This is a genomic window from Cupriavidus sp., assembly GCF_057315035.1.
Genome location: NZ_DBHKYV010000007.1, coordinates 114,792 through 213,133 on the forward strand (window position 1 = coordinate 114,792; position 98,342 = coordinate 213,133).

The following is a 98,342-nucleotide window of genomic DNA, read 5'->3' on the forward strand; positions in this document are numbered from 1 at the left end:
GCCCGTGCCGACCTTGGCAACGTAGAGCGTACCGGCCGACAAGTCTTTCTCCTTGTCCGCCACGAACATGAACAGTCCGCTGTTGGTGGCATCGTCGCCCATCAACACCGTGCGGTTGTCCGGCATCACCTGTACCAGTTCATGCGAGATCCGACCCAGGCAGTAATGCTTCTTGATCGAGCCGGTGCCGTCGGCATTCACCGTGACTTCCGGCAGATGGCCGTACAGGTACGGGTTGAACGCAATCGACGTGGTGCCGTACAGGTTCTTGGCAAATTCGGTGTACTGCGTGGCGGCCGGGGTGAATGCATCCGGCTCGTACTCCTCGCTCGACAGGTGGGTGTTCCACGGCGACAGGCTCGCCCCGCAGGTAATCCACAGGCCATTCGCGCCAGACGTATCCACGTTGTGGTACTTCACCAGCGACAGCTTGCCCGTGGCGGGGTCCTGGTCCAGCGTCAGAATGGCAATCGGCGACGGCAGCTTGCCGTACATCGATACCTTGGCCTGGTCATACGTGGTGTATTCGAACTGCACCACGGCAAACACCGTGTTGCCCTTCGCACCGGCGACCTTGGCACCGTCGATCTTCAGCAGCGACGTGCCGTCCGGCGAATCGGAGAAGAACTGGCGTTCCTTGCCGGCCACCGATTTGTCGACGATCGGCTGGTTGTTGATGTCGTAGTAGCCGCCGGCCAGGATCGTGCCACCGTTGCCATTGGGCACCAGGTCGCCAGTGATGAAGAACGGCTGGTAGGCCAGCTTGTAGGTCTGGCTGCTGCCGTCGCTGAAGCTGACCTTGAGGCTCGAACCGACCGACGTGGTGGCCATTGCTGCAGGGTTGCTCAGCGACGGTGCCGCCATCGGCGTGAACTCGGCCGAGGCAAAGGTCGGGGTAGCGCCCGGCGTAGTGCTGGGGGTTGTCGACGCCGGCGCATCATCGCCACCGCAACCGGCCAACAGCGACGTGGAAGCCAGGCCAAGCGGCAGCATCGGCGCGCCAGCCAGGAATTTCAGTGCCTTGCGGCGCGAAGCGTCAGGTTTGTCGTACATCTGGATTCTTCCTCTGTAGTTGTCATCGAACGCGCCATGCCGATCGGCTCGGTCGCTCGCCGTTGTGAGGTTGACTGCACAGCAGTCAGGCCGGCTCGCATCGTAGGGACCGTTTATGACAACAAGTTGAACCTGACTTAAATGGCATACATCCAACGCCCGCTTGCCTGCCTGCTCCCATTGCGGGTACAAATCGCGAGCGAAAAAAAACGCCGCAGCCCGATATAGGCCGCAGCGCATCAATTCGCCGGTCCGCACGACACCCACTATGTCGCCCGTTGCACCCCATTTCTGGTTCGACCGGCTTGTCCTTTCATGGCAGAGGAAAACCGCCACGGGTGCAGATGGTAGTGACAGCTCATGTCACGTTCGTGACAGCGTGTCTCGACATTCCGGCAACTGGCTGCCGGGATCGATGTCACCAGCGCGATCTGTCACGTGGTGATGCAAACGGTCACCCGACTGTGGCAAGAATCAAACGCCCGCAGGGAGCCACCATAAAAATTTGCTCATTAACACGCAAAATTAAGGCATTCGAGGAATATGTCATCTTTAGCCTATTGAAGTCACCAATCGGGGCGGCTATGGTTCAGCGCATAATATTTTCCACGGCAATATATGCACCCCGAAACATATATTGTTCGCCCCAATCGGAAAAACAATGAGCCATTCCGTTACTCGGGACGCCCCAGCGTCTCCAGCCGCCTTCATGTCCGGACCCGTCGGGTTCAGCCGGCGCACGCCCCCGTGCGCCTGTTTCCGCTTGCCCGTTTTCTTGTAGCAACCTCGTAGCAACCGTCGCGGTATCCGGGTCAAAACGTCTCTGAAAGCCCGGATCGGCGACATCCTCTGGGGGTAAATCCAGCCAAGGTGTGACGGGGTCAACCGACGGGCCAGCCAGACCCGCCGGGCGCGCCAGGCCAACCGGATGGATTTCCCAGGATCCACGTCTGGAGAACATTCAATGAGCAGTGCAATGAATGATGGTGGCAACCCGTCTTACGGGCAGGCGCCGTTTTTTTCAAAGGAGGCGACTTATGCCAAGCCGGGATTTTCCCGCTGGATGGTCCCGCCCGCCGCACTGGCGGTACACCTTTGTATTGGCCAGGCCTACGCATTTTCGGTATTCAATGCCCCGCTATCCAAGGTAATCGGTATTACCGAATCCGCACCGGATGACTGGAAACTGACTACGCTTGGCTGGATTTTCTCGCTGGCCATCTTCTTCCTGGGCATTTCCGCGGCGTTCGCCGGCAAGTGGCTCGAACGCGTGGGCCCGCGCATGACGATGTTTACGGCAGCCTGCTGCTTTGGCAGCGGCTTCCTGGTTTCGGCACTGGGGGTCTACACACACCAGATCGCGCTGCTCTACCTCGGATACGGCGTGCTGGGTGGCATTGGCCTGGGTCTTGGCTATGTGTCCCCGGTGTCGACGCTGATCCGCTGGTTCCCGGACCGCCGTGGCATGGCCACCGGCATGGCCATCATGGGCTTTGGCGGCGGCGCGATGATCGCCGCCCCGCTGTCCGTGGCACTGATGAACCATTTCAAGAGCGCAACGTCGGTGGGCGTGGCCCAGACCTTCCTGGTGATGGGCATCGGCTACTTCATCTCGATGTCAATCGGTTCGCTGGCCATCCGCGTGCCGCCGCCGGGCTGGAAACCGGCTGGCTGGACGCCGCCCGTGGTCGAGAACAAGATGATCACGCGCAATCATGTGCATATCGATGAAGCGCTCAAGACACCGCAGTTCTATCTGCTGTGGCTGGTGCTGTTCCTGAACGTGACCGCCGGTATCGGCGTGCTGGGCCAGGCGTCGCTGATGATCCAGGAAAGCTTCAAGGGCAGCGTGACTGCCGCGGCCGCAGCCGGTTTCGTGGGCCTGCTGTCGCTGTTCAACATGGGCGGCCGCTTCTTCTGGGCTTCGTCGTCCGACTGGATCGGGCGCAAGAACACCTATTTCGTGTTCTTCGCCCTGGGTGCCGTGCTGTACTGGATCGTGCCGCAGCTCGGCGCCAGCGGCAATATCGCGCTGTTCGTGCTGGCCTATTGCGTGATCATGTCGATGTACGGTGGCGGCTTTGCCACCATCCCGGCGTACCTGGCCGACATGTTCGGCACGGCCTTCGTGGGCGGCATCCACGGCCGCCTGCTGACCGCCTGGGCCGCCGCCGGCATCGCCGGTCCGGTACTGGTGAACTACATCCGTGAATACCAGGTAGCGCACGGCGTGACCGGCGCCGCCGCCTACACCATGACGCTGCACATCATGGCTGCCCTGCTCGTGATCGGCTTTGTCTGCAACCTGCTGGTGTCGCGCGTGAATGCAAAGCACCACATGAACGAAGCAGACGTGTCAAAGCTTGGCGCCAACGCCGGCGCTGCGCACTAACAGGTCAGGAGAACGCAAATGGAAAACCAAAACCTGGATGCCCATCCCACCAACAAGGGCCTGCTGGCCGTGTTCTGGTTGTATGTGCTGGTACCGCTGGTCTGGGGCGTGTCCAACACGATCACCCAGGCGCTGAAGCTGTTCCACTAAGGCGCAGCCCGCAATCACCCTCCGGGCAACGGAAAGGGCCGCAAGCAATTGCGGCCCTTTTTGCTTTTACCCGGCATGCCCCGGAATGCTGCATTCCATGCAAGGCGCTTGGCGCTGCGCCGATCGCTTCATACACTGGAGCGTCGTCCCCCAATGAGCAGGTAATCGGGATACATCCCGCCATCATTTACCGGAGTGCACATGAAGATCGATCTGTCGGGCAAGACTGCCCTCGTCACGGGATCCACCGCCGGCATCGGCTTTGCCACCGCGCGCGGACTGGCCGAATCGGGCGCACGCGTCATCATCAATGGCCGCAGCCAGGGTAGCGTCGACAAGGCCGTCGCATCACTGAAATCCGCGGTTCCCGATGCCGGCGTGATCGGCTTTGCCGGGGATCTGGTCGATGCCGCAGTCTGCGATGCACTGGTCAAGGCGCATCCCGACCTCGACATTCTTGTGAACAACCTTGGCATTTTCCAGCCGCAGGATTTCTTTGAGATTCCGGACAGCGAATGGTCGCGCTTCTTTGAAGTCAATGTCCTGACCGGCGTACGCCTGTCGCGTGCCTATGCACAAGGGATGGCCCGGCGGAAATGGGGTCGTATCGTGTTCGTGGCATCGGAGTCCGGCGTGAATATTCCCGTGGAGATGATTCACTACGGCTTTAGCAAGACTGCGCAACTGGCGGTGTCGCGTGGCCTGGCCAAGCGCCTGGCCGGTACCGGCGTCACCGTCAACGCGGTGCTGCCCGGTCCGACGCTCTCGGAGGGCGTGGAGGCCATGCTCAAGGACGAGATCGCAAAAACCGGCAGGTCCGCCGAAGAGGTTGCGGCCGACTTCGTCAAGGCGCATCGCAGTACATCGATCATCCAGCGCGCCGCCACGGTCGAGGAAGTGGCCAACATGATCGTGTACGCGTGCTCGCCGCAGGCGTCGGCGACCACCGGCGCGGCACTGCGCGTGGACGGCGGCGTCGTCGACACCATCATCTGACATTCCCCCTCTGGGCTACCCGCGCCGGCGCATCTGCACCATGGCGGCCATGGCCGCCGATGCGCCCACCACCAGCGCGGTGGTCAGCAGGGGATGGCGCGAGGAGGTCGTGTATGCGCACGACTGCAGCGCACGCCGGTTACCCGACCGTTCCCTCAGGCTGTTGCCGGCGCCATGCAATGCGTTGTCGTCGCGCGGGCCGGCCGGTGCATCGGTCTGCTGTGCGCGTCCCATGAACCGCCGCATAAAGCGGTCGAAGGTATGCGGTGCATGATAGGCGGCCGCGGAAAACGCCTTGGCCGACGCGCCCACGAACATGTCGCGCCGCGGATGCTCGGCGGCAAACAGGATGGCGTCTGCTGCCAGTGCCGGGTCGTACAGCGGTGGGGCGAGACGCGGCTCCACATGCAGGAAGTTCTTGGCATGCGTCACCATCGGCGTATCGAGCCCGGCGGGCTTGATCAGCGTGACCCAAACCGGGGCCTTCTCCTGTTCGAGTTCCAGCCGCAGCGAATCAGTGAACCCCTTGATCGCATGCTGTGACGCAGCGTACGCGCCCTGCAAGGGCATGGGTCCATCACAGGCCTCGCTACCCATGTTGATGATCGTCCCGCCGTGCTGCCTCATATGCGCGGCTGCCGCCAGCGAACCGTGCACCACGCCCCAATAGTTGGTTTCGAACAGCTTGCGCTGGTCCTCCAGCGGTACATCGTCATGACGGCCGAAGATCGTCACCCCGGCGTTGTTGATCCAGGTATCGAAGCCGCCAAAATGCTCGATCGCCGCCTGCGCCACGCGGGCAACATCGTCATGCTTTCCCACATCAGCGGTTACCGTGATGACTTCGGTACCGTGCTCGCGCAGTTCTTCCGCCAGCTTGTGCAGCGCATCTTCGCCACGTGCCACCAGAACCAGCCTGGCGCCCAACGATGCAGCCTTGCGTGCCGTAACAAGTCCCACACCACTGCTGGCGCCTGTGAGCACAATCACTTGCGAGCCAATCTTTTTCATGGTTTTCGTCCTGTCTTTCAAGGTTGAACTGAACCCCTTGGCTCGTCGCACATCCTGTGCCTGCACCCAAAATCGTAGGGCTCGCGCACTCCGGTACTGTGCAGTGCAACAGGCGCGGTCAGGAATTACAAATACGGTAAAGTCCGCCGGCCATGTAGGACCCTGTAGGACGACGGCTGCTTTCGCGCGCGACGTGCGCTGCATAAGCTGAAGTCACCGCTTTCTTGCCAGGCCGCCCATATGCCCAAGTCCTCAGCAGCCGAAGCCCCCTTGGGCAAATACCAGCGCAAGCGCAACTTCGGCGCTACGCCGGAGCCCAGCGGCAAGAAGCCGGGCCGCGCAGGCTCGGGCACACGGGGCGCCCATGCGTTCGTGATCCAGAAGCACGCGGCCAGGCGTCTGCACTACGATTTCCGGCTTGAACTCGACGGCACGCTCAAGAGCTGGGCCGTTCCCAAGGGCCCCAGCTACGATCCGGCGGACAAGCGGATGGCGGTCCATGTCGAAGACCATCCGCTCGACTATGCCGATTTCGAAGGGGTGATTCCGGCCGGCCATTACGGCGCGGGAACCGTGATCGTCTGGGACCGTGGTGTCTGGATTCCCGACGAGGATCCGGAAGCCGGCTATCGCGACGGCAAGCTGAAGTTCGAACTGCGCGGAGAAAAGCTGCAAGGCCACTGGACGCTGGTACGCATGGGCGGCAAGAAGCAACGCGACGACAATGCGTGGTTGCTGATCAAGGAGCGAGACGAACATGCGCGGCCTGCGTCGGAGTTCGACGTCGTGGATGCGCTGCCCGATAGCGTCATGGCCGGCACCGCGAAGGCCACGCGAACCGGCAAGTCCGCAAGGGCCAAGTCAAGAACCGCAGGCAGGAAATCGGCACCCGCCGTGCCCACGCTGCCGAAGGGCGCCCGGAAAGCCGCGCTGCCGTTGACCTTTGCCCCCCAGTTGGCCACGCTGGTTGACCACCCTCCTTCCGATCCCTCGCAATGGCAATACGAGATCAAGTTCGATGGCTACCGGATCATGGCCCGCATCGATGGCGACGATGTGCGCCTGTTCACGCGCAACGGCAATGACTGGACCGCGAAGCTGCGCGCGCTGGCGGCCGAGATCGCCAGCCTGGGATGGCCCGATGGCTGGCTCGATGGTGAAATCGTGGTGGTCGATGCGCATGGCATTACCGATTTCCAGGCGCTGCAGAACGCCTTTGAGACATCGCATGCGGAAGCCGTCCAGTTCTACGCGTTCGACCTGCCCTGGTACTCGGGCCACGACCTGCGCGCGGTGCCGCTGGCCGAGCGTCGTACGCTACTGCACAGCCTGTTGCGCGACCACACCTCGGGCCGAGTGCATTTCAGCGACAACTTCGAGGGTGCCCCCACGGACATGCTCGACGCGGCCTGCCGCATGAAGCTCGAAGGCATTATTGGCAAGCGTATCGACGCGCCGTACGTAAGTTCGCGGGCTGCCTCCTGGATCAAGCTCAAGTGCCAGAACCGGCAGGAATTCGTGATCGGCGGATTCACCGATCCAAAGGGTAGTCGTAGCGGCTTGGGGGCGCTGCTGCTCGGCCTGCATGATGGCGAAGGCAGGCTACGCTATGTGGGCAATGTCGGCACCGGCTTTGACACCGCAATGCTCGACACACTGCGCAAGCAGCTCGAGCCGCTGCGTACCGACGACACCCCTTTCGATCCGCTGCCGCGCGGCATCAAGGGACATTGGGTCAAGCCAAAGCTGGTGGCCGATGTCACGTTCGGCGCGTGGACCCGCGAAGGCCGCGTGCGGCATTCGGTGTTCCATGCGCTACGCACCGACAAGCCGGCGGCCGCGGTCAAGCTGGAATTGCCTGCCAGCGCCGACGCCCAGGGCAGTACGAAGTCGCAGGGCCGTGCGAAGAAGACAAGCGGAGCCTCGGCGTCCAGAAAGACCGCCATCGGCAACCTGGCCATCAGCCATGCCGAGCGCGTGATCGACAAGTCCACCGGGCTGACCAAGGGTGACCTCGTTGCCTACTATGCACGCGCCGCCGCGCTGATGCTGCCGCACCTGAAAGGCCGCCCGCTGGCGCTGGTACGTGCACCATCGGGCATCGACGCCGAGCAGTTCTTCCAGCGCCACGGCGACACGCTCAATGTAAAAGGCATCAAGGCCCTCGACCCGGCGCTCTGGCCTGGCCATCCGCCGTTACTGGAGATCACTACGCCGGCAGCCATAGTCGGCGCGGCGCAACTCAATGTCGTCGAGTTCCATACCTGGAATGCCAAGGCACGCAAGCTCGACAAGCCGGACCAGATCGTCTTCGATATCGATCCCGGCGAGGGCGTGAACTGGCGCACGATCCAGGAAGGCGCCAGCCTGATGAAGGCCCTGCTCGATGCGCTGGAACTGCGGTGCTTCCTGAAGACCAGCGGCGGCAAGGGGTTGCATATCATGGTCCCGCTCTCGGCGCGCGCGGATTGGGACGCCGTACGAGGCTTTGCGCAGGACGTGGTCACCCATATGGCCCGCACGATTCCCGACCGTTTTGTGTCGAAGAGCGGTCCGCGTAACCGGGTTGGCAAGATTTTCATCGATTACCTGCGCAATGGTGTCGGTGCTACCACCGCCGCGGCGTTTTCCGCCCGGGCGCGCCCGGGCCTGGGCGTTTCGGTCCCCGTCAGTTGGGATGAACTCCCCGAACTGACCGGCGCGGCCCAGTGGACCATCGCCAATATCGACGACAGGCTCGACGAATTGGCACGACACGACCCATGGGCCGGCCACGACAAGGTACGCCAGACGCTGACGCGCGCGCGCAAACTGCTCGACGGCGCATGACGCGCTGAGGCGCGACTGGCCCGCAGGCATCGGCCATCGACACCACGCTACTGCGTCCCGTCTCGCTGTCGGCGTCCGTCTGTCAGCCAGCCGGCCATGTGCGGCATGGTTCTTGCCACTGTTGATGGAAATTACAGGCCCACGGCCATCCGCAGCAAGGCAAAACCGATGAGACAAGACCCCGATCCGTGGTTCTCGAGTGAATTCTGGCAACGCGCCATCCTTGGGATTCTCACGCTCGCACTGGCGTATCTGCTGGCTTCGCCGGCCGATGCGGCAACCACCGACCGCTGCTCGCCATCGACTGCCATCGTGCCTTGAACGGATCAGGCTCAAGAATGCAACGCGTCAAAGTTACAAAGGATATGGTCGGAATGAAGGTAAAAAATACAATTCAGGAGATGAAGGGGCCACCTGAGGTCTCCGCCATCGACAACGGCGTGATGTGGCCTCATCCGGGTTTCCCGCATTCCGCCCTAATCACTGCGGCATGCCCTGCCGCCTGCCAGCCATGAATGCCACGCCCGCCCATCCCACGCGCCGTCCGCTGGTCCTCAACATCGAGGGCCGCGAGGGACCGCGCTACGTCAAGAGCCGCATCCTGAACCGTGCGGAGTTCTCGGTACTCGAGGCTGCCGATGGCCAGACCGCGCTGTCGCTGGTACGCCAGCACGCGCCGGATCTCGTGGTCCTGTCGGCGCAGCTTTCCGACATCGACGGACTCGAGGTGTGCCGCCTGATCAAGGGCGATCCCCAGACCGCGCGGACCATGGTGTTGCTGACGTCCCCCGGCATGACCGATTCGCATCGGCGTGTACAGGCGCTCGATGGTGGCGCTGACAGCTTCCTGGTGGAACCAGTGGAACCGGAGGAGCTGATTTCCAATATCAAGGCCTTGCTCCGCATGCGCGGTGCCGAAGACGCCTATCGGCGCACGTCACAGGCGTTGCACGAGAATGAAGACCTGTTCCGCCAGTTGGCGGAAGCGTTGGCGGATGTGGTCTGGATTCTCGACCCCACGAGCCACCGCTTCCTGTTTGTCAGCCCGGCGTTCGAGGGCCTGTGGGGCCGGCCAGCCGAGGCCATGAAGCAGGATCCGATGCAGTGGCTGCGCTGGCTGGTGCCAGAAGACCAGCCACGCATGGAGACGGAATGGAAGAGCATGCTGCGCGACGGCAAGCTCGATACGGAGTTTCAACTCGAACGTCCCAATGGCGAGATCCGCGAAGTGCATATGCGCGCGTTTCCCGTACGCGGTGCCGACGGACAATGCCTGCGTGTCGCCGGCATCTGCCAGGACGTTACGCGTCACAATCGCGCCGAGCGCGCGCTGCATGACGAAGAGCGACGCAAGGATGAGTTCCTGGCCATGCTGGCCCACGAACTGCGCAATCCGCTGGCGCCGATGCGCAGCGCCGTGGATTTGCTGCAGCAGTTCTCGCCATCGCGTGAAGACATGTTCCGCGCGCGTGACATCATCGGCCGGCAACTGCATCATCTGACCCGTCTGGTCGATGAATTGCTCGATGTCTCCCGCTTCAACCAGGGCAAGATTACCCTGCGGCGGGACCTGGTGGAGCTGCGCGGTGCGTTGAATACCGCCATCGAGACCGTGCGCCCATTGCTGGATGCGCGCCGTCATTCGCTACGCCTGTCGCTGCCGGAGCAACCACTGCCGGTTCGTGGCGACATGGTGCGACTCACCCAGATCTTTGCCAACCTGCTCCATAACGCCGCCAAATACACGCCAGAGGGCGGGCAGCTTGCAGTGGAGGCTACCGCCGCCGATGGAAAGGTCATGGTGCGCGTGCTGGACAACGGCACCGGCCTGTCTCACGCCTTGCAGCGCCAGTTGTTCGATCCGCTTGCACCGTCGATTGCCGGCGCCGATGCGGCAACGCGAGCCGTTGGCGAGCACGATGACCGGCCGGAAACAGGCAACGCCATGGCCGTTAGCAATAGCGACCCCGACAGTTTCGCGGCACGCGAGGGCGCCGGCATTGGCCTGACGCTGGTGCAGAAGCTTGTGACACTGCATGGCGGCAGGGTCAGTGCCGAGAGTCCCGGACGGAACCAGGGCAGTACCTTCATGGTGGAATTGCCCGTGGAACCCTGGCAGAACTGGCACCCGCCTACCAGCAAGACGCGCATGTTGCCGGGAGCTGCCCACACGATCATGCTCGTCGACGACAACGTCGATGCGCTTGAAGCCATGACAATGACACTGGAGACGCTCGGCCATACCGTGGTAACCGCGGCCGACGGCCAGAGTGCGATCGAGCGCGCGGCCAGCGTTCGTCCCGATGTGGTGCTGCTCGACCTGGGCATGCCGGCCATGGATGGCTTTGAAACCGCGCGGCGCCTGCGTGAAATTCCCGAGCTGTGCAATGCGCGACTCGTCGCACTGACCGGCTTCGGCCAACCTGATGATCGCCGCCGTACCCGCGCGGCGGGCTTCGACCTGCATCTGGTAAAGCCCGCGGATCTTACCGCGCTGACAAGATTGCTTGATGAACTCGATGCCTGACGTAGCGATGTCTTGACAAGGAGGCCAATGCATATCACGCCCGAACCCGATATCACACCGCCGAAACCGGAAGTCCCGCCGCCGGAGCCACCCGACATGAACCCCGAGCCGGTCAGCGATCCACCGCCGGGCGATGTACCACCCCCGCCGCCACAGCGCGCGCAGCGGTTGCATTGACACGCCATGTCACGCGTCATCTGGAAAGGTGCCATCAGTTTTGGGCTCGTGAATATCCCGGTGGCCGTAAAGCCCGCCGCGCGATCTCACTCGCTTGATCTTGACCTGCTCGACAAACGCGACATGGCGCCGGTGGGCTATCAACGAATCAACAAGCACACCGGCAAGCCGGTGCAACGCGACGATATCGTCAAGGGCTACCAGTACGGGAAAGACGAGTACGTGGTGCTTAGCGACGAGGATTTCCGGCAGGCCAATGTGGAAGCCACGCAAACCGTGGACATTGTGAGTTTTGTCGACGCGGCAGCGATTCCACCGTACTACTTCGACACGCCCTACTACCTGGAACCTGACAAACGCGGGGAACGCGGCTACGCCTTGCTGCACGAGACCATGCGCAAGACCGGACGCGCCGCACTGGCGCTGGTGGTCTTGCGCAATCGGCAGCATCTGGCTGCGCTACTGGTGGCAGGCAAGGCGCTGGTGCTCAATACGATGCGTTTCGCCGACGAAGTCGTGCCGGTCGAAGACCTGAGCTTGCCCGGCGGCAAGAAGCATGCGGCCAGTGCGCGAGAGGTTCAGATGGCAGCAAAACTCGTGGAGGACATGACGGAAGACTGGAAGCCCGAGCAATACCACGACAGTTATCGAGAAGACTTGCTCGCGCGCGTGCATGCCAAGGTCAAGGCCGGCAAGACCCACCTGTTGACACCGGCCGACGAGGCCGACGACGGTGCGCCATCGGCACGCAAGGGTGCCAAGGTCATCGACATGATGGCACTGCTCAAGCAGAGCCTTGGCCAGAACGGCAAGCGCGGCGCTACGAAGTCTTCCACCAAATCTGCAGGCGCGGCGAGCAAGGCAAGCACGAAGAGCAAGCGTGAAAACGCGAAGAAGGCCGTGGCAAAAAAGGCCGTGTCAAAGAAAGCTGCCTCCGCAAAGGCATCAACTTCGTCCAATGCCACCGGCCGGCGCAAGGCTGCCTGATTCGAGGGACAAGCACGAAGAGCACAAAGAAAAAGAGCCGCGACACGTGGGATGGTCGCGGCTCAGCGCAGGGCGACCGAAGCCGCCGCGCATCATCAACCGATAATCTGACTGGTGCGACTGCTTAGTGCACTGACTAGTGCGCTGACACCTTCAGGTTGTTATTGACGGAGTCCACGCCTTCAACCGAGCGCACCGTGTCCAGCGCCAGTTGACGCTGATCCTGGCTGGGCACCGAACCCGTCAGGTTCACCACGCGGTCCTTGGTCTTGACGTGAATGCCGGTGGACTTCAAATCCTTTGCAGCAAGCAATTTGGTCTTGATCTTGGTAGTCAAGGCACTGTCGGTGACCGTCTGCTTGGCATTGTCGACGCTTGCATCCGTTTTTGCACCTGTCGAAGCAGCAGGCAACTTTTCCTTGTCGCCTTCCATACGGCCCGGCATGCCCGGTGCATTGTTATTCGGCGTATGCGTGGCAGTGTTGTTGGTGACATCGGCCACCTTCATGAAGCCACCGCTATCCAGCGCGAATGCACTGCCCGTGGCGGCAAGCGCGGCAACCATCAGTGACACACGCAGAGTCTTTACAGTTTTCATGGTGCTATCTCCTTGTTAGCGTTTGAAACGGAATGAATCAAGTTCAATCAATTGGATTCGATTCAGTTCCGGTCGAGTTCCTGTTCACTCGTTGAACCCTGTCGGATTAGCCATGATCTGCAAGATGTGGGCCAGAAGAGTGCAATGGCCCGCTAGTACCGATACCTGCAGGATTTCCGCCGATTTCGAACATGGTGTTACACGGCGATGACCCACTTCGTGTGAAAAGCATGCATGCGTTGTAAATCGCGGCATGGTCGATGTCTCGCATCCATTACCTGTATGTCTGACAGATGCCATACCCCACACATTAGGCAGTGGCACACCGCTTGCTCATAGAAGAACGCGGCAGCCCCGCCGCGACATGGAGACAGCAATGGGACAGCAGCAAGGTAGCCAACCCCCATCGGGTCAACCCCAATCGGGACAAAAGCAGCAAGAGCAGTCCGGCCAGCGCGGCGGCCAGCAGCAAGGCGGTCAGGATCAGCAACGCCAGCAAGGTGGCGGCCAGATGGGTAATCAGGACAAGGGCTCCGGTCAGCATCAACAGCAAGACCAGGGTCGTCAGCAGCAAGGTGGCTCGCAACAGCAGCAGGACAAGAGCCGCCAACAGTAGTAACCCGTTGGATCGTCTTTCCCGGGTCCCGCAGTGACATCTCCACGGTTGTCACGCTCGCCTTGAAACCAGGGCACTCCACAGAAACGGGACCCACCGCCGGAACGTTCGCGAGAACGTTCCGGCGTCTTATTTTTTCCATGAGTTCAGGTTGGCACCGGGTCAAAGTCCACTGACCGCGGCCATCGCCACGAATGCGCAACGCTATCCCTCTCAGCGAGGCGAGCCTTTCTGTCCGGCCGAGGGCATGTGGACCGCACGCCGTCGACGTGCTCCTGCAATCCTTTGGGAACGTGTTGCCACATCGGATCAAGGATGAAATCCACGCCTTCGCGACGCGCAAGCTTGGCGGCTGGAATAAAGTCCGCGTCGCCAGCTATCAGCACGATCTGACGCACCTGCCGTTTAAACGCAAGGGACGAGACGTCGAGCCCGATACGCATGTCCACGCCCTTCTGCCTCGTGACCACCCGTACGTCGTCCTCAGTTAGATCGTCTACTCTCAACCTGCGTTTAAGCAAGTCCTCGATGCGTGCGGGCTTGATCGTCCAGCTCGTATCACTGGAAAGGTGTCCCAGGCGAAGCGCCACTTTTCGCTTCTGCTGTAGTTCGGCGTGCAAGGCGCGACGAAAATTTGCTTCGTCGGAGTCGCCGAACGAGATCACTCGTTTTGAGATGGGATTGTGGAGCTTCTTGACAAGTGGCGGGCAGTCGTAAAAGAAAATCCGGTACAGGTCTCGGACGAAGTTCGCACCGTTCCAGGTCTGCTGCAAATGTGCAATCGCCCAGCGATACACGCATTCGGCTGCATGGCCTGCATCGTATGCGTGCTCTGGTTCGATTTCTCGGTAGCGTTTAATAAAGTAGGCGCCATCGACCAGTATGCCTGTAGGCATTTTGTCCACCATCCTCGCCGGATACAACTGCCCGCACCAAATAGAAACGCCCAGGGGTTTGGCGCTTCCAAAATCACGGGGGAATACGCTTACTGCCAAGGGCGGGATGAGCGAATCCTAGCAACTGCTTTTGGGCACGGCAAGCGGGTCGGGTTGCCTCACAGCCAGCCGGCGGCAGTGCTCAGCATCGAACTTCAAAGGCCCCTCCCCTGAATCCCTTAGCTCATGCGGCCTGTTGTGAATCTGTGTCTAATTTTGAGAGGAATCTGATTCTGAATCGTAGCTTCCATGCAGTCCCTCACGCAAGCCGATCCGCCACCGATGCAATCGCCTGCCGCCACACCTCGCGCTGGCGATCAAGGTAGTCCACGGCGGCTTGTCCGGTCAGGCTCAATGGCTCCGCGCCATCTTGCGCCAGCCGTTGTCGCAACGACGGATCATGCAGCAGTATTGCCAGCCGCATCGACAGCGCAGTCTGCCGTGACGCGGACATGCTCGATGCAGCCAGCACGCCGTACCACGCGTCCTGCCACATGCCCTGTATGCCGGCTTCCGCAAACGTCGGAACCGTTGGTGCCAGCACGCTGCGGGACCTGCCCGTGACAGCCAGTGCCCGCACCCGGCCTTGTCGCATCAGTGGCAGCGCTGCCTGCAAGGTGCTGACCAGCAGCATCACGTGCCCGCCCTGCAGGTCGACCAGTGCGCGTGCACTGCCTGGATAAGGAATATGCGTCATCGTGACACCGGCCCGACGGCACATCAGTTCGCCTACGAGGTGGGCACTCGAATGGATGCCCAGCGATGCATAGGCAATCTCACCGGGGCGCTCTCGCGCCTGCGCAAGCCGCTGCAACAGCGCGTCGCGCGCACCGCTGGCGCCCGGCCGTGTGCCATCGCCGGCAACCAGCAGCACATGCGGCGTGCTGGCAACGATCGCCAATGGCTGCAACGGCCTGACTGGCATTTCGGGAGAACTTGCCAGCAGCGGGCCGATGCTGATTGACCCGACCGTGCCCAGCAACAAGGTTGGCCGCTCAGCGCTGGCGCGTGCGGCCTCGTGCATGGCGATCTGCCCCGCCGCCCCGGGCCGGTTCTCGACGATGGTCGGCTCGCCGTCGCCAGTGAGGCTGTCCGCCACCAACCGCGCCACGTGATCGGCACCGCCTCCCGCGGCGTACCCTACCAGCAGATGCAGCGGCTCGGCAGCGGCAAACGATAGCGTGGAACGCGCAAGCGGCAGCATCAGCAATGCTGCCGTGATGCGCCGACGAACGGGAACTGACATGAAGGCAGAAGGCGGGGCGAAGGGCTGCCGGCATCGTAGCACCGGCTGCCAATGTCCGCCGCCCGGGCAAACCCACCCGGAACGCTGCTTTCCGCCCGGGCCTTACAACTGCGGCGCGCGGCAGGCCGCACCGCTTGGGTTGGCACCCGGATCCATGCCGAAGACCGCCCGCGCACCGCATTGCGAGCCGAACATGTGCGCCTGGTCGTGCCCGACGCCAACCACCTCGAACGACCGATGCGCGCTGGCCTGGGCCGGCGTGGCCAGGTGCTGTTCATAGCGCCAGTAGCCGCGCGCACGCTGCAGGCGCGTCGGCCCCTCGGCTTCCGCGCCGCACGCCTTGTCCAGCACGCGATGATTCGGATCGTTGTCCTCGCTGCCGACGAGATAGGTCACCTGGCGCTGCATATAGCGCCGGTAGAGCGCCATGCCGCTGGCACCCTTCGCATAGGCGACCATGTCGCCCATGCCGTAGCGGTATTTGTCGTAATCGGCGCAGACCGTGGTGCTGTACGGCGCAAAACGCTTGTAGTCGGGTGCCACGGGACGATCTGCGGTGAAATACAGGTACGACGAAGGGTTCGCCACCACGTAGCGCAGGTCGACCCCGCTTGCACGCACCTTCTCGTCCACGTTGTTGAGTACCGCATAGCGATGAACGATCTGCGCCCCGCCCGAATGCCCGGCAACCGTCACCTTGCTGACCAGCGGCAAGCGCTTCTTGTCCGTCACATAGGCAACCAGATCGTCCAGCACCTGCAGCGAACTGGTGCCTGCACCGGGACCCGACACCGCATCCTCGCCACCAATCCAACCCTGCACGGTCCACACCGGCAGGTTGTCGAAATGCTTTGCCGCGTCGGGTGTCCCCGGGAAATTCGGCGCGATCAGCAGCACCTCGTCGGCATTCCTTCCGCTCGCCTTCAATAGCGCCGCACCGGCCGCGTAGTAGTCATCGCCATTGCGTTGCAGGCCATGCTGGACAAAGACGACTTCGCGAATGCGGCTCAGGTCGCCGTCGAGCCGATGGTTGGCGTACACCGGAAAGTCATAGCCCGCACCGGCGCCAAGATGCACGCGCTGCCATTGTGGCTTTGCCGCAGCCGCCGACGCTGAAGGCTCGCCGTGCCGGCTGGCGCAGCCAGCGAGCACGATGACCGCGCTCACTGCAAGCAAGGCAAGGGGTGGGATTCGACGGGCCTGGCGCATGGTGTCTCCTTATTTCTGTCCTGGCTGTTTTTAGTGCCATGAATCATGGCCGCCCGAAGGTATCGGGCAAAACGCCAATACTAAGCCCGTATGCGCCGCTCGTAAAATATATGGATTACAAAGATTCCATATCTACGGGATATACCAAGATGGAGTTGAGACACCTGCGCTACTTCCTGGCCGTGGCGGACACGGGGTCGGTCACGCGCGCCGCCATACAGCTCGGCATCCAGCAACCGCCGCTTTCCCAGCAGCTCAAGTCGCTGGAGGCCGAACTTGGCGTGACACTGTTCGAGCGTCAGCCAAGAGGCGTGGCGTTGACGGCCGCCGGCGCCGCGTTCCATGCCGATGCGGTCGACCTGTTCGCGCGTATCGACCAGATGCGTGCCCGCATGCAGCGCATGGCACGGGGTGACGAAGGATCGCTGTCGATTGGCTTTACCAGTTCCGCGGCCGCACACAAGCTTACGCCCGAAGTGCTGCGCGCATGTCGCCGGCAATTCCCGCGCGTGGCGTTGTCACTGACCGAGTGCAATGCCGCCGAGGCGATCGAGCGACTTGCCGATGGCACGTTGAATGCCGCGCTATTGCGTGCGCCGGTACAGCACCCTGAAGGCGTGCGCTTCGATCTTCTGCTCGAGGAAGAGATGGTGATCGCGCTGCCGCTCGATCATCCGCTTCTGCGGCGGCGCGCAGCGCGCGGCCAGGGCGCCACCATGCCGGTGTCCTTGAAGGAACTGGCCTCGGACCCGTTCATTCTGGTGCGGCGTCCTGGCGCACCAGGCATGTACGGAGACCTGTTACGCGAGTGCGAAACCCTGGGATTCACGCCACAGATCGGCGCGGAAGTCGAGCGCATGCTGACGAACCTGAACCTCGTGGCTGCCGGTGCCGGTGTCAGCGTGGTCCCTGCGTCGATGGCCGGGCTGAACCGGCATGGCGTGGCCTACTGCAAGATGGTGGAAGCAGATCGCCTGCGCGCGCCACTGACCCTCGGCTACCGCGAGGGGCAGGACGATGCCGCACTGGTTGCGCTGGTCGCGTTGACCCACCGGATCGCAGCGCGGCATCGAAAGAAGGCGCAGGAAGACTGACGCCTGGCGTCAGTGCAGCAGGCCGATCTCGAACTTGCCCGTGGTGGTGCCAATCAGCAAGCCCCCGTTGTACAGGTACGATGCGGTCACCCCGCCCGTGGCCCCGATCACACCGGGCACTGGCGTGTTGTAGGCGAGCGTCCCCGACACGCCGTTGCGGACGATGCTGGTCCCGCTCAGGTCCGCACTGACCTGTGCGCCGTCGGTAGCCAATACGCGATACGCGCCATCGGCCGCACCGGCAGCCAGACCCGCCGCCGCTTGCTGTGCGTAGATGTTCATGCCGTAAGCCGTTGCCGAGCGCGTCAGGATCAGCGGTACCGGGGCTCCGTTGACCATGCCGCTGATCAACGATCCGCTCAATACTCCATCGCCCGCGGCAATGGTGCCACCCACGAAGTAGTCGAACGCATTACGCGCCGCATTCCAGGCGATGTAACCCTTGGTGGTATTGGTGCACGCGGCGTCGTAGACGATAAAGCCGCCACCCGCGCTGGCCGCGCAGGTTTGCCACGTGGCCGCGGACGAACGCAGGCGTGCCGAACCGGTGCGCACCATGACCGAGCCGTCGGCCACTGCTGTCTGGATGCCGTTGACGTTGTAGATGTCGGCCACGGCCTTGTAGTCGGCGGAGACGTTCTGGAACGCCACCAAAGGCAGGAAGCCTGCACCCGATACCGGCTTCACACCGCCCGCCAATACCCCGCCGCCGGTCAACGTGAACTGCGCGCCGTTCTCGTCGCTGCCATAGGTGCAGCCACCCTGCGACACCAGTTGGCCCGATAGCACGGTGCTGGCAACGCGCTGTGCGCTGGCCTCGATCGTCACGGTGTATTTGAGCGTGGCCGGGTCGATACGGACCGACAGTTCTTCACCATTGGTATTGCCGCCCTTCCACGTGGTAGCCGTCGATGGCAGGTTCAGGCAGGACTGCACGATGCCCGACGCGCCTTCGCAGGTGTAGTTCACCGCTGCATCGGCGCTACCGGTGCCCTTGTACTTGGGCCACGACGGATACTGGCACAGTGGGCGCGTGCGTCCATAGGTGCCCGCATTGGTATCCATCACCGAACGCGTGCCCGGGGCCACGCCCATCTCGACCCAGTTTTCGAGCGCCGTCAGCGAATTCCACGCGGGCAGGAAACTGCCCGTACCGTGCCCCATGCCCGGTACCGTGTAGAAACGAATTCCCTGGTCGACCGCGGCCTGCCCCACCCGCGCGATCACGGCCTTGTACCACGCGATGGTCGAGTTCGGGCTGATCACCTCGTCGGCCAGGCCATGCAGCATGATCAGGCGGCCGCCCTTGCCCAGGAACGCCGACAGGTCAGGATTCGTCGCATCGGTCAGCGCCGACACGGCTTGCACGCGCGACGTCCAGCTGCCCGGATTGGCCGGATCGAATGTCAACGCATCGAACGTGGCGTTGCGCGTGACGAAGTATTTCACCCACTGGTCGCCGGTCACGTACATGTTGGCATCCGCGGTGGTTGCGGGGTTACCCGGCACGGCTCGCGTACCAAGGTCGCGCGAAGTGAATGGCCCGGCCACCAGCGCGCCTTCCATCAGGTTATAGCCACCCGCCACTGTCACGCCATTGGCCAGCGGATAGCCGAGCTGCAGGGGCTGCTCGATGGTCTTGACCGTGGCAATCTGCGCATCGGACAGGCAGGTGTCGCCGGTATCGGTGCCGCCCGCGCAACGCAGGCTGGCCAGCACCTGCAGGGCTCCGACGCGGCATCCTTCCACGTTGCTTACGACCTTGTCGGCCACGCCATCGAGCGTATCGCACGCGTCCATGGCGGCTTTCTGCACCATCAGTGTCTTGTTGATATTGAGCCAGCCAGCGCCACCATTGAGGTATAGCGCCCGGCCAACTGCAACGTTCGACAGCCGCGTACCGGTGTAGTTGAGCGCGGGCTCATTGGCAATCACGCCGGCATAGTCGGCTGGCCAGCGCTGGATATAGCTCAGCGCATCGCGCCCGCCCGTTGATGTTCCCAGGAAGTAGGCGCGCGTGGGGGCCTTGCCGTAGCGCTGCACGATCAACGCCAGCGCCACGTCGTGGGTCTTCTTGAGCGTATCGCCGCCGTAGTTTGCCAGCGCCTCGTCATTGGTGGCAAAGCGGCCATCGGTAATGCTCGAACTCTGGTGCCCTGAATCGTCACCCCAGGTTGCATAGCCACGCGCCAGCGGCGCGGGGTCATCGGGCAAGGCAAAGCGCACGGTCTCGGTTCCGTCTATCAGCGTGCCGTCGAATCCGCCGCCACCGAACTGGATACCCTTGCCGTTCCACTGCGTGGGCAGGTTCACTGCAAAGTTGATACTGGAAGACGAGGCATCGACGGGGGCAATCGCGCCGCGCACCTGGCAATACTCGCCGAGCGTGTTGCCCGTGGCGTTGGCGGCAATCAGCGTTGCAGCGTTGACGGTGACGCCACCCGATGCCAGCGTGAGGCTCGACGCCGGCAATGTCGTGCCATTCAACGCGTTACATGCATCCAGCGCGCTAAGCGCGGGCACGGATGGCACACCGCCTCCGCTGCCATCCTGTGCGCCTGCGCCATTGTTCGCGGTCGAGGTTGCGGCCGCGTCATCGCCACCGCCGCATGCCGTCACCATCAATGCCGCTGAGAGTGCGGCAGCCAGCAACCATGCATGGTGCTGTCCATTCGATCCCGATGTCATCGTTCGTCTCCTCCAATGCGCCCAGTACTTGTGCCGGAACGCTGGAGCCAGACGGTATCACCGGGACACCCCGACGTAAAATATATGCCAGATTACTTATTCATATTTTATGGATATGTCATGGGCGCGCTTAGCGCGGCAGTCCCACGTAGTTCTCTGCCAGCACGCGGCATGCGGCCTCGGAACCCACCAGATAGTCGAGCTCGGCCTGCTGGATGCGATGCGCGAAGTCGTCGGCATCGGGAAAGCGATGCAGCAGCGACGTCATCCACCATGAGAAACGCTCGGCCTTCCAGACCCGGGCCAGGCATTTTTCGGAATACCGGTCCAGTTCGCTCTCATCGTCGTGCTGGTAGTGCGCGATAAATCCATCGGCAAGGTAGAGCACGTCACTGGCCGCCAGGTTCAGGCCCTTGGCACCAGTCGGCGGTACGATATGCGCGGCATCGCCGGCCAGGAACAGCCGGCCAAAGCGCATGGGCTCGCAGACGAAGCTGCGCAGCGGCGCGATACTCTTCTCGATGCTGGGTCCCGTGACCAACGATTCGGCCGCTGCGGGATCGAGACGGCTGCGCAGTTCATCCCAGAAGCGTTCGTCGGACCAGTGCTCCGGATTCTCGCTGGCGGGCACTTGCACATAGTACCGGCTACGCGTCTTCGAGCGCATGCTGCATAGCGCAAAACCACGCGCATGGCTGGCGTAGATCAGTTCATCGGCCACCGGTGGCGTCTCCGACAGGATGCCCAGCCATCCAAACGGATACACGCGCTCGAAAATCCGCTTCGATGTATCCGGCACGCTGGCACGGCTGACGCCATGAAATCCGTCGCATCCCGCAATGAAGTCGCAGGCTACCTCATGCTCGACACCATCCTTGTGATAGCGCACGCGCGGACGCTTGCCGTCGAAGTCATGCAACGACACGCCTTCGGCCTCGTAGACAGTCGGCACACCCGCAGCCTCGCGCGCCGCCATCAGGTCGCGCGTGACTTCGGTCTGCCCATACACAGTCACATCGCGGCCAATCAGCGCATGAAAATCGATATGGTGCCGGGCTCCGCCGAACGACAACTCGATGCCGTGGTGCACCAAGCCTTCTTCACGCAAGCGCGCGTCCACACCGGCACGCTTCAGCGCTTCGACGGTCACGCACTCGAGAATGCCCGCGCGAATGCGGCCCAGCACATACTCGGGGCTGCGCTGTTCGATCACGATGTTGTCGATGCCGGCTACGGTCAGCAGCTGCCCGAGCAGCAAGCCCGCCGGACCTGCGCCGACGATGGCGACACGGGTGGAATGGGAAATGCGGGAGCCATTGGGGGCCATGGCGTGTCTCCTGGTTTGAATATCGTTGTTGGGCTAACGATAAGGTGTTGCGCGCATTGCCGGAATGGACAGATCGAACCAAGAACGTGAAAATCCGAACATTGCCGGTTTCACGCAGCGCGCCCCCATGAAAATCGTTCCAACCTACTCGCTCTACGGCGTCAATTCCTCGGAACCGCTGCTGGATCAGCTGCATTTCGAATCGATTGCATCGCGCAGCCAGCTCTATGAATGGGAGATCAAGCCTCACCGGCATGAACGCTTCCTTCAAATTCTGTACATCCATGGCGGCAGCGGCGAGGCGTTGCTCGATGGCAGGCGCGAACGGCTGGCCAGTGGTTCACTGATCACGGTGCCGCCTCATCATGTGCATGGTTTCGTGTTCGCGCCGGACGTGGACGGCATCATCGTCACCATGACCGACAGCTACTTGCGCACACTGCTGGCCGGCGTACCGGGCACGCTGACGCTGTTCGAGCATCCGCGTCACGATGACGTGGGTCACCATCACGCACTGGCCAGCGCGCTGACGATGTTCAGGAACGAGATGGAATCGGTCGCGCCGTGGCGTGGCGCATCGCTGTCGGCGTTGCTTACGCTCGTGCTGGTGGGAATTGCGCGCATCGCCGAGGCATCGGCACCGGCCAAGGCGCAAGCCAGTAGCCGGCCGGCGCGGCATTTCCGGCAGTTCCAGCAATTGCTGGAGACCGACTACCGCGTACAGAAGGACATCACGCACTACGCCGACACCATCGGCGTGACGTCGACCCAGCTCAACCGTATCTGCCGGCAACTGGCAGGGCAAAGCGCGCTTCAGCTAATTCATGCGCGCGTGCTGGCAGAAGCCCAACGCGACCTGCTGTTCAGCGATCTGGATATCAAGCAGATTGCGTTGACACTGGGCTTTGCCGACGCGGGCTATTTTTCACGCTTCTTTGCCAGGCTGGCTGGCCAGACGCCCACGGCATTTCGCGAATCTGGCCGTGCGCGCCTGCCCGCGTTTGCCACACGGGCAGGTTGAAGACCGCCGCGCTCAGTGACGCGCGCGATCGACTTCGGTGAAGACTTCCTCGGCCATATGGAAGGCCGAGTTGGCGGCCGGCACGCCGCAGTAGATGGCGGTCTGCAGCAGCACTTCCTTGATCTCGTCGCGCGTCACGCCATTGTTGGCCGCCGCACGAAGATGCAGCTTCAGTTCTTCGGCGCGGTTCAGCGCCACCATCATCGCGATGGTAATCAGGCTGCGCGTATGGCGCGGCAAGCCTTCGCGCGTCCAGATTTCCCCCCACGCGTAGCGCGTGATCAGGTTCTGGAATTCCTCGTTCAATGGTGTCAGCTTTTGCAGCGAACGATCGACATGGCTACTGCCCAGCACTGCACGCCGCACCGACAGTCCGGCGTCGTAGCGTGCCGCGTCATCGGTCACGGGCAGCCGGCCGCTGATGAAGTCGAGCAATGCCGCCGTAAAGCGGCCCGGCTGCTCGCGATTGGAAAGATGCGCCGTACCCAGTTCCACATAGCACGCATCCGGAATCGCCTCGGCCAGCGCCCTACCCTCCGCGGCCGTTGTCGACGGATCGTCGCTGCCAGCAATCACCAGCACCGGAATGCGGATCGTCTTCACGGCCTCGCGCAGGTCGGCATCGCGCAAGGCCGTGCAGCCAAGCGCGTAGCCACGTGGATCCAGCCCCTGCAGCACCGCGCGCAGATCGTCGAGCGCACGGTCGGACGTCATGCGGAAAACCTCGGTAAACCAGCGCCCCATCGATGCCTCGACCAGCGGGGCCATGCCATCGCGCAATACACCGTCGATGCGTGCGGTCCAGGACTCCGCCGTGCCGATCTTCGGCGCGGTATTGGCCACGATGACTTTCGAAAAGCGCTCGGGCGCGTTCACGGCCAGCCATTGGCCAATCAGGCCACCAATCGACAAGCCGCAAAATGCCGCTTGCGTGACCTGCAACGCATCGAGGATTGCGAGCACATCGCGGCTCAGGACCTCGACCGATGTGTCGGCCGCCTCGGTGGTGGAACGGCCGTGTCCACGCATATCGTGACGCACCACGCGAAAGCGGCCGGCCAGCGCGTCAGCCTGTGGCTTCCACATCGTGTGGTCGGTGCCCATCGAATTCGAGAAGATGATGACCGGCGCGGTGTCGGGGCCATCCACGGTGTAGAACAGCCGGGCGCCGGCATGATCGAGATAAGGCAAGGTGGTCTCCAGTCAGTCGTTGCTTCGGTTTGCGCACGTGTCGCGCCACGCGGTCACGGCAGCATCGGCAAAATTTGTGGATTGTCCCGCGTAGCGCGCGGGGTCACTGAGGCGGTCGAGCGTTGCCTCGTCGAGCAAACCCGCATGCGCGGGATCATCCGCCAGGGTTCGGGCCAGCGCCTCGCGCAGCGTGGTGCCCTGCGCCACGGCACGCCGCGAGGCATGCTCGACCAGATGGTGCGCAGGCAACCGTCCGATGCGCCGGCCCAGTTCGAGCATGGCGGCCTCGCCAAGGATCAGACCGTGCGTAATATCGAGATTGGCTCGCATGCGTGCCGCATCGACCTGCAGGCCAGCCACGACATCGCCCATCTGCCGCAGCGCACTGGCGGCCAATGCCACGATCTGCGGCAGCGTGTCCCATTCGGCCTGCCAGCCGCCCAGCGCTCGCTCATGTTCCTGCGTCATGCCTGCCAGCATGGTGGCCACCAGCGGCGGCACGCGCACGGCGGCGGTCAGCACTGCCGCACAGCCCACCGGGTTACGCTTGTGCGGCATCGTGCTGGATCCACCCCGCCCCGGGCCGCTTGGCTCGGCCACTTCGGCCACCTCGGTCTGCATCAGCAGCGAGATATCGCGTGCCATCTTGCCGAGCGTACCGGTCAGCATGCCAAGCATGGTGGCAACCTCCACCATGCGATCACGATGGGCGTGCCACGGCAGCACGGGAAGATCAAGCTGCAAGGCCTGCGCGAAATGGGCGGCAACCGCTGGTGCATCGTCGCCAAGGCTGGCCAGCGTGCCAGCAGCGCCGCCGAACTGCAACGAGCGCGCGTGCATGCGTGTCAGGTCGAGCCGCTCCAGATCGCGGCGCAGTGCATCGAGCCAGCCGCCGGCCTTCAGCCCGAACGTGGCAGGCAGCGCATGCTGCAACCATGTGCGAGCCACCATCGGCGTGGCACGATGCGTGTCGGCCAGCGCGGCACATGCATCGCCCAGGCGCAGCAGGTCCGCATCGATGGAACGCAAGGCATCCACCAGTTGCAGCACCAGTGCAGTGTCGATGATGTCCTGGCTGGTGGCACCCCAGTGAACATAGCGCCCGGCTTCCGCGTCGCGCTGCGTGACTGCGGCGGTCAATTGCTTGACGAACGGAATCGCAAGATTGCCTGCCGCAACCGCGGCTTGCGCCAGTGCATCGAAGTCGATCACTTCGGTATGCGCGCAGACTTCGGCAATCACCTGCGCTGCGCTATCTGGAATCACGCCGCATTGCGCTTCGGCAAGCGCCAGTGCGGCTTCCGTATCGAGCATGCGACGCACCGTACCGGCATCGGAGAAAACCTCCAGCACGGCCGGGCTGCCGAACATCGGGTCGGTCAGGCGGGAAAACGTAGGCATGGTCGTTGGGGGCGGACCGCTGGCAATGCGTGGATTGTGATGCAAAACGCGGCGCCGGTGTCAGCCGGCGCCGCGCTCAGGCGAAGTGGTTTGGATCAGATATCGAAGAACACCGTTTCTCCGGGCCCTTGCAACACGATATTCCAGCGATAACGATGCGATCCGTCTGCCTGGGCAATCAGCGTGGCGCGGCGTTCGGCCGGCACCAGCGCCAACACGGCATCCGCACCATTCGCGGCCGACTCGTCGGGAAAGTACATGCGCGTGGCCACATGCTTCACCAAGCCTCGCATGAAGACCGACACCATGATGTGCGGAGCTTGCGGCCGGCCATCGCCATCGGGCACGGCACCCGGCTTGACGGTGACAAAGCGGAATCCGCCATCGGCCTCGGTAGGCACGCGACCGAAACCGGTGAAGCCGGCAACCAGTGGCTCTTCGCGTGTGTCTTCCGGATGGCGATAACGCCCGGCGGGGTTGGCTTGCCAGATCTCGACCATGCCATCGGGCACGGGCTCGCCGCGACCATCGACGACACGGCCTTCGATCACGATGCGCTGGCCGGCCAGGTCAGGTGCGTCGGCGGTCAGGTCGGCGCAGTTGAGGCCGGTCAGGCCGATATGCAGGTAAGGACCTACGGTCTGGGATGCGGTGGCGTACAGCATGGCCTTACTCCATCGGCGTGGCGTCGCGGCCGCGCAGCACGATATCGAAACGGTAGCCGAGTGCGTACTCGGGTGCGGTGGTTTCCCAGTCGAACGCGGCAATCAGCCGGTTGCGCGCTTTTTCGTCGGGCACGCACTGGAAGATCGGGTCATAGGCCAGCAGCGGATCGCCCGGGAAGTACATCTGCGTGACCAGGCGCGTGGCGTAGGCGTTGCCAAACAGCGAGAAGTGGATGTGCTGCGGGCGCCAGGCGTTGTGGTGGTTGCGCCATGGATAAGCGCCGGGCTTGATCGTCTTGAACTGGTAGTTGCCGTTGGCGTCCGTGATCGTGCGGCCTTCGCCCGAAAAATGCGGGTCGAGCGGTGCATCGTGCTGATCGCGCTTGTGCGTGTAGCGTCCGGCGGCATTCGCCTGCCAGATCTCGATCAGCGCATTCGGCACCGGGCGGCCATTTTCGTCGAGTACGCGGCCGGTCACCAGCATGCGCTCGCCAATCGGCTCGCCGCCATTGCCGACGGTCAGGTCGTTGTCGCCGGCCCGCACGAACTCGGGGCCGAACAGCGGGCCGGTAACCTCCGACAGCGTTTGCGGCAACGCGATCAGTGGCTGCGCGGGCGAGCGCAATTGCGTCGAGGCATACGGGTCGAAACGGTATTCGGGTTGGGTGTCCCAGTACGGGCGGCGGTACTGGGCAAGGCGATCCGGGTGTGGGGGCATCGCGCTGTCTCCGTTGTTGTGTGTCGATGGGATCGACTGTATGCAGCGCCAGAAGTCATGTAAATTGAGATTTGGCGAAAATACGATGAATTTTTGTTATGGAAAGCTTGCCGTCGCCGGACACGTTTCGCAGCCGCATCCGGCTGCGCCACCTGCACTGCTTTGTCGCCGTGGCGCGGACCCAGCATCTGGGCCGGGCTGGCGAGCAACTGGGCCTGACGCAGCCGGCCGTGTCGAAAACGCTGACCGAGCTCGAGGAACTGGTGGGCACCCGGCTGCTGGTGCGCCAACGTGCCGGCACCGACCTGACCGCAGCCGGCATGCGCTTCCTGCGCCATGCGCTGAAGGTCCTTGAAGATCTCGACGCGGCCGCCGACAGCCTGGTTGGCGCCAATGCCCAGCGTCACGAGCGCATCCGCATCGGCGCCTTGCCGAGCATCGTGCCGGCGTTGTTGCTCGAGGCCGTCACGCAATTCCGCGCCAGTCATCCCGAGGTAGGCCTGGCCGTACAAAGCGGCATGAACCGCAACCTGATCGACCTGCTCAAGGCCGACATGCTCGACGTGGTGATCGGCCGCATGGACGATCCCGCGGCAATGGAGGGCTTGTGGTTCGAATCGCTGGCCGCCGAACCGCTGGTACTGGCCGTGCGCGCCGGCCATCCCCTGGCCGGCAACGCTCGCCCGACGATGCGCGAGGTGCTGGCGTGGCCGATGGTGGTTCCCGCCATCGGCTCGATTCCGCGCCACAGCACCGAAAGCCTGCTGGCACGGCACGGCTTTTCGCTGCCGGACGGCTGCCTCGAAACCGCCGACGCCTACCTTGGCCGGCTGGTTACGCAGCATGGCGATAGCGTCTGGGCGGCACCCTTGTCGGCAACACATCGGGCGGTGAACGCGGGCGAGATGGTGCTGCTGCCGCTGGACACCCAGGGCACCGAGGAACCGATCGGACTGCTGCGCCGAAGCGACCGGACGCTGGAGCCGGTGGCCGAAGCGTTTGCCGAATCCATTCGCACGATCGCGGCCCACCAGGCCTGAAAAATCCTCGCCTCGCATGCCATGCGTGCCACCGGGTTGCGGGTTAACGCCGATTCTGCGTCGGCAAAAACGCTGCGTATGATCCGTTCCTATTGAGAACTCACGTTCGCCCTTAGAACAAAGAGCGGACGTGTGCGCTGACAAGTGCTCGAAGAAGCTCAGCCGCACGATAGTAACGATCCAGAACGGAGACCAAGGATGTCCCAAGACCCGCGCCCCGCGACCGGCACGCTCGACGTGCAGTCATTCATCGACAACCATCGCTTCTCCGCGTATCAGTGGCTTATCCTGGCCCTATGTTTCATGATCGTCGCGATCGATGGCTTTGACACCGCCGCCATGGGTTACATCGCGCCGGCCCTGGTGCAGGAGTGGGGCATCGAGAAATCCTCGCTCGGGCCGGTGATGAGTGCGGCGCTGTTCGGCCTCGCATTCGGTGCGATTTTCGCGGGACCCATGGCCGACCGCGTGGGGCGCAAGAAGGTGCTGGTGCTGTCAGTGTTCTTCTTTGGCGCCTGTAGCCTGGCCACGGCATTCGCGCCCACCATCTGGTGGCTGACCGTGCTGCGCTTCCTGACCGGTATCGGTCTCGGCGCGGCCATGCCGAACGCCGTTACGCTAATGTCCGAGTACGCTCCGGCGCGCCGCCGCGCGATCCTCGTCAATACGATGTTCTGCGGCTTTCCGCTGGGCTCGGCCGCAGGCGGCTTCTTTGCGGCTGCGATCATTCCGCAATACGGCTGGCACAGCGTACTGGTGTTCGGTGGCGTGGTGCCGCTCGCGCTGGCCGTGCTGCTGGTGTCCGCACTGCCCGAGTCCATCCGCTACATGGTGGTACGCCAATACCCGGCCGACCAGATCCGCCGCGTGCTGGCGCGCGTGACCGGTGCCCGCCTTGACGACGTACGGGCATTTACGGTCAACGAGGCCGCCCCTGCCAGGACCTCGCCGGTCGGCACGGTGCTGGCCCCGCGCTATCGCGTGGGCTCCGCGATGCTGTGGGTCACGTATTTCATGGGCCTGGTGATTTTCTACCTGCTGACCAGCTGGATGCCGACGCTGATGAAGGATGCCGGGTTTTCGCTGCAGCGGGCGTCGCTGTTGACCGCGCTGTTCCCGCTTGGCGGCGGCATTGGCACGATTGCCGCAGGCTGGTTCATGGACCGCTTCAACCCCAACAAGGTGATCGCGTTCACCTACGCCCTGACCGGCGTGCTGATCTACACGGTCGGCCACGCGGCGGGCGGCGAACAGTTGGTGCTGGGCCTGCTGATCTTCCTGGCTGGTACGGCGATGAACGGCGCGCAGTCGTCGATGCCGACGCTGGCCGCGAGCTTCTACCCGACCCAGGGCCGCGCCACTGGCGTGGCATGGATGCTGGGCATCGGCCGGTTCGGCGGCATTACCGGCGCGTTGCTCGGCGCCGAGTTGCTGCGCCTGCATCTTGGTTTCGACATGATCTTCACGTTGCTGGCCGTGCCGGCATTCGTGGCCGCCGGCGCGCTGGTCATCAAGCAGGTCACGGGTCGTGCGTTGCCCGCGAACGACGCTGAGCCCGCCGGCAAAATGGCCTCCGGCCATTGAAACGCCCCACCTGGCGCGCCGCTTGCATGTATTACGTGCTACCGTTGCGCAGAACCATACGGCACGCCGTGGGGCACACACTTGGACCAGGACCTCGGCTCACGCAATCTTTTCTTCATCGGCTTCATGGGCGCCGGCAAGACGACGATCGGGCGAACCGTCGCGCGCCAGCTCGGCCGTCCGTTTCTGGATACCGACCATGAGATCGAGTCGCGCTGCGGCGTGCGCATCGCAACTATCTTCGAACTGGAAGGCGAGGAAGGCTTTCGCCGTCGCGAAACGCGCATCCTTGACGAACTGACGCGCCGCAGCGGCATCGTGCTGGCCACCGGCGGCGGCGCGGTGCTGCGCCCTGAAAATCGCGACATGCTACGCACGCGCGGCCACGTCATCTATCTGGACGCGACACTACCCGACCTGTGGCGCCGCACCCGGCGCAACCGCAATCGGCCCCTGCTGCAAACAGAGAATCCGCGCGAGCGCCTGGAGATGCTGTTTCGCGAGCGCGACCCGCTCTACCGGGAAATCGCCCACATCATCATGCCGGCGCATGGCGGCAGCGTGGCGCAGGCGGCCGCCACCGTGCTGGCGCAACTGGGGCTGGCGACCCCGGCCCCAGTCGCCCATGATTGAGCCTGTGACCGACATCCATTTCGGAACCGTCTGACAGCCGGCCGTCACGTCCCATGGCAGGCTCGGTGCAGGGTTGAACTTTGCGCGTCGCGCACGGCTCTCACGCTGACACGGTACCCATGGGAGGCACTCACATGCGGTTGCAAGACAAGATAGCGTTGGTGACTGGCGGCGCCGGCGGCATTGGCCACGCCATCGCGCAACGGCTGGCACAAGAAGGCGCGGATATCGTTGTTGCAGTGCATCGGCATGATGCCGATGCCGACACCACGGCCAACGCCATCCGCGCAACGGGGCGCCGGGTGTGGATTGTGGCGGGCGATATCGGCGACCCGTCGCAAGCCTTCTCGATCATCGACCAGGGGCTGACCGAGGCCGGCACGCTCGATATCCTCGTCAACAATGCCGGCGTGGAGGTGCGTGCGCCATTCGTGGAGGTGACCGAGGCCGACTACGACCACGTGCTCGACACCAATCTCAAGGGTCCATTTTTCCTGACCCAGCGGTTCGTCAGGCACCTGGTCGACCGCAAGGCGCGCGGCAAGGTCATCAATATCAGTTCCGTTCACGAGGAACTGCCCTTCCCGCACTTCACGAGCTACTGCGCAAGCAAGGGAGGACTGCGCATGATGATGCGCAACCTGGCCATCGAACTCGCACCCGCCGGAATTACCGTCAACAACATCGCTCCGGGCGCGATCGAGACACCGATCAATCGCAAGCTGATGGCCGATCGCACCGAACTGCAGGCGCTGCTGGCGAACATCCCGCTGGCGCGGCTCGGCCGGCCGGACGAAGTGGCCGGACTGGCAGCCTATCTGGCAAGCGCGGACGCGGATTACATCACGGGCGCCACGCTGGTGATCGACGGCGGATTGCTCTGGAACTATGCGGAACAGTAACGTCGCGAGCGGAGACGGAACCCGCGTACCCCATCTCGTTGCCCAGACCGCCCCGGCCCAGGCCGACGCGGTGCCGCACCCCGCCGCGCGCAGCGGCGACGCCAACGATCGCGCTGCGCGGCCATCGCATTGTCATGCGCACGCGCCCTCGATCACCCATTTGCCAAGCCCGCAACCATGCGAGTTGCCAGGCTGCGCCGCAGCCGACGCGGTGTCGCCCGCGGAACGCTATGCGGAGCTGTTTGTCGATGTCCAGGCCAGCGGCATGTTCGCCGACAGCAAGACGTTTCCGGACTGCGCGCCACTGGCCGCGCCCGCAGACATTCTGGCGCGCTATCGCGAACAGCGCGATGCGCCAGGATTTTCTCTCGACGCGTTCGTGCGCGCTCATTTTGCGCGCGAGACCATTGCCGATGACCACTACGTTTCCGACCCGTACAACTCGTTGCGCGAGCATATCGACGGATTGTGGCCCGTACTGACGCGCGAACCGTCCGAGCATCCGCCGCTCTGTTCGCTGTTGCCGCTGCCACGCCCGTACGTGGTGCCGGGCGGCCGCTTTCGCGAGCTCTACTATTGGGATTCGTATTTCACGATGCTCGGCCTGGCGGCCAGCGGCCGGCATGACCTGCTGCACGCCATGGCAGACAACTTCGCGTACCTGATCGACACCTACGGCCTGGTGCCCAACGGCACGCGCTCCTACTACCTGAGCCGGTCGCAGCCGCCGGTATTCGCGCTGATGACCGACCTGTTCGAGGTCCACGGCGTCGATTCCGCGATACGTTACCTGCCGCAACTGGCACGCGAATACGCGTTCTGGATGGATGGCGCTGACCACCTGCAGCCCGGCAATGCATACCGGCGCGTGGTGCGACTGCCCGGCGGCGCGCTACTCAACCGCTATTGGGACGACCGTGCCCATCCGCGCGAGGAAGCCTATCTCGAGGATGTGGAAACCGCGCGGCATAGCGACCGGCCCGCGCACCTGGTGTTCCGCGACCTGCGCGCCGCGGCGGAGTCCGGTTGGGACTTCAGCTCGCGCTGGTGTGAACCGGGCATGACCGATGGACAACTAACCTGCGACCTCGCCACCATCCGCACCACGGCAATCCTGCCCGTCGATCTCAATGCCCTGCTCTGGCACACCGAATGCCGCCTGGCGGAGATGTCAGAACTATCGGGCGACCGGGCTGGCGCCACGCGCTATCGCGAGGCAGCGGACCGGCGCCGGCAAGCGGTCGAAGCCATCATGTGGGACGCCCACGCCGGCGCGTACTTCGACTTCGACTGGCATCGCGGCACGCTGCGCGAGCATCTATGCGCCGCCACGCTGATGCCCTTGTTCCTGGGACTTGCCGCGCCGGACCGGGCCGGGCCCATTGCGGACGCAGTGGCCTCCAGGCTGCTCGAGGAAGGGGGACTCGCCACCTCCGAGATCCGCTCCGGCGAACAATGGGATCGCCCGAACGGGTGGGCACCGCTGCAGTGGATCGGCATCGTCGGCTTGCGCCGCTATGGGCTTGATCCACTGGCGGATGACATTGCGCACCGTTGGCTCACCACGGTGTCGAGCCTGTACGAGCGCGAGTACAAGCTCGTGGAGAAATATCGCCTGCAGCCGCGCCAGGGCGCCGCGGAAGGTGGCAGCGGCGGTGAATATCCGCTACAGGACGGTTTTGGCTGGACCAACGGTGTGGTCAGCGCGCTACTGGCCCTTTACCCGTCGCATCCTGCGGTGCGCAGCGCAGCCGGTAGCCGGGCACCCGATGCCCAGCGGTGAGCATCGGTGCCGCAAGGCGTCGCGGTACGCGCACTGCCGCACATACGGAATTTGGTTCTTTTGTTCAGAACTTCTCGATTCAGCACGGCGAAGCCCGCAATGCACCGGCAACCATCAATAACTCATGTGAGTTATTGGTGCTTCAGGCAGCCGACGTCACACTTGCCGCAGGGTCATTCGACACGACCCGAAACGACTTGGCAACTCTTACTACCCCGACGATCCCGCGCGTCGGGGTATTTCTTTTGCATGGCGCTTGCCGTGCGCCACGTCCGCACGTCAACAGTCGCCCGCCCTTTCGCCTCCCTCTCACTTGCGCTGAATCAACAAAGAGTGCCTCGTCACACCTGGACACATATTTCGGGGTAATTCGCGTGCACGATGGCGCCTCGCTTATCACTCGTGAAGGAGGCGCATATGTTCGATCCCGACAACAACCCGGCCAACCCGTCCAATCCGTCCAATTCGTCCGGTCCGTCCAGTTCATCGACGCCTGGCACTGACGGCGTCTCGACTGTCGGCAACCAGCACGCAGCACAACGCCCCGCGCCGGCATCTTCGGACCGCGTACGGGCCACGCGCCGCAAATCGTTCGCGGCCTTCCTGATGTCGATACCTGCTGGCGACACGTTCGACGCGCAGGACTTCGCGCGCGTGCAATGACAGGGGTCTCAGCCATGTACCTCATCGACACCAATGTCATCAGCGAACGGCGCAAGGGCCGCCGGGCCAACGCCGGCGTCCAGGCATTTTTCGAAGAAGCGGAACTCGATGGCCAGCCGCTGTTCCTCTCCGTTGTCACCATGGGCGAGTTACGGCGCGGCGTCGAACTGAAGCGCTTCCGCGGCGACCGCCAGCAATGCCGCCTGCTGGACGAATGGCTGCTGGCCCTGCAGCGTCGTTATGCCGGCCATATCCTTGGCATCGATGGCCGGATCATCGACTTGTGGGGCCACCTTCGCGTGCCGCATCCCGAGCATGCACTGGACAAGCTGATTGCGGCGACGGCACTGATTCATGGACTTACCGTCGTTACGCGCAACGTACGCGACTTCCATCACACCGGCGCTCGTACGCTGGATCCGTTCAGCGACGAACCGCCCCGCTGTCGCATTCTGGATCCATGCATGTCGCATTCCGGTTTGGATGACACATGGCTGATCCATACACTCAATCCGCCACCGATCACCCTGATCGACCCGACGGAGAACGCCCATGTCATCCCTGCCAGACCACCCCCAAGGCAAAGCGCCCGGACACCGCAGCAAGCCCACGGCCTTGCTGCCCATCGTCGCCGCGGCGATCCTCACTGTCCCGGCTATTGCGGCGGCACAGGCATGGCCGTCAAAGCCACTGACACTGGTCGTGCCGTTCCCCGCGGGCGGTGGCACCGATCTCGTGGTTCGCTCTATCCAGCCTCTGCTGCAGCGCGAGCTTGGACAACCGGTAGTGATCGACAACCGCAGCGGCGCGGGCGGAACGATTGGCTCCACCTACGTGGCTCGCGCGGTCCCCGATGGCTATATACGGCTGGTGTGGTCACGACAAGTACTCATGCGGTCAGTGCCTCCGTCTATCCGAACCTGCCATATCAGCCCGCGCGCGACTTCGCTTACGCCGGATTCATCGGCACATCGCCCTATGTGCTGGCGGTGAACCGCTCGTTGCAGTCGGCCGATGCCAAGGCACTGATTGCCCGGCTCAGGACTGAAAAGGGAACCCAGTTCAGCTTTGGTTCGGTCGGCGTCGGCACCGTCTCCCATCTGATCGGCACGCAGTTCGGCAAGCTCGCGAATGTGCCACTGGTTCACGTGCCCTACCGCGGCGCGGCGCCCGCCTACACCGACCTGATTGGCGGGCAGGTACAGCTGATGTTCGACAATCCGGTCGGCCTTGCCCCTTATATCAAGGCTCAGAAGATTTCCGCGATTGCCACCACGGCGCCAACCACGCTGCTGGCCAATGTGCCAACCTTTGCAAGCCAGGGCATCCCGCATTTCGACCAGCAACTCTGGTACGGCGTGGCGTTTCCGAAAGGCACCGCGCCCGCCATCGTCGACAGGTTCAATGCCGCGCTGAACAAGGTATTGACGGACAAGGCGGTGGTTGCCGACCTGGCCGCCAAGGGCGTAACCGCCCATGCCGATACCCCGGCCGCCTTGCAGACCACGGTATTGAAGGACATTCCCTACTGGGGTGCGGTAGCGAAATCGGTAGGAGCCACGATTGAATAAGCCAGTGCCACTCAACGCCGAGGTAGCCGTGATCCGTGTCTTCGTGCGCGGTGCCGTCGGTGGCAACCCGGTACCACTTGTTGCCGATGCGCGGCACATGTCGACCGCCGACATGCAAGCGGTTGCAGCACGCCATGGCCATGAATCGGCCTTCGTGCTGCCGGCCACGCGCAGCGACTGCAACTGGCGCCTGCGCTTCTTCGTGCCGGCGCACGAAATGGAAATGTGCGGCCATGCCACCGTGGGCTCCATGTGGGCGCTGCGCCAATGGGGCCACTGGACCACGCCGACAGCGCGCGTGGAAACGCTCAGTGGCGTGGTGGATGTGGAGTGGGATAACGCCCGGCAGTGCGTGTGGATTTCGCAGCCACCAGCAACGTCGCGCGCGCTTGACGAAGCCGAATGTCAACTGGTGGCGGAGGTGCTCGGGCTACCGGGACAAGCGGCACGGCTTGCCATGCACAACGCGTCGACCAGCCGCATCAAGACCCTGGTCGCCCTGCCATCGGTGGCGATGCTCGATGCGCTGCGTCCTGACTTCGCGCGCATGGCGGAGGTCTGCAATACAATCGATTCAACCGGGCTCTACCCCTACGCCGCAGGTGAACCCGATGCCGATGGCGCACCGGTGTTCCATGCCAGACAGTTTCCGCGAGCGTCGGGATACCCCGAGGATGCCGCCACCGGCATCGCGGCCGCGGCGTTATGGGGATACCTGACCGACACTGGCCCTCTGGCATGCGCGGATGCCTCGCTGCCCTCTCTCGCTGTGCGGCAAGGCGATGCCATGGGCAGCCCTTCGGAAATCCACATCGCGCCGCGTTTCAATGCACAGGGACAACGGACCGGATGCTGGCTTAGCGGGCAGGTCGAATGGAGTGAATGGAGTAACCACTGATGAAAGAAACACCTGAACAGCGTCTGGCCGCGTCACAGTTCGCGCTGCCGGACCCGCCCACGCCGCGTGGCAACTACGCGCCGGTCTGCACCGTCGCGGTTGGCGGTCTGCAGTGGGTGTCGGTAGCCGGACAGGTAAGCCGGCAGAACGGTGTGGCCATGTCGGGACAATGCAGGACCGATGATGATATCGAGCCCGCACAGCGCGCAGCCGAAGTCGCCATGTGCAATGCACTGGCTGCATTGCGGCTTGCCTGCGGTGGTCATCTCGAGCGCGTCACGCAGATCGTCAGGCTACGCGGCTTTATCCGTGCTGCCCCGGAGTTCGCGCGGCACGCCACCGTGCTCGATGCCGCATCGCACGTCTTGCACCAGGCGTTTCCCGAACAGGCACTGCCAGCGCGCAGCGCTCTCGGTGTGGCAAGCTTGCCCGATCAGGCGTGGATAGAAGTGGAAATCGATGCGTTTGTCGCCATGCCTGACGCATGACGATGCGCGATGCATCGCACGCTACGATGGCGTCGTTTCCACCTCGCGCAACAGACGCCCGAGGTGGCCGCTGCTGGCAAACCCCAGTTGCACGCTGACGCTGGACAGCGAGCGCCCTTCTGCCAGCAGCGCGCGCGCATGCGCGGCCAGGGTCCGTCGCCGTAACGCCACCGGGCTGGCCTGGTACTCAAGCTGGCACGCACGCTGCAACTGCCGGATCGACACCCCGAATTCGCTCGCCACCTCGTCGATCGATGGTAGCGGCAACTCGGCTTCCAGCGCGGTAACAAAGCGGCGCACCATGCGACGCGCCAGCGACGCCGGCTCCTCAGGCAGCGTCAGCGCACGCCCGCCCAGGATCTGCTCGACGATGGCCCGCACCAGCAGTGCACCGCTGGTTCCGGAAAGGGTCGGAGCAAGCAAGGCATCGAGCATGGCGATGGTTGCAGCGTCGAGGCGCATGGCCCCAAACCGCTGGCACTTGCGCAGAAGTTCGGCGGGCAGGTAAAGCTCGCCATGCTGCTGGCGCCCCGGGCGCGACACCGTGAAGTGGGTGGTCGAGGTGGGTAGCAATAGTGCCGAGCCGCGCGCCAGCGTGGCGATGTGCGGATCGGCGCCGGCCTTGGTGCCAGCGGCATCCGCTACGTGCGGTTCATCGCGCCACACCGACCTCAGGCTGCCGAGCCGCGGCCATAGCAGCATGCCGCAATCGTGCGCATGCCATTCGCGCCGGAAATCGGGCTGGCGACTGTGGTGCAGCGCATAGCCGTGTTCGGCGGTCAGGTGCAGCTTCGGGGAAAGGCGGACATCGGCCATGGCAAGGATCGGACAGCAAGGAACCCATCGGGAGCTCGCCATCGATCATACGCCGTTGCCGCAAGACGCGCGGACTACTGTACTACCGGGCGTTCAGGCATCGGCCCAGCGCCGCAACAAGTTGTGGTAGACGCCGGTCAAGCCGATCACTGCCTCGTGCTCATGCCCGACGGCTGCCGAGACCTGGCGCAGGCGGTTGTCCAGTTCGAACAGCAACGTGCGCTGACCATCGTCGCGCACCATGCTCTGGATCCAGAAGAACGATGACACCCGGGCCCCGCGCGTGACTGGCGTCACGTGATGCACGCTGGTGGCCGGGTACAGCACCATATGCCCGGCCGGCAACTTGACGCGCTGCTGGCCGTAGGTGTCCTCGATGACCAGTTCGCCGCCATCATACTCATCGGGCTCGGTCAGGAACAGCGTGGCGGAGAGGTCGCTGCGGATGCGGAAATCGGTGCCACCGAGGTAGCGGATCGCGTTGTCGACGTGATTACCAAATGTCTGGCCGCCTTCGTAGCGGTTGAACAGCGGCGGGAACACCTTGAGCGGCAACGCCGCCGAAAAGAACAATGCACTGTTGGCCAGGGCGTCCTGGATCAGCGTGCCGACCTGCTGCGCTACCGGAGATCCCTCCGGCAACTGCAGGTTGTGCTTGGCCAGTGCCGACTGGTAGCCAGAGGTCTGGTTACCGTCGCTCCAGTCGGCCGCATCCATCAACGCGCGGCACTGGGCAACCTGGGCTTTGGACAGGACGTCCGGAATATGCAGCATCATGATGGCAAGAACTCCGGGGTTGCCCCCGGAGTATCGGCTGGGCTTAGAAACGGAAGTTGGCCGTCAGCATACCAAAGCGTCCCGGCGCCAGCGCCGCATAGTGCGCGGTGAAGGCCTTGGTGTAGTAGGTCTTGTCGAACAGGTTCTGCACGTTGAGCTGCAGCGTCAGGTTCTTGTTCACACGGTAGGCCGCCATCGCGTCGAAGCGCCAGTACGCCGGCACATAGAGCGAGTTGGCAGGATTGCCGTAGACCTTGCTCACGTAGTACGCGCCGCCACCGATCGTCAGCGCCGGCAGCACCTGGTACGTCGACCACAGGCTGAAGCTGTTTTTCGGCGTGTTCGGGAACTGGTTGCCGTCGTTGGCCGCGTTGGCCGCCACCGGACCATTGTTCTTCAGTTCGCTGTCCAGGTAGGTATAGCCACCGAACAGGCTCCACTTGTCGGTCACGTTGCCGGCAAAGCCCAGTTCGAAGCCACGCACCTGCTGCTTGCCAACGTTCTGCGTGGTGTTGGCATCGACGGCAACGCGCGCATTGTCCTTGTCGATCTGGAAGATCGCACCGGTCAGCGACAGGCGGCGGTCAAGCAGGTCCCACTTCGTGCCAAGTTCCCACGCACGGCTGCGCTCCGGATCCAGGCTCTGGATCTGCGCCGAGAGGTTGTCGGACCCGTCGCCATTCGACGTACCCGGCGGCGTCGATGCCGTGCCGTACGACAGGTAGATGCTGCCAATCTCCACCGGCTTGTAGACGATGCCGGCCTGGTAGTTGAAGAAGCTCGAGTTGTTGGCCAGGCTGACCGCGGCCACCGCCGCACCGGTATTCGGGTTGTTGTAGGCTGGCGTGAACGAGCTGGTGCGATAGCTGTCGTAGCGGATGCCACCATTGACGAGCCATTGCTTCGTCAGCTCGACCGTGTCGAACAGGTACACCGAGCGCGTATCGGTCTTGGTCTTCTGGGTGTAGCCCATCTTGCCGACCTTGCCGGTCCAGATATCGCCCGGGTTCGGGTTGTACAGGTTCGTGCAGTCACCGCTGGCCAGCAGCGAGGCATTGCAGGTGTTGCCCGCCCCACCGCCCGGCACCACGTTGTAAGGCGTGTTGTCGGTATCGTCGCGGCTGAATTCGAAACCGAACAGCACCGAGTGCTTGAGACGGCCGGTATCGAACTTGGCAATGAAATCGGTCTGGTTGATCAGCGTGTCGGTCGCGGAATCGCGGTTCTTGCTGCTGCGGTAGACATACCCGTTGGCCACGTTGCCACGGCTGTCGTCAGGGTTGGTGACGATGTAGTCGTTGGTGCTGCGACCCCAGCGCGTGGTGTTGCGGAAGGTCAGCTTCTCGCTGAATTCGTGCTGGACGATGGCCGTGGCAATGTCGGACTGCGTGTGCTGGAAGTCGCGGTTCACCAGGCCGTAGAAGTTGTTGCGGTTCACGTTGACCGGCGCCGACGGGTTCGCCTTCGACGACTGCGCGGCCGGACGCGCATACGGAATGCTGTAGTCCGGCATGTTCTGGCCCTGCAGGTGGTAGTAGGACAGCGTGACCTTGGTCGGGCTGTTCAGGCCGAACGTGACCGACGGCGCGAAGCCCCACGAGTGCCCGCCCACCGCTTCGCGGCCCGGCGTGTTGGCATCCATCGCCATCGCATTCAGGCGCAGGCCGGTGTTGTCGTTGAGCACATAGTTGCCGTCGAGCGTGGCGCGCTTGTACGCGTCGGTGCCCAGGCCGACCGAACCCTGCACGAAGTTGTCCCTGGTCGGCAGCTTGGTCGCGAGATTGATCATGCCGCCCACCGAGCCCTTGCCACCGTACGCGGAGCTGGGCCCCTTGATGACTTCGATGTTCTCGATGTTGAACGTGTCGCGCGTTTGCGAACCCGCATCGCGAGCACCGTCCACGAAGATGCTGGCTCCCGAGTCAAAGCCACGGATGAACGGACGGTCGCCAATCGGGTTGCCACCCTCGCCCGCGCCAAACGTGATACCGGGTGTGGTGCGCAGCGCGTCCTGCAGGGAATTGGAGCCCGATTGCTGGATCACTTCGGCAGGCACCACGGTTACTGACTTGGGCGTGTCCAGCAGCGGGGCCGTGAATTTCGGCGATTCGGCGGTATCGACCTTGTACCCGTCTTCGCGCACGGCCTTGACCGTTACGCCTTGCAGTTGCTGCACCGGGCTCCCGGTGTTCTGCGCGGTGGTGGCGGCGACGGTCTCTTGCGCGGCGGCTCCCTGCATGGCCATTGCGGCCATCGGACCGGCGAGCGCCGTCACCAGCACATTGGGCCGGAATACCTCCGAATACTTGCTCATTCTTACTTCCCCGTGGATTGCTTTGTTGTTGTCTGCCTGTCATGGCTTGCAGACATTCGAACGCGCGCTGATTGCCGCGCTTTTCCTCTTCGGGGCGCGATTGTAGGCTCGTGTAAATAAAAACACAAATGCGAATCATTCTCGTACAAACACAACATGGACATCGCTTTGTACTGAAATAATTTGCCGCTTTCAGCACTTATCGATCTAACGTCGCGCATTTATACCTAACCTCGCTGGGTACACGCGCTTCATCAGTCGGCAATAACCTGTAACGGTTAGTAATAAATTGTGTTGATCAAGCAACGATTGTGTTGCCAAGCATCATGCCGGATAGGCAATACATGGACTTCGGAACCGGGCCTCGCAGTTGCGGAATTCCGGGCAGGTCTACATCGGACGGCTACACTTACGGCTCAAACACCGATCTCCGTTTTCACCGTGTCCAGTCTCAACGAGCCCTCTTCCCCGGCTGCCGCCCAGTCAGACGTATCCCTCGCCGATTTCCGCGCCACCGTTGTTCCGGTGCACGACCGTCCGCGGCCAGACCGGCTGGTCACCGGCAATCCCGATCGCACGACGTGGACGCACTACAGCGCCGCGCATGGCGACTTCGATTGCGGCATCTGGGCATGCGAACCCGGTGCATGGCGCATCGCGTTCCCCGCCGGCAAGGAAGAGTTCTTCGTGGTGATCAGTGGCCGGTTGCGCATCACGAGCCAGGCCGGCGATGCGCGCGAGTTCGGCCCTGGCGACGCTTGCGTGATTCCCGCCGGCTTTACAGGTGTCTTCGAAGTCATCGAAACCGTGCGCAAGCACTTTGTCGTGATCGACCGCAACGCGGGGTAAGCGCGCCCGCAGGAGCCCCTGCCATGACCAGACGTCTCGTCTTTCTGACCTGCATGCCGGCAGCACTGGGCGCGGCCGGCACGGTACTGGCAGCCACGCCAAGCTTCGATTGCAAGAAAGCCGAGGCGCAGGTCGAGCAACTGGTCTGCAAGGACGACACGCTGGCCAGACTCGATCGCGAAACCACGCGGCTCTACGGCCTGGCCCTCGACGCACGCTCGCTGCCCAATGCGCAGAAGAAGTCGCTGCTGGCTGAACAGCGTGGCTGGATCAAGGGCCGCAACGACTGCTGGAAGTCTGACGACGCCCGGACCTGCACCGCGAACCAATACCTGCAGCGCATCTACGACCTGCGCCACATGTACGCAGGCGCCCGCACGCAAGACGACCGAGGCATCAGCCGCGGCCCGTTCAATATCCGCTGCCCTGGCGTGGATGCAGTGATCGCCGGCACCTTCGTGCAGACCAACCCGGGCTACGCCTACCTGCGCTGGCTCGACCAGCAACTGGTGCTCCAGCAAACGCCCGCCGCATCCGGCGCGCGCTATGCCGCAACGCTCAACGATGGCGAAGCACTGTTCTGGGACAAGGGCCCCGACGCCCAATTGACGCTGCCCGGCAAGCCGGAAACCAGTTGCCGCGTGGAAATGACCGGCAACTGAACTGCGTCCTGGCGTGGTGCACATGCGACGGCCAGCCCCAATCCACCCATGTCTGCATTGCCTGATGCAGAACAGCTCCATATAATAACGATTCTCATTTCCAATGAATCGTACGGCCGGTCGCGGCAACAAGGAACGGATGATGGCCGCCGACGCAGGTCCGCATCAAGACATTCACGCGCTTTACAGCAACCACCATCGCTGGCTGCTGGGCTGGTTGCATCGCAAGGTGGGCTGCTGGCATCGCTCGGCAGACCTCGCGCATGACACCTTCATGCGCCTGCTCGCCCGTGAAGAGACGCCGTCGATTCTTGAACCCCGTGCTTTCCTGACCACCGTGGCGCAGCGTGTCATGGCCAACCAGTGGCGCCGCGACAAGCTGGAACAGGCCTACCTTGAAGCGCTGGCCCTTCAGCCGCCGGCCCTGGTGCCCTCGGTTGAAGAACGCGCGATCCTGCTCGAAACGCTGCAGGAGATCGCTGCGCTGCTTGATGGCCTGCCAGTTCCCGTGAAGCGCGCGTTCCTGATGGCACAACTCGAAGGACTGAGCCAGGCCGAGATCGCGACCGCGCTGAAAATTTCCGTCACGACTGTGAAACGCTACCTGGTACGCGCCGGCACGCAGTGCTATTTCGCGATGGCCGACGCATGAGCGGCCAAACCTCCGCAGTGCCGGCCATCCCGCCTGCAGTCGCGCGCACCGCGGTCGAATGGCTGGTTACGCTACAGGGCGACGATGCCGACGACGCAACGCACGCGGCATGGCGCCGCTGGCTCGACCAGCACCCCGACCATGCGCGTGCCTGGACCCATATCGAAGCCGTGAACGCGCGCCTGCGCGGCGTGGCGTCGCCACTGGCCACCGCCGTGGCCCGCGCCGCGCTGACGCCGCCGCATTCCGCCGGTCGCCGCAGCGCGATTCGCGCGCTCACCGTACTGTTCATGGCAGGCGGCGCCGCGTGGATGTCGCGTGAGCACACGCCGCTGCAAGGCTGGCTGGCCGATGCACACACCGCGGTTGGCGCGCAACGCGCGCTCACACTCGATGACGGCACCCGCGTACACCTGAACACCGATACCGCCATCGATATCCGGTTCTCTTCGACCGAGCGCCGCATCGTCCTGCAGCGCGGCGAAATCCTGATCGAGACCGCCCGCGATGCCTTTAACCCGCCGCGCCCGTTCCTTGTCGCCACACGCGACGCGGTGCTGCGTCCGCTCGGAACACGCTTCGCGGTGCGGCAGTTGTCCGATGCGGGATGGATCGGCGTCACCGAAGGTGCCGTTGCCGTACGTCCTGCCGATGCCACCGCCGCCGAACGCGTGATTCAGGCCGGACAGGCGGCACACTTCACCGCAGTCCGTGTCGATGCACCATCGCCGCTCGTCGACACTGCCATGGCATGGACCGACGGCATGGTGGTCGCCGCGGACATGCGGCTCGATGCATTCCTGGCCGAAGTCGATCGCTACCGTCCAGGCCGGCTGCGCTGCGACCCGGCCGTGGCAAACCTGCGTGTCTCCGGCACCTTCCCGGTGGCCAACACCGATCGCATCCTCGATGCGCTGCGCAGCATGCTGCCAGTACGCGTGCACTTCCTGACGCGGTACTGGACCAGCGTCCTGCCTGCCTGATCAAATTTCCTGAAAATTTTTTGCTGCAAGGTGGTCTGTTCCGGATTCTCGCGTGACATAGGAGGTGAAAGCCTTCTTTGTCGCCATCCTTGTCGAAATCCCAGCCGCTCCACTCCGATGCAGTCTCAGAACCACCTTGCGCCTTCGCGCCGCCGTTCCTCGCTTGTTCTCAAGCACTCGATATTGCTGGCTGCCCTGCACACTGCCGGCCTGCTCTGGCATGGCACCGCACAGGCACAACCGGCAGTCAGCGAATCGGCTGCTGCAAGCCGTGCCTATGACATTCCGGCCGGGCCGCTGCAAGCCACGCTCAACCGCTTCGGGCGCGAAGCCGGCATCCTGCTTGCCTTTACGCCCGAGCAAACCGCCAACCGGCAAAGTCCCGGCCTGCGCGGCCAGTACGGTGTGGCCGCAGGGCTGACCGCGATCCTGCAAGGGAACGAACTCGCGGCAGCGGCGCAGCCCGATGGCAGCTACATTCTGGTGCGCAGGGTCACGCAGGCGGACACGGCGGCCTCCGGCGACATTGCATCGCTACCCGCGGTGACGGTCAGCGCCAACATGGAGAGCTATCGCGCACCGGATGCCGCCGGCGTCCTGCGCTCGGACCTGCCGATCATCGATACGCCGCAGGCCGTCAACATCGTGCCCGCGCAGGTCATGAACGACCAGCGTCCGCGTAATCTCGACGACGCGCTGAAGAACGTCAGCGGCATCACCCAGGGCAATACGCTGGCGGGCACCATGGATGCGGTCATGAAGCGTGGCTTCGGCGACAACCGCGATGGGTCGATCATGCACAACGGCATGCCGCTGGTACAAGGGCGCGGCCTGAACGCCGCCGCCGACAGCGTAGAGGTGCTCAAGGGCCCCGCCTCGCTGCTCTACGGCATCATGGATCCCGGTGGCGTGATCAACGTAGTGCCCAAGCGGCCATCGCTGCAACGCGCGACATCGCTGTCGCTGCTCGGCACCACCTATGGCCACGGCAAGAACGGCGCGGGCGGCACGCTCGACACCACCGGCCCGATTGGCACGTCCGGGCTGGCCTACCGGCTGGTGGCGGACTATATCGACGAAGACTACTGGCGCAACTTTGGCCAGCACCGCGAAACCCTGATCGCGCCGTCGCTGGCCTGGTACGGCAAGGACACGCAGGTCAACCTGTCCTACGAGTATCGCAAGTTCCTGTATCCGTTCGACCGTGGTACCGCGCTCGATCCGCGCACGCTGGAACCGCTGCCGATTCCAAGCCGCCGCCGCATCGACGATGTACTCAACGAGATGAACGGCGAATCGCACCTGGCCCAGCTGACCGTCGATCACCAGTTCAATGCCGACTGGCGCGGCCACTTTGGCTACAGCTACAACCGCGAGGGCTACGATGCCGGCCAGCTGCGCAACACCGCGGTCAATCCGGTCACCGGCGTTTTGACCCGCAGCAATGACGCCACCCACGGTGCGCTGGCCACCGACAGCTATGGCATTGCCTATGTCAGCGGCAATGTTCGCGCGGCCGGCATGCGGCACGAACTGCAGATTGGCGTCGATAGCGAGTACCGTCGTATCTATCGCCGCGACCTGCTGCGCCAGCGGGCCACCGCCGCGTTCAACTACCTGAATCCGACCTACGGCCTCGAGGTTCCCTCCACGACTGTTTCAGCCAGCGACAGCGACCAGACGGACACGCTGCACACTACCTCGCTATTCCTGCAGGACAGCATTTACCTGACCGACAAATGGATTCTGGTGGCCGGCGCACGCTACCTGACCTACAGCCAGGTGGCCGGCCGTGGCCGGCCCTTTGTCACGAATACCGATGTATCAGACCAGAAGTGGCTGCCACGCGCGGGGCTGGTCTACAAATGGACCCCGGCGGTGTCCACATACGTCAGCTATACCCAGTCGCTGAAGCCAAACTCAACAATCGCGCCACTGAGCGGCGGTACGGTCATCGACTCGTCGATCGCCCCCGAGCAGGCCACGTCATGGGAGCTCGGCACCAAGGTGGACCTGGCCAGCGGACTCAGCGGCACGCTGGCACTGTTCAATATCGACAAACGCAATGTGCTGGTATCGCAGTACAACACGAGCACGGGCCTGACCGACTGGCGCACCGCAGGCAAGGCACGTTCGCGCGGTGTGGAACTGGACCTCACGGGCCAGATCGGCCGGCGCTGGAACGTCATTGCCAGCTACGCCTATATCGATGCCAAGACCACCGAGGACCCCCAGTACGCCGGCAACCGATTGTGGAACGTGGCCGAGCATACGGCGTCGCTGTCCGCGGTCTACGACTTCGGCCAGATCTTCGGTGGCGACCGTCTGCGCCTGGGTGGCGGCGCGCGCTATGTGGGCAACCGCCCCGGCGATTCGGCCAATAGCTTCATGTTGCCGGCCTATACGATCTTCGACGCCTTCGCCACGTACGAAACGCGCATTGGCGGCCAGAAGGTACGCTTCCAGCTCAATGCGAAGAACCTGTTCAACCGCGTGTACTACCCGTCCGCTGTGAACCAGCTCAACGTGGCAATCGGCGACGCGCGCCAGGTGTCGCTGCTAACAACGTTTGAATTCTGATGTCCAGCTCCCCTCTCCCGCGGCGCGGGAGAGGGGTTGGGGGAGAGGGCATGGCGTTCTGCTTGCCAACTAGTCGCGTTTTGAACCGCTGACCCTCTCCCCCGCCCCTCTCCCGCGCGCGGGAGAGGGGAGAAAATCAAGGGCATAATCAACTCTTACACGACCTCGCCACACCATCCACGAATCAGATCCACCGCACCGCCTTCCGACTCGCACGCCGTCATGCCGATCTCGCGTGCCCAGTACCGCTCGGACCCGTCGGCCATGCGCCATGCGTGCAGACGCCTTGTGTAGCACTGCAGATCGTATTCCCCGGTAATGCCGATTGCGCCATGCACGGCGTGGGCGATCGATGTGACCGGCGTCACCGCTTCGGACGCATTGAACTTGCCGATGGCCGCGTGCAAGCGAGCGGGCTGCCAACCTTGCGCGCAACAGGCGATCTGCGCGGCCATGCGCGCGGCTGCCACGTGCTCGGCCATGACACTGATCTGATGCTGGATTGCCTGGAACTTGCCGATATGGCGGCCAAACTGCTCGCGGTCATTGGCATATTGCAGCGTCAGGTCGAAGACACGTGCCATCGCACCGGCCATCTGTGCCGCGTGCAAGGCCGCCCCAATCGTGCGCAGCGTACCGGCAGGCAATGCAAACATCGACACAGGCGTGCAAGCCAGACTGACCGTGAGATCGCTGTGGATGCCCGTTGGCGCAATGTCAGCCGCGTCGCGATGCACCAGACCCGCATCGCCGCCCTGCTGCACCAGGAACCAGGTCGCCGTGGCGCCATCCGCAACATGCGTGCGCGGCTGCCCATCGAAGCCTGCCAGCGCAATCGGCTCGACGGGCGGCGCAATGCCTGCCGCGTGCAGTACGGCACGCGCAAACATTGACTGTGCCAGCGGCACTGGCAACGTGTAATAGCCCATCGTCAGAAGCATGGGCAGCACCTCGGACAACCCCAGCCCCATATCGGGCAACAGGCTGTCAACGAAGCCGCTTTCCTGCAGGGGTTTCCACAGCACGGCGGCATCCGCACCGCGCTCCAGTTCACGCACAATCGCCGGTGTGCAATGGTCGCGCAGCACCGCTTCCAACGCATCCGAATAGATGTTTTCCAATTGCAGTCTCCCGTCAGCGCAAGCCCAGCCCACGCGCAATCATCCCGCGCAGGATCTCGCGCGTGCCACCGCGCAGCGAATACGTTGGCGATATCTGGCTGACATAGGCCACGGTCCGATACAGGTCCGCATCCGCGGCCAGAGCGGCATCGTCACCGAGCGCGGCCTCGGCCAACGCGCCGATCGATTGCTCGAGTTCGGTGCCCAGATCCTTGACCAGCGCGGCCTCCACCAGCGGACTTTCGCCCGCCGCCAGCCGGGCAGTTACCGCCAGCGACATCGCGCGCAGTACGGCAAGGCGCCCGACGATCCGGCCGATCGTCACGGTATCCCGTTGCACGGCAGGCAGCCGACGTAGCGCGGCAATCCAGGTATCGAGCAGCACCACACTCGAATACAGGCGCTCCGGCCCGCTGCGCTCGAATGCCAGTTCCGCGTTGACCTGCTCCCAGCCGGCACCTTCCTGACCAATCAATGCGTCGGCCGGCAACCAGACGTCTTCGAAGCTGACCTCCGAGAAATGCGCATCGCCGGCCAGATCGCGAATCGGACGCACCGTGACGCCTGGGGCCGACAGGTCGACGATCACCTGCGACAAGCCCTCCTGCCGATCACCGGTCTCGCCGGAGGTGCGCACCAGCGCCAGCATGAAATGGCAACGATCGGCATTGGTGGTCCAGATCTTGCGGCCGTTGAGCCGCCATCCGCCGTCAGGCTGCGGCCTGGCGCGCGTGGTCACGCTGGCCAGGTCCGAACCTGAGTTGGGCTCGCTCATGCCGATGCAGAAGAACGCTTCTCCGCGGCAGATGCGCGGCAGATAGAACGCGCGCTGCGCGTCGTTGCCGTAGCGCAGGATCAGCGGACCACTTTGCCGGTCCGCAATCCAGTGCGCCGACACGGGAGCGCCACATGCCAGCAACTCTTCCACCAGCACGAAACGCGCGAAGGCATCCAGCCCTGCGCCACCATACCGTACGGGCAACGTGATGCCGACCCAGCCGCGTTGCGCCAGCGCACGGCTGAATTCCGCGTCGAATCCCATCCACGAACGCGCACGTGCATCGGGCGGCAGCGCGGGAAGATGATCGTGGAGAAATGCCTTGACCTCGCGCCGGAACGCCGCAGCCTCGGGCGGCAAGGTGGTCAATGCGAAAGTGCCGAACAGGGAACGCAAGGTCGACTCCTCGATAGGCGTCGTGGCCGGAATGACTACCACCTGCTCCCCTCTCCCGCGTGCGGGAGAGGGGCCGGGGGAGAGGGCCAGCAGTTCAAACTAGACAGACTTGCCCGCCAGCAACCGACGCGCTGTATAGGTCATCACGGTCTCGTTACGCTGGTTGAAGACTTCGATCGACGAATCCACCACCGCGCGCCCGCTTTTCGATGTGGGACGGATACCGGTCACCGTGATCCGTGCATGGATCGTGTCGCCCACCAGCACCGGCCCAAGGATCTTCTGCGTCAGTTCGAGCATGGCCAGCCCGGTACCCTGGATCATGGTCTGCAGGATAAAACCTTCGATCAACGAATACGTCAGCGCGGCCGGCACGGGTCGCCCCTTGATGGCGCCCGCCTCATACCCTTCCTCGATAAAGATCGCCTCGAGCATGCCCGTCACCGAGATAAAGTTGACCAGGTCGGTCTCGGTTACCGTGCGCCGGAACGTATCGAATACCTGCCCTTCCTGGATGTCCTGCCAGTAGAAGCCCTGCCCGAGCCGTTGCGGCCGTGTATCGGTCATGTCGTCTCCGTGGTATCGAGTTGGAACTCAGCCCAGCGCCGCGATCTCGTCGTCGCTGAGGCCGATGCTGCTAAGTACTTCGCGCGTATGCTCGCCGAGCCGTGGCGGCACGGCGGCATGGGCACGTTCGCCGCCAAAGCGCACCGGCGCCCCGGGAAACCGCAACGTGCCCATGGCGGGATCGTTGACCTGATCGAAGAATCCGGTTGCGCGCAGATGCGGGTCATCTACCAGTTCGTCGAGACCATTCACGCGGGCCACCGGAATCTGCAGGGTTTCGCATAGCGCAAGCCACTCATCGGTCTTGCGCTCGCGCACCAGTTCGCCAGTGATTTCATAAAGCGTCTCGATATGGCGTGTGCGAGCGGCAATATCGGTAAAGCGTGCATCGCCGGCCAGGTCATGCCGGCCTGCGGCCTGGAAGAAGTCGCGCCAGTGCGCATCGGTGTACGGCATCATGCAGACATAGCCGTCCGCGGTCTGGTAGGGCCGGCGCAACGGCGCCAGCACGCGCGGGTAGCCAGCCGTGGCGCGCGGCGGTTCGAAATGCTGCCCGTACAGGTGCTCGACCATATTGAACGCCACCATCGATTCGAACATCGGCACTTCGACCAAACCACCCTTTCCGCCCTGGCGTTCGCGGCCAGCCAGCGCGGCCGAGATCGACAGCGCGGCCACCAGCCCGCTGGTCTTGTCCGCAGAGATCGTCGGGAAATAGCGCACGGTGCCGGTCTGCGCGGCCATCAGCGCCGCATTGCCGCACAACCCCTGGATGATGTCGTCGTAGGCCGGGCGCCCGCCATAGGGGCCATCCTCGGCAAACCCGAGCAGGCTCACGTAGATCAGTTGCGGATGGCGCGCCATCACGCTGGCCGGGTCCAGGTCGAGTTTGCCCAGCTTCTGCGGCCGCATGCTGTGCAGGAACACGTCGGCGGTGTCCAGCAGCCGATGCAGCGCAACCTGCGCGGCAGGCTGCTTGAGGTTCAGCACCACGCTTTTCTTGCTGCGGTTCACGCCCAGGAAAATGGCCGACATGCCGTCTTCGGTCGAAGGGCCGGTACGGCGCGTGGAATCGCCCTCCGGGGTTTCCACCTTGATGACCTCGGCGCCCAGGTCCGCCAGCCACTGGCTGGCATAGGGGCCCATCACGACGGTCGACAGGTCAATGACACGGATACCGGACAGGGGCAGCACTCGGGGTCTCCTTTGACGCCTGATGGCTTCTCATGGGGAAACAGCGTAGTGCACCACGCCCGATGCGTCTAATATTAGATTTTTAGGAACTGATATCGATTGAATATCACTATGGACTTGCGCCAACTCCAGCAATTCGTTGTGCTTGCCGAGACCGGCAACTTCCACCGTGCCGCCGAACGGCTGCACATGGCGCAACCGCCGCTGTCGATCTCGATTCGCAAGCTCGAAGAGTCATTGGGCACGCCATTGTTTATCCGCACGACGCGCGGTGTGCGGCTGACCCAGGCCGGCGAGGCCGCCCTGGCCGATGCACGGCGGGCACTGTTCCATGTCGGACAGGCCCGCGCCGCCGCACAGTCCGCCGCTCACGGCGAACGCGGCGCGCTGCGCATCGGTTTTGTCGGTTCGGCCACCTATGCGTTGCTGCCGCGCCTGATTCCGGCATTCCGCAGCGCGCACCCCGGGATCGAACTGATCCTGCATGAATCGACCTCCGCGGCGATCCTGGACCGGATCGAGCGCGGTCAACTCGACGCCGGCCTGGTCCGCTTTCCAATCCTGAACAGCGGCCCATTCCAGTTGCTGCCGCTCGAATCGGACAGCTTCGTAGCCGCCGTGCCTGCCGAAAGCCGCTTCGCGGCACGTGACACCATCGCACTCAAGGCGCTGGCCAATGAACCGTTCATCATGCATCCGGCGGCCGACGTGCCCAACCTCCGGGCCGTAGCCATGCTGCTGTGCCAGCAAGCCGGTTTCGTGCCGCGTATCACGCAGGAAGCCGTACAGGTGCAAACCATCGTGAGTCTGGTCGAAAGTGGCCTCGGTGTGGCACTGGTACCGGGCGTTACCGCGCGCTATACCAATCGGCGCGTACGCTTCCTGCGCCTGTCGAGCCCGCGCCCGGCCACGCGCATCGGCATTGCGCTGGCAACCCCGCAGGACACCGACGACCGGCACGTCCAGCACTTTATCGCTGCAGCGCAACGAATCGCACAAGGCTAGGCGGCGATCTTTCCAGATATAGAGCCGATGCATGATTGCCATGAAACTTGTGGCAACGTTGCTGGCATGTTGTCGCAGGCACCGTACATTGTTTCCAGAAGAAAAGATGTACGTCGCCTGGAGACACGATGGAAGACACTGCATTCTTCGCTGATCTTGATGCGCGGCATCGGCGCATCTGGCCTGCCGGCGTGCCCACCGCGCCGCACTATCCGCACGGCGAAGTCAGCCTTGGCGAATCGCTGCGCGCATGGGCTCGCATCCAGCCCGAACGACCGGCACTGGTCTACTACGGCACCGAGATCAGCTACGCCGAGCTCGACGACCTGAGCGAGCGTTGCGCCGAACTGCTGCGCGGCCATGGCATCGGACCCGGCGAGCGCGTGGCGGTATTGCTCGGCAACTGTCCACAGTTTCATATCGTGTTCTACGCGATCCTTAAGCTCGGTGCCGTCTATGTCCCCGTGAATCCGCTATTCAAGGAACACGAACTTGTCTATGAGCTCAACGATGCCGGCGCCACCACGGTAATCGCGCTCGACACGCTGGTGCCACTGCTCATGAGCGTGAAGTCGCAGACGCGCGTGGAGACGGTGTTCCGTACCTCGGCTGGCGAGTTCCTGCCCGCACATCCCACGCTGCCCATCCCTGCGGGACTCGACGCATCTCCGATCGAGTATCCGGGCACGATCGACCTGATGCCCGCGATTCGACTCTGCACCGGCAACGTCCGCGATGTGCGGATCGATCTCGATGCATTGGCCGCGCTGAACTACACCGGCGGCACCACCGGCATGCCCAAGGGCTGCATGCATACCCAGCGCGACATGATCTACACCGCGGCGGCATCGCTGGCGGTCAGCAGCAGCGCCGCGGATCTGGCACCGGCAAGGCCATCTTCCGACGTGATGCTGAATTTCCTGCCGATGTTCTGGATCGCAGGTGAGAACCTTGGCCTCGTCTACCCGGTTTTCAGCGGGGCCACGCTGGTGCTGCTGGCGCGTTGGGACCCGGTGGCCGTGATGGCGGCCGTGGACCGCTATCGCGTCAACCGCACGTTCATGGTGGTCGATAGCGTGGTCGAGCTACTACAGCACCCTGACCAGCAACGCTACGACCTGCGCTCGCTGCAACATACCCGTGTAGCGTCGTTTATCCGCAAGCTCACCGTGGACCTGCGCCGGCAATGGCAGGCGCTGACCGGCGGTATCCTGGCAGAAGGTGCATGGGGCATGACGGAGACGCACACCAGCGACACCTTCACGGTCGGCATGCAGGCCGACGACATGGACCTGCACGGGCGACCGATCTTCGTTGGCCTGCCCGTGCCGGGCACGCGCATCCGGATCTGCAGTTTCGAGACCGGTGAGTTGCTGCCGATCGGCGAGGAAGGCGAGATCGTGGTCAAGACGCCGTCGCTGCTCAAGGGCTACTGGGGCCGCCCCGATGCCACGGCCGAAGCGCTGCGCGACGGCTGGTTCCACACCGGCGATATTGGCGCGTACGACGAACACGGCTACCTGCACTTCCTTGGGCGCCGCAAGGAAATGATCAAGGTGCGCGGCATGAGCGTGTTTCCATCGGAACTCGAAGTCCTGCTCGGACGCCATCCCGCCGTGCTCGGCTCGGCGGTAGTCGCGCGCCCCGACACCGAGAAGGGCCAGGTCCCCGTGGCCTTTATCCGACTTCGTCCCGAACACGAGGGCACCTCATCGCAGGACCTGCTGGCCTGGTGCCGCGAGCACATGGCCAGCTACAAGGTGCCGGAGATCCGCGTGGTAGCGGCATTGCCGATGACCGCCACCGGCAAGGTCAGGAAGGTGGAGTTGCAGAAGCAGTTCGAGCCGGACGCCAGCACCGACTGATGACGAACGACAAATGACAAATGACAAATGCGATTCCGGAACACCGGAACGACAACCAGGAGACACGATATGGATTCAAAGCGACGCAGCCTTCTGAAACTGTCCGCGGCCTCGTTGGGCGGTCTTGCGTTGAACCGTCATGCGCTGGCCCAAGGGGCTCCGGCTACGGGCACGGCAGCAGGCCCGATCCGCATCGTACTGCCCTACCCGCCAGGGGGCTCGACCGATGCCATTACGCGCTTTATTGCCGACAAGCTTGGTGCGGCGCTGAAGACCAGCGTGGTGGTCGACAACCGGCCCGGCGCGGCCGGCATGATTGGCGCCGCGGCGGTGGCAAGCGCCGCACCCGATGGCCGCACGTTGCTGTTCACCAATACCGCGCTGATCCAGAGCCCACTGATCCAGCCGCAGCCCCTGTACAACCCGCTGACCGACTTTGAACCGCTCTCGCTGGTAGCCGATGCCGCGCAGGTATTCGTAGCCAGCGATGCCACGCCCGCAAAAACACTGGCGGAATACGTCGAATGGGCGCGCAAGAACCCCGGTTCGGCGTATGGCAGCCTGGGGGTCGGGTCCACCGGTCACCTGTATGGTGAGCTGCTCAAGCGCAAGGCCAACGTCAATATCGTGCACGCGGCCTATAAAGGCGATGCGCCCGCCATTGGCGACCTGCTGGCGAAGCAGTTGCCGGCGAGCTTCGTGTCCACGGTGATGGCCAAGACCTACGGCGATGCCGGCCGCATCAAGGTACTGGCCACGCTAGGGTCGCAGCGTGTACCGTCGCTGCCCAACGTACCCACGTTTGCCGAAGCTGGTTTTACCGGATTCGAATCGATCGGCTGGATCGGCATGCTGGCACCGGCAAGGATGTCGGCGCCAATGGTGCAACGGCTGTCCGGCGAGATTGCAGCAATCGTAAAGTCGCCGGCCGGGTCGAAGATGCTGGTCGACAGCGGCATGCTGCCGCGCGGCTCGACGGCGCCCGAATTTTCCGCCTTGCTAAAGCGCGACCAGCAGGTCTGGCAGGGACTGGTCAGCCAATCCGGTATCAAGCTGGATTCGTAATCAACGTGCGCGGCATGATGCGCACAACTCAACACAAAAAGGTCGACGGCCAGTCTTTCCAAATTATTCAAGCCGAGTTCAAAGAAATTTACATCGCGGCGTGATGACATTCCCGGTCGTCGACCAATCCCCCTCCCACGCCGGATCGCCGTCCGGTCAGTGCCCAACCTGTCAGCATTCCTGTCTGAGTGCATGACTTGACACCTGCGATTGCGGTTCCTTTAATGACTTACGCATAACCGGCGCATAGTCCGGCAGGCCTGTTCATAAGCCGAGGGGAATATGGAATCGGGCAGCGTTCATGACGCACAGCGCAAGAAGGAAGAACTGCGCAGCTTCCTGTTTCTGACCGCCGTGATGGTGCCGGTCCTGTCCGTCATCATCGTGGCCGGCTATGGCTTCATCGTGTGGATGAGCCAGTTGATCAGCGGACCGCCTACCCATTGACCTCCTCCGCTTGATCCGCTCTATCGCTTTATTCGCCGTGTCATGGCAGCACCTTGGCCCAAAGGCCAATTAAAAAAAGACTGAAACACTGCAACCCTGCAAGAGCAGTCCCATCAAGGGGTATCCACATGCCCGCCAGACCTCCGATCCCCATCGTGCCCGTCGCTTCGGACGACGAGTGGCATATCGCGGGCATCATGGTGTACGCCCATCCGGCCAGCCTGGAGCGGGTCCGCAATGCCATCGCGGCCATGACCGGCACCGAGATCCATGCAATCAGCGACGCCGGCAAGCTCGTCGTCACGGTGGAAGCCCCCACCTCGCACGCCATCGTGGCCCAACTCACCTGCCTGCATCAGCTCGAAGGCGTGATATCCGCCACGCTGGTCTATCAGCACAACGAAGACGCCGCAGCGATGTACGAGGAGATCTCCGATGTCAGTCACGCGTCGTGAATTCATCAAGCAGACCGCCATCGCAGCCACTGCATCGGTGGCGGGTGTGCCGCTGCCGGCCGGTTCTGCCAATTTCGTTACAGATAGCGAAGTCACCAAACTGAAATGGTCGAAAGCGCCCTGCCGCTTCTGCGGCACGGGCTGCGGTGTGACGGTCGCGGTACGTGAGAACAAGGTGGTGGCCACCCAGGGCGATCCGCAGTGCGAGGTCAACAAGGGCCTGAACTGTGTAAAGGGCTACTTTCTCTCGAAAATCATGTATGGGCAGGACCGGCTCACCAAGCCGTTGCTGCGCATGAAGAATGGCAAGTACGACAAGAACGGCGACTTTGCCCCGGTCAGCTGGGAACGTGCGTTCGACGAAATGGAGCAGCAGTTCAAGCGCGTGCTCAAGGAAAAGGGCCCTACCGCCGTAGGCATGTTCGGCTCGGGCCAATGGACCATCTGGGAAGGCTACGCGGCGTCCAAGCTCATGAAGGCCGGGTTCCGCAGCAACAATATCGACCCCAATGCCCGGCATTGCATGGCGTCGGCCGTCACGGGGTTCATGCGCACGTTCGGCATGGACGAACCGATGGGCTGCTATGACGACTTCGAGAATGCCGACGCGTTCGTGCTGTGGGGCTCGAACATGGCCGAGATGCATCCGATCCTGTGGACCCGCATCACCGACCGCCGCCTGAGCCACCCGAAGACCCGGGTGGCCGTGCTGTCGACCTTCACGCACCGCTCATTCGACCTGGCCGACCTGCCGATCATCTTCACGCCGCAGACCGACCTGGCAATGCTGAACTACATCGCCAACCACATCATCCGCACCAACCGCGTCAACAAGGATTTCGTCAACAAGCACACGGTATTCAAGGAGGGGGTGACCGATATCGGCTACGGCCTGCGCCCCGACAATCCGTTGCAGAAGGCGGCCAAGAATGCCGGCAACCCTACCGATGCAAAGCCGATCACGTTCGACGAGTTCGCGAAGTTCGTCTCGAAATACGACGCGAACTATGTCAGCAAGCTGTCGGGCGTGCCGAAAGACAAGCTGGAGAAACTGGCCGAACTCTATGCCGACCCCAACGTCAAGGTGATGTCGTTGTGGACCATGGGCTTCAACCAGCACACGCGCGGCACGTGGGTCAACAACATGGTCTACAACGTGCACCTGTTGACCGGCAAGATCGCCACGCCCGGCAACAGTCCGTTCTCGCTGACTGGCCAGCCCTCGGCATGTGGCACTGCGCGTGAAGTTGGCACTTTCTCGCACCGGCTGCCGGCGGACATGGTGGTCACCAACCCCAAGCACCGCGAAGAAGCGGAGCGGATCTGGAAGCTTCCGGCCGGCACCATCCCCGACAAGGTTGGCTACCACGCGGTGCTGCAGAACCGCATGCTCAAGGACGGCAAGCTCAACGCCTACTGGGTGCAGGTCAACAACAACATGCAGGCCGCCGCCAACATGATGCAGGAGGGCTTGCCCGGTTACCGCAACCCGGACAACTTCATCGTGGTGTCGGATGTCTATCCCACGGTAACGGCGCTGTCGGCCGACCTGATCCTGCCCAGCGCCATGTGGGTGGAGAAGGAAGGCGCCTACGGCAACGCCGAGCGCCGCACGCAGTTCTGGCATCAGTTGGTCGATGCTCCTGGCGAGGCACGCTCCGACCTGTGGCAACTGATGGAGTTCTCGAAACGCTTCAAGGTCGAGGATGTCTGGCCGGCCGACCTGATTGCGAAGAAGCCCGAACTGCGCGGCAAGACGCTGTTCGATGTGCTGTATCGCAATGGCAACGTCGACAAGTTTCCGATCAAGGAAGCCAGCACCGAATACAACAATGCCGAAGCCAAGGTCTTTGGCTTCTATGTGCAGAAAGGGCTGTTCGAGGAATACGCAAGCTTCGGCCGCGGGCACGGGCACGACCTCGCACCGTTCGATGCCTACCACGAGGCGCGTGGCCTGCGCTGGCCAGTGGTCAATGGCAAGGAAACGCTGTGGCGCTATCGCGAGGGCAGCGATCCATATGTAAAGGCCGGCACCGGCTTCCAGTTCTACGGCAATGCGGATGGCAAGGCCGTGATCTTCGCGCTGCCCTACGAGCCTCCCGCGGAGTCTCCGGACAAGGAATATCCGTTCTGGCTGGCCACCGGACGCGTGCTTGAACACTGGCATTCCGGTTCGATGACGCGGCGCGTTCCCGAACTGTATCGGGCGTTCCCCAACGCGGTCTGCTTCATGCATCCCGAAGACGCCAGGAAGATGGGCTTGCGGCGTGGCGTGGAAGTGGAGGTGGTGTCGCGGCGGGGCCGCATGCGCACGCGCATCGAGACACGCGGACGTGACACCCCGCCGCCCGGGCTGGTCTTCGTGCCATGGTTCGATGCCAGCCAGCTGATCAACAAGGTGACGCTCGATGCCACCTGCCCGATCTCGTTGCAGACCGACTTCAAGAAGTGCGCGGTCAAGATCGTCAAGGTATAGAAGGAGACGCCATGAAGCCGAGCCGATCCTGGAAAATCCTGCTGGCTTTCAGTGTCTGGATCCTGGTTGCGACGTTCACGCTGTTCGTCGCGCCGGCTGGCGCGCAAGGACTGGTTGATGCCATGCGCGGACCGACACCGGTGGCCGACGAGTCCAAGGCGCCGCTGCTGTATCCGACCGAGAACAAGGATATCCGTCGCACGCGCAACTACACGATGCAGCCACCGACCATCCCGCACAAGATCGACGGCTACCAGCTGGATAAGGACTTCAACCGCTGCATGTTCTGTCACGCGCGTACCCGTACCGAGGAAACCGGCGCAATTCCGGTCAGCATCACGCACTACATGGACCGTGACAACAACGTGCTGGCCGAAGTCTCGCCACGGCGTTATTTTTGTGTTCAGTGCCACGTGCCGCAGGCCGATACCAAGCCACTGGTGGGCAACACCTTTGTCGACGTCGAGACCATGCTCAAGCGCAGCGGCAGCAAGGGTGCCAGCAGTGGCAACAGTGGCAAGGGCAGCAGCACCAAGAGCAGTGCCAAATAGCAGCGGGGCCAGCGATGAAGCGCAGACTCTGGGATCTCATCAAGCGCTACTGGCGCACGATCAATCGGCCCAGTGCGTATTTCAGCCTGGGCTTCCTGACGCTGGGCGGCTTCATTGCCGGCGTGCTGTTCTGGGGAGCTTTCAATACGGCACTGGAACTGACCAATACCGAGAAGTTCTGTACCGGCTGCCACGAAATGCGCGACAACGTGTACCAGGAATTGCAGGGCACGATCCACTTCACCAACCGTAGCGGCGTGCGCGCCAAATGCTCCGATTGCCACGTGCCGCACAACTGGACCGACAAGATGGCCCGCAAGATGCAGGCGTCGAAGGAGGTCTGGGCCAAGATCTTCGGTACCGTGAACACGCGCGAGAAATTCCAGGAGCATCGGCTGGTGCTGGCCCAGCACGAATGGGCGCGCTTCAAGGCCAACGATTCACTGGAATGCCGCAACTGCCACGACTATCAGTCGATGGACTTTACGCGGCAAAGTCCGCGCGCGCAGGCCATGCATTCGACCTATCTGGCCAACAAGGAAAAGACCTGTATCGATTGCCACAAGGGCATCGCGCATCATCTGCCCGACATCGGCAAGGCCGAGGAGCAATGACGCCATGACGGGCGCGGTGCTGGAGGCCAGCCACCTGACCGTCCGGCGCATGGGCCGGGCGATCTTTCGCGACATCAGCCTGTCGCTCGCCCCAGGTGCGCTGATGCAGGTCACCGGTGCCAATGGCGCGGGCAAGACCAGCCTGCTGCGTGTGCTGGCGAGCCTGCTGCAACCGGCTGATGGACAACTGTGCTGGCATGGTCGGCCGGTGCGTACCGGCGACGCCGGGTACCTGGCCAACCTTGCCTATATTGGCCACACCAACGGTATCGATGCCGATCTCGACGCCACTGAAAATCTTCACTTTGCCGCGCGCATGGCAGGCCTGCGACCCGACGCGGCAACGATCCGTCATGCGCTGACTGTGGTCGGACTCGATGCGGTGGCCGGCGTCCCGGTGCGCGCGTTGTCGCAAGGCCAGCGCCGCCGCGTGGCGCTGGCGCGCCTGGCCGTTTCGCGGCATGCGCTATGGTTGCTCGACGAACCGCTGACATCGCTCGATCACCAGGCGGCCGACCGCTTTGGTACGCTGCTCGACGCGCATCTGGCCGCTGGTGGCATGGCGGTCATTGCCACGCATCAGTTGCTACCGGTGCCCGGCGCGGTACTTGAACTCGCGCCCGCCACCAAGACGTCGAACAGGTGGCCCGCATGAGCGGCGCAATTTCCTCAACGTTATCCGCGACGTTCTCCATCGTCGCGCATGACCTGTCGATCGCCTGGCGCCGCCGCAGCAGCCTGCTGGCCAGCGTGGTGTTCTTCGTGATCGTCTCCAGCCTGTTTCCCCTGGCGATTGGCCCCGAACCGCAGCAATTGCGTGCGTTGGCGCCGGGCATCCTGTGGGTGGCGGCACTACTAGCCTCGATGCTGTCGCTATCGCGACTGTTCACGCAGGAGTATGCCGACGGCACGCTAGACCAGTTGCTGCTGTCGCCGCATCCGCTCGCCTTGCTGGTACTTGGCAAGATCTGTGCCCACTGGCTGACCAGCGGCCTGCCGCTGCTGGTACTGACCCCGTTGCTGGCCCAGCAGTACTCGCTGCCCGGAAGTGCGACGTTGCTGCTCTCGGTGTCGCTGCTGTTAGGCACACCCGTGCTAAGCCTGATCGGTTCGGTGGGCGCCGCGTTGACGCTGGGGGTGCGCGGCGGTGCCGTGCTGCTGTGCGTTCTGGTGCTGCCGCTGTCGATTCCAGTCCTGGTTTTTGGCGCAAGTGCGGGCGCCGCCGCCGATGCCGGCCTCGACGTAATGCCGCATTTCTCGCTGCTGGGCGCCTGCCTGGCGCTTGCCCTGCTGCTCTGCCCGCTCGCCACGGCAGCAGGCCTGCGCATTGCGATGGAGTGAGCACGATGACCCAACCCGTTCTGCTACCCGAAGCCCGCTCCCGCTCATCCCCAGCGCTGCGCGGTCGGCTGACGCAATTCGCGGCGCCCGCCAGGTTCTATCCGTTGGCCGGCCGACTGGCGCCATGGTTCTTTGCGTTCGCGGCACTATGGCTTGCCGTGGGACTGTGGCTCGGCTTTGGAGTGGCGCCGACCGATGCGCAGCAGGGTGAGGTCTACCGCATCATCTTTATCCATGTACCGGCTGCATGGATGTCGATGTTCATCTATCTGGTGATGGCCGGCTACTGTGGGTTGGCGCTGGTGCTACGTACGCGGCTGTCGGCGATGATGGCTTCGGCGCTGGCACCGACCGGTGCGATGTTCACCTTCATCGCGCTGTGGAGCGGCGCGCTGTGGGGCAAGCCGACCTGGGGCACGTGGTGGGTCTGGGATGCGCGGCTGACGTCCGAGCTGATCCTGCTGTTCCTGTACCTGGGCTTTATCGCACTCGAATCGGCCATCGACGAACCACGTCGCGCGGAACGGGCCTGCGCCGTGCTTGCGCTGGTAGGGGTCGTCAATATCCCCGTGATCTATTTCTCGGTGCAATGGTGGAACACCTTGCACCAGGGCGCCTCGGTCAGCCTGACCGCCGCACCCACCATGGCGCATACCATGCTGGCCGGCATGCTGGCCATGACGCTGGCGTGCTGGATGTACACGATAGCCGTGGCATTGGTGCGCGTGCGTTGCATCCTGCGCGAGCGTGGCGAGATCCGGGAGACCGCATCATGAGCGGGCACGCAGCCTATATTGCCGGTGCGTTCGGCATGGCGTTCGTACTGGTCGCCATCGAACTGCTCTGGCTCGCCAGACGGCGTCGCCGTCCCGTTGCAACGGAAGACGATCGATGACACCACGCCAGCGCCGGCTCGGCTTGCTGCTCGCCGCACTGGTATGCGGCGGCGTGGCGCTTACGCTCGTGCTCAATGCCTTTCGTTCGAACCTGGTGTTCTTCTTCAGCCCAAGCCAGATCGCCGCCAGCGAAGCGCCAACGGCGCGTGCGTTCCGGCTGGGTGGCCTGGTGGTGCCCGGCTCGATACGCCGCGAGGCAGACTCGTTGACCATCCGTTTCGTGGTTACCGACACACGGCACGAGGTGCCCGTGGTGTACAGCGGATTCCTGCCCGACCTGTTCCGCGAAGGCAAAGGTGTGGTGGCACGGGGCACGCTCGACGCCAGCGGCACGTTCAGGGCCAGTGAAGTGCTGGCCAAGCACGACGAGAACTATATGCCGCCTGAAGCGGCCGAGGCACTCAAGCGCGCCGCCAACGACAACGCAACCAGCCCGAAGGTGCAGCGATGAGCGTCGAACTGGGACACTTCGCACTGATCTGCGCGCTACTGGCCGCGCTGGTCCAGGGCGTGCTGCCACTGGCCGGCGCACCACGCGGCTTCGTACCCTGGATGGCACTGGCACGACCGGCGGCCGTGCTGCAATGGCTGCTGGTGCTGGCGGCGTGGTTGTCACTGACCGTGGCCTTCATCGACAACGACTTCAGCGTGCGCTATGTCGCCGCAAATTCCAACAGCGCCCTGCCGCTGGTCTATCGCATGGCCGCAGTGTGGGGCGGACATGAAGGATCGATGCTGCTGTGGACGCTGATGCTGGCATGCTGGTCGCTGGCCGTCGCGGTGTTCAGCCGAAACCTGCCGCTGGCGTTCGTGGCGCGCGTGCTCGGCGTGATGGGGGCCATCAGCAGCGGACTGCTGCTGTTCCTGCTGTTTGCCTCGAACCCGTTCATTCGCCTGCTGCCACGCGCGATGGAAGGCCGCGACCTGAATCCGTTGCTGCAGGACCCCGGCATGGTGTTTCATCCGCCCTTCCTCTACATGGGCTATGTCGGCTTTGCGGTAGCCTTCGCATTTGCGTTGGCGGCGTTGCTGGAAGGACGGCTCGATGCCGCGTGGGCACGCTGGTCCCGGCCATGGACCATCCTGGCCTGGGTGTTCCTGACCATCGGGATTGCGCTCGGCAGCATGTGGGCCTACTACGAGCTTGGCTGGGGCGGCTGGTGGTTCTGGGATCCGGTGGAAAATGCGTCGTTCATGCCCTGGCTGGCCGGCACCGCGCTGATCCATTCGCTGGCGGTCACCGAGAAACGCGGCGCATTCCGTGCCTGGACAGCACTGCTGGCCATCTTCACATTCTCGCTGAGCCTGCTCGGTACCTTTCTGGTGCGCTCGGGCGTACTGACCTCGGTACATGCATTCGCGGTGGACCCACGGCGTGGCATCTTTATCCTGGCCTTGCTGGGGCTGGTTACCGGTCTGGCGCTGGCGGTATTTGCCTGGCGCGCACCGCAACTGACGCGCCGCACCGATTTCAACCTGGCCTCGCGCGAATCGTTCCTGCTGGCCAACAATGTGCTGCTGGCCGTAGCCGCTTCGGCTGTACTGCTCGGCACGCTCTATCCGTTGCTGCTCGATGTGCTGGACCTGGGCAAAGTGTCGGTGGGACCGGCCTACTTCGAGCAGGTGTTCGTGCCATTGATGGCGCCCGCGGTGCTGCTGATGGGTGCAGCGCCGCTGGCGCGCTGGCGGCGCGGCGATCTGCCGCCGATGGCCAGGCGCCTGCGCTGGGCGGCCGTAGCCGCGATAGTGATCGGTATCGGCTTGCTGCTGGTGTTGCGCAACCGCTCGGCATTGACCGGACTGGGCCTGACACTGGCCGCGTGGTGCCTGGCCGGCGTGGCCGTAAGCCTGGCGGGCAAGCTCAGGCATCAGTGCGGCTGGCGTGAAGCGCTGCGCAGACTACCCGCAGGTTACTGCGGCATGCTGTTGGCGCATGCCGGCGTCGGTGTGTTTATCATCGGCGTAACGTTGGTCAACAGCCAGGAAACCATGCGCGAGTTGCCAATGCGGCCCGGCGAGGCAGTCACCGTCGACGGCTACACATTCCGTTTCGACGGCGTAACGCCGGCCATGGGCCCGAACTACGAAGCCTTGCGAGGCGTCATGACGGTGCGCCGCAACCACCGGCTGGTTACAACGCTGGTAACGGAGCGGCGCATCTATCGCAGCCAGGACATGCCTACCACCGAGGCGGCTATCGACACCGGCTTTACACGCGACCTGTACGTTGCCATAGGCGAGGCGGCCGGCGAGCATTCCTGGGCCGTGCGGATCTACGTAAAACCGTTCGTAAAATGGATCTGGGGCGGCTGCGCGCTGATGGCACTTGGCGGACTGATTGCGGCATGCGACCGGCGCTACCGGCTGCGGCATCGGGCTGTGGAGCAGCAAGCACCGCTCGGCGAGCCAGCGCATGTTCCGGGGCTGGCCCTGCGCGGCGGCGAGGAGCCCCAACCATGACCCGCTATCTGCTGCCCTTGGCGATCTTCATGGCGATGGTCGTGGCACTTGGCGCGGGCCTGCGCCACGACCCGCGCGAACTGCCGTCGGCACTGGTCGGCAAGCCGGCACCACAGTTTTCATTACCGGTATTGAACGCACAGGGCCAGACCATGCGGCGCTCGGACCTGCTCGGCAAGGTCTGGATTCTCAACGTCTGGGCCTCATGGTGTACAGCCTGCCGCACCGAGCATCCGGTACTGGTCGACTTCGCGGCAGGCTCGGCCGTGCCGCTCTACGGCCTGAACTACAAGGACTCCGCCCCGGCCGCGCAGGCATGGCTGCAGCAAATGGGCGATCCCTATGTGCAATCGCTGGTGGATACTGACGGCCGGGTGGGTATCGATTTCGGTGTCTATGGGGTGCCGGAAACGTACATCATCGACGCACAAGGCGTGGTGCGTTACCGTCAGGTGGGCCCGGTAACGCCAGACGTGATCGAGCAGCGCATCAAACCGTTGCTCAGGCAACTGGGGCAAGGTGATTGTGGTGGTGATGGCCATGCCTAGGTACTTGCTGCCGATGCTGGTCGCCATCCTGGCGCTGCATGCCAATGCGGGTCCTGCCTTGTCAGACACGGAACTCGACGCGCGCGTGCATGGATTGGCGCAGCAATTACGCTGCCTGGTTTGCCAGAACCAGACGCTGGCCGATTCGAATGCGGAGCTTGCCGTCGATCTGCGCCGCCAGATTCGCGCGCAGGTGGCCCAAGGCGCGAGCGATGATGCGATCAAGGATTTCCTGGTACAGCGCTATGGCGATTTCGTGCTGTACGACCCGCCGTTCAAGCCGTCTACATGGTTGCTTTGGCTGGGGCCGTTTGTGTTGCTGGTGGGGGTGATTGGATATCTCTGGCGCAGGTTGAAGCGCTTGCCCTCTCCCCCGGCCCCTCTCCCGCGTGCGGAAGAGGGGAGCAAACCGGTGGTGACATACTCGCGTTCGCGGTGGACAACCGCTACGCTTTGCGTCGTACTGCCGCCTGCGGCGGCCATGCTTTATCTTTATCTCGGCACACCTGCGGCGATGATGCGGCAGTCCGATGCGCATAGCCTGTCAGGCGACGCCCATACGCCGGACATTGCACAAATCGATGCCATGGTGGACCAGTTGGCGCGACGCCTGCAGGCCAATCCGCAGGATGCCAGCGGCTGGGTCATGCTGGCGCGCTCGTACACGGTGCTCGAGCGCTTTGACGATGCCGCTGCCGCCTATGCCAAAGCGGTGGCGCTGGCTCCCGATGTCGCATCGCTGCGCTCGGATTATGCCGACGTGCTCGCCAGCATCAACGGCGGATCTCTTGAAGGACCGGCGATGGACCAGATTCGCGCTGCGCTGGCGGCGGATCCAGACGACCCCAAGGGGCTGGCCCTCGCCGCCAGTGCGGCCGCCGAGCGCGGCGATACCGCACAGGCAGTAGGCTACTGGGAACACCTTTACAAGCTGTTGCCACCCGACTCTCAAACCGCTACGCGCATTGCCGCCAACCTGACGGCGGCCCGCGCGGCAGCGGCCAAATAGAGCCGTTATGCGCAAGGCAATCGTATAACGACGAGTCGTGTCGACGAAACCTTCGGCCGTGCGCCGCACATGAAACCTCGTGTCTTTGCGCAAGGACAAGCCTCGCGACTGCAAATCGCCCGACAATGCGCGCTCAATTGCATTACGAGCAGTCATTATGTGGTACCCCAATACGCGGCCAGGGGCAGAGATGCCCGCAAGCGCGCCGCGTCGCAGTCGCCAGGCCTTTGCGTTGCCAGTAAGGCCGCCGCAAAAAAGCTTGCAGCCCGCCCTGCCGCTTCGCCATATCAACACCAATCAACTGCGCAGGTTCGTGCTATTGATGCATCATCGATCCGCCATCGCGGCGGAGCGCCATTCCGGCATCCGCGCCGCGTGCATCCTCTATGCCATCCGGCGTGTCGAGGAACGGCTCGGGATCACGCTGTTCACGCGTGAAGCGACCACGATGCAACCCACCGCGGCCGCCATCCGGCTTTATCCCTGCGCCATCCGTCTGCTGCTGATGTGGGATAGCCTGATGGCAGAGATGCGGTCACCACGAAACAGCGCAACGCCGGCCTTACCGACAGCACCGGCGATGAAACCTGCCAGCTAGCCTCAGGGCGGATTCCCGAGTCGGATAGTGATTTCGCAAGGTCATCGTAGAATGGCACCTGCCCCTTCCGACCAAGAGGAATCCGCCCATGACCGAGCCTTCCGGTCTGCACCACAAGACGTTCCTGCTGTTGCTGGCACTGGTGACCGTTGCGTTCTTCTGGATCCTGTTGCCGTTCTATGGCGCCGTGTTCTGGGGCGCCGTGCTGGCCATCCTCTTTGCACCATTGCAACGGCGGCTCGTGGCTACGCTGCGGGGCCGCAGCAATATTGCCGCGCTGCTGACGCTGCTGCTGGTGCTGTTGCTGGTGATCCTGCCGATGACCGTGATCACCATGTCCCTGGTCAGGGAAGGCGTCAACCTCTATGACAGCATCCGGTCGGGCCAGATCAACTTTGGACATTACTTCCAGTCCGCCGCCGATGCGCTGCCGCCTTTCGTGCGCGACATGATGGCACGCGCGGACCTGGCCAGCATCTCCGACATCAAGGACAAGCTCAGCGCCAGTGCGCTGCAGGCCAGCCAACTGGTGGCCACGCGCGCGTTGAGCATCGGGCAGAACACGGCCCAGTTCATGATCAGCTTCGGCATCATGCTGTACCTGCTGTTCTTCCTGTTGCGCGATGGCCCGCAGTTGTCGCGGCGCATACGGGTAGCCGTTCCACTTGGCGCGGTCCACAAGCAGCACCTGATCCAGAAGTTCACCACGGTCGTGCGCGCCACGGTCAAGGGCAATATCGCCGTCGCGGTCGTGCAGGGGGTGTTGGGCGGCGGCATCTTCACCGTGCTCGGCATCCAGGGCGCGTTGCTGTGGGGCGTGGTGATGGCGTTCCTGTCGTTGCTGCCGGCCGTTGGCGCTGGACTGATCTGGTCGCCTGTGGCGATCTACTTCCTGCTGACGGGTTCGATACTCAAGGGCTGCGTACTGATCGGATTCGGCGTGCTGGTCATCGGCATGGTCGACAACGTGCTGCGCCCGATCCTGGTCGGCAAGGATACGCAGATGCCCGACTACGTCGTGCTGATCTCCACGCTCGGTGGCATGGCACTGTTCGGGCTTAACGGCTTTGTAATCGGGCCGCTGATTGCCGCGCTGTTCATTGCCTGCTGGGACCTGAACAATGGCGACGATCCGGCCAACCGGTGACGGTTCCATCGTGCATCCGCTGTGATCGATGGGATCGGATTATGTCGCGGCTACTGCAACGACAATATCGGCATTTGACGAAACTATTGGTATCAGAAGTTCAGGATTGATCAATCGGGGACGCGTGTCGTGGACAGACTCCAGGCAATGAAAACCTTCGTGGCCGTCGTGGAAAGCGGCGGCTTCACGCCGGCGGCGCGCAAGCTGGACCTGTCGCTGAGTGTGGTGAGCCGCGTGGTGACGGACCTGGAAACCCATCTGGGCGTGCGGCTGCTCACGCGCACCACGCGCGTGGTGAGGCCCACCGCAACCGGCACGGCCTACTACGAGAACTGCCGCCGCATCCTGGCGGAGATCGACGATGCGGAACTGGCCGCAACCGGCGCGCATGCGGCCCCGCGCGGACGCCTGTCGATTACCGCCTCGGTCCTTTTCGGGCGCAGGTTTGTCACGCCGGTCGTGGTCGAATACCTGCGGCGCTTCCCCGAGGTCGATGTCGACTGCCTGTTCATCGACCGCGTCGTCAATTTCATCGACGAGGGCATCGATGTCGGCGTGCGGATTGGCGACTTGCCGAACTCCTCGTTGCAGGCCATCCCGGTTGGCCATGTGCGGCGCGTGGTCTGTGCAGCGCCCGACTATCTGGCTCGACATGGCGTGCCCACGTCACCCGACCGGATCGACCAGCACTCGGTGATACAGACCACCGGCATTTCCACCCTGCCCGAATGGCGCTTCATGCACGATGGCCAGCCCCTGCCCGTCCGTTTGTCACCGCGCATGGCGACCACCACCAATGACTCGGCCATTGCGGCGGCCGTGGACGGCTTCGGGCTGGTACGCGTGCTGTCCTACCAGATTGCCGACGAACTGCGCGATGGCAGGCTGCGCATCGTACTGGATGATTTCGAACCTTCGCCGCTGCCGATTCATGTGATCCACCGTGAGGGGCGCCATGCCCAGCACAAGGTTCGCGCATTTATCGACCTGGCCGTCGACACGCTACGGGCAACCCCGTCGCTGAACCAAGCCCCCTGATTCTTCTGAATTTCACAAGAGTTCCTTCTTTTGGCGCTAGTTTTTTTGGGGTCATGGGCCACCTATAGTCGATTCCAGGCGGCATCTACACCGGATGCGGCAACAATCGACCAAGGACAGCCCAAACATGAAACTCTACGGCCACCCGCTCTCGGGCCACTCGCACCGCGCCCGGCTTTTCCTTTCGCTGCTGAGCCAGCCGGCCGAGCTGATCGACGTGGACCTGCTGGCCCGTGCCCACAAGACGCCCGAATTTCTCGAACTGAACGCGTTCGGACAGGTGCCGGTACTGGTCGATGGCGACACCGTGGTGAGCGACTCGAACGCCATCCTGGTCTACCTGAGCAAGAAGCTGGGGCGCACCGACTGGCTGCCGGAAGGCCCGGCCGAAGCCGCCGCGGTACAACGCTGGCTGTCGGTGGCCGCTGGCGATCTGGCCTTCGGTCCGGCCCGCGCACGCCTGGTCACGGTATTCAAGGCTGCTGTCAACGGTGAAGAGGCGATCGAGCGTGCGCATCTGGTGCTCAAGCGCATGGAAGGCGCCTTGGCCACACGGAACTGGATCGCCGCCGATCACCCGACCATTGCCGATGTAGCGCTCTACAGCTACACCGCACGCGCGCCGGAAGGCTTCGTCGCCCTCGACGAGTACCCGAACATCCGCAACTGGCTGGCACGCATTGAAGCGCTGCCCGGCTTTGTGCCGTTCCAGCAAACCCCGGTTGGCCTCGCGGCCTGACCCCGGCAACAGGAGCCCGTCATGACCACGCATCAAGCACCGAAAGTTGAAGTCTTGCCAGGCACGCCCTGGCACGCAGGCGAACTGATGTTGCAGGTGCGTGCCGGCGTGCACGAGCGGCTCGGCGAAATCGGGTCGCGCGTCGTGCGCGACTACATGCCCGACCAGCATCGCGACTTTTTTGCGCAGTTGCCCTCCATCGTGATCGGCACCGTGGCACCCGACGGGCGGCCATGGGCAACCGTGCGCGCGGGGCATCCGGGCTTCATGCACTCTCCCGATCCCCATACACTCGACGTCAGCTCGGTACGCGACGCCGACGATCCCGCCGATCCCGGCATGGACGACGGCGCCGCCATCGGTCTGCTGGGCATCGAGCCGGCTACACGGCGGCGTAACCGCATGAATGGCGTGATCCATCGCACCGGCAATGCGCAGTTTCAGGTGTCGGTGGGCCAGAGCTTCGGCAATTGCCCGCAGTACATCCAGAAGCGCGATTTCGTGATCACACGCGATCCGGCCGCGCCCAATGACGTTGCGCCACAGGCGTTGACCGAGCTGGACACGCGTGCCCGCACGCTGATCAGCCATGCGGACTCGTTCTTCGTGGCGTCGTATGTGGATTTGCCCGACGGCCAGCGCCAGGTCGATGTATCGCACCGGGGCGGCAAACCCGGCTTCGTGCGTGTGGACCCCGACGGGGGCCTGACGATCCCCGACTTTCCGGGCAATACGTTCTTCAATACGCTTGGCAACCTGATGGTGAACCCGGTGGCTGGACTGGTGTTCGTGAGCTACCCGACTGGCGACCTGCTGCAACTGAGCGGCCGCGCCGAGGTCATCACCGACTCGCCCGAGATTGCACGCTTCGACGGAGCCCAGCGGCTATGGCGCTTCATGCCCGAACAGATCGTACGGCGCGATCGGGCCTTGCCGCTGCGCTGGGATTTCATCCCCGGCGGCGCATCACCGCAGGCATTGGCTACCGGTAGCTGGAACTAAGCATGGTGGCTGTGCCACAATCGCGCCAACCTTGGCCCGACCGGATGCTCCCATGTCCCTGGAAGCCCTGCAGAACATCAATCCGCAATCGCTGCTCGACACCGCCATCAGCCTGACTGCCGCCTTTATCCTGGGCGGCATGATCGGCTTTGAAAGACAGTACCGCCAGCGCACCGCCGGCCTGCGCACCAATGTGCTGGTGGCCGTGGGCGCGGCGATCTTCGTCGACATGGCCAATCACATTGCCGGACACGACGGCGCTGTGCGTGTGGTGGCCTATGTGGTATCGGGAATCGGCTTCCTGGGGGCCGGCGTAATCATGCGCGAGGAAGGCAATGTCCGCGGACTCAATACCGCGGCCACGCTCTGGTGTTCGGCGGCGGTAGGCGCCTGCGCGGGCGCCGACATGATCGTTGAAGCCGCCATCGGCGCGCTGTTCGTGCTGGCCGCCAATACCCTGCTGCGTCCTGTGGTGGATCGCATCAACCGCCAACCGCTGGACACCACGGCGGTGGAAGTCACGCACACCGTGCACGTGATCACTTCACGCGACTATCAGAAGACCGCGATGCGGCTGCTGGAAGAAGCGCTGGACACGGCCCAGTACCCGACGCAGGATCTGGAAGTGCGCGCGTTTGGCGAACAGGATGTGGAAATCGAGGCGGCGCTGGTATCGACCTCGGTCGACGGCGACGTGCTCGACAGGATCGTGGCGCGGCTCGGCGGCGCCAACGTGGTCAGCCAGGCGTACTGGAGTGCGAGTACCACTGAGTGACGTGGTCAGATGCGGATACGCCGGCCCTCTCCCCCGCCCCTCTCCCGCGCGCGGGAGAGGGGAGAAAACCCCCGGGCCAGCCTGTCAACCTTCGACCAGCTCTCTCACCGCCCCCACCGCAAACTGCGCCAGCACGCGCAACGCCGTAATATCCTCGGCCGTCCAGAACTCGACACCGGCCAGATAGTTGAACGTGCCAATCACCGCACCGCCATGACATAGCGGTACGTTGACCACGCCGTTCAAGCCAAGCCCGCGGATGGTGGCGATATCGTCGAAGACGGCGGCCAGCGCGGCATCGCCCTCACCCACGAACACTTCGCCGCGCACCAGCAACTGGCGCGTCCACGCGGTATCGCCCTTCTGCTTCTTGCCGCCGACCGGATAGGCCAGCGGGTCCGAGGACCAGAGCCGCTGGATCTCGCCAGTGCGCGCATGCCACGCATTGATCGTCAGCAGTCCCGGCCCGACGATATCGAGCGTGGCCTGCCCGATGGCATCCAGCACGGCCACTGGCGATGTTGCCGCACGCAGCTTGTCGAACAGCGGATGCAGATGCGTTTGCCAATGGCCCAGCGTATCGACGCTTGCCATCATCATTCGCCCTTGATGCCGAGGTCCTTGATCAGCTTGCCGTAACGGTCCGCGTCACGGCGCAGGATCTTGCCGAATTCCTGCGGCGTCGAGGTAGCCGTTTCCACACCAATCGAATCCATCTTGGCCTTGACCTCGGGCAGCGACATCACGCGATTGATTTCCTTGTTCAAGCGTGCCACCAGATCTGCAGGCATGTTCTTCGGACCGAACGCGCCGTACCACACGGACAGTTCATATCCGGGGATGGTCTCGCCAACGGTCGGTACGTTCGGCAGCAGTGGCGAGCGCTTGGCTTCGGTCACGGCCAGCAGCTTGAGCTTGCCAGCCTTCACGTGCGGCAGCGTCTGGGTACCGGCCGAGAACAGCAGTTGCGTCTGGCCCGCCACGGTATCGACCACGGCCGGTGCACCGCCCTTGTACGGCACGTGCAGCATCTGCACGCCCGCCATCTTCTCGAACAGCACCGCGCTCAGGTGATTGGTGGAACCGGGGCCGGCACTGGCGTAGGCCAGCTTGCCCGGGTTGGCCTTGGCATAGGCAATCAGTTCCTTGACGTTGTTGGCCGGCACCGACGGGTTCACCACCATCGTGTTGGTCACATAGGCCAGTAGTCCCAGCGGCGTGAAATCTTCCACGCCCTTGAAGGGCATATTGGCCATCAGCGCCGGGTTCATCGCATGTGTGCTCATCGAGCCCACCAGCAGCGTATAGCCGTCGGGCTGGGCGCGCACCACCATTGCCGAACCGATATTGCCCGATGCACCGGGCTTGTTGTCGACGATCACCGGCTGGCCCAGCGACTTGGTCAGGTGCTCGGACAATACGCGCGCAAGAATGTCCGTGGAGCCGCCGGCGGCCCAGGGCACGATCAGCGTAATTGGCTTGGTCGGATACGCATCGGCGGCGCCAACGACGCTGGCAAACGACATGGCCAGTGCGGCGGCACCGCACAGCAGGCTTTTGACTACGGACCTCATCTTGCAACTCCCCTTCAGTCTTGCTCTATGTGAATTGAACGTTTCAACGGCCTACCGCATAACCTTGCATGCCACGCGCATTGGCACCGGCGCGCAGCACCAGTCGCCCCTTGTTATCGCGTTCGCGCGTGCAGGCCGACATGCGGCCTTCGGACCAGTCTTCGCCTACGCGAACTTCGTGCCCGCGTGCGCGCAGTGCATCGATGGTTGCCGCAGGCATGCGCGATTCCACCGTCAGGCGGTTCAGCGTGGTCTGGCGTGGCCAGAACGATTGCGGGAAATGGTCGATATGCCAGGCCGGCGCGTCGATGGCTTCCTGCAGGTTCATGCCATGCACCGCATGCCGCATGAAGAAGGCCAGCGACCATTGGTCCTGCTGGTCGCCACCGGGCGTGCCGAACACCATGTAGGGCTCGCCATCGCGCATGCAGAGCGATGGCGACAACGTGGTGCACGGACGCTTGCCCGGTGCCAGCGTATTGGGCAGGCCCGGCTCCAGCCACGTCATCTGCAGGCGCGTATTGAGCGCGAAGCCCAGCGACGGAATCGTCGGGCTCGACGACAGCCAGCCGCCCGACGGCGTGGCCGCCACCATATTGCCGTGGCGATCGATCACGTCGATATGGCAGGTATCGCCAACGAACACCTCACGCTCGGCCCATTCGCTGACCGGCGGCAACGCGGCGAACGTGGGCTCGCCGATACCGAAGCGCACATCGGCCGCGGCCAGCGTGCGATCGGCGACGCTCAGGTCGGGCATACGTGGCGCAAGGCCCTTGAGCGCGCCCGGCAGCATCGTCAGCGCGGCCTTGTCACCGATCAGCGCCGCGCGCGCTGCGAGGTAATGCGGATTCAACAGCGCGCAGAGATGGCTGTCCTCGAACAAGGGATCGCCATACCATGCGGTGCGATCGGCCATCGCCAGCTTGGCGGCCTCGGCAATCTTGTGCACGAATTCGGGCGAGGTCGGCGCGTGGGCTTCCAGCCCGGCATGACGCAACATGCCGAGCTGCTGCAGGAACATTGGCCCCTGGCTCCAGATATCGCACTTGGCAACCGAGTAGCGGCCGAAGTCGAGCGATACCGGTGCTTCGACGGTCGGCTTCCAACCGGCCATATCGTCGTAGCGCAGCAGGCCCGTGTGCTTCTCGCCCGTGGTATCGCGGACCGGGGTGTTGCGGCAATACTCGTCGATGGCCTCGGCAACAAAGCCGCGATACCAGCAATCCATGGCCGCATCGATCTGGCCTTCGCGGCTATCGCTTTGCGCGATTGCCGTCTCGATCACGCGCGTATAGGTATCGGCCAGCACCGGCAGCGTATGCAATGCCCCGGGGCGCGGCACCTTGCCATCGGGCAGCCACGTATCCGCCGAGCTGTGCCATTCGTCACGGAACAGCGCCTGCACGGCCAGGATGGCCTGCGAGATACGCGGCACCAGCGGAAACCCGTTGCGTGCATAGCCGATGGCCGGCGCCAGCACATCCGCAAGCGACCACGTGCCATGCTCGCGCAGCATGGTCAGCCACGCGCCGAAGGCGCCGGGTACCGTGGCCGGCATCAGGCCGATGCCGGGCATCATCTCCATGCCCTGCTTGCGCAGCGCTTCCGGATCGGCCAGCGCCGGGGCCGGACCCTGGCCGCATACCGAGCGCGCGGCGCGTTCACGTTCGCTCCAGAACAGGATCGGCACTTCACCACCGGGACCGTTCAGGTGCGGTTCGACGACTTGCAGCACGAAACCCGCCGCCACTGCCGCATCGAACGCATTGCCACCGCGTTCCAGCACGCCCATTGCGGTTTGCGTGGCCAGCCAGTGCGTGGAGGCGGCAACGCCAAAGGTGCCGACGATCTCCGGGCGTGTCGTGAACATGTGCGATTGACTCCAATTGAATGCATTTGAACCGTAAGTCGAGTATAGGCAGATCAAATAACTGTCAGGATCGAATTACTTATCGTTGTATTACCATTCGGTTATATCCAACCCGAGGCCCGATTGATGCCAATCGCCACTGACAAGCTGCTGCACCAGATCGTGTCGCGCCTGCGCCTGCGCCAGTTGCCGCTGTTGCTGGCACTGGAGCGGCAACGCTCGGTATCGCGTGTGGCGGCTGAGATGAACCTGTCGCAACCGGCCGTGACCAAGGCGCTGCGCGAAATCGAGGACATCTTTATGACGCCGCTGTTCACGCGCACGCGCAACGGCCTCGAACCGACCGCCACCGGCGCGGCCGTGCTCAGCCATGCGCGCATGACAATGGCAGATGCCGAAGCGTTGGGGCGCAAGCTCGGCGTGATCGAGGCGGGCCAGCGCGGCCGTTTGCGGATTGGCGTGATTCCCTACACCGCGCGCGCGGTGCTCGATGCCGCGCTGGCCTACGGGCTTAATCAATCGCCACGGATTGCAGTGCTGGTACGTGAAGGCACCACCGATGAACTGGTCAATGCGCTGCGGCAACACGAACTCGACTGCGCCATCGCCCGCTCGTTCTACCTGGCCGGCGAGGACATCGTGCAGCAACCGCTGTATCGGGAAGAACCGGTGCTCGTGGTACCGTCGCGAGCCAAGGCCCGCCTGTCGCGCGGCGGACTCGACTGGAAGCGGCTGGCCGAACTCGACTGGATTTTGCCGCCCCCGCATACCCCGGTGCGGCGCACGATCAATACGATGTTCGCGGTGGCCGGCGTGGCACCACCGCTGCCCATCGTCGAAACCTATTCAATCAAGCCAATGGCCACCCTGCTGCGCAGCCTGCCCGAAGCCATCACGATCGTGCCGCGCGCGGTGGCGGAAGAACTGATCGAACTTGGCGACGCGGCGACGCTGCCGTTTTCATTGAGCTGGGACTTGCCGCCCGTGGGCGTGATGTGGCGACGCGAGTCGGATGAGAATGAACTGGTGATGCCGCTGGTGGCGGCGTTGCAGGCGGCGGTGTAGGCATGTTTTTGCTCCCCTCTCCCGCCCGCGGGAGAGGGGCCGGGGGAGAGGGCAAGCGCCCCAAATCACCAACATCGCATCAAAAAACAAACAGCATGAAAACCATAACCCTCTACCTCCTGACCGCCCTAGCCGAAATACTAGGCTGCTATCTCCCCTACCTCTGGCTACGCCAGAACGGCAGCCCATGGCTACTCCTCCCCGGCGCCGCCTCGCTAGCCGTCTTCGCATGGCTGCTAACCCTGCACCCCGACGCTTCAGGCCGCGTCTATGCCGCCTACGGCGGTATCTATATAGCCGTAGCCATCATCTGGCTCTGGCTCGTCGACGGCGTGCGCCCCAGCGCCTGGGATATGACAGGCGTCACAATCGCGGTCGCCGGCATGGCCATCATCGTGTTTCAACCACGCTAAAGTCAGAATTAAGGGCAGATTAACGGTCACTTTCTCTGACAAAAACCGTCACTTTGTGCATCTTGAGCCATACCCTCCAACAGGAGGGTGACAAATTGTGGCAGTTACATCCCGTTACAGGTGACAAGAAATCTCACATTTAAGTGAAAAACGATGGTTTTGGGGCTGGCACATCTGTTGCTCACTATGCACCCGACAGCTGAAGCGCTGTTCTCAATTAATTACAGGGGTCAATTCCATGAAAAAAGCACGGATGGGAAACCAACGGGTACAAAAGGGTTTTACGCTGATCGAACTGATGATCGTGGTCGCGATCATCGGTATCCTGGCCGCTATTGCGATTCCGCAGTATCAGGCTTACGTGGCGAAGTCTCAGGTCAATCGTGTGATCGGCGAATCGTCCGCAATCCGTACCGCCGCGGAGGCTTGTATCAATGAGGGCCGCACGACCGTCCTCGCAGTGGACGACCCGACCAGCACTAACGTTGCAGTATGTAACCTGGGCCGTACGGCTTCGACGCTGCTGCAAGACGCCGGCCAAATCCCGGTGGTTGTCCTGAATGCGACCCCGTCGACCATCGTTGCAACGCTTGGCGGGTCAGCTGCTCGCTCGGTTACCAACGCAGTCGTGACTTGGACGCGCGACGCTGCCGGTACGTGGGTCTGCGGCATCACGAACGGCCCAACCGCGGCTGGCTGGAGCCCGTCTTTCGCTCCGGCAAGCTGCCCGGCGTCGTAATTCGAACCTAGCACCACAGAAAAGCCCTGGCCTTTCCCCAGGGCTTTTTTGCATTTACACCATCCCAATCCGCATCACCCCGCCTCCCCCCGCATCCCGATCTCCGCGATCAGCTTTCCATACCTTGCATTCTCGGCTGCCACCATCTGGGCAAACTGGGCCGGTGAATCGCTCTTCCTGATTTCTCCCGAGTTGGCCTTGGTCGATGCGTCGAGCTTGCCGTTTGCCTGCAGCATGGCCACGGCATCAAACAGGCGCTTGGTCAGTGCCGCTGGCAGACCGGCCGGTGCGAACAGCCCGCTCCAGTTATCGAGCACAAACCCCGGAGGAAGTGATTCCGCCAGCGTGGGTACCTCGGGAAAGAAAATCGAGTGGGCCGACGATGACACCGCCAGCGCGCGGATCTGGCCATTGCGCAGGAACGGCGCGGCCGTCGACAGTACCGGCATGCCGAACTGGGTCTGGCCACTGAGCATCGCGGTCAGGATTTCGCTGGCGCCCTTGTACGGGATATGCACGGCCTGGGTATGGGTCTGGTGCAGCAGCGTCTCAACAGCCAGATGCGACACACTGCCCTTGCCGCCCGATCCGTAGTTCAACGCGCCCGGCTTCTTGCGCATCGCGTCGATCAGTTCGCGCGCGCTCTTGAATGGCGACGCGGCCGGCACCGCCAGCACCACCGGACCACCCGACAGCGACGAGATGGCCGTGAAATCCTTCGTCACGTCGTACGGCTGATCGCGGTACAGATGCACGTTGATTACGTGCTGGTTGGCCAGCAGTCCCAGCGTATAGCCGTCGGGATCGGCGCGCTTCAAGGCGCGCGCACCGATAATGCCGCCCGCGCCGCCGATGTTTTCGACCACCAGCGGCTGGCCCAGCAGCGGTGCCAGTTCAGCCGACAGCGCGCGCGCTGACGCGTCGGGCGCGGTGCCCGCGATAAACGGCACGATCAGCCGGATCGGACGCGAAGGATACGGGGCGGCGGCGCTGGCCGTGCGGCCGAGCGCGCCATACATGGCCGCTGCGCCTGCCGTGGCAAGCCACTGACGACGATTCATGAGTTGTCTCCTGTCTTTTATTTTGCTCGGTCACGCTGCAGCCGGATCGAGGATCGCCTTGGCGATGGTATTGCGCTGGATCTCGCTGGTGCCCGTGAAGATGCGGAACATGCGCAGCTTGCGCCAGGTCTGTTCGACCGGATGCCCACGCGTAACGCCAAGGTTGCCGTGGATCTGCACCGCCTTGTCGGCTACCTCGAAGCAGCGCTCCGACACAAACAGCTTGCATGCCGCTGCCTTCATGCGCAGGTCGGCGCCGGCATCGGCCAAAAGCGCGGTCTGCGCAATCATGCTTTCGCACGCCCATAGTGCGGCGGCCATATCGGCCAGCATATGCTGGATGGCCTGGAAGCGCGCAATGGGCCCGCCAAACTGGCGTCGCTGCCCGGCATACTCGACCGATGCCTGATAGGCGCGCGTGGCCAACCCCAGCATCGACGGGCAATGCAGCAAGCGGTTCACATTGATGCGCGACATGCCGAGCTTGAAGCCGCGCCCCTCGCCGCCAAAGATATTCGCGCGCGGCACGCGTACATTCTCGAAGCGGATGTCGGCATCGATATGCTGTCCCGACATCGGCACATACTCGGTGCTCACGGTTACGCCCGGCAGATCGAGATCGACCAGCACCGCGGTGATGGCTGGCGGGGTGGTGGAGGCATCGGTCACGCACATCACAATCGCAAAGTCCGCGAACGGTGCGCCGCTGATGTAGTGCTTCTGCCCATTGATCACCAACTCGTCGCCGTCGACTACCGCGCTGGTACGAATGCTCTGCGCATCGGAGCCCGAATGCGGTTCGGTCAGCGCGAAGCAGGTCGACTTCTCGCCGCGGATCACCGGCCCGAAATAACGCGCGACCTGATCGGGCGTGGCGTACTTGAGCATATTGCCGACGCGCGGCGGTCCGCCAAGATCGCCCAGCACATGCGGCGCCAGTACCGCGCCGCTGGCAGCCAAGTCGGCCTTGAGCGCGCATTGCTCGGCGATATTGAGACCCTTGCCGCCCAGTTCTACCGGCAGGCAGGCCGCGTAGAGCCCGAGTTCGCTGGAACGTCGCCATACGCCGCGCAACACCTCGCGCGGCCATGGGTCTTCGGGGCCCAGCCCGAGCTCGCGTTCGATGGGCCGCAGTTCCTCGTCGATAAAGCGTTGCACCGCGGCACGCGTTTCCAGCAGCACCGGATTGGTCAGGTGGTCGAACATGGTCGTGGCTCTCCTAGTTCACGCGCCGGCTGGCGCCGAGCCAGTACTGCTCGCGCACCAGTTTGCGGGCCAGCTTGCCGCTGGCATTCTTGGGCAGCTCGGCCACGAAATCGACCGAGCGTGGCGACTTGTAGTCGGCAATGCGCGCGCGGCAATGGCCGATCAGTTCCGCCGCGCTGGCCTGGCGCCCCGGCCACAAGGCCACCACGGCCTTGACGGTCTCGCCCCAGGTTTCATCGGGCACGCTGATCACGCAGGCCTCCATTACATCGGGATGCTGGTACAGCGTGGCTTCCACCTCGGTCGGATAAACATTGAAACCACCCGAGATAATCATGTCCTTCTTGCGATCCACGAGGTACAGGTAGCCATCGGCATCCACGCGTGCAAGATCGCCGGTATGGAGCCAGCCATCGACCAGCACCTCGCGCGTCAGTTCGGGCTCGCCCCAGTAGCCCTGGAATACATCGGCACCCCGAATCACGAGTTCGCCGATCTCGTCGCCGCTGACCTCCTCGCCGCGCTCGTTGACCACGCGGACCTCGGTCTCTCCAAGCGCCCGACCGCACGAAGCCAGCCGCTCCGGATGCTGTGCGATAGCCAGTGCATGGTCGGTGGTCGACAGGCGCGTGACGCCCGAGGTCGACTCGCTGGCGCCGTAGCCTTGCGAAAGCACCGGGCCAATGCGCTCCCAGGCTTCGCGAATACGGGCCGGGGCCATCGGCGCGGCGCCGTAGGCCAGCGTCTTGAGACTGCTCAGGTCCGCGCTGGCCAGCGTTAGCTCGGCCAGCAGCATATTGATCATCGCCGGCACCATGAACACGTGCGTGAGCTTCAGGCGCGCCACATCGGCCAGGAACCCGGCCGGCTCGAATTTCTCGAACAGCACCAGCGTGGCACCCAGGAACAGGTAGGGCTGCATCAGCATGCCCGACGCATGCGTGACCGGCCCGATCAGCGCCAGCCGGTCACCGGGCCGCGCAGGGCGGTCCATGGTCAGGATCATCTTGCGCAGCGAGGCCAGCCGGTTGCCATAACTCTGCATCGCGGCCTTGATCTTGCCCGTCGAGCCCGACGAGAAATGCAGCACGGCAAGGTCTTCAGGCTGTGGCGTGTAGTCGATGGCAGTGGTGCTTCCGCTGGCCACCAACGTTTCGTAGGCGCTGTATGCAGATTCCGAACCTTCGGCGCCGGCGATCGCGAAGAAATGCTCGATGCAGCCAAAGCCACGTGTATCGCGCGAGTAAGCGGTGTAGCCCGGCCCGGCAATCATCACACGCGGCGTGCAGTTCTCGACCACATCGGAAGCCTCATTGGCCGTGAAACGCGGATTCAGCGCGGCCTTGACCAAACCCGCCTTGTACAGCGCGCATTCGATCTCGACGATCTCGGGGCAGTTGCGCGACTGGATCGCCACGCGGTCGCCCTGCTTCAGCCCCAGGGCCAGCAAGGCATTGGCCAGGCGCGTGGAGCGCTCATCGAGCTGGCGGTAGGTCAGTACCCGGTCGCGGTACAGCACGGCGGGATTGTCGCCCCAATAGCGCGCCGCGCGCCTGAGGAAATAGGCAAACGTCATTGATGTCTCCATGTTTGCGGTGTTGTGCCCCAAGTCTGTAAGATGCAGCCCATCACTACAATGTTGTGATTGGAATCAAGTCATAAACAACAGGAATGCCTGATGGAGACCCGTGATCTGGAATATGTGCTGGCCGTGGCAGCCCATGGCGGCATTGGCCGCGCCGCCGACTCGCTTGGCATGACCCAGCCGGCGCTGACCAAGGCAATCCAGCGCGTGGAGGCGCAGCTAGGCGTGCCGCTATTCGAGCGCACCACGCTGGGCATGCGCGTCACGCAGGCCGGCACGGTGTTTATGGAACGCGCGCGACGCATCCGGCTGGAATACGAAGATGCGCTCAAGGAGATGCATGGCATCCAGACTGGCGAACAGGGCGTGCTGCGGCTTGGTTATTCGCCTTCGATGCCGAATGCGCTGGTGCTCGGGGCCTGCCGGCAACTGATCCGTGAACGTCCCGTGGCACGCTTGCGCCTGACCATGCGCGTGGCCCGCGAACTGATGGATCTGGTGCAGGCTGGCGAAATCGATCTTGCCCTCGCGCCCTTGCCGCGCCAGGCCAACCCGGCGCTGGCCTCGCGCGAACTGTTCACGGACCGGCTGGCCGTGGTGGCCGACGAGGCTCATCCGCTGCAGCGACGACGCAACCTGACGCTAGCTGACCTGGCCGGCCAACAATGGCTATTGCCAAGTTCGCATGTACTGATCCGCCAGCAACTGGACGCAGCGTTTGCGGAGTTGGGACTGCCTGCCCCGATCCTGCGCGTGGAAACCGACTTCGGCAGCACGGCCCTGTTCGAACTCGTGCGCGGCACCGAGATGCTTTGCCTCGCGGGTTCGACCGGCAATAGCAAGCGGGCCGGCTTGCGGCCGATTGCCTTGCGCGCCGATGCACTCGATCTGGGACGTCGCGTGGGCGTGATGTCGCGCGCGGGTGCCTATCTGTCGCCGCTTGCACAGCGCATGATCGACATCCTTGAGGCCCACATGGAGTAAGTCGTTACTGGAACGTACGCAGATAGGCCAGCAGGTCGTCGATCTGGCGCGCATTGCTCATGCCCCAGAAACGCATCTTGGTACCTGGTACCACCTTGCCCGGCGACTCCATGAATGCGCGCAGCGTGGCCTCATCCCAGACCACGTTCGATGCTTTCATGGCATCGGAATAACGGTAGTCGCTGGTGCTGCCGGCCTTGCGGCCGAAGACCGCATTGAGCTGGGGACCAAACGCGGCGCGTGCCGATGGGCCAACGTGGTGGCATGAGGCACAGCGCGTGGTGAAGAGCTCCTTGCCGGCCTGGAGATCGGCGGCATGGGCGTTGGCGGTGAGGATAGCGACGAGGGCGACGGCGTACTTCATGATGCTTGGTTGGTGATTGTCAGGCTTGCCCTCTCCCCCGGCCCCTCTCCCGCCATGCGGGCGAGGGGAGAAAAACATTGGCAATTGAATTGTTATGTGAGGGCCAGCGCATGACACGCCAGCAAGTTCATCCAGCCACCGGATAGCTCGCCACCTCGATCAGGTTTCCATCGGGATCGCGGCAATACACCGATGTCATTGGCCCCAGCGCACCGGTACGTTGCGCCGGACCGGCTTCCACGGGCACCTTGTGGGCCAGGAAATGCGCGACCACTTCCTGCGGTGGCATTCGCGTGACAAAACACAGGTCATCGCTGCCCGAAGTCGGATGCACGCCCGTGAACCATGCCACGGTGTCTTCACCAATCGGGCGTAGATTGATTTTCTGCTGCCCGAACTTGACCGACACACGTGTGCCCGTACGCGATGCAAAGTTCTCGCGCTGCATGCCCAGTACCTGCTCATACCAGGCTGCACTAGCTTCCACATCCTTCACATTGAGCACGATGTGGTCGAAGCGATCGATCGAAAGCGTCATCGGGAGTCCTTGAGCGTCGATTATGTAACAGCATGTGTAGCTGTGCAGTGCAAGGCGTAATGTACACCGGCTGACCGGGCGCGGCTGCTTATACTGCCCGGCCGGTCAACCACCGCGCCCCCGTCATGCGCCGAATCTCCTGGCTCATCATGAGCCTAGTCCTCGCGGCACTGATCCATGTGCCCACCGGATTCGCGGCCGAGTCCGCCTCCGATGCCGAAGCGAAGCAAATCCCAACCCTGACGCACGCCGAAGCCGTCGTCGAACTCAAGCGCCTGCAATCCGAGCAGGATCGCGTCAAGCAACTCGCATCCAGCGCATCCGGCAACATCAAGCTCAGCGATCTCAACGAAGCGCTGAAGCAGCTCGATGAAGACGTCGACAAGCTGAACGCCTCGCTCACGCCTCAGCGCGCCCAGTTGCAGGCACAGGTGGACCTGCTGGGTCCGCCGCCCGATGCCGGCACGGCCAAGGAAGCCCCTGGCGTGGTGAGGCAGCGTGCCGAACTCAATGCGCGCAAAGCCCAGCTCGACGACGAACTGAAGCAGGCCGCCGACAGCAAGGACAATATCTCCCACCTGCAGGACCAGCTTGCCAAGCTGCAGCGTAGCCGGCTCAAGGACCAGCTTGCGCTGCGGTCCGACAGCATCCTGAACCCGGAGTTCTGGGTGCCGTTGTTCAAGGTCTCCGAAGAAGACCAAATGCGCCTGGGCAACTTCACCGATGAAATCGGGCCGATGATCAAGCAGGCCTGGGAACCGTCACAACGTGGCAAGACCATCATCCTGCTGTGCGTGGCGCTGGCCGTCTGGTCACTCGGGCGCCGCCTGCTGGAGCGTGGCCTGGCGTGGTTCTGCCTGACGCAACTGCCGGAATCGCGCATTCGCCGTAGTGCGCTGGCGCTGGCCACGGCGTTGACGACGGTCGTCACCACGGCGGTGGCCGTACGTGTGGTGTACGCGGCGTTCACCGGGGGCGACGAGTTGTCGCCGGCGTTGCAGGACCTGATGAACGAGATCGCCAAGCTGACCATGACCAGCGCATTGATCGCCGGTCTGGGCCGCGCGCTGCTGTGCACAAGGCATCCGTCATGGCGCCTGCCCGCCCTGGCAGATCCGGTGGCACTGGCGATGAAACCGTTCCCGACCGTGCTGGCCGGCCTGCTGCTGCTCGCGGGCACGCTCGAGCAACTCAACCGCATGGCCGATACCACCGTGCAGGTCACCCTGCTTGGTCGCGGCCTGGTCTCGCTGGTGGTAGTGCTGACGATTGGCGCGGCGCTGCTGCGTGCCAATCGCGTGCGCAGCGAACTGGTCGCGGCCGGAGAGCGTCCCGAAGCACGCGCCACGCTGGCTGGCCTGATCCATGCCGCAGTGACGCTTATCGTGACAGTGTCGTTCGGGGCGCTGCTGATCGGCTATATCAGCTTTGCGCGCTTCCTGACCTACGAACTGGTCTGGTTCGATATCGTGCTGTGCAGCCTGTACCTGCTGACGCAGCTGACGCGTGACCTGTGCGAGGCGATCTTCTCCGCGAACCATCGCAGCGGCCGCATCATCAAGCATCTGTTCGGCGTGGACGACACGCATCTGGAACAGGTCTCGACCATACTGTCCGGCATCGGCGCCAGCGTGCTGCTGCTGGTGGCGGTATTGGCCCTGCTTACGGGCGGATTCGGCACCACGCCGGCCGACCTGCTCAACAGTCTGCTGACCATGCTCGGCGGCGAGAAGCTGCGTAGCCTGAACATCATGCCGGACCGCATCCTCAATGCGGCAATCGCGCTGACGGTGGGTACCTGGTTGCTGCGCTCGGTGCGGCGTTGGCTCGACGCCGAACTGCTGCCCAAGCTGTGCGTGGAGCCGGGCCTGCGCGCGTCGCTGATCACGCTGTTCAGCAATGTGGGCTATGTGCTGCTGGTATTGCTGACGCTGTCCCTGCTGGGCGTGAAGTGGGAAAACCTGGCCTGGATCGTCAGTGCGTTGTCGGTCGGTATCGGCTTTGGCCTGCAGGAAATCGTCAAGAACTTTGTCTCGGGCCTGATCCTGTTGACCGAGCGCCCGGTCAAGGTGGGCGATATGGTCAGCCTGGCCGGTGTGGAGGGTGATATCCGCCGCATCAATGTGCGCGCCACGGAGATCCAGCTGGGCGACCGTTCGACGGTGATCGTGCCGAATTCGCAGCTGATTTCCCAGAACGTGCGCAACGTCACGATGAGCAACAGCACGCAGGGCGTGGCCACGCTGCAGCTGACCTTCCCGCTCAATACCGATCCGGAAGCGGTGCGCGACCTGCTGATCGATGTGTACCACGCAAACGAATCGATACTCGATATTCCGGCGCCATCGGTCACGTTCAGCCAGCTTGCACCGAACGGCATCACGCTGAGCGTGACCGGTTACGTGAGCAGCCCGCGCATTGCCGCCGGCACCAAGAGCGACCTGCTGTTCGAAATCCTCAAGCGCCTGCGCGCGGCGGAGATTCCGTTGTCCGAGCCGCAGACATTGCGTGTCGAGAACATGGCCGCCATGGCCGCGCTGGGGACCTGAGACAGGTCACTTCGCGCCGGCATCATGGCCGGTCCAGTAATCGGCGCCGTCATCGCGTGTAGATAATGCAATGCGCTGATGGCAATGCTGGCATGTATAGATAAAAACCTGCTGGCCCGTGTGGGACAAGGCATCACCGGACCGCAATAAACGTGGGTGAGGCGGGACATAACCGGGACGCCCCAGCAGGCTCTTGCAGAGTTCGCAAGGAACCATGGTGCTCTCCAGATGCTGACTTCGGTCGACGCAACAACCATGTCCGTTTTGGTGCAGACATTGGTGCAGCGCAGCAGAGGTCAGTATAGGCGCACGAACGTTCGATCGCTACCGCCTCCCGGCGGATAGACTATTTCCTCGGTTACGCCGCAAAGCGGTCGGTGGCCGCCAGCAACTGGTCCATGATGCCCGGCTCGGTCCATGCATGGCCGGCACCTTCGATCAGGTGGAAATCCGCATCGGGCCAAGCCTGGTGCAGCGCGTACGCATAGCGCACCGGACACGGCATGTCATAGCGGCCATGCACGATGACGCCAGGAATGCCGGCCAGCTTGTGCGCATCGCGCAGCAGTTGTCCGTCTTCGAGCCAGCCGCGATGCGTGAAGTAGTGGTTCTCGATACGCGCGAATGCCAGCGCGAAATGCCCCTCGTCATGCTTCGCGCTATTGTCGGGATTCGGCAGCAGCGTAATGGTCTCGCCTTCCCAGACGCTCCACGCACGCGCGGCCTCGGTCTGCTTGTCGGGGTCCGCGCCAGTCAGCAGCTTGCGATAGGCGGCCATCATGTTGCCGCGCTCCTCAGGCGGTACGGGAGCCTGGAAGCGCGCCCACTTGTCCGGGAACATCTCGGAGACGCCAAACTGGTAATACCAGTCGAGTTCCGCTTGCGAAACCGTGTAGATGCCGCGCAGCACCAGCGCATTCACATGGCGCGGATGCGTTTGCGCGTAGGCCAACGCCAGCGTCGAGCCCCAGGACCCACCGAATACGAGCCATTGTTCCACGCCAATCAACTGGCGCAGCCGTTCAATATCATCAACGAGATGCCACGTGGTATTGGCTTCCAGCGAGGCATGCGGCGTGGACTTGCCGCAGCCGCGCTGGTCGAACAGCAGCACGTCGTAGCGCGCGGGATCGAACAGCCGGCGATGCTCGGGCGAGATGCCGCCGCCGGGTCCGCCATGCAGGAACACCGCTGGCCTGGCGCCGCGCGTGCCCACGCGCTCGTAGTACAGCACATGCCCGTCACCCGCGTCGAGCGTACCGGTTTCATAAGGTTCGATGGCGGGATAGAGCGTGCGGAGTTCAGTCATGGGATGTCACGGCGTAGTCACGAAGTGAAACAAGTCTACCGCCCACGGCGGCCGCACATGCTTTAAGTTTCGTTTAAGTCTGCGGCTCTAGATTGGAGCCGTACCGCAACCGAACCCCAAGAGGTGACGCCATGACCCCGCAAGACGTGCAAGCACTGGAAGCTTTCCTGAACCAGTTGACCCAGGCCCGCGTGGATGCCCGGGACCCGCAGGCCGCGGCGATGATCGCCGAGGCGTCCGCACGCCAGCCCGATACCGCCTACCTGCTGGTGCAGCGCGCCATGCTGCTGGACCGCGCGCTGCAGAACGCGCAGGCGCAGATCGTCTCGCTGCAGAACCAGCTGCAGGCCGCCCAGGTTGCCCAGGGCAACGGCGCGCGCAGCTTTATCGACAACGACAACGCATGGGGCAACAGCGCCGGTCGTGCGCCGCAGCCGGTCATGCCGACCCCGGCACCCTATCCTTCCGCCCAGAACGCGCCACCGCAATACGCGCCACCCCAATACCAGGCGCAGGCTCCGGCCGCACCGGCCCAGGCAGCCCGGCCGGGCTTCCTGGGCGGCGGGCTGGGCAGCACGCTCGGTACCATCGCCACCACCGCTGCCGGCGTGGCAGGCGGCGCCATGCTGTTCCAGGGCATCGAGAACCTGTTCCACCGCGGCGGCGGCAGTGGCAACGGCTTCCTGGGCGGACAGGGCGCCACCGGTTCCACGCCAAACGAGACCATCGTCAACAACTACTACGGTGACGACAGCGGCGGCGGCTCGCGCGACAACACCCTGCTGGCCGACAACGGCAACCTCGACAACGGGCTGGATGCCTATGTCGACGACAGCGGACAGGATGACGACTCGTCGTACTTCTGAGCGCGTGGCGCCGGGCGCGTCGCCGATGTAGGACGGCGCCCGGTTGCCGGCGCACGCGGTTCGGCGCACGATCACCGCAAGCGGGCCGACTGCCCGGACCGAGCGGGGCCTGCGCCATGAAAACGTTCCACTGCAATCGCTGCGGCAACCTGGTGTTTTTCGAGAATGTCGTGTGCGAGCGCTGCGGCGCCGCATTGGGATTCATCCCGGCGCTGTCGCAGATTGCCGCTTTCGAAGGCAGTGATGCGACAGGCTGGCGCAGCCTGCATCCCGACGCAAAGGATGCCCCGTTCCGGCGCTGCCACAACTACCAGGTGGAGGCGGTGTGCAACTGGATGGTGCCGGCCGATGATCCGGGCACTTTATGCGAGGCGTGCCAGCTTACGCATACCATTCCGAACCTCGATGCGCCGGAACACCGGCTCTATTGGTATCGGCTTGAAACCGCCAAGCGGCGGCTGCTCTATACGCTGTTGTCGCTGGGCCTGGTCGTGGTGTCACGCGACGACGATCCCGACTCGGGCCTGCAGTTCGATTTCCTCGCCGATACCGGCGAACAGGAAGCGGTGATGACCGGCCATGACAACGGCCGCATCACGATCAATATCGCCGAAGCCGACGATGCGCAGCGCGAACGCATGCGCGCCGAGATGGGCGAGGCCTATCGCACGCTGCTCGGGCATTTCCGGCACGAGGTCGGGCACTTCTACTTCAATCGGCTGATCGCTGGCACCCGGCGACTGGAACCGTTCCGCAAGCTGTTCGGCGACGAGAGGGCCGACTATGCGGCCTGCCTGCAGCGCCATTACGCCGAGGGGGCGCCTGCCGACTGGCAGGCGTCATATGTCAGCAGCTACGCCACCATGCATCCGTGGGAAGACTGGGCAGAAACCTGGGCGCACTACCTGCATATGGTCGATACGCTCGACACGGCGGTGTCCTGCGGACTGGTGCTCCAGCCCGACAGCCCGCAGGAGCCCACGCTGACCGACCAGACGCCCGTGGAGGATGCCACCTTCCGCAGCCTGATGAACCGCTGGTTCCCGCTGACCTATGTGCTGAACAGCCTGAACCGCAGCCTCGGCGCGCCGGATGGCTATCCGTTCGCGCTGTCGCCCACCGTGGTGGCCAAGCTGGAATTCGTGCATCGCGTCATCGATGCCGCGGCGCAGGACACCTCCGGCGCCAACCCCGGCGTCAAGCCGTCACCGTAACGTCACGGCGCGACGAACTGGCCAGCGACCATGCAAAAACTACAAGGCCACCGAGCGCCAGCAGCGCGCCGACCCAGCCGGTCGAGGTCCAGCCCAGGCCGGCGGCAATCGTTACACCGCCCAGCCAGGCGCCCAGTGCGTTGGCCATGTTGAAGGCCGAATGATTGAGCGCAGCCGCCAGAGTCTGTGCATCGCCGGCCACGTCCATCAAACGGATCTGCAGCGGCGGGCCCAGTGCCACCGCGGTGCCCACCAGCATCACGTTCAGCGACGCCAGCCATGGATGCGGCGCGGTGAATACGAACGCGCCGAGCACCAGCGCCGACCACACCAGTACACCGCCAACGGTGGGCATCAGTGCGCGGTCGGCCAGCTTGGCGCCCGCCAGGTTGCCCGCCACCATGCCCACGCCGAATAGCGCCAGCACCAGCGGAATACCGCTGACCGGCATGTGGGCCACCTCAAGCATGGTTGGCTTGACGTAGCTGAACACCGCGAACATTCCACCAAAACCAATCGCGCCGATGCCGAGCGTGAGCCACACCTGCTTGCGCGCCAGCGCGGACAGTTCGCGCAGCGGACTCGCATGGCGATCGGCCGGCACGAATGGCACCCAGCGCCAGACCAGCAGCACCGTCAGCGCGCCAATCGCGCCCACGATCACGAAGGCCGCGCGCCAGCCAAGCCAGGTGCCGATGCCGGCCGCGATCGGTACGCCTACCAGCGTGGCCACGGTCAGGCCAAGCATGACCAGGCCTACCGCCTGCGCGCGCCGTTCGCGCGGCACCAGGCTGGCCGCGACCAGCGCGGCCACGCCAAAGTAGGTACCGTGCGGAAAACCCGTGAGCAAACGCACACCCAGCATCGACAGGTAATCGGGCGCGAATGCGCTGGCGAAGTTGCCGAGCGCGAAGCACGTCATCAGCGCAATCAGCAGGTTGCGGCGCGGCCAGCGCGCGCCAAGCACCGCCAGCAACGGCGCGCCGATCACCACCCCCAGCGCATAGGCGCTGATCAGGTGGCCGGCTTCGGGAATGCTGATGGCGAGGTCGCGGGCGGCATCGGGCAGCAGGCCCATGATGACGAATTCGCCGGTGCCGATGGCAAAGCTGCCCACGCCAAGCGCCAGCAGCGCACGGCGATCCGCCGCGCGGTCGCGCGAGGCATGGTGGGCGCCAGGGCCAGCATCGGAAATAAGTTCGGGAACGTTGTCGAAGTTTCCGGAGGAAGCAGTCATGAGGAGAGTACGCGAGACATCTGTTGTTGCTATCTGCCGCGCGCTGGCGGACAGGATCTTGCGTCCTGACTCGGGGGCTCCAGCGTGCCTCGGTGCGGCGTGAAGGCGCTATTGTGAAGCAAAACCGCGCACGCTGCAGGAGACCGGAAAAATGGTGCCCTTGGCCCACGCGGTATGCACGCGCATGCGAACACATTCACCTAATATGAAGTCATGTGGGTAAGCCCACAGAGCAGAAATCGCGCAAAAGGTCGTCGCCCTATGCTGGAGTCATGCGACGCCTGCGTACCGTACCAGCGAAACCCGGTCCGGGCGCCGCGCGTACCGTGTGTGGGAGGGGATATGTCCCTGCGTAGTGCACTGCTGATAGCCGCCATCGGCTTTACCTGGACGCTGCCCGCGTCCGCGGCGGGATGCCAATATGACATGCAATGCAAGGGCGATCGAATCTGTCAGCAGGGGCAGTGCACCGCGCCCGATGCCGACGATGCCCCGGAGGCTGCGTCCGCGCCCAAACCGCTCCCCACCGTCAAGCTGACACCACAACCACCACCGGCGAGCGTGCCGCGCAGTTGCTGCACCGTGGCCGGCAAGCTCAAGCTTGGGCCGCAGCAATCTGGCGATGCCGCGCTGGCGGTTGGCGACGCCTGCCAGGGCATTACCAATACGGGCAAGCCCGTACCGGGTACCGCCTGCAACTAGGCCCTACCCCGATCTCCCGGAACGTGGACGGAACTACCACGCGTACTTGGCGTCAAAGCGACGCACACCAGCGCGTGGTAGGACTGCGAACCGAACTGGTAACCGATATTGGTCCAGCCGATCCAGCCCTTGCGGCCTTGCACGTCGGGGCCCCGCTTGAACTCGTACCGGTTCTGCGGATACAGGTCGCCCAAGCATGCCGCCAAGGTGCAGACGATCATCGCCACGCAGGACCGACGATTGCGCCACGTCTTCCCCACCTTGCAGCATCCAGGCCGAGCTATCGACGCTGAGCGTGGCCGTGAATGCAATCAGGCCGAGGTTAGTCACGGTATCGCCAACCTGTGAGTCGGCAGGGATCTTCCAACTGCTGGCACCATCGATTGCAACGTTGTTGATGTTCAACGCGGCACCGGTCCATTGTGAACCGGTCTGCAGGTTGATGTTCGCAACGCTGGCTGGCCCCGCACTGGCGGCACCGGTCAGGATACCGCCCGACGATGCGGTCAGGTTGATCGAAGTCACCGGCGTGCCTGCCGCATCGTAGGCATGCAGCAGCCGCGCACCGCCCGACACCGTCCCGCCGTCGATATTGACCACCAGAGGTCCGCCGGCTGCCGCGATGGCCACGCCCTGTTCACTGAGCAGGCTGCTGCCGGACATCCGCATGACAATGGTATTGGTCGCCGAAAATTTCGCAAGATCAGGCCACCAGTACTGCCAACGCCCGTCACATCCGATTGCGACAACTCGATCACCGGGTTCGAGCCCCCAGCCACATCGCCGCCCGCAATCATGAGCGTCATAGTGACGCCACAATAAAGTCGCGTAGCCACTGATGCGCGGGATCACGATGCAATCGCTCGTGCCACAGCATCGACATCTCGTATCCGGGCACGTCCACCGGCGCGTCCACCACCTGCAGCGCGGCGTTTCCGCGCACCAACCGCTCCGGCAGCATGGCCACGAGGTCGGTACTGGCCACCACCGAAGCCACGTAGAGAAAGTGTGGCACTGACAATGCCACGCGGCGTGACAACCCCACTGCTGCCAACGCTTCATCGGTGACGCCGAAGAAGTTGCCGCCATCGGGCGACACGATCACGTGTTCGAGCGCGCAGAACTGGGCCAGCGTTGGCTTGCGCCTGAGCCGAGGATGACCGGCGCGCCCCACCAGCACATAGCGCTCGGCAAACAACGCGGTGCGGTGCAAGCCTTCCGGGGAATCGTCGGTGGTGTGAAAAGCCAGGTCGATCTCGCCCTGCTCCGCCTGCCGGACCAGCCGCGCCGGCACCATTTCCACCACCGCCACGCGGGTGGCGGGTGCGGACTGACGCAGCGGAGCCAGCGCCGGCAACAACACCGTCGACTCGCTGTAGTCGGTTGCGGCAATGCGCCACGTATTGGTGGCTAACGCGGGATCGAACGGACTTTCCGGCGAAACCGCACGCTCCAGTGCCGCCAGCGCTTCACGCAATGGTTCGCGCAACGTTTCGGCACGTGCGGTGGGGCGCATGCCACGTGGACCCGGCAATAGCAGCGGATCATCAAAGATCTCGCGCAACCGGGCCAGATGTACGCTCACCGATGGTTGGGAATAATGCAAGCGCTCGGCCGCACGCGTGACGTTGTGTTCCGACAGCAGCACATCCAGCGTAACCAGCAGGTTCAGATCGAGCCGACGCAAATTAGTCATGGCAATACCTGGCATCTTGGATATTCATTTCCAATATACCTGACGCAGCCCTATCCTGCCTTCATCTACCCATTACTGGAAGGCTGTCATGAACGTACTGATTGTTTACGCCCACCCCGAGCCTCAGTCGCTGAACGGCTCGCTCAGGGAATTTGCGGTGAAACGGCTGGAAGCAGCCGGGCACCGGGTGCAGGTTTCGGATCTCTACGCGATGCAATGGAAGGCACCGCTCGATGCCGGCGATACGCTGGCGCGGCGGCCGGACGCGCCACCAGATGCGCCATTTCATCCGTCGCTGGATTCAAAGCACGCGTTCGAGAACGGCATGCAGAGTCCCGACATCGCGCTCGAACAGGAAAAGCTGCGCTGGGCCGATGCCGTGATCCTGCAGTTTCCGCTCTGGTGGTTCTCGATGCCGGCCATCCTCAAGGGCTGGGTCGAGCGCGTCTATGCCTATGGCTTTGCCTACGGTGTGGGCGAGCACTCTGACGCGCGCTGGGGCAATCGCTACGGCGAAGGTACCCTGGCCGGCAAGCGCGCGATGCTGATGGTAACCACCGGTGGGTGGGAATCGCACTACAGCGCGCGCGGCATCAACGGGCCGATGGATGACATCCTGTTCCCAATCCACCACGGCATCCTTTACTACCCGGGTTTCGACGTGCTGCCGCCCTTCCTGGTCTACCGCACCAGCAAGATCGACGCAACGCGCTACCAGGAGACTACCGAGGCCCTCGGCGAACGTCTCGACGCACTATTCACTACCGCGCCGATTGCCTGGCATCCACAGAACAGCGGCGCCTACGACATTCCGGCTCTGACATTGAAGCCAGCCGTGTCACCAGGGCAAACCGGCTTTGCAGCCCACCTGGCCAGCGTTGACTAAGCCTGGGCGATATGCGGCTCGCGCGCCAGGTTCCGGTAGTAGCGCGTATGGCGATACAGCCCGTAAAGGCTGGTCGCCGTAAAGCCAAGCTGCTGGACGAACAGCCCATAGGTACCGGTCACCAGCGCAAATGCGCTCCATACGAGGTTCGAGCACAGATACGCAATCCACCCCCAGCGCGACGCGCGGTTATGCAACGCGACGAGGAACGACCCGCTCATCGCCAGGGCGCAGCCTGACCATTCGAGTCCGTTGAGAATATTGGGGATATGAGCGCCAAGCTCCATGGGGTTGTCTCCTGTTTGTGTTCATTTTTTGTATGCAAAACGGAGACTACCGGAGTTTGGGGGTGGCTGGCAAGGGGGCAACAGGCCGATCCGATTGAATGGAGCCGCTTGAGCTACTTCACCGGCGCCGGTGATGCCAGCGGCTTGCCCTTCTCCACGACGTACACACCAACCAGCTTCGTGGCGGTGCCGCCGGGATTGTGCGCGTCATGGATCACGCCGGCCGGCACTACGAACGACTCGCCCGCCTTGAGGGTGCGCGGAGGCAGGCCGTCGACCAGTAGTTGCGCCTCGCCTTCCAGTACGTAACTGACTTCGTCGCCAGGATGGGTATGGCGTCCCGCATACGCACCCGGTGCCACGTCCACGCGCGCTACCACGGCCTCGTGGTTTGGTATCGATACGTCGGAGCGTCCAACGACGGTGCGCGTCAGCCCCTGCGCCACGGCGCCTCCTGACGCCAGCATGAAGACGATCGAAACGATGACTCTGGATTGCATAAAGGCTCCTCCCGCTCATTTGTCGAGTTTGTCAATTTGTGTGGCCTCGCCAGGCTGGCTTCTGCCGGGCCCATTCATGCTAGGCGATGCGGCGCTACAATGCCCGCTCATCGTCTTGAGGAACCGTTTGCCATGCTGCCGGACAACGAAGCCCTGCTACTGCTCGTTACGCGCGAGATGCCATTTGGCAAGCACAAGGGCACGCTGATTGCCGACTTGCCTGGCAACTACCTGAACTGGTTCGCGCGTGAGGGCTTTCCTCCCGGCGAAATCGGCCGATTGCTGGCCTTGATGCACGAACTCGATCACAACGGCCTGTCGGACCTGCTGAAGCCATTGCGTGCGCAGGCCACGAAGCGCCGGGGAGCCACATCATGAAGGTATGCATCGTTGGCGCGGGCGCCATCGGCGGGTGGATCGGCACGAAACTGGCGGCGGCAGGCCATGCGCAAGTCAGCGTCTATGCGCGGCGCGATACGCTTGTCGCACTGCGCGCCCATGGCTGGCGCCTGCTCAGCAATGGCGTGCTGACACAGGTGCCCACCGATGCCGACGATGACGCCACGCGGCTCGGGGTGCAGGATGTGGTGGTGATTGCGGTGAAGGGACCCGCTTTGCGGCAGGTGGCCAGCCAGATCGCACCGCTGATCGGCCCGCAGACACTGGTAGTGCCGGCAATGAACGGCGTGCCCTGGTGGTTCTGCCACGGACTCGACGGGTTCGGCACCCAGCCGCTGGCCTCAGTGGATCCCGGCGGCCATATCGCCGCGGCGATTCCGTTCGAACAGGTGATCGGTTGCGTCGTCCATGTCAGCGCCACGGTTCCCGAACCGGGCGTAGTCGAGCACAAGATGGGCAACCAATTGATCGTCGGCGAGCCATTCGGCGGTGTCACCGAACGTGTGCAGCGCCTGCAAGGGCTGCTGACCGAAGCCGGTATCGATGCCGTGGCATCGCAGAATATTCGTCAGGATGTCTGGTTCAAGCTCTGGGGCAACCTGACCATGAACCCGGTCTCGGCCATCACCGGTGCCACGACCGACCGCATCCTCGGCGACCCGCTGGTGCGGGACTTCTGTTCGGCAGCAATGGCCGAAGCGGCGCGCATCGGCGAGAAGATTGGCTGTCGCATCGAACAGTCGCCCGAAGACCGCCACGCCATTACCGCGAAGATCGGCGCGTTCCGCACCTCGATGCTGCAGGATGTGGATGCCGGGCGCGCGATCGAGCTCGATGCCATCGTTGGCGCCGTGCATGAAATCGGCAGGACGCTCGACCTGCCATGCCCGAACATCGATGCGCTGTTCGGCCTCACGCGGCTGTTCGGCCGCGTGCATGGCCTTTACGAGCAGTAGGCGACAGCCCGCCGCTTACTTCACTGCCTGGGCGGGCGTGGGCTGGTTGGCGGTGCCGGGCGGAATCTGGTAGCTCCAGGTTTCGCTGAGCGGCTTGCCATTGGCCACCAATGCCTCGCGCATCTCCACCACCTTGTTCGGATCCTTGACCTTGATGCGCAGCGTCACGCGATACCCCTTGGTCACGGGATTCGGTTGCAGTACGTTCTCGATCACCTCGGCGTTGTCGCCCACGCTGTACGACGCCTGCACCGGCGTGTTGGGCGGCAGGTTGGCCAGCGGACCACCCTCGAAATCGATCACGAAGCCGAGGCTGCCATCGAGATGACGGATCAGGTTGGCCTGCGTGATTTCACCGGCCGTGCGCAGCGTCTGCTTGACCCACGCGAGGTCCTTCGTGAAAACGCCCCGCTCATCCATGGTCCAGTGGATCGTGTAGTCGGCCTTGATCGGCGTGCCCTTGGGCGGCAACTGGTCCGGCGTCCAGAATGACACGATGTTGTCGTTGGTTTCGTCCGGTGTGGGAATCTCCACCAGTTCGACCTTGCCCTTGCCCCAATCGCCCTGCGGTTCGATCCACGCGCTCGGGCGCAGGTCGTAGCGGTCCTTGAGATCCTCGTACGACGAGAAGTCGCGGCCGCGTTGCAGCAAGCCAAACCCGCGCGGGTTGTTCACCTGGAACACGCTGAGCGCCACGTACTTGGGATTGTTGAGCGGACGCCAGATCCACTCACCGTCGCCGGTATGGATCGACAGGCCGTTCGAATCGTGCAGCGCGGGACGGAAATTGTTGGCGTCGCGCATCTGGTTCGGACCGAACAGGAACATGCTGGTCAGCGGCGCAATCCCTACCTTCTTCACCTGGTTTCTCATGAAGATGCGCGCCTGGACTTTCAGGACGGCGTCGGAATCGGGACGCAGTTCGAAACGATAAGCGCCCGTGGCATTCTTCGAATCGAGCAGCGCGAAGAACACCAGGTGCTTGTCCTGAGGCTTGGGGCGTTCGATCCAGAACTCGCGGAACGCCGGGAATTCCTCGGGCTCGGACAGGCCGGTGTTGATGGCCAGTCCACGCGCGGACAGTCCGTAGATCTGCCCCTTGCCGATCACCCGAAAGTAGCTGGCGCCCAGCACGCTCATGACCTCGTCAAGCTTGTCGGCGCGGTTGACCGGATACATCACGCGGAAACCCGCATAGCCGAGCTTGCTCGTGGCGGAACGGTCGAGCTTCAGGTCGCCAAAATCGAAACGGCTCGGGTCGTATTTGATTTCCTGCACACGGCTGTCGACGATTTCGCTGATGCGCACCGGCGAACTGAACTGCATGCCCTGATGATAGAAACCGAGCTTGAACGGCGTGCCCTGGTCCTTCCATTCCACATGGTCGATCTTGGGCTGGATCTTGATGTAGTCGGCAAACTGCATCTGCGCGAACGCGGGCGGCAGGTTGCTGACCGGCGCGGCATAGGGCTGATCGGCCAGCTTCTTTGCGCGGGTGGTGACGTCATCGAGCGAAAACGCATGAGCCTGCACGGCACCCATCAGGCAGCCGGCAAGAGCGATGCCCGGCAAGACAATTTGCATCCTGTTACGAAACGACGCGGCAAAAACGGCTAGCACCAATCAACCTCCTGACACATATCGGGGAAAAGCCACAAAGCAGCCATTCTAAGCAGAGTAAGGCTGTAAACTTGCGGCGCAGTTCAGAAAAATAACCGATTTCGCCTGACGTGCCTGTCAGACGCGCGGCGACAGCCGCAGAAGCGCCCTTCCCGCACCATGGCGGGGCAAATCTGCGGAAGTCCGCCCATCACAGACCAACGACAACATGCGAATGCTTTCCACGCTGGCCGTTGCAGCCAGCCTTGCCTGCGCGCCCCTGCTTTCCGGCGCTGCCGAATCCGCCACTGACAAGCAGGCATTCATTACCGATCTGATCGGCAAGATGACACTGGACGAAAAGATCGGCCAGTTGCGCCTGATCAGCATCGGCCCGGAAATGCCGCAGCCTCAGTTGCTCAAGGAGATCGCGGCAGGCCGCGTGGGCGGCACCTTCAACTCGATCACGCGCGCCGAGAACCGCCCGCTGCAGGAAGCCGCCGCGCAGCAGAGCCGCCTCAAGATCCCGATGATGTTCGCGTACGACGTGGTGCACGGACATCGCACCGTGTTCCCGATCAGCCTGGGCCTGGCATCGAGCTGGGACATGGGTGTGGTGGAACAGGCGGCGCGCGTCGGGGCGAGCGAGGCGGCGGCCGACGGTGTCGATGTCACGTTCGCGCCAATGGTGGATGTGTCGCGCGATCCGCGCTGGGGACGTACCTCGGAGGGCTTCGGCGAAGACCCCTTCCTGGTGTCGCAATGTGCGCGCGCCAGCGTCAAGGGCTTCCAGGGATCGTCACCGGCCAACGCCGACAGCCTGATGGCCGTGGTCAAGCACTTCGCGCTGTATGGCGCCGTGGAAGGCGGACGCGACTACAACACCGTGGACATGAGCCTGCAGCGCATGTACCAGGACTACCTGCCGCCCTATCGCGCGGGCCTCGATGCCGGCGCCGGTGGCGTGATGATCGCGCTGAACTCGGTCAACGGCCAGCCCGCCACGTCGAACCGATGGCTGCTGCGCGACCTGCTGCGCAAGGAATGGGGCTTCAAGGGCGTCACGTTCAGCGATCATGGCGCGATCGACGAACTGCTGCGCCATGGCGTGGCCAGCAACGGCCGCCAAGCCGCCAAGCTGGCCATCGAGGCCGGCGTCGACATCAGCATGGCGGACTCGCGCTATCTCGAGCAATTGCCGTCGCTGGTCAAGTCGGGCGAGGTGCCGGTGGGCCTGATCGACGATGCCGTGCGTGAAGTGCTTGGCGCCAAGTACGACATGGGACTGTTCCAGGACCCGTTCCGCCGCATCGGCGCGGCGGCGCAGGATCCCGCCGACGTGGATGCCGAAAGCCGCCTGCATCGTGCCGAGGCACGTGCCGCGGCGCGCAAGTCGATGGTGCTGCTGGAGAACCGCAACAACGCATTGCCACTGAAGAAAGGCGGCAACGTGGCCGTGATCGGGCCACTGGCCGACGCGCAGATCGACATCATGGGTAGCTGGTCGGCGGCAGGCAAGCCCAAGCAGGCGGTCACGCTACTGCAAGGCATGCGCGACGCGCTGGCTGGCAAGGGCAAGGTCACCTATGCGCGCGGCGCCAATATCACCGACGACAACCGTGTGGTCGGTTACCTGAACTTTCTTAACTGGGATAGCCCCGAGGTGGTACAGGACAAGCGTGCGCCCGGCGACATGATCGAGGAAGCGGTGCGCGTGGCGCGCGATGCCGACGCGATCGTGGTGGCGGTGGGCGAATCGCGCGGCATGTCGCATGAAGCGTCGAGCCGCACGAGCCTGGCGCTGCCGGGCAGCCAGCAAACCCTGCTCAAGGCCCTGAAAACCACGGGCAAGCCGCTGGTGGTGGTGCTGATGAACGGTCGCCCGCTGACCGTCAACTGGGAAAAGGACAACGCCGACGCGCTGCTGGAAACCTGGTATGCGGGTACCGAAGGCGGACACGCCATTGCCGACATCCTGTTCGGCGACGAGAATCCTTCCGGCAAGCTGCCGGTCTCGTTCCCGCGTTCGATCGGCCAGATCCCCACGTACTACAACGCGCTGCGCATCGGCCGCCCGTTCACGCCGGGCAAGGCGCCGAACTACACCTCACAGTATTTCGAGGAAGACTACGGCCCGCTCTACCCGTTCGGCTACGGCTTGAGCTACACCACGTTCAGCATGTCGGACGTACGCCTTTCCGCGACCAGGCTCGCGCGCAATGGCCAGCTCACGGCCAGCGTGACCGTGAAGAACACCGGCAACCGCGCCGGCGAAACGGTCGTGCAACTGTACCTGCAGGATGTGGTTGCATCGACCGTGCGGCCAGTCAAGGAGCTCAAGGACTTCCGCAAGGTGATGCTGGCACCGGGCGAATCGCGCGTCATCGAGTTCCCGGTCGGCGAGGACAAGCTCAAGTTCTACAACGCCAAGCTTGAATACGTAGCAGAACCCGGCGACTTCAACGTGCAGGTCGGATTTGATTCGGAAGCAGTGAAACAGGCGCGGTTTACGCTTGAGTAAGGGTATGTGGCAACTGGAAGCGCCGGCCCTCTCTCCCGCCCCTCTCCCGCACGCGGGAGAGCAACCGTGTCAACGACTTCGTGCGGCTCACGGTCAGCCGACGCTT

The 98,342-nt window shown here is 63.6% G+C and carries 93 protein-coding genes and 2 pseudogenes (1 of these 95 only partly in view); 60 read left to right on the top strand and 35 right to left on the bottom strand.

What is annotated here, in order from left to right; genetic code table 11:
* Nucleotides 1–1,053 carry the 5' portion of a PhoX family protein gene (locus ACO550_RS12660; protein ID WP_315592016.1) on the bottom strand. It extends 936 nt beyond the left edge of the window, so only the first 1,053 of its 1,989 coding nucleotides appear in the window; it begins with the start codon at nt 1,051–1,053; its stop codon lies beyond the left edge, outside the window.
* Between the two features lie 964 nt (nt 1,054–2,017).
* Here ACO550_RS12660 and ACO550_RS12665 point away from each other — a divergent pair.
* The 3 genes from ACO550_RS12665 (at nt 2,018) to ACO550_RS12675 (ending at nt 4,591) form a co-directional block, all read left to right on the top strand.
* Nucleotides 2,018–3,445, top strand: a complete 1,428-nt coding sequence (locus ACO550_RS12665) for an L-lactate MFS transporter (protein ID WP_315592015.1) — start codon at nt 2,018–2,020, stop codon at nt 3,443–3,445.
* An 18-nt stretch (nt 3,446–3,463) separates the two neighbouring features.
* A complete protein-coding gene (locus tag ACO550_RS12670; protein ID WP_315592014.1) occupies nt 3,464–3,595 on the top strand; it encodes an MFS transporter small subunit in 132 nt (43 codons plus the stop codon).
* A 201-nt stretch (nt 3,596–3,796) separates the two neighbouring features.
* Entirely contained in the window at nt 3,797–4,591 is a 795-nt protein-coding gene (locus tag ACO550_RS12675; RefSeq protein ID WP_315592013.1) for an SDR family NAD(P)-dependent oxidoreductase, read from the top strand.
* A gap of 15 nt (nt 4,592–4,606) precedes the next feature.
* Here the strand turns inward: ACO550_RS12675 and ACO550_RS12680 are convergent, their stop codons facing one another.
* Nucleotides 4,607–5,602, bottom strand: a complete 996-nt coding sequence (locus ACO550_RS12680; RefSeq protein WP_315592012.1) for an SDR family oxidoreductase — start codon at nt 5,600–5,602, stop codon at nt 4,607–4,609.
* Nucleotides 5,603–5,842: 240 nt separating this feature from the next.
* On the opposite strand from ACO550_RS12680, the gene ligD reads away from it, so the two are divergent.
* From ligD to ku, 5 genes are all read left to right on the top strand, one after another.
* Entirely contained in the window at nt 5,843–8,431 is a 2,589-nt protein-coding gene (ligD, locus tag ACO550_RS12685; RefSeq protein ID WP_315592011.1) for a DNA ligase D, read from the top strand.
* Between the two features lie 168 nt (nt 8,432–8,599).
* Nucleotides 8,600–8,752 (top strand): hypothetical protein, encoded by a 153-nt coding sequence (locus ACO550_RS12690; RefSeq protein ID WP_315592010.1) that lies wholly within the window; start codon nt 8,600–8,602, stop codon nt 8,750–8,752.
* A gap of 190 nt (nt 8,753–8,942) precedes the next feature.
* Nucleotides 8,943–10,958, top strand: a complete 2,016-nt coding sequence (locus ACO550_RS12695) for a response regulator (RefSeq protein ID WP_315592009.1) — start codon at nt 8,943–8,945, stop codon at nt 10,956–10,958.
* A gap of 27 nt (nt 10,959–10,985) precedes the next feature.
* Entirely contained in the window at nt 10,986–11,135 is a 150-nt protein-coding gene (locus tag ACO550_RS12700; RefSeq protein ID WP_315592008.1) for a hypothetical protein, read from the top strand.
* 6 nt (nt 11,136–11,141) lie between these two features.
* Nucleotides 11,142–12,122, top strand: a complete 981-nt coding sequence (gene ku / locus ACO550_RS12705) for a non-homologous end joining protein Ku (protein WP_315592007.1) — start codon at nt 11,142–11,144, stop codon at nt 12,120–12,122.
* A gap of 136 nt (nt 12,123–12,258) precedes the next feature.
* Here ku and ACO550_RS12710 read toward each other — a convergent pair whose 3' ends face one another.
* From ACO550_RS12710 to ACO550_RS12730, 5 genes are all read right to left on the bottom strand, one after another.
* Nucleotides 12,259–12,720, bottom strand: a complete 462-nt coding sequence (locus ACO550_RS12710) for a BON domain-containing protein (protein WP_315592006.1) — start codon at nt 12,718–12,720, stop codon at nt 12,259–12,261.
* 310 nt (nt 12,721–13,030) lie between these two features.
* Nucleotides 13,031–13,294, bottom strand: coding sequence for a hypothetical protein (locus ACO550_RS12715; protein ID WP_315592005.1), 264 nt, complete (start codon nt 13,292–13,294; stop codon nt 13,031–13,033).
* Between the two features lie 188 nt (nt 13,295–13,482).
* Nucleotides 13,483–14,232 (bottom strand): NYN domain-containing protein, encoded by a 750-nt coding sequence (locus ACO550_RS12720; RefSeq protein WP_485994865.1) that lies wholly within the window; start codon nt 14,230–14,232, stop codon nt 13,483–13,485.
* Between the two features lie 298 nt (nt 14,233–14,530).
* Nucleotides 14,531–15,517 (bottom strand): tripartite tricarboxylate transporter substrate-binding protein, encoded by a 987-nt coding sequence (locus ACO550_RS12725; RefSeq protein ID WP_315592003.1) that lies wholly within the window; start codon nt 15,515–15,517, stop codon nt 14,531–14,533.
* Between the two features lie 102 nt (nt 15,518–15,619).
* Nucleotides 15,620–16,726, bottom strand: coding sequence for a hypothetical protein (locus tag ACO550_RS12730; RefSeq protein ID WP_315592002.1), 1,107 nt, complete (start codon nt 16,724–16,726; stop codon nt 15,620–15,622).
* A gap of 149 nt (nt 16,727–16,875) precedes the next feature.
* Between ACO550_RS12730 and ACO550_RS12735 the strand changes: the two genes are divergently transcribed.
* Nucleotides 16,876–17,820 (top strand): LysR substrate-binding domain-containing protein, encoded by a 945-nt coding sequence (locus ACO550_RS12735; RefSeq protein ID WP_315592001.1) that lies wholly within the window; start codon nt 16,876–16,878, stop codon nt 17,818–17,820.
* A 9-nt stretch (nt 17,821–17,829) separates the two neighbouring features.
* Here the strand turns inward: ACO550_RS12735 and ACO550_RS12740 are convergent, their stop codons facing one another.
* Together ACO550_RS12740 and pobA are read right to left on the bottom strand one after the other, a co-directional pair.
* Nucleotides 17,830–20,508 (bottom strand): tannase/feruloyl esterase family alpha/beta hydrolase, encoded by a 2,679-nt coding sequence (locus ACO550_RS12740; protein ID WP_315592000.1) that lies wholly within the window; start codon nt 20,506–20,508, stop codon nt 17,830–17,832.
* Between the two features lie 130 nt (nt 20,509–20,638).
* Nucleotides 20,639–21,835: a 4-hydroxybenzoate 3-monooxygenase gene (gene pobA / locus ACO550_RS12745; RefSeq protein WP_315591999.1), complete on the bottom strand. Its 1,197-nt coding sequence runs from the start codon at nt 21,833–21,835 to the stop codon at nt 20,639–20,641.
* A 127-nt stretch (nt 21,836–21,962) separates the two neighbouring features.
* Between pobA and ACO550_RS12750 the strand changes: the two genes are divergently transcribed.
* On the top strand, nt 21,963–22,856 hold the full coding sequence (locus tag ACO550_RS12750) for a helix-turn-helix domain-containing protein (RefSeq protein WP_315591998.1): 894 nt from the start codon (nt 21,963–21,965) through the stop codon (nt 22,854–22,856).
* Nucleotides 22,857–22,868: 12 nt separating this feature from the next.
* Here the strand turns inward: ACO550_RS12750 and pcaDC are convergent, their stop codons facing one another.
* The 4 genes from pcaDC to pcaH all read right to left on the bottom strand — a co-directional run bounded on the left by pcaDC (nt 22,869) and on the right by pcaH (nt 26,831).
* Nucleotides 22,869–24,047 (bottom strand): bifunctional 3-oxoadipate enol-lactonase/4-carboxymuconolactone decarboxylase PcaDC, encoded by a 1,179-nt coding sequence (pcaDC, locus tag ACO550_RS12755; RefSeq protein WP_315591997.1) that lies wholly within the window; start codon nt 24,045–24,047, stop codon nt 22,869–22,871.
* Nucleotides 24,048–24,059: 12 nt separating this feature from the next.
* A complete protein-coding gene (locus tag ACO550_RS12760; RefSeq protein WP_315591996.1) occupies nt 24,060–25,448 on the bottom strand; it encodes a 3-carboxy-cis,cis-muconate cycloisomerase in 1,389 nt (462 codons plus the stop codon).
* A 95-nt stretch (nt 25,449–25,543) separates the two neighbouring features.
* The gene (gene pcaG / locus ACO550_RS12765; protein WP_315591995.1) at nt 25,544–26,113 is read right to left on the bottom strand and encodes a protocatechuate 3,4-dioxygenase subunit alpha; all 570 of its coding nucleotides are present in this window, start codon (nt 26,111–26,113) and stop codon (nt 25,544–25,546) included.
* Nucleotides 26,114–26,117: 4 nt separating this feature from the next.
* A complete protein-coding gene (gene pcaH / locus ACO550_RS12770; RefSeq protein ID WP_315591994.1) occupies nt 26,118–26,831 on the bottom strand; it encodes a protocatechuate 3,4-dioxygenase subunit beta in 714 nt (237 codons plus the stop codon).
* Nucleotides 26,832–26,929: 98 nt separating this feature from the next.
* Here pcaH and ACO550_RS12775 point away from each other — a divergent pair, with 98 nt between their 5' ends.
* The 11 genes and pseudogenes from ACO550_RS12775 (at nt 26,930) to ACO550_RS12825 (ending at nt 36,393) form a co-directional block, all read left to right on the top strand.
* The gene (locus ACO550_RS12775) at nt 26,930–27,871 is read left to right on the top strand and encodes a LysR substrate-binding domain-containing protein (RefSeq protein WP_315591993.1); all 942 of its coding nucleotides are present in this window, start codon (nt 26,930–26,932) and stop codon (nt 27,869–27,871) included.
* 198 nt (nt 27,872–28,069) lie between these two features.
* The gene (locus tag ACO550_RS12780; RefSeq protein ID WP_315591992.1) at nt 28,070–29,455 is read left to right on the top strand and encodes an MFS transporter; all 1,386 of its coding nucleotides are present in this window, start codon (nt 28,070–28,072) and stop codon (nt 29,453–29,455) included.
* 126 nt (nt 29,456–29,581) lie between these two features.
* On the top strand, nt 29,582–30,088 hold the full coding sequence (locus tag ACO550_RS12785; RefSeq protein ID WP_315592111.1) for a shikimate kinase: 507 nt from the start codon (nt 29,582–29,584) through the stop codon (nt 30,086–30,088).
* Nucleotides 30,089–30,222: 134 nt separating this feature from the next.
* Nucleotides 30,223–30,990: a glucose 1-dehydrogenase gene (locus tag ACO550_RS12790; protein ID WP_315591991.1), complete on the top strand. Its 768-nt coding sequence runs from the start codon at nt 30,223–30,225 to the stop codon at nt 30,988–30,990.
* Nucleotides 30,977–32,773, top strand: a complete 1,797-nt coding sequence (treF, locus tag ACO550_RS12795) for an alpha,alpha-trehalase TreF (protein ID WP_315591990.1) — start codon at nt 30,977–30,979, stop codon at nt 32,771–32,773. The genes ACO550_RS12790 and treF overlap by 14 nt, the downstream gene beginning before the upstream one ends.
* Nucleotides 32,774–33,190: 417 nt before the next feature.
* On the top strand, nt 33,191–33,436 hold the full coding sequence (locus tag ACO550_RS12800) for a hypothetical protein (protein ID WP_315591989.1): 246 nt from the start codon (nt 33,191–33,193) through the stop codon (nt 33,434–33,436).
* A gap of 14 nt (nt 33,437–33,450) precedes the next feature.
* Nucleotides 33,451–33,825, top strand: a pseudogene (locus ACO550_RS12805) (PIN domain-containing protein); the annotation flags it as partial.
* 163 nt (nt 33,826–33,988) lie between these two features.
* Nucleotides 33,989–34,429 (top strand): Bug family tripartite tricarboxylate transporter substrate binding protein, encoded by a 441-nt coding sequence (locus tag ACO550_RS12810; RefSeq protein ID WP_315592110.1) that lies wholly within the window; start codon nt 33,989–33,991, stop codon nt 34,427–34,429.
* A pseudogene (locus ACO550_RS12815) lies at nt 34,357–35,007 on the top strand (Bug family tripartite tricarboxylate transporter substrate binding protein); the annotation flags it as partial. The gene ACO550_RS12810 and the pseudogene ACO550_RS12815, both read left to right, overlap by 73 nt.
* A complete protein-coding gene (locus ACO550_RS12820; protein ID WP_315591988.1) occupies nt 35,000–35,905 on the top strand; it encodes a PhzF family phenazine biosynthesis protein in 906 nt (301 codons plus the stop codon). The pseudogene ACO550_RS12815 and the gene ACO550_RS12820, both read left to right, overlap by 8 nt.
* Complete coding sequence (locus ACO550_RS12825; RefSeq protein WP_315591987.1) at nt 35,905–36,393, top strand: Atu1372/SO_1960 family protein; 489 nt, start codon at nt 35,905–35,907, stop codon at nt 36,391–36,393. The genes ACO550_RS12820 and ACO550_RS12825 overlap by 1 nt, the downstream gene beginning before the upstream one ends.
* Nucleotides 36,394–36,414: 21 nt before the next feature.
* Here ACO550_RS12825 and ACO550_RS12830 read toward each other — a convergent pair whose 3' ends face one another.
* The 3 genes from ACO550_RS12830 to ACO550_RS12840 all read right to left on the bottom strand — a co-directional run bounded on the left by ACO550_RS12830 (nt 36,415) and on the right by ACO550_RS12840 (nt 40,300).
* Nucleotides 36,415–37,209, bottom strand: coding sequence for a helix-turn-helix domain-containing protein (locus ACO550_RS12830; protein ID WP_315591986.1), 795 nt, complete (start codon nt 37,207–37,209; stop codon nt 36,415–36,417).
* A 93-nt stretch (nt 37,210–37,302) separates the two neighbouring features.
* On the bottom strand, nt 37,303–37,986 hold the full coding sequence (locus ACO550_RS12835) for a Fe2+-dependent dioxygenase (protein ID WP_315591985.1): 684 nt from the start codon (nt 37,984–37,986) through the stop codon (nt 37,303–37,305).
* 43 nt (nt 37,987–38,029) lie between these two features.
* Nucleotides 38,030–40,300, bottom strand: a complete 2,271-nt coding sequence (locus ACO550_RS12840; RefSeq protein ID WP_315591984.1) for a TonB-dependent siderophore receptor — start codon at nt 40,298–40,300, stop codon at nt 38,030–38,032.
* Nucleotides 40,301–40,825: 525 nt separating this feature from the next.
* On the opposite strand from ACO550_RS12840, the gene ACO550_RS12845 reads away from it, so the two are divergent.
* The 5 genes from ACO550_RS12845 (at nt 40,826) to ACO550_RS12865 (ending at nt 46,026) form a co-directional block, all read left to right on the top strand.
* Nucleotides 40,826–41,149, top strand: coding sequence for a cupin domain-containing protein (locus ACO550_RS12845; protein ID WP_315592108.1), 324 nt, complete (start codon nt 40,826–40,828; stop codon nt 41,147–41,149).
* Nucleotides 41,150–41,172: 23 nt separating this feature from the next.
* Nucleotides 41,173–41,811, top strand: a complete 639-nt coding sequence (locus ACO550_RS12850; RefSeq protein WP_315591983.1) for an MliC family protein — start codon at nt 41,173–41,175, stop codon at nt 41,809–41,811.
* Nucleotides 41,812–41,953: 142 nt separating this feature from the next.
* Nucleotides 41,954–42,463, top strand: a complete 510-nt coding sequence (locus ACO550_RS12855) for a sigma-70 family RNA polymerase sigma factor (RefSeq protein WP_315592107.1) — start codon at nt 41,954–41,956, stop codon at nt 42,461–42,463.
* Nucleotides 42,460–43,446 carry a FecR domain-containing protein gene (locus tag ACO550_RS12860; protein ID WP_315591982.1) on the top strand — a complete coding sequence of 329 codons (987 nt, stop codon included), beginning with the start codon at nt 42,460–42,462 and terminating at the stop codon, nt 43,444–43,446. Before ACO550_RS12855 ends, ACO550_RS12860 begins: the two co-directional genes overlap by 4 nt.
* A 117-nt stretch (nt 43,447–43,563) precedes the next feature.
* On the top strand, nt 43,564–46,026 hold the full coding sequence (locus ACO550_RS12865; RefSeq protein ID WP_315591981.1) for a TonB-dependent siderophore receptor: 2,463 nt from the start codon (nt 43,564–43,566) through the stop codon (nt 46,024–46,026).
* A 155-nt stretch (nt 46,027–46,181) separates the two neighbouring features.
* Here ACO550_RS12865 and ACO550_RS12870 read toward each other — a convergent pair whose 3' ends face one another.
* The 4 genes from ACO550_RS12870 to ACO550_RS12885 all read right to left on the bottom strand — a co-directional run bounded on the left by ACO550_RS12870 (nt 46,182) and on the right by ACO550_RS12885 (nt 50,082).
* The gene (locus tag ACO550_RS12870; protein WP_315591980.1) at nt 46,182–47,147 is read right to left on the bottom strand and encodes an acyl-CoA dehydrogenase family protein; all 966 of its coding nucleotides are present in this window, start codon (nt 47,145–47,147) and stop codon (nt 46,182–46,184) included.
* A gap of 13 nt (nt 47,148–47,160) precedes the next feature.
* Nucleotides 47,161–48,321, bottom strand: coding sequence for an acyl-CoA dehydrogenase family protein (locus tag ACO550_RS12875; RefSeq protein ID WP_315591979.1), 1,161 nt, complete (start codon nt 48,319–48,321; stop codon nt 47,161–47,163).
* A 99-nt stretch (nt 48,322–48,420) separates the two neighbouring features.
* Nucleotides 48,421–48,888 (bottom strand): MaoC family dehydratase, encoded by a 468-nt coding sequence (locus ACO550_RS12880; RefSeq protein ID WP_315591978.1) that lies wholly within the window; start codon nt 48,886–48,888, stop codon nt 48,421–48,423.
* A gap of 27 nt (nt 48,889–48,915) precedes the next feature.
* Nucleotides 48,916–50,082, bottom strand: a complete 1,167-nt coding sequence (locus ACO550_RS12885) for a CoA transferase (RefSeq protein ID WP_315591977.1) — start codon at nt 50,080–50,082, stop codon at nt 48,916–48,918.
* Between the two features lie 111 nt (nt 50,083–50,193).
* Between ACO550_RS12885 and ACO550_RS12890 the strand changes: the two genes are divergently transcribed.
* The 22 genes from ACO550_RS12890 to ACO550_RS12995 all read left to right on the top strand — a co-directional run bounded on the left by ACO550_RS12890 (nt 50,194) and on the right by ACO550_RS12995 (nt 70,113).
* The gene (locus ACO550_RS12890) at nt 50,194–51,087 is read left to right on the top strand and encodes a LysR substrate-binding domain-containing protein (protein ID WP_315592106.1); all 894 of its coding nucleotides are present in this window, start codon (nt 50,194–50,196) and stop codon (nt 51,085–51,087) included.
* 128 nt (nt 51,088–51,215) lie between these two features.
* A complete protein-coding gene (locus tag ACO550_RS12895) occupies nt 51,216–52,952 on the top strand; it encodes an AMP-binding protein (RefSeq protein ID WP_315591976.1) in 1,737 nt (578 codons plus the stop codon).
* A gap of 69 nt (nt 52,953–53,021) precedes the next feature.
* A complete protein-coding gene (locus ACO550_RS12900; RefSeq protein ID WP_315591975.1) occupies nt 53,022–54,017 on the top strand; it encodes a tripartite tricarboxylate transporter substrate-binding protein in 996 nt (331 codons plus the stop codon).
* Between the two features lie 282 nt (nt 54,018–54,299).
* Nucleotides 54,300–54,464 carry a periplasmic nitrate reductase, NapE protein gene (napE, locus tag ACO550_RS12905; protein WP_315591974.1) on the top strand — a complete coding sequence of 55 codons (165 nt, stop codon included), beginning with the start codon at nt 54,300–54,302 and terminating at the stop codon, nt 54,462–54,464.
* 128 nt (nt 54,465–54,592) lie between these two features.
* Complete coding sequence (locus ACO550_RS12910) at nt 54,593–54,919, top strand: chaperone NapD (RefSeq protein ID WP_315591973.1); 327 nt, start codon at nt 54,593–54,595, stop codon at nt 54,917–54,919.
* A complete protein-coding gene (gene napA, locus ACO550_RS12915) occupies nt 54,900–57,395 on the top strand; it encodes a periplasmic nitrate reductase subunit alpha (RefSeq protein ID WP_315591972.1) in 2,496 nt (831 codons plus the stop codon). Before ACO550_RS12910 ends, napA begins: the two co-directional genes overlap by 20 nt.
* A gap of 11 nt (nt 57,396–57,406) precedes the next feature.
* Nucleotides 57,407–57,946: a nitrate reductase cytochrome c-type subunit gene (locus ACO550_RS12920; protein WP_315591971.1), complete on the top strand. Its 540-nt coding sequence runs from the start codon at nt 57,407–57,409 to the stop codon at nt 57,944–57,946.
* Nucleotides 57,947–57,960: 14 nt separating this feature from the next.
* Entirely contained in the window at nt 57,961–58,560 is a 600-nt protein-coding gene (locus ACO550_RS12925) for a NapC/NirT family cytochrome c (protein WP_315591970.1), read from the top strand.
* A gap of 4 nt (nt 58,561–58,564) precedes the next feature.
* On the top strand, nt 58,565–59,215 hold the full coding sequence (ccmA, locus tag ACO550_RS12930) for a cytochrome c biogenesis heme-transporting ATPase CcmA (RefSeq protein WP_315591969.1): 651 nt from the start codon (nt 58,565–58,567) through the stop codon (nt 59,213–59,215).
* Entirely contained in the window at nt 59,212–59,901 is a 690-nt protein-coding gene (gene ccmB, locus ACO550_RS12935; protein ID WP_315591968.1) for a heme exporter protein CcmB, read from the top strand. Before ccmA ends, ccmB begins: the two co-directional genes overlap by 4 nt.
* Before the next feature lie 5 nt (nt 59,902–59,906).
* Nucleotides 59,907–60,677: a heme ABC transporter permease CcmC gene (locus ACO550_RS12940; RefSeq protein ID WP_315591967.1), complete on the top strand. Its 771-nt coding sequence runs from the start codon at nt 59,907–59,909 to the stop codon at nt 60,675–60,677.
* Nucleotides 60,674–60,796: a heme exporter protein CcmD gene (ccmD, locus tag ACO550_RS12945; RefSeq protein WP_315591966.1), complete on the top strand. Its 123-nt coding sequence runs from the start codon at nt 60,674–60,676 to the stop codon at nt 60,794–60,796. Before ACO550_RS12940 ends, ccmD begins: the two co-directional genes overlap by 4 nt.
* Nucleotides 60,793–61,248, top strand: coding sequence for a cytochrome c maturation protein CcmE (gene ccmE / locus ACO550_RS12950; protein ID WP_315591965.1), 456 nt, complete (start codon nt 60,793–60,795; stop codon nt 61,246–61,248). Before ccmD ends, ccmE begins: the two co-directional genes overlap by 4 nt.
* Nucleotides 61,245–63,257, top strand: a complete 2,013-nt coding sequence (locus tag ACO550_RS12955; RefSeq protein ID WP_315591964.1) for a heme lyase CcmF/NrfE family subunit — start codon at nt 61,245–61,247, stop codon at nt 63,255–63,257. The genes ccmE and ACO550_RS12955 overlap by 4 nt, the downstream gene beginning before the upstream one ends.
* Nucleotides 63,254–63,805: a DsbE family thiol:disulfide interchange protein gene (locus ACO550_RS12960; protein ID WP_315591963.1), complete on the top strand. Its 552-nt coding sequence runs from the start codon at nt 63,254–63,256 to the stop codon at nt 63,803–63,805. The genes ACO550_RS12955 and ACO550_RS12960 overlap by 4 nt, the downstream gene beginning before the upstream one ends.
* A complete protein-coding gene (locus ACO550_RS12965) occupies nt 63,798–64,814 on the top strand; it encodes a cytochrome c-type biogenesis protein CcmH (protein ID WP_485994866.1) in 1,017 nt (338 codons plus the stop codon). The genes ACO550_RS12960 and ACO550_RS12965 overlap by 8 nt, the downstream gene beginning before the upstream one ends.
* A gap of 79 nt (nt 64,815–64,893) precedes the next feature.
* Complete coding sequence (locus ACO550_RS12970) at nt 64,894–65,412, top strand: LysR family transcriptional regulator (protein WP_315591962.1); 519 nt, start codon at nt 64,894–64,896, stop codon at nt 65,410–65,412.
* 88 nt (nt 65,413–65,500) lie between these two features.
* Entirely contained in the window at nt 65,501–66,559 is a 1,059-nt protein-coding gene (locus tag ACO550_RS12975; protein WP_315591961.1) for an AI-2E family transporter, read from the top strand.
* A gap of 129 nt (nt 66,560–66,688) precedes the next feature.
* Entirely contained in the window at nt 66,689–67,597 is a 909-nt protein-coding gene (locus ACO550_RS12980; protein WP_315591960.1) for a LysR family transcriptional regulator, read from the top strand.
* 127 nt (nt 67,598–67,724) lie between these two features.
* Nucleotides 67,725–68,336: a glutathione S-transferase N-terminal domain-containing protein gene (locus tag ACO550_RS12985; protein WP_315591959.1), complete on the top strand. Its 612-nt coding sequence runs from the start codon at nt 67,725–67,727 to the stop codon at nt 68,334–68,336.
* A 21-nt stretch (nt 68,337–68,357) separates the two neighbouring features.
* Nucleotides 68,358–69,338 carry a pyridoxamine 5'-phosphate oxidase family protein gene (locus tag ACO550_RS12990; protein ID WP_315591958.1) on the top strand — a complete coding sequence of 327 codons (981 nt, stop codon included), beginning with the start codon at nt 68,358–68,360 and terminating at the stop codon, nt 69,336–69,338.
* 52 nt (nt 69,339–69,390) lie between these two features.
* Nucleotides 69,391–70,113 carry an MgtC/SapB family protein gene (locus ACO550_RS12995; RefSeq protein ID WP_315591957.1) on the top strand — a complete coding sequence of 241 codons (723 nt, stop codon included), beginning with the start codon at nt 69,391–69,393 and terminating at the stop codon, nt 70,111–70,113.
* An 84-nt stretch (nt 70,114–70,197) separates the two neighbouring features.
* On the opposite strand, the gene ACO550_RS13000 is transcribed toward ACO550_RS12995, so the two are convergent.
* From ACO550_RS13000 to ACO550_RS13010, 3 genes are read right to left on the bottom strand one after another with little or no spacing between them, the layout of a single operon-like run.
* Nucleotides 70,198–70,713, bottom strand: a complete 516-nt coding sequence (locus ACO550_RS13000; RefSeq protein ID WP_315591956.1) for a GAF domain-containing protein — start codon at nt 70,711–70,713, stop codon at nt 70,198–70,200.
* Complete coding sequence (locus ACO550_RS13005; RefSeq protein ID WP_315591955.1) at nt 70,710–71,687, bottom strand: tripartite tricarboxylate transporter substrate-binding protein; 978 nt, start codon at nt 71,685–71,687, stop codon at nt 70,710–70,712. Before ACO550_RS13005 ends, ACO550_RS13000 begins: the two co-directional genes overlap by 4 nt.
* A gap of 43 nt (nt 71,688–71,730) precedes the next feature.
* Nucleotides 71,731–73,560, bottom strand: a complete 1,830-nt coding sequence (locus ACO550_RS13010; protein WP_315591954.1) for a gamma-glutamyltransferase family protein — start codon at nt 73,558–73,560, stop codon at nt 71,731–71,733.
* 126 nt (nt 73,561–73,686) lie between these two features.
* Between ACO550_RS13010 and ACO550_RS13015 the strand changes: the two genes are divergently transcribed.
* The 3 genes from ACO550_RS13015 (at nt 73,687) to ACO550_RS13025 (ending at nt 75,777) form a co-directional block, all read left to right on the top strand.
* Nucleotides 73,687–74,625 (top strand): LysR substrate-binding domain-containing protein, encoded by a 939-nt coding sequence (locus ACO550_RS13015; RefSeq protein ID WP_315591953.1) that lies wholly within the window; start codon nt 73,687–73,689, stop codon nt 74,623–74,625.
* A gap of 95 nt (nt 74,626–74,720) precedes the next feature.
* Nucleotides 74,721–75,038: a YnfA family protein gene (locus tag ACO550_RS13020; RefSeq protein ID WP_315591952.1), complete on the top strand. Its 318-nt coding sequence runs from the start codon at nt 74,721–74,723 to the stop codon at nt 75,036–75,038.
* 253 nt (nt 75,039–75,291) lie between these two features.
* Nucleotides 75,292–75,777: a pilin gene (locus ACO550_RS13025; RefSeq protein WP_485994871.1), complete on the top strand. Its 486-nt coding sequence runs from the start codon at nt 75,292–75,294 to the stop codon at nt 75,775–75,777.
* Nucleotides 75,778–75,851: 74 nt separating this feature from the next.
* Here ACO550_RS13025 and ACO550_RS13030 read toward each other — a convergent pair whose 3' ends face one another.
* Genes ACO550_RS13030 through ACO550_RS13040 form a run of 3 tightly spaced genes read right to left on the bottom strand, consistent with a single transcriptional unit; the run spans nt 75,852 to nt 79,620 of the window.
* Nucleotides 75,852–76,838 carry a Bug family tripartite tricarboxylate transporter substrate binding protein gene (locus ACO550_RS13030; RefSeq protein WP_315591950.1) on the bottom strand — a complete coding sequence of 329 codons (987 nt, stop codon included), beginning with the start codon at nt 76,836–76,838 and terminating at the stop codon, nt 75,852–75,854.
* A 30-nt stretch (nt 76,839–76,868) separates the two neighbouring features.
* Nucleotides 76,869–78,044 (bottom strand): acyl-CoA dehydrogenase family protein, encoded by a 1,176-nt coding sequence (locus ACO550_RS13035; RefSeq protein WP_315591949.1) that lies wholly within the window; start codon nt 78,042–78,044, stop codon nt 76,869–76,871.
* Between the two features lie 13 nt (nt 78,045–78,057).
* Nucleotides 78,058–79,620 carry an AMP-binding protein gene (locus ACO550_RS13040; protein WP_315591948.1) on the bottom strand — a complete coding sequence of 521 codons (1,563 nt, stop codon included), beginning with the start codon at nt 79,618–79,620 and terminating at the stop codon, nt 78,058–78,060.
* Between the two features lie 102 nt (nt 79,621–79,722).
* Between ACO550_RS13040 and ACO550_RS13045 the strand changes: the two genes are divergently transcribed.
* A complete protein-coding gene (locus tag ACO550_RS13045) occupies nt 79,723–80,613 on the top strand; it encodes a LysR family transcriptional regulator (RefSeq protein ID WP_315591947.1) in 891 nt (296 codons plus the stop codon).
* 4 nt (nt 80,614–80,617) lie between these two features.
* Here ACO550_RS13045 and ACO550_RS13050 read toward each other — a convergent pair whose 3' ends face one another.
* Nucleotides 80,618–80,977: a c-type cytochrome gene (locus ACO550_RS13050; RefSeq protein WP_315591946.1), complete on the bottom strand. Its 360-nt coding sequence runs from the start codon at nt 80,975–80,977 to the stop codon at nt 80,618–80,620.
* Nucleotides 80,978–81,104: 127 nt separating this feature from the next.
* Entirely contained in the window at nt 81,105–81,515 is a 411-nt protein-coding gene (locus ACO550_RS13055; RefSeq protein ID WP_315591945.1) for a VOC family protein, read from the bottom strand.
* 125 nt (nt 81,516–81,640) lie between these two features.
* Between ACO550_RS13055 and ACO550_RS13060 the strand changes: the two genes are divergently transcribed.
* Nucleotides 81,641–84,064 carry a DUF3772 domain-containing protein gene (locus ACO550_RS13060; protein ID WP_315591944.1) on the top strand — a complete coding sequence of 808 codons (2,424 nt, stop codon included), beginning with the start codon at nt 81,641–81,643 and terminating at the stop codon, nt 84,062–84,064.
* Between the two features lie 358 nt (nt 84,065–84,422).
* Here the strand turns inward: ACO550_RS13060 and pip are convergent, their stop codons facing one another.
* Entirely contained in the window at nt 84,423–85,373 is a 951-nt protein-coding gene (gene pip, locus ACO550_RS13065) for a prolyl aminopeptidase (RefSeq protein WP_315591943.1), read from the bottom strand.
* Nucleotides 85,374–85,504: 131 nt separating this feature from the next.
* Here pip and ACO550_RS13070 point away from each other — a divergent pair, with 131 nt between their 5' ends.
* On the top strand, nt 85,505–86,239 hold the full coding sequence (locus ACO550_RS13070; protein ID WP_315591942.1) for a DUF2076 domain-containing protein: 735 nt from the start codon (nt 85,505–85,507) through the stop codon (nt 86,237–86,239).
* Nucleotides 86,240–86,355: 116 nt separating this feature from the next.
* Nucleotides 86,356–87,453, top strand: coding sequence for a putative zinc-binding metallopeptidase (locus ACO550_RS13075; RefSeq protein WP_315591941.1), 1,098 nt, complete (start codon nt 86,356–86,358; stop codon nt 87,451–87,453).
* Here ACO550_RS13075 and ACO550_RS13080 read toward each other — a convergent pair.
* Nucleotides 87,437–88,690 (bottom strand): MFS transporter, encoded by a 1,254-nt coding sequence (locus tag ACO550_RS13080; protein ID WP_315591940.1) that lies wholly within the window; start codon nt 88,688–88,690, stop codon nt 87,437–87,439. The two genes, ACO550_RS13075 and ACO550_RS13080, sit on opposite strands and share 17 nt — an antisense overlap.
* A gap of 342 nt (nt 88,691–89,032) precedes the next feature.
* Here ACO550_RS13080 and ACO550_RS13085 point away from each other — a divergent pair, with 342 nt between their 5' ends.
* Nucleotides 89,033–89,392 carry a hypothetical protein gene (locus tag ACO550_RS13085; protein ID WP_315591939.1) on the top strand — a complete coding sequence of 120 codons (360 nt, stop codon included), beginning with the start codon at nt 89,033–89,035 and terminating at the stop codon, nt 89,390–89,392.
* Nucleotides 89,393–89,425: 33 nt separating this feature from the next.
* Here ACO550_RS13085 and ACO550_RS13090 read toward each other — a convergent pair whose 3' ends face one another.
* Both ACO550_RS13090 and ACO550_RS13095 read right to left on the bottom strand, forming a co-directional pair.
* A complete protein-coding gene (locus ACO550_RS13090; RefSeq protein WP_485994867.1) occupies nt 89,426–90,055 on the bottom strand; it encodes a hypothetical protein in 630 nt (209 codons plus the stop codon).
* A 139-nt stretch (nt 90,056–90,194) separates the two neighbouring features.
* A complete protein-coding gene (locus ACO550_RS13095) occupies nt 90,195–91,088 on the bottom strand; it encodes a LysR substrate-binding domain-containing protein (RefSeq protein WP_315598813.1) in 894 nt (297 codons plus the stop codon).
* 88 nt (nt 91,089–91,176) lie between these two features.
* Here ACO550_RS13095 and ACO550_RS13100 point away from each other — a divergent pair, with 88 nt between their 5' ends.
* A complete protein-coding gene (locus ACO550_RS13100) occupies nt 91,177–91,974 on the top strand; it encodes an NAD(P)H-dependent oxidoreductase (RefSeq protein WP_315598812.1) in 798 nt (265 codons plus the stop codon).
* On the opposite strand, the gene ACO550_RS13105 is transcribed toward ACO550_RS13100, so the two are convergent.
* On the bottom strand, nt 91,971–92,261 hold the full coding sequence (locus ACO550_RS13105; RefSeq protein WP_315598811.1) for a nicotinamide mononucleotide transporter: 291 nt from the start codon (nt 92,259–92,261) through the stop codon (nt 91,971–91,973). The two genes, ACO550_RS13100 and ACO550_RS13105, sit on opposite strands and share 4 nt — an antisense overlap.
* 113 nt (nt 92,262–92,374) lie before the next feature.
* Nucleotides 92,375–92,761, bottom strand: a complete 387-nt coding sequence (locus ACO550_RS13110) for a cupin domain-containing protein (RefSeq protein WP_485994868.1) — start codon at nt 92,759–92,761, stop codon at nt 92,375–92,377.
* A 132-nt stretch (nt 92,762–92,893) separates the two neighbouring features.
* Here ACO550_RS13110 and ACO550_RS13115 point away from each other — a divergent pair, with 132 nt between their 5' ends.
* Both ACO550_RS13115 and ACO550_RS13120 read left to right on the top strand, forming a co-directional pair.
* Complete coding sequence (locus ACO550_RS13115; RefSeq protein WP_315598816.1) at nt 92,894–93,139, top strand: putative quorum-sensing-regulated virulence factor; 246 nt, start codon at nt 92,894–92,896, stop codon at nt 93,137–93,139.
* A complete protein-coding gene (locus ACO550_RS13120) occupies nt 93,136–94,116 on the top strand; it encodes a 2-dehydropantoate 2-reductase (RefSeq protein WP_315598810.1) in 981 nt (326 codons plus the stop codon). The genes ACO550_RS13115 and ACO550_RS13120 overlap by 4 nt, the downstream gene beginning before the upstream one ends.
* 15 nt (nt 94,117–94,131) lie before the next feature.
* Here ACO550_RS13120 and ACO550_RS13125 read toward each other — a convergent pair whose 3' ends face one another.
* Entirely contained in the window at nt 94,132–95,700 is a 1,569-nt protein-coding gene (locus tag ACO550_RS13125; RefSeq protein WP_315598809.1) for a glucan biosynthesis protein, read from the bottom strand.
* Nucleotides 95,701–95,950: 250 nt separating this feature from the next.
* Between ACO550_RS13125 and bglX the strand changes: the two genes are divergently transcribed.
* The gene (gene bglX / locus ACO550_RS13130) at nt 95,951–98,236 is read left to right on the top strand and encodes a beta-glucosidase BglX (protein ID WP_315598815.1); all 2,286 of its coding nucleotides are present in this window, start codon (nt 95,951–95,953) and stop codon (nt 98,234–98,236) included.
* Nucleotides 98,237–98,342 lie beyond the last annotated feature (106 nt).

Bases quoted from the DNA above. Each gene is read 5' to 3' on its own strand.
- ACO550_RS12665 (WP_315592015.1), top strand. From the start codon at position 2,018: ATGAGCAGTGCAATGAATGATGGTGGCAACCCGTCTTACGGGCAGGCG.
- ACO550_RS12670 (WP_315592014.1), top strand. From the start codon at position 3,464: ATGGAAAACCAAAACCTGGATGCCCATCCCACCAACAAGGGCCTGCTG.
- ACO550_RS12675 (WP_315592013.1), top strand. From the start codon at position 3,797: ATGAAGATCGATCTGTCGGGCAAGACTGCCCTCGTCACGGGATCCACC.
- ACO550_RS12680 (WP_315592012.1), bottom strand. From the start codon at position 5,602: ATGAAAAAGATTGGCTCGCAAGTGATTGTGCTCACAGGCGCCAGCAGT.
- ligD (WP_315592011.1), top strand. From the start codon at position 5,843: ATGCCCAAGTCCTCAGCAGCCGAAGCCCCCTTGGGCAAATACCAGCGC.
- ACO550_RS12690 (WP_315592010.1), top strand. From the start codon at position 8,600: ATGAGACAAGACCCCGATCCGTGGTTCTCGAGTGAATTCTGGCAACGC.
- ACO550_RS12695 (WP_315592009.1), top strand. From the start codon at position 8,943: ATGAATGCCACGCCCGCCCATCCCACGCGCCGTCCGCTGGTCCTCAAC.
- ACO550_RS12700 (WP_315592008.1), top strand. From the start codon at position 10,986: ATGCATATCACGCCCGAACCCGATATCACACCGCCGAAACCGGAAGTC.
- ku (WP_315592007.1), top strand. From the start codon at position 11,142: ATGTCACGCGTCATCTGGAAAGGTGCCATCAGTTTTGGGCTCGTGAAT.
- ACO550_RS12710 (WP_315592006.1), bottom strand. From the start codon at position 12,720: ATGAAAACTGTAAAGACTCTGCGTGTGTCACTGATGGTTGCCGCGCTT.
- ACO550_RS12720 (WP_485994865.1), bottom strand. From the start codon at position 14,232: ATGCCTACAGGCATACTGGTCGATGGCGCCTACTTTATTAAACGCTAC.
- ACO550_RS12725 (WP_315592003.1), bottom strand. From the start codon at position 15,517: ATGTCAGTTCCCGTTCGTCGGCGCATCACGGCAGCATTGCTGATGCTG.
- ACO550_RS12730 (WP_315592002.1), bottom strand. From the start codon at position 16,726: ATGCGCCAGGCCCGTCGAATCCCACCCCTTGCCTTGCTTGCAGTGAGC.
- ACO550_RS12735 (WP_315592001.1), top strand. From the start codon at position 16,876: ATGGAGTTGAGACACCTGCGCTACTTCCTGGCCGTGGCGGACACGGGG.
- ACO550_RS12740 (WP_315592000.1), bottom strand. From the start codon at position 20,508: ATGACATCGGGATCGAATGGACAGCACCATGCATGGTTGCTGGCTGCC.
- pobA (WP_315591999.1), bottom strand. From the start codon at position 21,835: ATGGCCCCCAATGGCTCCCGCATTTCCCATTCCACCCGTGTCGCCATC.
- ACO550_RS12750 (WP_315591998.1), top strand. From the start codon at position 21,963: ATGAAAATCGTTCCAACCTACTCGCTCTACGGCGTCAATTCCTCGGAA.
- ACO550_RS12760 (WP_315591996.1), bottom strand. From the start codon at position 25,448: ATGCCTACGTTTTCCCGCCTGACCGACCCGATGTTCGGCAGCCCGGCC.
- pcaG (WP_315591995.1), bottom strand. From the start codon at position 26,113: ATGCTGTACGCCACCGCATCCCAGACCGTAGGTCCTTACCTGCATATC.
- pcaH (WP_315591994.1), bottom strand. From the start codon at position 26,831: ATGCCCCCACACCCGGATCGCCTTGCCCAGTACCGCCGCCCGTACTGG.
- ACO550_RS12775 (WP_315591993.1), top strand. From the start codon at position 26,930: ATGGAAAGCTTGCCGTCGCCGGACACGTTTCGCAGCCGCATCCGGCTG.
- ACO550_RS12780 (WP_315591992.1), top strand. From the start codon at position 28,070: ATGTCCCAAGACCCGCGCCCCGCGACCGGCACGCTCGACGTGCAGTCA.
- ACO550_RS12785 (WP_315592111.1), top strand. From the start codon at position 29,582: ATGGGCGCCGGCAAGACGACGATCGGGCGAACCGTCGCGCGCCAGCTC.
- ACO550_RS12790 (WP_315591991.1), top strand. From the start codon at position 30,223: ATGCGGTTGCAAGACAAGATAGCGTTGGTGACTGGCGGCGCCGGCGGC.
- treF (WP_315591990.1), top strand. From the start codon at position 30,977: ATGCGGAACAGTAACGTCGCGAGCGGAGACGGAACCCGCGTACCCCAT.
- ACO550_RS12800 (WP_315591989.1), top strand. From the start codon at position 33,191: ATGTTCGATCCCGACAACAACCCGGCCAACCCGTCCAATCCGTCCAAT.
- ACO550_RS12810 (WP_315592110.1), top strand. From the start codon at position 33,989: ATGTCATCCCTGCCAGACCACCCCCAAGGCAAAGCGCCCGGACACCGC.
- ACO550_RS12825 (WP_315591987.1), top strand. From the start codon at position 35,905: ATGAAAGAAACACCTGAACAGCGTCTGGCCGCGTCACAGTTCGCGCTG.
- ACO550_RS12830 (WP_315591986.1), bottom strand. From the start codon at position 37,209: ATGGCCGATGTCCGCCTTTCCCCGAAGCTGCACCTGACCGCCGAACAC.
- ACO550_RS12835 (WP_315591985.1), bottom strand. From the start codon at position 37,986: ATGATGCTGCATATTCCGGACGTCCTGTCCAAAGCCCAGGTTGCCCAG.
- ACO550_RS12840 (WP_315591984.1), bottom strand. From the start codon at position 40,300: ATGAGCAAGTATTCGGAGGTATTCCGGCCCAATGTGCTGGTGACGGCG.
- ACO550_RS12850 (WP_315591983.1), top strand. From the start codon at position 41,173: ATGACCAGACGTCTCGTCTTTCTGACCTGCATGCCGGCAGCACTGGGC.
- ACO550_RS12855 (WP_315592107.1), top strand. From the start codon at position 41,954: ATGGCCGCCGACGCAGGTCCGCATCAAGACATTCACGCGCTTTACAGC.
- ACO550_RS12860 (WP_315591982.1), top strand. From the start codon at position 42,460: ATGAGCGGCCAAACCTCCGCAGTGCCGGCCATCCCGCCTGCAGTCGCG.
- ACO550_RS12865 (WP_315591981.1), top strand. From the start codon at position 43,564: ATGCAGTCTCAGAACCACCTTGCGCCTTCGCGCCGCCGTTCCTCGCTT.
- ACO550_RS12880 (WP_315591978.1), bottom strand. From the start codon at position 48,888: ATGACCGATACACGGCCGCAACGGCTCGGGCAGGGCTTCTACTGGCAG.
- ACO550_RS12890 (WP_315592106.1), top strand. From the start codon at position 50,194: ATGGACTTGCGCCAACTCCAGCAATTCGTTGTGCTTGCCGAGACCGGC.
- ACO550_RS12895 (WP_315591976.1), top strand. From the start codon at position 51,216: ATGGAAGACACTGCATTCTTCGCTGATCTTGATGCGCGGCATCGGCGC.
- ACO550_RS12900 (WP_315591975.1), top strand. From the start codon at position 53,022: ATGGATTCAAAGCGACGCAGCCTTCTGAAACTGTCCGCGGCCTCGTTG.
- napE (WP_315591974.1), top strand. From the start codon at position 54,300: ATGGAATCGGGCAGCGTTCATGACGCACAGCGCAAGAAGGAAGAACTG.
- ACO550_RS12910 (WP_315591973.1), top strand. From the start codon at position 54,593: ATGCCCGCCAGACCTCCGATCCCCATCGTGCCCGTCGCTTCGGACGAC.
- napA (WP_315591972.1), top strand. From the start codon at position 54,900: ATGTCAGTCACGCGTCGTGAATTCATCAAGCAGACCGCCATCGCAGCC.
- ACO550_RS12920 (WP_315591971.1), top strand. From the start codon at position 57,407: ATGAAGCCGAGCCGATCCTGGAAAATCCTGCTGGCTTTCAGTGTCTGG.
- ACO550_RS12925 (WP_315591970.1), top strand. From the start codon at position 57,961: ATGAAGCGCAGACTCTGGGATCTCATCAAGCGCTACTGGCGCACGATC.
- ccmA (WP_315591969.1), top strand. From the start codon at position 58,565: ATGACGGGCGCGGTGCTGGAGGCCAGCCACCTGACCGTCCGGCGCATG.
- ccmB (WP_315591968.1), top strand. From the start codon at position 59,212: ATGAGCGGCGCAATTTCCTCAACGTTATCCGCGACGTTCTCCATCGTC.
- ACO550_RS12940 (WP_315591967.1), top strand. From the start codon at position 59,907: ATGACCCAACCCGTTCTGCTACCCGAAGCCCGCTCCCGCTCATCCCCA.
- ccmD (WP_315591966.1), top strand. From the start codon at position 60,674: ATGAGCGGGCACGCAGCCTATATTGCCGGTGCGTTCGGCATGGCGTTC.
- ccmE (WP_315591965.1), top strand. From the start codon at position 60,793: ATGACACCACGCCAGCGCCGGCTCGGCTTGCTGCTCGCCGCACTGGTA.
- ACO550_RS12955 (WP_315591964.1), top strand. From the start codon at position 61,245: ATGAGCGTCGAACTGGGACACTTCGCACTGATCTGCGCGCTACTGGCC.
- ACO550_RS12960 (WP_315591963.1), top strand. From the start codon at position 63,254: ATGACCCGCTATCTGCTGCCCTTGGCGATCTTCATGGCGATGGTCGTG.
- ACO550_RS12965 (WP_485994866.1), top strand. From the start codon at position 63,798: ATGCCTAGGTACTTGCTGCCGATGCTGGTCGCCATCCTGGCGCTGCAT.
- ACO550_RS12975 (WP_315591961.1), top strand. From the start codon at position 65,501: ATGACCGAGCCTTCCGGTCTGCACCACAAGACGTTCCTGCTGTTGCTG.
- ACO550_RS12985 (WP_315591959.1), top strand. From the start codon at position 67,725: ATGAAACTCTACGGCCACCCGCTCTCGGGCCACTCGCACCGCGCCCGG.
- ACO550_RS12990 (WP_315591958.1), top strand. From the start codon at position 68,358: ATGACCACGCATCAAGCACCGAAAGTTGAAGTCTTGCCAGGCACGCCC.
- ACO550_RS12995 (WP_315591957.1), top strand. From the start codon at position 69,391: ATGTCCCTGGAAGCCCTGCAGAACATCAATCCGCAATCGCTGCTCGAC.
- ACO550_RS13000 (WP_315591956.1), bottom strand. From the start codon at position 70,713: ATGATGATGGCAAGCGTCGATACGCTGGGCCATTGGCAAACGCATCTG.
- ACO550_RS13005 (WP_315591955.1), bottom strand. From the start codon at position 71,687: ATGAGGTCCGTAGTCAAAAGCCTGCTGTGCGGTGCCGCCGCACTGGCC.
- ACO550_RS13010 (WP_315591954.1), bottom strand. From the start codon at position 73,560: ATGTTCACGACACGCCCGGAGATCGTCGGCACCTTTGGCGTTGCCGCC.
- ACO550_RS13015 (WP_315591953.1), top strand. From the start codon at position 73,687: ATGCCAATCGCCACTGACAAGCTGCTGCACCAGATCGTGTCGCGCCTG.
- ACO550_RS13020 (WP_315591952.1), top strand. From the start codon at position 74,721: ATGAAAACCATAACCCTCTACCTCCTGACCGCCCTAGCCGAAATACTA.
- ACO550_RS13025 (WP_485994871.1), top strand. From the start codon at position 75,292: ATGGGAAACCAACGGGTACAAAAGGGTTTTACGCTGATCGAACTGATG.
- ACO550_RS13030 (WP_315591950.1), bottom strand. From the start codon at position 76,838: ATGAATCGTCGTCAGTGGCTTGCCACGGCAGGCGCAGCGGCCATGTAT.
- ACO550_RS13035 (WP_315591949.1), bottom strand. From the start codon at position 78,044: ATGTTCGACCACCTGACCAATCCGGTGCTGCTGGAAACGCGTGCCGCG.
- ACO550_RS13040 (WP_315591948.1), bottom strand. From the start codon at position 79,620: ATGACGTTTGCCTATTTCCTCAGGCGCGCGGCGCGCTATTGGGGCGAC.
- ACO550_RS13045 (WP_315591947.1), top strand. From the start codon at position 79,723: ATGGAGACCCGTGATCTGGAATATGTGCTGGCCGTGGCAGCCCATGGC.
- ACO550_RS13050 (WP_315591946.1), bottom strand. From the start codon at position 80,977: ATGAAGTACGCCGTCGCCCTCGTCGCTATCCTCACCGCCAACGCCCAT.
- ACO550_RS13055 (WP_315591945.1), bottom strand. From the start codon at position 81,515: ATGACGCTTTCGATCGATCGCTTCGACCACATCGTGCTCAATGTGAAG.
- ACO550_RS13060 (WP_315591944.1), top strand. From the start codon at position 81,641: ATGCGCCGAATCTCCTGGCTCATCATGAGCCTAGTCCTCGCGGCACTG.
- pip (WP_315591943.1), bottom strand. From the start codon at position 85,373: ATGACTGAACTCCGCACGCTCTATCCCGCCATCGAACCTTATGAAACC.
- ACO550_RS13070 (WP_315591942.1), top strand. From the start codon at position 85,505: ATGACCCCGCAAGACGTGCAAGCACTGGAAGCTTTCCTGAACCAGTTG.
- ACO550_RS13075 (WP_315591941.1), top strand. From the start codon at position 86,356: ATGAAAACGTTCCACTGCAATCGCTGCGGCAACCTGGTGTTTTTCGAG.
- ACO550_RS13080 (WP_315591940.1), bottom strand. From the start codon at position 88,690: ATGACTGCTTCCTCCGGAAACTTCGACAACGTTCCCGAACTTATTTCC.
- ACO550_RS13085 (WP_315591939.1), top strand. From the start codon at position 89,033: ATGTCCCTGCGTAGTGCACTGCTGATAGCCGCCATCGGCTTTACCTGG.
- ACO550_RS13090 (WP_485994867.1), bottom strand. From the start codon at position 90,055: ATGTCCGGCAGCAGCCTGCTCAGTGAACAGGGCGTGGCCATCGCGGCA.
- ACO550_RS13095 (WP_315598813.1), bottom strand. From the start codon at position 91,088: ATGACTAATTTGCGTCGGCTCGATCTGAACCTGCTGGTTACGCTGGAT.
- ACO550_RS13100 (WP_315598812.1), top strand. From the start codon at position 91,177: ATGAACGTACTGATTGTTTACGCCCACCCCGAGCCTCAGTCGCTGAAC.
- ACO550_RS13105 (WP_315598811.1), bottom strand. From the start codon at position 92,261: ATGGAGCTTGGCGCTCATATCCCCAATATTCTCAACGGACTCGAATGG.
- ACO550_RS13110 (WP_485994868.1), bottom strand. From the start codon at position 92,761: ATGCAATCCAGAGTCATCGTTTCGATCGTCTTCATGCTGGCGTCAGGA.
- ACO550_RS13115 (WP_315598816.1), top strand. From the start codon at position 92,894: ATGCTGCCGGACAACGAAGCCCTGCTACTGCTCGTTACGCGCGAGATG.
- ACO550_RS13120 (WP_315598810.1), top strand. From the start codon at position 93,136: ATGAAGGTATGCATCGTTGGCGCGGGCGCCATCGGCGGGTGGATCGGC.
- ACO550_RS13125 (WP_315598809.1), bottom strand. From the start codon at position 95,700: ATGCAAATTGTCTTGCCGGGCATCGCTCTTGCCGGCTGCCTGATGGGT.
- bglX (WP_315598815.1), top strand. From the start codon at position 95,951: ATGCTTTCCACGCTGGCCGTTGCAGCCAGCCTTGCCTGCGCGCCCCTG.